At 70.3% G+C, this 94,274-nt stretch carries 89 protein-coding genes, 2 pseudogenes and 2 riboswitches (1 of these 93 only partly in view); of the genes and pseudogenes, 50 read left to right on the top strand and 41 right to left on the bottom strand.

Going from position 1 to position 94,274, the window contains the following annotated elements; all coding sequences use genetic code 11:
• The 4 genes and pseudogenes from AB0D57_RS04910 to AB0D57_RS04895 all read right to left on the bottom strand — a co-directional run.
• A pseudogene (locus AB0D57_RS04910) lies at window positions 1–683 on the bottom strand (IS200/IS605 family accessory protein TnpB-related protein); the annotation flags it as partial.
• Between the two features lie 513 nt (window positions 684–1,196).
• Window positions 1,197–2,066, bottom strand: coding sequence for a GDSL-type esterase/lipase family protein (locus AB0D57_RS04905; RefSeq protein ID WP_362067055.1), 870 nt, complete (start codon window positions 2,064–2,066; stop codon window positions 1,197–1,199).
• The gene (locus tag AB0D57_RS04900) at window positions 2,063–2,533 is read right to left on the bottom strand and encodes a cupin domain-containing protein (RefSeq protein WP_362067053.1); all 471 of its coding nucleotides are present in this window, start codon (window positions 2,531–2,533) and stop codon (window positions 2,063–2,065) included. Before AB0D57_RS04900 ends, AB0D57_RS04905 begins: the two co-directional genes overlap by 4 nt.
• A gap of 82 nt (window positions 2,534–2,615) precedes the next feature.
• On the bottom strand, window positions 2,616–3,452 hold the full coding sequence (locus tag AB0D57_RS04895) for a helix-turn-helix domain-containing protein (protein WP_362067051.1): 837 nt from the start codon (window positions 3,450–3,452) through the stop codon (window positions 2,616–2,618).
• 122 nt (window positions 3,453–3,574) lie between these two features.
• Here AB0D57_RS04895 and AB0D57_RS04890 point away from each other — a divergent pair, with 122 nt between their 5' ends.
• Window positions 3,575–3,796 (top strand): hypothetical protein, encoded by a 222-nt coding sequence (locus AB0D57_RS04890; RefSeq protein ID WP_362067049.1) that lies wholly within the window; start codon window positions 3,575–3,577, stop codon window positions 3,794–3,796.
• Here the strand turns inward: AB0D57_RS04890 and AB0D57_RS04885 are convergent.
• The 9 genes and pseudogenes from AB0D57_RS04885 to AB0D57_RS04845 form a co-directional block, all read right to left on the bottom strand.
• The gene (locus AB0D57_RS04885) at window positions 3,763–4,284 is read right to left on the bottom strand and encodes a DUF4240 domain-containing protein (protein WP_362067047.1); all 522 of its coding nucleotides are present in this window, start codon (window positions 4,282–4,284) and stop codon (window positions 3,763–3,765) included. The genes AB0D57_RS04890 and AB0D57_RS04885 overlap by 34 nt on opposite strands.
• A 225-nt stretch (window positions 4,285–4,509) precedes the next feature.
• Complete coding sequence (locus AB0D57_RS04880; RefSeq protein WP_362067045.1) at window positions 4,510–5,499, bottom strand: WYL domain-containing protein; 990 nt, start codon at window positions 5,497–5,499, stop codon at window positions 4,510–4,512.
• A gap of 83 nt (window positions 5,500–5,582) precedes the next feature.
• Window positions 5,583–8,285, bottom strand: coding sequence for a pyruvate dehydrogenase (acetyl-transferring), homodimeric type (aceE, locus tag AB0D57_RS04875; RefSeq protein WP_362067043.1), 2,703 nt, complete (start codon window positions 8,283–8,285; stop codon window positions 5,583–5,585).
• A 296-nt stretch (window positions 8,286–8,581) separates the two neighbouring features.
• Complete coding sequence (locus AB0D57_RS04870; protein ID WP_362067041.1) at window positions 8,582–9,205, bottom strand: GntR family transcriptional regulator; 624 nt, start codon at window positions 9,203–9,205, stop codon at window positions 8,582–8,584.
• A 284-nt stretch (window positions 9,206–9,489) separates the two neighbouring features.
• On the bottom strand, window positions 9,490–11,307 hold the full coding sequence (sucB, locus tag AB0D57_RS04865) for a 2-oxoglutarate dehydrogenase, E2 component, dihydrolipoamide succinyltransferase (protein ID WP_362067039.1): 1,818 nt from the start codon (window positions 11,305–11,307) through the stop codon (window positions 9,490–9,492).
• Window positions 11,308–11,433: 126 nt separating this feature from the next.
• The gene (gene lpdA, locus AB0D57_RS04860; protein ID WP_362067037.1) at window positions 11,434–12,822 is read right to left on the bottom strand and encodes a dihydrolipoyl dehydrogenase; all 1,389 of its coding nucleotides are present in this window, start codon (window positions 12,820–12,822) and stop codon (window positions 11,434–11,436) included.
• A 275-nt stretch (window positions 12,823–13,097) separates the two neighbouring features.
• Window positions 13,098–14,639, bottom strand: coding sequence for a leucyl aminopeptidase (locus AB0D57_RS04855; RefSeq protein WP_362067034.1), 1,542 nt, complete (start codon window positions 14,637–14,639; stop codon window positions 13,098–13,100).
• A 209-nt stretch (window positions 14,640–14,848) separates the two neighbouring features.
• Window positions 14,849–16,479 (bottom strand): annotated as a pseudogene (locus AB0D57_RS04850) (IS200/IS605 family accessory protein TnpB-related protein).
• Window positions 16,480–16,734: 255 nt separating this feature from the next.
• Window positions 16,735–17,526, bottom strand: a complete 792-nt coding sequence (locus AB0D57_RS04845; RefSeq protein ID WP_362067032.1) for an adenosylcobinamide-GDP ribazoletransferase — start codon at window positions 17,524–17,526, stop codon at window positions 16,735–16,737.
• 127 nt (window positions 17,527–17,653) lie between these two features.
• Here AB0D57_RS04845 and AB0D57_RS04840 point away from each other — a divergent pair, with 127 nt between their 5' ends.
• Window positions 17,654–18,421, top strand: a complete 768-nt coding sequence (locus AB0D57_RS04840) for a hypothetical protein (protein WP_362067030.1) — start codon at window positions 17,654–17,656, stop codon at window positions 18,419–18,421.
• A 194-nt stretch (window positions 18,422–18,615) separates the two neighbouring features.
• Here the strand turns inward: AB0D57_RS04840 and cobT are convergent, their stop codons facing one another.
• Window positions 18,616–19,707: a nicotinate-nucleotide--dimethylbenzimidazole phosphoribosyltransferase gene (gene cobT / locus AB0D57_RS04835; RefSeq protein ID WP_362067028.1), complete on the bottom strand. Its 1,092-nt coding sequence runs from the start codon at window positions 19,705–19,707 to the stop codon at window positions 18,616–18,618.
• Between the two features lie 113 nt (window positions 19,708–19,820).
• On the opposite strand from cobT, the gene AB0D57_RS04830 reads away from it, so the two are divergent.
• Window positions 19,821–20,894 carry a class I SAM-dependent methyltransferase gene (locus AB0D57_RS04830; RefSeq protein ID WP_362067026.1) on the top strand — a complete coding sequence of 358 codons (1,074 nt, stop codon included), beginning with the start codon at window positions 19,821–19,823 and terminating at the stop codon, window positions 20,892–20,894.
• A 7-nt stretch (window positions 20,895–20,901) separates the two neighbouring features.
• On the opposite strand, the gene AB0D57_RS04825 is transcribed toward AB0D57_RS04830, so the two are convergent.
• Entirely contained in the window at window positions 20,902–22,101 is a 1,200-nt protein-coding gene (locus tag AB0D57_RS04825) for a bifunctional adenosylcobinamide kinase/adenosylcobinamide-phosphate guanylyltransferase (RefSeq protein WP_362067023.1), read from the bottom strand.
• 113 nt (window positions 22,102–22,214) lie between these two features.
• Here AB0D57_RS04825 and AB0D57_RS04820 point away from each other — a divergent pair, with 113 nt between their 5' ends.
• Window positions 22,215–22,427, top strand: a complete 213-nt coding sequence (locus AB0D57_RS04820) for a hypothetical protein (protein ID WP_362067021.1) — start codon at window positions 22,215–22,217, stop codon at window positions 22,425–22,427.
• Window positions 22,428–22,494: 67 nt separating this feature from the next.
• Here the strand turns inward: AB0D57_RS04820 and AB0D57_RS04815 are convergent, their stop codons facing one another.
• Entirely contained in the window at window positions 22,495–23,196 is a 702-nt protein-coding gene (locus AB0D57_RS04815; protein ID WP_362067019.1) for a methyltransferase domain-containing protein, read from the bottom strand.
• A gap of 83 nt (window positions 23,197–23,279) precedes the next feature.
• Entirely contained in the window at window positions 23,280–23,906 is a 627-nt protein-coding gene (locus tag AB0D57_RS04810) for a DUF3043 domain-containing protein (protein ID WP_362067069.1), read from the bottom strand.
• Between the two features lie 260 nt (window positions 23,907–24,166).
• On the opposite strand from AB0D57_RS04810, the gene AB0D57_RS04805 reads away from it, so the two are divergent.
• The 4 genes from AB0D57_RS04805 to AB0D57_RS04790 all read left to right on the top strand — a co-directional run bounded on the left by AB0D57_RS04805 (window position 24,167) and on the right by AB0D57_RS04790 (window position 27,335).
• Window positions 24,167–24,958: a PspA/IM30 family protein gene (locus AB0D57_RS04805; RefSeq protein ID WP_362067017.1), complete on the top strand. Its 792-nt coding sequence runs from the start codon at window positions 24,167–24,169 to the stop codon at window positions 24,956–24,958.
• Window positions 24,959–24,988: 30 nt separating this feature from the next.
• Entirely contained in the window at window positions 24,989–25,267 is a 279-nt protein-coding gene (locus AB0D57_RS04800; protein ID WP_362067015.1) for a hypothetical protein, read from the top strand.
• Window positions 25,268–25,434: 167 nt separating this feature from the next.
• Window positions 25,435–26,655, top strand: coding sequence for a histidine kinase (locus AB0D57_RS04795; protein WP_362067013.1), 1,221 nt, complete (start codon window positions 25,435–25,437; stop codon window positions 26,653–26,655).
• On the top strand, window positions 26,652–27,335 hold the full coding sequence (locus AB0D57_RS04790; RefSeq protein WP_362067011.1) for a response regulator transcription factor: 684 nt from the start codon (window positions 26,652–26,654) through the stop codon (window positions 27,333–27,335). The genes AB0D57_RS04795 and AB0D57_RS04790 overlap by 4 nt, the downstream gene beginning before the upstream one ends.
• 88 nt (window positions 27,336–27,423) lie before the next feature.
• Here AB0D57_RS04790 and nadA read toward each other — a convergent pair whose 3' ends face one another.
• On the bottom strand, window positions 27,424–28,608 hold the full coding sequence (nadA, locus tag AB0D57_RS04785) for a quinolinate synthase NadA (RefSeq protein ID WP_362067009.1): 1,185 nt from the start codon (window positions 28,606–28,608) through the stop codon (window positions 27,424–27,426).
• 323 nt (window positions 28,609–28,931) lie between these two features.
• Between nadA and AB0D57_RS04780 the strand changes: the two genes are divergently transcribed.
• Window positions 28,932–29,288, top strand: coding sequence for an iron-sulfur cluster assembly accessory protein (locus AB0D57_RS04780; RefSeq protein ID WP_362067007.1), 357 nt, complete (start codon window positions 28,932–28,934; stop codon window positions 29,286–29,288).
• Window positions 29,289–29,394: 106 nt separating this feature from the next.
• Here the strand turns inward: AB0D57_RS04780 and AB0D57_RS04775 are convergent, their stop codons facing one another.
• Window positions 29,395–30,942, bottom strand: coding sequence for a hypothetical protein (locus tag AB0D57_RS04775; RefSeq protein WP_362067005.1), 1,548 nt, complete (start codon window positions 30,940–30,942; stop codon window positions 29,395–29,397).
• Window positions 30,943–31,107: 165 nt separating this feature from the next.
• Window positions 31,108–31,317 (bottom strand): hypothetical protein, encoded by a 210-nt coding sequence (locus AB0D57_RS04770; RefSeq protein ID WP_362067003.1) that lies wholly within the window; start codon window positions 31,315–31,317, stop codon window positions 31,108–31,110.
• Window positions 31,318–31,451: 134 nt separating this feature from the next.
• Here AB0D57_RS04770 and AB0D57_RS04765 point away from each other — a divergent pair, with 134 nt between their 5' ends.
• Entirely contained in the window at window positions 31,452–32,426 is a 975-nt protein-coding gene (locus AB0D57_RS04765) for a carbohydrate kinase family protein (protein WP_362067001.1), read from the top strand.
• A gap of 33 nt (window positions 32,427–32,459) precedes the next feature.
• Here AB0D57_RS04765 and AB0D57_RS04760 read toward each other — a convergent pair whose 3' ends face one another.
• Entirely contained in the window at window positions 32,460–33,836 is a 1,377-nt protein-coding gene (locus AB0D57_RS04760; protein WP_362066999.1) for an aminotransferase class V-fold PLP-dependent enzyme, read from the bottom strand.
• Window positions 33,837–34,107: 271 nt separating this feature from the next.
• Here AB0D57_RS04760 and coxB point away from each other — a divergent pair, with 271 nt between their 5' ends.
• The 4 genes from coxB (at window position 34,108) to AB0D57_RS04740 (ending at window position 38,610) form a co-directional block, all read left to right on the top strand.
• Entirely contained in the window at window positions 34,108–35,067 is a 960-nt protein-coding gene (coxB, locus tag AB0D57_RS04755; RefSeq protein WP_362066997.1) for a cytochrome c oxidase subunit II, read from the top strand.
• A complete protein-coding gene (ctaD, locus tag AB0D57_RS04750) occupies window positions 35,064–36,800 on the top strand; it encodes a cytochrome c oxidase subunit I (RefSeq protein ID WP_362066995.1) in 1,737 nt (578 codons plus the stop codon). The genes coxB and ctaD overlap by 4 nt, the downstream gene beginning before the upstream one ends.
• Window positions 36,797–37,195, top strand: a complete 399-nt coding sequence (locus AB0D57_RS04745; RefSeq protein ID WP_362066993.1) for a cytochrome c oxidase subunit 4 — start codon at window positions 36,797–36,799, stop codon at window positions 37,193–37,195. Before ctaD ends, AB0D57_RS04745 begins: the two co-directional genes overlap by 4 nt.
• A 155-nt stretch (window positions 37,196–37,350) precedes the next feature.
• Window positions 37,351–38,610: an Ig-like domain-containing protein gene (locus tag AB0D57_RS04740; protein ID WP_362066991.1), complete on the top strand. Its 1,260-nt coding sequence runs from the start codon at window positions 37,351–37,353 to the stop codon at window positions 38,608–38,610.
• Window positions 38,611–38,731: 121 nt separating this feature from the next.
• Here AB0D57_RS04740 and AB0D57_RS04735 read toward each other — a convergent pair whose 3' ends face one another.
• Complete coding sequence (locus AB0D57_RS04735; protein WP_362066989.1) at window positions 38,732–39,133, bottom strand: hypothetical protein; 402 nt, start codon at window positions 39,131–39,133, stop codon at window positions 38,732–38,734.
• Between the two features lie 193 nt (window positions 39,134–39,326).
• Here AB0D57_RS04735 and AB0D57_RS04730 point away from each other — a divergent pair, with 193 nt between their 5' ends.
• The 6 genes from AB0D57_RS04730 (at window position 39,327) to AB0D57_RS04705 (ending at window position 46,564) form a co-directional block, all read left to right on the top strand.
• On the top strand, window positions 39,327–39,947 hold the full coding sequence (locus AB0D57_RS04730; protein ID WP_362066987.1) for a heme-copper oxidase subunit III: 621 nt from the start codon (window positions 39,327–39,329) through the stop codon (window positions 39,945–39,947).
• Between the two features lie 64 nt (window positions 39,948–40,011).
• The gene (locus tag AB0D57_RS04725; protein WP_362066985.1) at window positions 40,012–40,821 is read left to right on the top strand and encodes a c-type cytochrome; all 810 of its coding nucleotides are present in this window, start codon (window positions 40,012–40,014) and stop codon (window positions 40,819–40,821) included.
• The gene (locus AB0D57_RS04720; protein ID WP_362066983.1) at window positions 40,818–41,882 is read left to right on the top strand and encodes a Rieske 2Fe-2S domain-containing protein; all 1,065 of its coding nucleotides are present in this window, start codon (window positions 40,818–40,820) and stop codon (window positions 41,880–41,882) included. Before AB0D57_RS04725 ends, AB0D57_RS04720 begins: the two co-directional genes overlap by 4 nt.
• Window positions 41,879–43,519, top strand: coding sequence for a cytochrome bc complex cytochrome b subunit (locus AB0D57_RS04715; protein ID WP_362066981.1), 1,641 nt, complete (start codon window positions 41,879–41,881; stop codon window positions 43,517–43,519). The genes AB0D57_RS04720 and AB0D57_RS04715 overlap by 4 nt, the downstream gene beginning before the upstream one ends.
• Window positions 43,520–43,677: 158 nt before the next feature.
• A complete protein-coding gene (trpD, locus tag AB0D57_RS04710; RefSeq protein WP_362066979.1) occupies window positions 43,678–44,742 on the top strand; it encodes an anthranilate phosphoribosyltransferase in 1,065 nt (354 codons plus the stop codon).
• 158 nt (window positions 44,743–44,900) lie between these two features.
• A riboswitch (SAM riboswitch) is annotated at window positions 44,901–45,017 on the top strand.
• 185 nt (window positions 45,018–45,202) lie between these two features.
• Window positions 45,203–46,564 (top strand): aminotransferase class V-fold PLP-dependent enzyme, encoded by a 1,362-nt coding sequence (locus tag AB0D57_RS04705; RefSeq protein WP_362066977.1) that lies wholly within the window; start codon window positions 45,203–45,205, stop codon window positions 46,562–46,564.
• 290 nt (window positions 46,565–46,854) lie between these two features.
• Here the strand turns inward: AB0D57_RS04705 and AB0D57_RS04700 are convergent, their stop codons facing one another.
• A complete protein-coding gene (locus AB0D57_RS04700; RefSeq protein ID WP_362066975.1) occupies window positions 46,855–47,136 on the bottom strand; it encodes an Lrp/AsnC ligand binding domain-containing protein in 282 nt (93 codons plus the stop codon).
• Window positions 47,133–47,864 (bottom strand): rhomboid family intramembrane serine protease, encoded by a 732-nt coding sequence (locus tag AB0D57_RS04695; RefSeq protein WP_362066973.1) that lies wholly within the window; start codon window positions 47,862–47,864, stop codon window positions 47,133–47,135. Before AB0D57_RS04695 ends, AB0D57_RS04700 begins: the two co-directional genes overlap by 4 nt.
• A gap of 154 nt (window positions 47,865–48,018) precedes the next feature.
• On the opposite strand from AB0D57_RS04695, the gene AB0D57_RS04690 reads away from it, so the two are divergent.
• The 5 genes from AB0D57_RS04690 (at window position 48,019) to AB0D57_RS04670 (ending at window position 53,552) form a co-directional block, all read left to right on the top strand.
• Window positions 48,019–48,258, top strand: coding sequence for a hypothetical protein (locus AB0D57_RS04690; protein WP_362066971.1), 240 nt, complete (start codon window positions 48,019–48,021; stop codon window positions 48,256–48,258).
• A gap of 34 nt (window positions 48,259–48,292) precedes the next feature.
• Window positions 48,293–49,642 carry an NYN domain-containing protein gene (locus tag AB0D57_RS04685; RefSeq protein WP_362066969.1) on the top strand — a complete coding sequence of 450 codons (1,350 nt, stop codon included), beginning with the start codon at window positions 48,293–48,295 and terminating at the stop codon, window positions 49,640–49,642.
• A 362-nt stretch (window positions 49,643–50,004) separates the two neighbouring features.
• Window positions 50,005–51,039, top strand: coding sequence for an NlpC/P60 family protein (locus AB0D57_RS04680; RefSeq protein ID WP_362066967.1), 1,035 nt, complete (start codon window positions 50,005–50,007; stop codon window positions 51,037–51,039).
• A gap of 239 nt (window positions 51,040–51,278) precedes the next feature.
• Complete coding sequence (locus AB0D57_RS04675; RefSeq protein WP_362066965.1) at window positions 51,279–52,310, top strand: NlpC/P60 family protein; 1,032 nt, start codon at window positions 51,279–51,281, stop codon at window positions 52,308–52,310.
• A gap of 39 nt (window positions 52,311–52,349) precedes the next feature.
• A complete protein-coding gene (locus tag AB0D57_RS04670; RefSeq protein WP_362066963.1) occupies window positions 52,350–53,552 on the top strand; it encodes a hypothetical protein in 1,203 nt (400 codons plus the stop codon).
• Between the two features lie 70 nt (window positions 53,553–53,622).
• On the opposite strand, the gene AB0D57_RS04665 is transcribed toward AB0D57_RS04670, so the two are convergent.
• Entirely contained in the window at window positions 53,623–54,855 is a 1,233-nt protein-coding gene (locus tag AB0D57_RS04665) for a glycosyltransferase family 87 protein (protein ID WP_362066961.1), read from the bottom strand.
• A gap of 163 nt (window positions 54,856–55,018) precedes the next feature.
• Between AB0D57_RS04665 and AB0D57_RS04660 the strand changes: the two genes are divergently transcribed.
• Window positions 55,019–56,161: a glycosyltransferase family 4 protein gene (locus AB0D57_RS04660; RefSeq protein WP_362066959.1), complete on the top strand. Its 1,143-nt coding sequence runs from the start codon at window positions 55,019–55,021 to the stop codon at window positions 56,159–56,161.
• Window positions 56,162–56,329, top strand: a complete 168-nt coding sequence (locus AB0D57_RS04655) for a hypothetical protein (protein ID WP_362067071.1) — start codon at window positions 56,162–56,164, stop codon at window positions 56,327–56,329.
• A gap of 19 nt (window positions 56,330–56,348) precedes the next feature.
• Here AB0D57_RS04655 and AB0D57_RS04650 read toward each other — a convergent pair whose 3' ends face one another.
• Complete coding sequence (locus AB0D57_RS04650; RefSeq protein ID WP_362066957.1) at window positions 56,349–58,145, bottom strand: AMP-binding protein; 1,797 nt, start codon at window positions 58,143–58,145, stop codon at window positions 56,349–56,351.
• 295 nt (window positions 58,146–58,440) lie between these two features.
• Between AB0D57_RS04650 and AB0D57_RS04645 the strand changes: the two genes are divergently transcribed.
• The 6 genes from AB0D57_RS04645 (at window position 58,441) to AB0D57_RS04620 (ending at window position 63,674) form a co-directional block, all read left to right on the top strand.
• Window positions 58,441–59,238 (top strand): metallophosphoesterase, encoded by a 798-nt coding sequence (locus AB0D57_RS04645; RefSeq protein WP_362066955.1) that lies wholly within the window; start codon window positions 58,441–58,443, stop codon window positions 59,236–59,238.
• Window positions 59,239–59,345: 107 nt separating this feature from the next.
• Window positions 59,346–59,786 carry an SRPBCC family protein gene (locus AB0D57_RS04640; RefSeq protein ID WP_362066953.1) on the top strand — a complete coding sequence of 147 codons (441 nt, stop codon included), beginning with the start codon at window positions 59,346–59,348 and terminating at the stop codon, window positions 59,784–59,786.
• A 130-nt stretch (window positions 59,787–59,916) separates the two neighbouring features.
• Entirely contained in the window at window positions 59,917–61,086 is a 1,170-nt protein-coding gene (locus tag AB0D57_RS04635) for an ArsA-related P-loop ATPase (RefSeq protein WP_362066950.1), read from the top strand.
• Between the two features lie 102 nt (window positions 61,087–61,188).
• Window positions 61,189–61,659 (top strand): DUF5304 domain-containing protein, encoded by a 471-nt coding sequence (locus tag AB0D57_RS04630; RefSeq protein WP_362066948.1) that lies wholly within the window; start codon window positions 61,189–61,191, stop codon window positions 61,657–61,659.
• A gap of 54 nt (window positions 61,660–61,713) precedes the next feature.
• On the top strand, window positions 61,714–62,667 hold the full coding sequence (locus AB0D57_RS04625) for an ROK family glucokinase (RefSeq protein WP_362066946.1): 954 nt from the start codon (window positions 61,714–61,716) through the stop codon (window positions 62,665–62,667).
• Between the two features lie 206 nt (window positions 62,668–62,873).
• Window positions 62,874–63,674 (top strand): endonuclease/exonuclease/phosphatase family protein, encoded by an 801-nt coding sequence (locus tag AB0D57_RS04620; RefSeq protein ID WP_362066944.1) that lies wholly within the window; start codon window positions 62,874–62,876, stop codon window positions 63,672–63,674.
• Window positions 63,675–63,781: 107 nt separating this feature from the next.
• Here AB0D57_RS04620 and AB0D57_RS04615 read toward each other — a convergent pair whose 3' ends face one another.
• On the bottom strand, window positions 63,782–64,405 hold the full coding sequence (locus tag AB0D57_RS04615; RefSeq protein WP_362066942.1) for a hypothetical protein: 624 nt from the start codon (window positions 64,403–64,405) through the stop codon (window positions 63,782–63,784).
• Window positions 64,398–65,216 carry an alpha/beta fold hydrolase gene (locus AB0D57_RS04610; protein ID WP_362066940.1) on the bottom strand — a complete coding sequence of 273 codons (819 nt, stop codon included), beginning with the start codon at window positions 65,214–65,216 and terminating at the stop codon, window positions 64,398–64,400. Before AB0D57_RS04610 ends, AB0D57_RS04615 begins: the two co-directional genes overlap by 8 nt.
• A gap of 166 nt (window positions 65,217–65,382) precedes the next feature.
• Here AB0D57_RS04610 and AB0D57_RS04605 point away from each other — a divergent pair, with 166 nt between their 5' ends.
• The 5 genes from AB0D57_RS04605 to AB0D57_RS04585 all read left to right on the top strand — a co-directional run bounded on the left by AB0D57_RS04605 (window position 65,383) and on the right by AB0D57_RS04585 (window position 70,962).
• Window positions 65,383–66,135, top strand: coding sequence for a lysophospholipid acyltransferase family protein (locus AB0D57_RS04605; RefSeq protein WP_362066938.1), 753 nt, complete (start codon window positions 65,383–65,385; stop codon window positions 66,133–66,135).
• 30 nt (window positions 66,136–66,165) lie between these two features.
• The gene (locus AB0D57_RS04600) at window positions 66,166–67,392 is read left to right on the top strand and encodes a DUF5931 domain-containing protein (protein WP_362066936.1); all 1,227 of its coding nucleotides are present in this window, start codon (window positions 66,166–66,168) and stop codon (window positions 67,390–67,392) included.
• A 53-nt stretch (window positions 67,393–67,445) separates the two neighbouring features.
• Window positions 67,446–68,093, top strand: coding sequence for a response regulator transcription factor (locus AB0D57_RS04595; RefSeq protein WP_362067067.1), 648 nt, complete (start codon window positions 67,446–67,448; stop codon window positions 68,091–68,093).
• A 165-nt stretch (window positions 68,094–68,258) separates the two neighbouring features.
• Window positions 68,259–69,287: a 6-phosphofructokinase gene (locus tag AB0D57_RS04590; RefSeq protein WP_362066934.1), complete on the top strand. Its 1,029-nt coding sequence runs from the start codon at window positions 68,259–68,261 to the stop codon at window positions 69,285–69,287.
• Window positions 69,288–69,966: 679 nt separating this feature from the next.
• Window positions 69,967–70,962, top strand: coding sequence for a 2-hydroxyacid dehydrogenase (locus tag AB0D57_RS04585; protein ID WP_362066932.1), 996 nt, complete (start codon window positions 69,967–69,969; stop codon window positions 70,960–70,962).
• On the opposite strand, the gene AB0D57_RS04580 is transcribed toward AB0D57_RS04585, so the two are convergent.
• On the bottom strand, window positions 70,914–72,821 hold the full coding sequence (locus AB0D57_RS04580; RefSeq protein ID WP_362066930.1) for an anthranilate synthase family protein: 1,908 nt from the start codon (window positions 72,819–72,821) through the stop codon (window positions 70,914–70,916). The two genes, AB0D57_RS04585 and AB0D57_RS04580, sit on opposite strands and share 49 nt — an antisense overlap.
• A gap of 118 nt (window positions 72,822–72,939) precedes the next feature.
• A complete protein-coding gene (locus AB0D57_RS04575; RefSeq protein WP_071528813.1) occupies window positions 72,940–72,996 on the bottom strand; it encodes a trp operon leader peptide in 57 nt (18 codons plus the stop codon).
• A 177-nt stretch (window positions 72,997–73,173) separates the two neighbouring features.
• Between AB0D57_RS04575 and AB0D57_RS04570 the strand changes: the two genes are divergently transcribed.
• The 3 genes from AB0D57_RS04570 to AB0D57_RS04560 all read left to right on the top strand — a co-directional run bounded on the left by AB0D57_RS04570 (window position 73,174) and on the right by AB0D57_RS04560 (window position 76,234).
• Complete coding sequence (locus AB0D57_RS04570) at window positions 73,174–74,325, top strand: glycoside hydrolase domain-containing protein (protein WP_362066928.1); 1,152 nt, start codon at window positions 73,174–73,176, stop codon at window positions 74,323–74,325.
• 143 nt (window positions 74,326–74,468) lie between these two features.
• Complete coding sequence (locus AB0D57_RS04565; RefSeq protein ID WP_362066926.1) at window positions 74,469–75,821, top strand: class II 3-deoxy-7-phosphoheptulonate synthase; 1,353 nt, start codon at window positions 74,469–74,471, stop codon at window positions 75,819–75,821.
• 131 nt (window positions 75,822–75,952) lie between these two features.
• Window positions 75,953–76,234: a (2Fe-2S)-binding protein gene (locus AB0D57_RS04560; protein WP_362066924.1), complete on the top strand. Its 282-nt coding sequence runs from the start codon at window positions 75,953–75,955 to the stop codon at window positions 76,232–76,234.
• A 192-nt stretch (window positions 76,235–76,426) separates the two neighbouring features.
• Here AB0D57_RS04560 and bfr read toward each other — a convergent pair whose 3' ends face one another.
• Window positions 76,427–76,906: a bacterioferritin gene (gene bfr / locus AB0D57_RS04555; protein ID WP_362066922.1), complete on the bottom strand. Its 480-nt coding sequence runs from the start codon at window positions 76,904–76,906 to the stop codon at window positions 76,427–76,429.
• 156 nt (window positions 76,907–77,062) lie between these two features.
• On the opposite strand from bfr, the gene AB0D57_RS04550 reads away from it, so the two are divergent.
• Window positions 77,063–77,695 (top strand): sulfite oxidase-like oxidoreductase, encoded by a 633-nt coding sequence (locus AB0D57_RS04550; protein WP_362066920.1) that lies wholly within the window; start codon window positions 77,063–77,065, stop codon window positions 77,693–77,695.
• Window positions 77,696–77,718: 23 nt separating this feature from the next.
• Here AB0D57_RS04550 and AB0D57_RS04545 read toward each other — a convergent pair whose 3' ends face one another.
• The 6 genes from AB0D57_RS04545 to thiO all read right to left on the bottom strand — a co-directional run bounded on the left by AB0D57_RS04545 (window position 77,719) and on the right by thiO (window position 83,613).
• Window positions 77,719–78,249, bottom strand: coding sequence for a DUF4396 domain-containing protein (locus AB0D57_RS04545; protein ID WP_362066918.1), 531 nt, complete (start codon window positions 78,247–78,249; stop codon window positions 77,719–77,721).
• Between the two features lie 71 nt (window positions 78,250–78,320).
• The gene (locus tag AB0D57_RS04540) at window positions 78,321–79,190 is read right to left on the bottom strand and encodes a deoxyribonuclease IV (RefSeq protein WP_362066916.1); all 870 of its coding nucleotides are present in this window, start codon (window positions 79,188–79,190) and stop codon (window positions 78,321–78,323) included.
• A gap of 68 nt (window positions 79,191–79,258) precedes the next feature.
• Window positions 79,259–81,229, bottom strand: a complete 1,971-nt coding sequence (gene pknB, locus AB0D57_RS04535; RefSeq protein ID WP_362066914.1) for a Stk1 family PASTA domain-containing Ser/Thr kinase — start codon at window positions 81,227–81,229, stop codon at window positions 79,259–79,261.
• A 213-nt stretch (window positions 81,230–81,442) separates the two neighbouring features.
• Complete coding sequence (locus AB0D57_RS04530; protein WP_362066912.1) at window positions 81,443–82,237, bottom strand: thiazole synthase; 795 nt, start codon at window positions 82,235–82,237, stop codon at window positions 81,443–81,445.
• 3 nt (window positions 82,238–82,240) lie between these two features.
• Window positions 82,241–82,441: a sulfur carrier protein ThiS gene (gene thiS, locus AB0D57_RS04525; RefSeq protein WP_362066909.1), complete on the bottom strand. Its 201-nt coding sequence runs from the start codon at window positions 82,439–82,441 to the stop codon at window positions 82,241–82,243.
• Window positions 82,438–83,613: a glycine oxidase ThiO gene (gene thiO, locus AB0D57_RS04520; protein ID WP_362066907.1), complete on the bottom strand. Its 1,176-nt coding sequence runs from the start codon at window positions 83,611–83,613 to the stop codon at window positions 82,438–82,440. The genes thiS and thiO overlap by 4 nt, the downstream gene beginning before the upstream one ends.
• Window positions 83,611–83,722: riboswitch (TPP riboswitch) on the bottom strand. (Overlaps the previous gene by 3 nt.)
• Before the next feature lie 93 nt (window positions 83,723–83,815).
• Between thiO and AB0D57_RS04515 the strand changes: the two genes are divergently transcribed.
• Both AB0D57_RS04515 and AB0D57_RS04510 read left to right on the top strand, forming a co-directional pair.
• Entirely contained in the window at window positions 83,816–84,232 is a 417-nt protein-coding gene (locus AB0D57_RS04515) for a hypothetical protein (protein ID WP_362066905.1), read from the top strand.
• A gap of 32 nt (window positions 84,233–84,264) precedes the next feature.
• A complete protein-coding gene (locus AB0D57_RS04510; protein ID WP_362066903.1) occupies window positions 84,265–85,491 on the top strand; it encodes an FAD-dependent oxidoreductase in 1,227 nt (408 codons plus the stop codon).
• A 222-nt stretch (window positions 85,492–85,713) separates the two neighbouring features.
• Here AB0D57_RS04510 and AB0D57_RS04505 read toward each other — a convergent pair whose 3' ends face one another.
• On the bottom strand, window positions 85,714–86,028 hold the full coding sequence (locus AB0D57_RS04505) for a hypothetical protein (protein WP_362066901.1): 315 nt from the start codon (window positions 86,026–86,028) through the stop codon (window positions 85,714–85,716).
• Window positions 86,029–86,306: 278 nt separating this feature from the next.
• Here AB0D57_RS04505 and AB0D57_RS04500 point away from each other — a divergent pair, with 278 nt between their 5' ends.
• From AB0D57_RS04500 to AB0D57_RS04485, 4 genes are all read left to right on the top strand, one after another.
• Window positions 86,307–86,678: an Rv2175c family DNA-binding protein gene (locus AB0D57_RS04500; RefSeq protein WP_362066899.1), complete on the top strand. Its 372-nt coding sequence runs from the start codon at window positions 86,307–86,309 to the stop codon at window positions 86,676–86,678.
• A 92-nt stretch (window positions 86,679–86,770) separates the two neighbouring features.
• Entirely contained in the window at window positions 86,771–87,427 is a 657-nt protein-coding gene (gene thiE, locus AB0D57_RS04495; protein WP_362066897.1) for a thiamine phosphate synthase, read from the top strand.
• Between the two features lie 190 nt (window positions 87,428–87,617).
• Complete coding sequence (metF, locus tag AB0D57_RS04490; protein WP_362066895.1) at window positions 87,618–88,541, top strand: methylenetetrahydrofolate reductase [NAD(P)H]; 924 nt, start codon at window positions 87,618–87,620, stop codon at window positions 88,539–88,541.
• Between the two features lie 56 nt (window positions 88,542–88,597).
• Window positions 88,598–89,578, top strand: coding sequence for a hypothetical protein (locus AB0D57_RS04485; RefSeq protein ID WP_362066893.1), 981 nt, complete (start codon window positions 88,598–88,600; stop codon window positions 89,576–89,578).
• A 45-nt stretch (window positions 89,579–89,623) separates the two neighbouring features.
• Here the strand turns inward: AB0D57_RS04485 and AB0D57_RS04480 are convergent, their stop codons facing one another.
• The 3 genes from AB0D57_RS04480 to AB0D57_RS04470 all read right to left on the bottom strand — a co-directional run bounded on the left by AB0D57_RS04480 (window position 89,624) and on the right by AB0D57_RS04470 (window position 92,830).
• Window positions 89,624–91,120 carry an NAD(P)/FAD-dependent oxidoreductase gene (locus tag AB0D57_RS04480; protein WP_362066891.1) on the bottom strand — a complete coding sequence of 499 codons (1,497 nt, stop codon included), beginning with the start codon at window positions 91,118–91,120 and terminating at the stop codon, window positions 89,624–89,626.
• Between the two features lie 44 nt (window positions 91,121–91,164).
• Complete coding sequence (locus AB0D57_RS04475) at window positions 91,165–91,779, bottom strand: DUF4126 domain-containing protein (RefSeq protein WP_362066889.1); 615 nt, start codon at window positions 91,777–91,779, stop codon at window positions 91,165–91,167.
• 421 nt (window positions 91,780–92,200) lie between these two features.
• Window positions 92,201–92,830: a TetR/AcrR family transcriptional regulator gene (locus tag AB0D57_RS04470; RefSeq protein ID WP_362066887.1), complete on the bottom strand. Its 630-nt coding sequence runs from the start codon at window positions 92,828–92,830 to the stop codon at window positions 92,201–92,203.
• Window positions 92,831–93,027: 197 nt separating this feature from the next.
• Here AB0D57_RS04470 and AB0D57_RS04465 point away from each other — a divergent pair, with 197 nt between their 5' ends.
• Together AB0D57_RS04465 and AB0D57_RS04460 are read left to right on the top strand one after the other, a co-directional pair.
• The gene (locus tag AB0D57_RS04465) at window positions 93,028–93,588 is read left to right on the top strand and encodes an SAV_6107 family HEPN domain-containing protein (RefSeq protein WP_362066885.1); all 561 of its coding nucleotides are present in this window, start codon (window positions 93,028–93,030) and stop codon (window positions 93,586–93,588) included.
• A 252-nt stretch (window positions 93,589–93,840) separates the two neighbouring features.
• Window positions 93,841–94,274: the 5' portion of a methyltransferase gene (locus AB0D57_RS04460; protein WP_362066883.1), read on the top strand. 337 nt of this gene lie beyond the right edge of the window; the window shows 434 of its 771 coding nt (coding positions 1–434); it begins with the start codon at window positions 93,841–93,843; its stop codon lies off the right edge, out of view.

Genomic DNA, 94,274 nt, shown 5'->3' with positions numbered 1-94,274 from the left:
GAGAGGCGGCCGGTGTCGGTGACGCGGATGGTCTCGTTGCCGAAGCGTTTGCCGGACTCCCCGTCGGCGGCCAGGAACATCCGCTCCGCCTGCCACCGCTCCCGCCACTCCTGCTCGCTCAGCCCGGCCGCCGCCAGGTGGTGGCGGGTGTTCGCGAGGCGTTTGCCGCCGCGCACCACCCGCACCCGGCCAGCCGCCCAGTCCGCCTCCACCACCGCGAGGCGGTCCTTCAAGGTCTGCAGGCGGCGGGACTTGGCATGCCACTCACCGCGCGAGGCATACCCACGCACCAGCCCCTCGCGCTTGTCCGCCTTGGCACCCAGCGGCCGGGCCAGCCGCGTCTCGATCGACGAGATCTGCCCGCGCAGCCAGGCCCGATGCGCCACCTGCCCGCGCCGGGCCAGCGCCCACTGGTCATGCGTGGCCTTGGTGATACTGCCCGCCCAACGCGCCGACGACCGCCCCGTCAGCTCCCGCTTGCGCACCGCCCACCCCGCCGCATCATGCGCCAGCCCCTGACGGGACCGCTCCGCGAGATCACCAGCAGCCAGCGAACCCAGAAACATCCCGGCCTCGGCCAGCACCGACGCATCCGCCACCGACACCCGCAGCCGGTCCCGGACCGCCACCCCGGCGGGACCAGGCACCACGAACGATGCCGCCAACTCCCGCAGCCCGCCCACCCGTTCCCCCTCCCGACCGGCCGAAGACCCCCGTCACGACAGTCAACGAGCAACCCCTGCAAAGGTCACCCATTCGACCCAAGAACCCCAGTTCCCCTCTCGAAGAACCAAGGGCGGAACACACCCCAGGACAGAGAAGCCCCGGCATACAACGGACAACCACATCCAGCCCCGGCGCTCACCCACACTCACCAGAAATCACTCCTGCTCAACACACCGACAGCAGTTCCCAACCCCACAGGCGAGTCAAAGGACCCGCAGATCCCCGCTCCCTAACCTCTTCCTCGTAAGACCGACCGGAGGTGGGGAACACAAGACCGACCGGCAATGGGAGGGCGGCGTCGCGGGGCTGGGCACGCACATCTGCCGCGTTGTCGTCGGTCGTGATGGCTCCGCCATCACTCCCTCCTCCGCCTTGCAGCCGCACGCACCAGACCCCGCTCCTTCTCGGGGGTTGAGAGATACGCGCCAAAGGGGCAACGGGATGATCTTGAAGCCCTGATCTGCTCGGATTTAGGTGCGGCGGCGTGCAGCGGGGTCGCGTTCGGCGACGTGCCTGGCGACCGAGTCGACGCCGGGACGGGCGTACCGCTCCAGGGAGCGGACGGAGGCATGGCGGGAGCGGGCCAGCAGCATCGGGGTGGAGGTGCCGTCCTCCGCGTCGTGTGTCAGGGCACTGTGCCGGAGCCGGTGAAGCGTCCAGCCGTCCAGGTCCTCGATGTCGTCGGGTGCGCCGACGGGGGTCGTCAGCTGCTTGCCGGGGAGCGTGTATGAGGGCGGTTTAACTCGATCGTGTGATGGTCGGCTTCCGGGCTTGCGGCGTCCTAGGCCGTCCGGGTTAACGTGATCGTGCGATCTGGGACGCCGGGTACGGCGCCAGCGTGCGGGGCCCCTGCTCCACCGGAGTGATGGTTCAGGGCCTCTCCGTCGCCTTCGCCACAGGGCAGCGATCTGGTTCTCCGCGAGAGCCTTGGTGCGGTCCGGCGGCGCCGGCCGCCGCTCGATGCCGATCGTCGACAGCAGACCGATCGTCGCGTCGGTCTCCGCTCGCAGCCGTGCGACGACGGCTCCCAGGCACTGTTGGAACCAGCCGGCCGACGGGTGATCGGGGAGCTGTTTGCGCTTCATGGCCTGCTCGACGGGGTAGCCGGCAAGGCTCGCTCGGGCGTCGTTGGTCCCGATCAACACGGTGATCACATCGGGTGGGTTCGTGACGACAGCATCGAGGCGCTGCAAGAGGTTGTAGGCGAAGTCGCCGTTGGCGCCGAAACGGGCAAGCTGCACGTCACCGGGAGGGTGGCGTCGTCCGAGAAGATCCAGGTAGTCGACGCTGAACTGCGCGCGGGTGAGGCTGTCGCCGAGGCACGCGATGCGTGTCGTCACGGCGCTTCCTCCGGGCTGGGCGTGCCGACGCGTTCGGTCGGGCGGGTGTCGGTCCGAGTACGGTGGTCGGTGCCGAGGGTCGCAGTGATGGCCAGGACGGACGTCGGCCCCTCCATGTCGACCACGTGCCATACCCCGGCCGGGTTGATGGTGGCCTCGCCCGGCCCGAGCAGAACGTGGTCGGGCACCCCGTCCACGTCGCGGGTGACCGTCACGGACCCGCTGAGGCAAACGACCAGTTCGTCGCCTGCAGGGTGGCTCTCCCAATGGTCGCCGAGCCCGTCGCCGTCGAAGATCATCACCATCCGGCCCTCGGCGCCATCTGCCGCGACCGCGGCGCTGTAGGCCTGGAGCACCTCCGGGTCCCAGGTGAAACCCTCGACGGGTTTCGCTCTCGATCCCAGTCCGAGGTGCACGGGGGTGGTCCGCAGGTCCATGGCATTGCGTTCGTGGTTGACGAGTCTCATGCCGACGATCGTCCACGACAGCGATCGGGCGGTCTTGAAGAAAAGGGAAGAGAAGCCGACGCGAAGGGCAGACGGTTGGCGGCTACCCGGCTCCGAGGAGGACTTCGCTGCGACGCCAGGCCGTCGGCGATCGGCCCGTGAACTGGCGCCAGTCCCGAACGAGATGGGCCTGGTCGGCATAGCCAGAGACGGCTGCCACATCGCCCCACGGGAGCGGGTCCTGCGCCGCCGCCAGTTCGTGCGCGTGCTCGAAGCGCAAGACTCGGGCGAAGGTCTTCGGCGACAGGCCCACCTCACCGCGAAACCGCTCGGTGAGGTACCGACGGCTCCAGCCGAGTTCCGCGGCGACCGCACCAACCTGGACGCAACCCCGCGCGGCGACGAGGCGGCGCCACGCCTCGGCTACCTCGGGGCGCACCCAACGCACATGGTCGCCGCAGGCGCCACGGCCGACAGCTCGGAGGAGCAATTCGTCCAGCGCGGTGAACCGCGCCGCCCATGTTGTCGCCGATCGGAGCCGGTCGACCAGCTCGACGGCAAGCGCTCCGAGAAGCTCGTCAAGTGGGACCAGTCGGTGGGCGAGCTCGGCGGCGGGCATGCCGTAGATGGCCCGGGCCCCGAGCGGTGTCAGCGATACCTGAACACCTTGCTGGCGTCCGTCGTGGTGAATCGCGACGGACCGGCACATCAGACCGCCGGCCACGCTGCCGAATCGGGTGACCGGTGACCCGTCGTCAACGCCCGCCGCCACCTCCAAAGGATCTGACAAGCTGATCACCGCAGTGAGCGCGCGGCTCGGCGGGCCGCAGTGCACCCCCGTCGGGAGCCCGCGGAGGTCGAAGCCGACATACGAGTCGACGTACTGCCGCAAGACGGGCGCCGGACGTGCACCGATCCCGGTGGCCGTGTGGTCCTCCATTTTCGTCAGTGTACGAGCCGCCCAGCCCAGGAAGATCACCATCCAAGGACTGATCACCGCCGTTTGCGGCTGGTGACGCGGTTCTTACCGGCACCTCCCGCCCTCCCATTGCCGGTCGGTCTATGAGCAACAAGACGAAGAAGACGGCCCGTTGGGTCAACGCCCTGCACAGCCCGTGGACCGTGGCCTGCGCCGTCGTGACGGTCGTGATAGGGCCGACCGCGGTCACGGCCTCGGCGCTGGACCGGGCGAACGCGGCACCCCCGTACCACCAGTACGAGGCACTGCCTCCGCACGCCGTCACCGCACCTCAATCCCTGAAGCGCTCCCACAGCTTGGGATAGCGCTCCGCGAGGACGGACTCGTTCTCGAAGTCGAGCGGGACGCCCTCGGGCTCGGGAGGCGCCGGCGGAATCCCCAGATCGGGTGCGACGACGCCGGTGAGCTGCTCGTACGCCTCGTCCGCGGCGTACCCCAGCTCCTCGCCATCGCCGTCGAGGTCTTCGTCGAAGTCGAGGAGCAGGTCGGCGAGCGAGTCGGGGTCGTGCACCGCGCCCTCGAACACCTCCCGCCCCTGGCCGATCAGCCAGCACCGGAAGAAGTCGAACGCGTCGTCGCTCGCCCCGTCGAGCAGCACCCACGCCGCGCCCCACAGATCCCAGCGGTACGCGCGGTTGTAGCGGGCCTCGAAGTGACGGGCGAAGTCGAGAACCTCGTCCGGGTCCAACTGGACGAGCCGGTCGACGAGCAGGTCGGCGTGATCCTCGGGGTCGCCCTCGACGGCCTCGCGGGTCGTGTCCACCAACTCCCAGAACTCCGTCTCGTCCATCACGGGTCCAGCATCGGGCCTGAAGGGGAGGGACGCACGCGGAGTGCCGCAGATTGTTATGCGCGCACATGCCGACGGTAAAACCGCCATATGCGGGGCCTTTTCGGAGGCCACCGGTTCGGAGATCAGCGGTCCGGGTCACCGGTCCGGAGATCAGCGGTCCGGAGGTCACCGGTCCGGAGGTCACCGGTTCGGAGATCAGCGGTCCGGAGGTCACTGGTCCGCAGGTCACCCGTACAGCGCCGCCAGCCGAGCCGCGTCCGCCGCGAAACGCGCACGCAACGCCGCCGGGGCCAGCACCTCCACCTCCGGCCCCAGTCCCGTCAGCTGCGTATGGGCGACCTCCTCGGACTCGACGGCGAGGGTGACGGTCACCCGGCCCCGCGCGTCGGGTGCACCGCACCCGCCCAGCGCCTCCCTCGCGGACGCGGGATCGACGACGTACGGAAGTCTTCGCACGCCCTCGGGCGACAGCCGTACGACGACCTCCGCCCGCAGGATGGACCGCGCGAACCGCTCGGCCCGCTCCGTCCAGAACCCGGGCAGGTCGAACCCCTCCTCCCGGGTGAAACGCTCCGCAGCGGCGGCCACCTTCGTGAACCGGTCGATCCGGTAGACGCGGTATATCCGGGAGGCCCCGTCGGCCCCCGGCTCGGGCACCCGCGCGCAGAGGTACCAGACACCCGCCTTCAGCACGAGTCCGTACGGCTCCAGCTCCCGCTCCACATCCGCGTCGCCGCGCCGATAGCGCGCGGTGATCCGCCGGTCGTCCCACACCGCGTCCGCAACCGCGGGCAGCAGCTCGGGCGTCCCGGGCTCGTCGAACCAGGCGGGCGCGTCCAGATGGAACCGCTGCGCCGCCGTCCGCGAGGCGTCCCGCAGGGAGGGCAGGAGGGCCGCGGACACCTTCAGGCGAGCTGCCGACGCCGTGTCCGCCAGGCCCATCTCGCGCAGCGCCCCCGGCACCCCGCTCAGAAACAGTGCCTCCGCCTCGCTTCGCGCCAGCCCCGTCAGGCGGGTCCGATAGCCGTCGATCAGCCGATAGCCGCCGGCCCGCCCCCGGTCCGCGTACACCGGAATCCCCGCCTCCGACAGCGCCTGCGCGTCCCGGGTGATCGTCCGCTCGGACACCTCGAGCTCCCGCGCCAGCTCGGCGGCGGTCATCGACGGCCGAGACTGGAGCAGCAGCACCATCTTGATCAGGCGGGCAGCGCGCATACGTCTCATGATGCCGGGCCCCACTGACAGCGAAGGGGCGCGGCAGTCGCCGCGCCCCTTCACCTCAAAGCCGTACTGCCTGCCTACAGCCCGTAGCGCTCCCGCGCCTCCTTGACCGCCGAGGCCTTGACCTCACCGCGGCGCGCGAGCTGCGCCAGTGCCGCGACGACGATCGACTGCGCGTCGACGCCGAAGTGACGGCGGGCCGCCTCACGGGTGTCGGACAGACCGAAGCCGTCGGCACCGAGCGAGGAGTAGTCCTGCTCGACCCACTGCGCGATCTGGTCCGGGACCTGGCGCATGTAGTCGGAGACCGCGAGCACCGGGCCCTCGGCGCCATGCAGCGCCTGGCGGACGAACGGCACCCGCTCCTCGCCGCGCAGCAGGGCCGCGTCGGCCTCCAGCGCGTCGCGGCGGAGCTCCGTCCAGGAGGTCGCGGACCACACGTCGGCGGCCACGCCCCACTCCTCGGCGAGCAGCTGCTGCGCCTGCAGGGTCCAGTGGATCGCCGTGCCGGAGCCCAGCAGCTGGATGCGCGGCGCGTTCGCGGCCGGGGACAGGCCCGCCGACTCCGCCGTGTTGAAGCGGTACAGGCCCTTGACGATTCCCTCGTCGATACCGAGGCCGGCCGGCTTGGCGGGCTGCGGCATCGGCTCGTTGTAGACCGTCAGGTAGTAGAAGACGTTCGGGTCCTCGCCCGGGGCCGCCTCGCCGTACATACGACGCAGACCGTCCTTGACGATCGTCGCGATCTCGTAGGCGAACGCCGGGTCGTACGACAGTGCCGCCGGGTTGGTCGCGGCGATGACCGGGGAGTGGCCGTCCGCGTGCTGCAGACCCTCACCCGTCAGCGTCGTACGGCCGGCCGTGGCGCCGACCAGGAAGCCGCGGCCGAGCTGGTCGCCGAGCTGCCACATCTGGTCGGCCGTGCGCTGCCAGCCGAACATCGAGTAGAAGATGTAGAAGGGGATCATCGCTTCGCCGTGCGTGGCGTACGCGGTGGACGCGGCGATGAAGTCCGCCATGGAGCCGGCCTCGGTGATCCCCTCGTTGAGGATCTGGCCGTCCTTGGCCTCCTTGTAGTACATCAGCTGGTCGCGGTCGACCGGCTCGTACGTCTGGCCCTTGGGCGAGTAGATGCCCAGGGACGGGAAGAGGCTCTCCATGCCGAAGGTGCGTGCCTCGTCGGGGACGATCGGCACCCAGCGCTTGCCGGTCTGCTTGTCGCGGACCAGGTCCTTCAGGAGACGGACGAACGCCATCGTCGTCGCCATGTTCTGCGTGCCGGAGCCCTTGTCGAAGGCCGCGAACGTCTTGTCGGCGGGGGCCGGCAGCGGAGCGAGGGCGTGCGTACGGCGGGCCGGGGCCGGACCGCCGAGGGCCGCGCGGCGCTCCTGGAGGTAGCGGACCTCGGGGGAGTCGGCGCCCGGGTGGCCGTAAGGGACCACGCCGTCGACGAACTGGCTGTCGGAGATGGGCAGTTCGAGCAGGTCACGCATGTGCTTGAACTCGTCCGTCGACAGCTTCTTCATCTGGTGGTTGGCGTTCTTGGACGCGAAGCCCGTGCCGAGTGTGAAGCCCTTGACCGTCTGCGCCAGGATCACCGTCGGCGCGCCCTTGTGGGCCAGGGCGGCGCGGTAGGCGGCGTACACCTTGCGGGACTCGTGACCACCGCGGGAGAGGTGGAAGCACTCGAGGATCTTGTCATCGCTCAGCAGCTTCGCCAGCTCGACGAGCGCGGGGTCCTTGCCGAAGAAGTCCTGGCGGATGTAGGCGGCGTCGCGGGTCTGGTACGTCTGCACCTGGGCGTCCGGGACCTCGCGGAGGCGACGGACGAGCGCGCCGGTGGTGTCGAGCTGGAACAGCTCGTCCCACGCCGTACCCCACAGGGACTTGACGACGTTCCAGCCGGCGCCGCGGAACTGGGCCTCCAGCTCCTGCACGATCTTGAAGTTGGCGCGGACCGGGCCGTCGAGGCGCTGCAGGTTGCAGTTGATGACGAAGGTCAGGTTGTCCAGACCCTCGCGGGAGGCCAGTGCGAGTGCCGCCGTCGACTCCGGCTCGTCCATCTCGCCGTCGCCGAGGAACGCCCACACGTGGGACTGGGAGACGTCCTTGATGCCGCGGCTGGTGAGATAGCGGTTGAAGCGGGCCTGGTAGATGGCGGAGAGCGGGCCGAGGCCCATCGACACCGTCGGGAACTCCCACAGCCAGGGCAGGCGCCGTGGGTGCGGGTAGGAGGGCAGGCCGTTGCCGCCGGCCTCCTGACGGAAGTTGTCGAGGTGCTGCTCGGTCAGCCGGCCGTCGAGGAAGGCGCGGGCGTAGATGCCGGGGGAGGCGTGGCCCTGGATGTAGAGCTGGTCGCCGGACCCGTCACCCTCCTTGCCCTTGAAGAAGTGGTTGAAGCCGGTCTCGTAGAGCCAGGCGGCGGAGGCGAAGGTGGCGATGTGGCCGCCCACGCCGTGTTTCGCGCCCCGGGTCACCATCGCGGCCGCGTTCCAGCGGTTCCACGCGGTGATCCGGGCCTCCATCGCCTCGTCGCCGTCCACGACGGGCTCGGCGGCGGTGGGGATGGTGTTGACGTAGTCGGTCTCCAGCAGCTTGGGCAGCGCGAGGCCGTTGCCCTCGGCGCGCTCCAGTGTGCGGCGCATCAGGTACGCGGCACGGTGCGGCCCGGCCGCCTTGGTGACGGCGTCCAGAGAGGACTGCCATTCGGCGGTCTCCTCGGGGTCGCGGTCCGGGAGCTGATCGAGCTCGCTCGGCTGGATTGCGGTGGGGTCGGTCATTGCGCCGCCTTCCGGATGCGGAGGGGGGTTCCCTCATCGGCAAGGGGTTTTCGGGGGTGCCCTTGGTCTTTGGCAGGACAGGGCGGCGGGCTTTGGTGGAAGCCCGCTGGTGACTGTAACTCCCTGATCGATGATCGATCAAAGGCTTGAGGGGCAAAACCTCTTGATCGCGAGAAAGTCGGCACGGGGTGCCTCTCCCGCAGGCACCGGGTGCCTTGAAATCGCAGGAAAATCGCAGAGTTTCCGCAGGTGAGCGCAGGTGAGCGCATCCGTGCTCACAGGGTCACGGGGCGGTGTCACGGCCGCGGCGCGCAGCCCAGCACATGCGCCTTGACCAGCTCGGCGATCAGCGGATCCCGGCGCCGGAAGGCGTCCACGAGCGCCTCGTGCTCCTCGGCGTACGACTGCTGGACCGTGCCCAGCCAGCGGATCGACAGGGCCGTGAAGACCTCGATGCCCAGGCCCTCCCAGGTGTGCAGGAGGACGGAGTTGCCCGCGGCGCGGACGAGTTCGCGGTGGAAGGCGACGGTGTGGCGCACCTGGCCGGTCCCGTCCGCCAGCCGGTCGGCCTCGTACAGCGCCGTGACGTGCGGTTCCAGGGCCGAGCAGTCCTGGGCGAGCCGCTCGGCCGCCAGCTCGGCCGCGATGGCCTCAAGACCGGCTCGTACCGGATAGCTCTCCTCCAGGTCGGCGGCCGTCAGGTTGCGCACCCGTACGCCCTTGTTGGGCGCCGACTCGATCAGCCGCAGCGACTCCAGCTCGCGCAGCGCCTCCCGCACCGGGGTCTGGCTGACCTCCAGCTCGGTCGCGATCCGGCGCTCCACGATCCGCTCGCCCGGCTTCCAGCGCCCGCTGACGATCCCCTCCACGATGTGCTCGCGGATCTGTTCGCGCAGCGAGTGGACGACGGGCGCGGTCATGAAGGCTCCTTTGGGAGGGCGCTGTCGGGCGACGGGCGGTACCCGAGGGCGTTTGACGTTTAGACAATAAGGCCGCGTCCCTGCCTGGGAGAGGCGCACGGGGGCGCTTTCGCGCAGGTGAGACGAGACTTACACGCTGTCAGAGCGGCCGCGGCTGTAAAGACCCGTACCGGGTGTGAGCGGGCTCCGCCACTGCCGAGGAACGGTGTGGCTCCGCTGAAAGCAAACGCGGCGCCCCCGCCCGGAAAGCTCCGGGCGGGGGCGCCGTCGTACGACAGTCTGGCTTACAGGCCGAGCTCGACCTCGAACTCGCCCGCCTCCAGGATCGCCTTGACCGAGGTCAGGTAACGGGCCGCGTCGGCGCCGTCCACCAGACGGTGGTCGTAGGACAGCGTCAGGTACGTCATGTCGCGGACGCCGATGACCGTACCCTCCTCCGTCTCGATGACGGCCGGACGCTTGACCGTGGCGCCGATGCCCAGGATCGCGACCTGGTTCGGCGGCACGATGATCGTGTCGAAGAGCGCGCCGCGCGAGCCGGTGTTGGAGATGGTGAAGGTCGCGCCGGACAGCTCGTCCGGAGTGATCTTGTTGGCCCGGACCTTGCCCGCCAGCTCGGCGGTGGCCTTGGCGATACCGGCGATGTTCAGGTCGCCCGCGTGCTTGATGACCGGGGTCATCAGGCCCTTCTCGGAGTCCACCGCGATACCGATGTTCTCGGTGTCGAAGTAGGTGATCGTGCCCTCTTCGACGTTGATCCGGGCGTTGACGGCCGGGTGGGCCTTCAGCGCCTGGGCCGCCGCCTTCACGAAGAACGGCATCGGGGAGAGCTTGACGCCCTCGCGGGCCGCGAAGGAGTCCTTCGCCTTCCCGCGGAGCTTCATCAGGCGGGTGACGTCGACCTCGACGACCGAGGACAGCTGGGCCTGCTCGTGCAGGGCCTTCACCATGTTGTCGCCGATGACCTTGCGGATGCGGGGCATCTTGACGGTCTGGCCGCGCAGCGGGGAGACCTCCAGGACCGGGGCCTTCTTGGCGGCATGGCCTCCGGCAGTCACAGCGGCCGGAGCCGGAGCGGCAGCGGCGGCCTTCGCGGCCTCGGCGGCGGCGAGGACGTCCTGCTTGCGGATACGGCCGCCGACGCCGGTTCCCTTGACGGTGCCCAGGTCGACGCCGCTCTCGGCGGCGAGCTTGCGCACCAGCGGGGTCACGTACGCGCCCTCGTCGGTGGCCTGCGCGGCGACGGGGGCCGGGGCGACGGGGGCGGGCGCGACCGGAGCGGCCGGGGCGACCGGGGCCGCGGGCTGGACCGGAGCCGGGGCGGCGGCGGCCGGGGCGGCCGGAGCAGCGGGGGCCGGAGCCGGAGCGGCGGGAGCCACCGGCGCGGGCGCCGGAGCGGGAGCCGCGGGGGCGGCCGGGGCCGGGGCGGCGGCAGCGGGAGCCGGGGCAGCGGCCGGAGCCGCGCCCGGGGCGCCGACGACGGCCAGCTTCGCGCCGACCTCCGCGGTCTCGTCCTCGCCGACCACGATCTCCAGCAGGACGCCGGCGACCGGCGACGGGATCTCGGTGTCGACCTTGTCCGTGGAGACCTCGAGCAGCGGCTCGTCCTCCGCGACCTCCTCGCCGACCTCCTTCAGCCAGCGGGTGACGGTGCCCTCGGTGACCGACTCGCCCAGTGCGGGCAGCACGACGTCGGTACCGGTGGCGCCACCGGCCGGAGCGGCGGGGGCGGGGGCCGGGGCGGCCGGGGCGGCCGGCGCGGCCGGAGCCGCGGGGGCCTCGGCGACCGGGGCCGGAGCGGCCGGAGCGGCCACAGCGGCCACGGGCTCGGCGGCCGGAGCCGGGGCGGCGACGGGCGCGCCCGTGCCGTCGTCGATGACGGCGAGCTCGGCGCCGACCTCGACCGTCTCGTCCTCGGCGACCTTGATGGAGGCGAGCACACCGGCGGCGGGGGAGGGGATCTCGGTGTCGACCTTGTCGGTCGACACCTCCAGCAGCGGCTCGTCGGCCTCTACGCGCTCGCCCTCGGCCTTCAGCCAGCGGGTGACAGTGCCCTCGGTGACGCTCTCACCGAGCGCCGGAAGGGTTACGGAAACCGGCATGGTTTCTGTTGCTCCTTACGAAATGGTGCGGAAGTCTGTGGTCGTCGCGCCCAGAAGCGACGCGGTGACTGAGGTGCAGCCGGTGGCCGGCGTACGGCCGATGGCTGACGTCCAGCTGGTGGCTGATCAGTCGTGCGAGTGCAGCGGCTTGCCCGCGAGAGCCAGGTGGGCCTCGCCGAGCGCCTCGCTCTGCGTCGGGTGAGCGTGGATGAGCTGGGCGACCTCGGCCGGCAGCGCCTCCCAGTTGTAGATCAGCTGGGCTTCGCCGACCTGCTCGCCCATGCGGTCGCCGACCATGTGGACGCCGACCACGGCACCGTCCTTCACCTGGACGAGCTTGATCTCGCCCGCGGTGTTGAGGATCTTGCTCTTGCCGTTGCCCGCGAGGTTGTACTTCAGCGCGACGACCTTGTCCGCGCCGTAGATCTCCTTGGCCTTGGCCTCGGTGATGCCCACGGAGGCGACCTCGGGGTGGCAGTACGTCACCCGGGGCACGCCGTCGTAGTCGATCGGAACGCTCTTCAGACCGGCAAGGCGCTCCGCTACCAGGATGCCCTCGGCGAAGCCGACGTGCGCGAGCTGGAGCGTCGGGACCAGGTCGCCGACGGCGGAGATGGTCGGGACGTTCGTCCGCATGTACTCGTCGACCAGGACGTAGCCGCGGTCCATGGCGACGCCCTGCTCCTCGTAGCCGAGACCGGCCGAGACCGGGCCGCGGCCGACGGCGACGAGCAGGACCTCGGCCTCGAACTCCTTGCCGTCGGCGAGGGTGACCTTGACACCGTTCTGGGTGTACTCGGCCTTCGAGAAGAAGGTGCCCAGGTTGAACTTGATGCCGCGCTTGCGGAACGCGCGCTCAAGAAGCTTGGAGGAGTTCTCGTCCTCGACCGGGACGAGGTGCTTGAGGCCCTCGATCACCGTCACGTCGGTGCCGAAGGACTTCCACGCCGAGGCGAACTCGACGCCGATGACGCCGCCGCCGAGCACGATCGCGGACTGCGGGACACGGTCCAGGACCAGAGCGTGGTCCGAGGAGATGATGCGGTTGCCGTCGATCTCCAGGCCCGGCAGCGACTTCGGCACGGAGCCGGTCGCGAGCAGCACGTGGCGGCCCTGGATGCGCTGGCCGTTGACGTCGACGGAGGTCGGGGAGGACAGTCGGCCCTCACCCTCGATGTACGTCACCTTGCGGGACGCGATGAGACCCTGCAGACCCTTGTACAGGCCGGAGATGACGCCGTCCTTGTACTTGTGGACGGCGGGTACGTCGATGCCCTCGAAGGTGGCCTTGACACCGAACTGCTCGCTCTCGCGGGCCTGGTCGGCGATCTCACCGGCGTGCAGCAGAGCCTTCGTGGGGATGCATCCCCGGTGCAGGCAGGTGCCGCCGACCTTGTCCTTCTCGATCAGGGCGACGTCCAGGCCCAGCTGCGCTCCGCGCAGCGCCGCGGCGTAACCGCCACTGCCACCGCCGAGGATCACTAGGTCGAAAACGGTGCTGGCGTCGTTCGCCACGTCACGTCCTCCATGCATGTGCGCCGTACGCCGGTCTGCAGTGACCGGGCGGCGGCTGGTGTCCGGCCGCTCTTTCTTCGGCCCTGTGGTGGGGGCCCTGTCCTGCCGAGAACCCATCTTCGCACTTGTCGAGGACGTTCGAGACGCCGGGCCTGTGTGTGACACGTCCCACCTCGACGCCCGGCGGAAAAAACGACCCCGGGTGCTTGAACACCCGGGGTCGTGAAGGCGCCTCGACGGGGGCGTGGAGTACTACCGCGGAGTACTGCTCGGCGTCAGCCGAGGTCCCCCGCCGCGGTCAGCTCGGCCAGCCGCACCAACGTCCGCACAGCCGACCCCGTCCCGCCCTTCGGCGTGTAACCGAACGGCCCCGACTCATTGAACGCGGGCCCGGCGATGTCCAGATGCGCCCACGTGATCCCCTCGCCGACGAACTCCCGCAGGAACAGCCCCGCGACCAGCCCGCCACCCATCCGCTCACCCATGTTGGCGATGTCGGCGGTGGGCGAGTCCATCCCCTTGCGCAGGTGCTCCGGCAGCGGCATCGGCCAGGACTCCTCGCCGACCTCCTCCGCGGCCTCCACGATCGACGCACGGAACGCGTCATCGTTTGCCATCACACCGAACGTGCGGTTGCCGAGCGCCAGCACCATCGCCCCGGTCAGCGTCGCCACGTCGATGATCGCGTCCGGCTTCTCCTCGGACGCCTTCCACAGCGCGTCGGCGAGGACGAGGCGGCCCTCGGCGTCGGTGTTGAGGACCTCGACGGTCTTGCCGCTGTACATGCGCAGCACGTCACCGGGGCGGGTGGCGGAACCGGACGGCATGTTCTCGGCGAGCGCGAGCCAGCCGGTGACGTTGACCTGCAGGCCGAGGCGCGCGGCGGCGACCACGGCGGCGAAGACCGCTGCCGCGCCGCTCATGTCGCACTTCATCGTCTCGTTGTGCCCGGCCGGCTTGAGGGAGATGCCGCCCGAGTCGTAGGTGATGCCCTTGCCGACGAAGGCGAGGTGCTTCGTCGCCTTCGCGGAGGTGTACGACAGCTTCACCAGGCGGGGACCGGCGACCGAGCCCGCGCCGACGCCGAGGATGCCGCCGAAGCCACCCTTCTCGAGGGCCTTCTCGTCGAGCACCTGCACCTTGATGCCGTGCTCCTTGCCGGCCGCGGTGACGACGGCCGCGAAGGACTCGGGGTTCAGGTCGTTCGGCGGGGTGTTGACGAGGTCGCGGGCGCGGTTGAGCTCCTCGGTCACGGCGGTGGCGCGGGCGATCGCAGCCTTGTACACCGCGTCGCGGGGCTTGCCGCCGAGCAGCGTGACCTCGGCGAGCGGGGCCTTGCCGTTCTTGGCGCCGCTGCCGTTCCTGCCGTTCTCCTTGTACGCGTCGAAGGCGTACGCGCCCAGGGCGGCGCCCTCGGCGAGGGCGCCCGCGTCGGCGGCGTCCGTGATCGGCAGGGCGAGGACGGCCTTCTTGGCACCGGCGAGCGCGCGGGCCGCGGCGCCGGCCGCGCGGCGCAGCGCCTCGGCGCCGTACGGGTCGTCGTTCTCCGGGACCGCTCCCAGGCCGACGGCCACGACGACGGGTGCCTTGAAGCCGGACGGCGCGGGCAGCTTCGTCACCTCGCCTTCGGCGCCGGATGCGCCGAGGGTCTCCAGGATTGCGGCGAGCGCGCCGTCGTACGCCTTGTCCACGGCCTCGGCGCCCGGTGCGACGACCAGGTCCCCGGACTTGGAGCCAGCGCCCTTAGCGACACCGACGACGATCGCGTCGGCGCGCAGGCCGGACGCCGCGGCGGTGCTGAGAGTCAGAGCAGTCACGGTGGTGAGATCTCGCTTCCATTGAAGTCGCTGTGGCCGAGTAGGGATGGGGTCGACCGGGCCCTGACGAATGACCCTAATCCGGCCTTGGGCAGTGGTCTTTACCTGGGCAGGCAAGTCTGCGTAATGAGCCTACGCGCGCCGCCGGGTTTCGCTCATTCCGGCGGGCGTTCACCGGCCGGTGGCGTGATGGCCACTTCTCACCGTTCCTAAAGACTGAGCGGGAGTGAGTCCTGTTGCCAGGATTCATGCTCAGCCGAACGCTCCGAACGGTGTTGGGCGTTCTGGTTGCCCGCGTTCGCTCCGCGTCCGGGCGGCGCGCATCGGGTGCGTGGTCCGGGTATGCGGGGGCGGGGTTCCTCACGCCCGAGGGCGCCCGGTTCGGCCTGGATGGTCCGATGCCCACGACGATCGCTCTGGTCGTCGTGGGGCGGTGTCGTCCGTCGCCGGATCGGGTGTCCTTGGGCGCGCCGTCCGATCGCCACGGCGGCAGCGTCGTGGCGAGTCGTCTTCCTGTTTTCGTGGGTGAGGGGCTTCTGCCAGTGCTGGGCGCCCCATTTCGAGGTGTAGGCCGGGTCGACCGCGATGACGGCGATACCGGTCTGGTCGGCCATCGAGGTCAGGCGGGCGCGGAGCCTGCCGGTGGGCATGCCGGAGACGAGCTGCCGGAACCGGCGTTTGCGGCCGTGTTTCTCCCGGGTCTTGTCCGCCGTGAAGTCGAGGTCTTCCACGGCGACCGCCCTGACACCGCAGGCCCTGGCCCAGTGCAGCAGCCGGGTGAGGGCGTGGCGGACCTGGGCGTCGCGGTGCTGCGCGGTGCCGGACAGGTCGAAGAAGAAGCGGCGCGGGTGGCCGAGCGGGTTGCCGTGGACGTCGAGGCGCCAGGCGGCCAGGTGATCGGCGTTCGTATCGACGCCGACCACACCATGCGCGAGGGCGGCGGCCATGGGGATGGTCTGGGATGCCGGGATCTGCCAGGAGGCGGTCAGGTACCAGCGGCCACGCTCGACGTCCAGGTGGATGCGGTAGGCCACCGCCCGGTTCGCCTCCACCCGGTCCGCCCATTCCTGCCTCCGGTGCGGGAACTGCACGTTCGTCGCGAGGACGTACCGGCCGTGGGGGCGTTCGCGTACCCGGCCAGCGGGGCGGGGAGCCTGATGCTCACCTCGCCGTCCGGAGCGATGTGGATCGTCTCGTTCCCGTACCGCTTCCCGGACTCGCCGTCGGCCTGCAGGAACCAGCGCCCGGCCTCCCACCGCTGCCGCCACTCGGCCTCGGTGAGCTGCGCGGCGGCCAGGTTGTGCCGAGTGCGGGCCAGCCGTTTCCCGCCCCGCACGACGTGCACGAGACCGGCCTCGCGGTCGGCGCGCTCGCGCTCCAGTCGGTCCTGAAGGATGTGCAGGCGGCGACTCCTGGCATGCCACTCCCGCTTGCTGCGGTAGCCGCCGGGGGCGCGCTTGGTGCCCTTCTCCCCGACCGGCAGGGACAGCCGGTGCCTGATCGTGCGGATGCCGGCTTCCAAACTCTGGATGTGGGCGGACTGGCAGCGGCGGGCCAGCGCCCACTGGTCGTGGCTGGCCTTGGTGATCGCTCCCGCCCACCGCGCGGACGAGGCGGACGTCAGGTCCCGCTTGCGCGCCGCCCACGCCTCACCGTCGTGCCCCAGAGCATCCGCGCAGCGCGTCTTCAGATCACGGGAGGCCAGCGTGCCCAGGTGCGCGCCCACCAGCCGCAGCACCTCCTCATCGGCAGGCGAGAGCTGCTTGAGCCGGGTACGGACCGCCACTCCCGAGGGACCGGGCGCGACAAACGGAACCGAAAGCTCCCGCAACTCACCCACCCCCACACCCCATTCAGCCCTCGAAAACCCGCTCATCACACCCAACGAGCCCCACCCGAAAAGGTCACACATTCGACAGCCGAACTCCTCTCCTCCTCCCGGAAGAGCAGTGCCCAGTCCCCGACCGGGGAACAACAGCGCTCACTCATCCCGCCAGAATGCACTCGCACTCAGTCAAGCCCCAGCAGTTCCCAACCCCTCACTCCCGGTGACCTCAGTCGCACTTATCGGGTCGAGGAGTGCGGGCGATGGTTCTCAGCCCAGTGACAGAACCACCAGCGCGGTTGTCGCCGCAGTCTCGGCAAGGCCCCCGAACACGTCGCCCGTGACGCCGCCGAAGCGCCGCGTGCAGTGGCGGAGGAGCAGTTCGGCGACCGCGCAGGCGGCGAGGACCGCCACCGCGGCCCGCATCACGTCGTACGTTCCCAGGAGCGCGCCCGCGCCCGCCGCGCCGGCGACGACGGCTGCCGTCACCAGTAGCGCGCCGCGTACCGGGACCGTGCCCGCCACCGCCGCGCCCAGGCCCTCGGGGCGGGCCGCGGGCACCCCGGTGCGCGCCGCGAGGGTGAGGGCGAGGCGGGCCGCGGTCGCGGAGACGACGGCCGCGAGGGCGCCCCGGGCCCACGAGGAGTCGTACGCCTGGGACAGCGCGGCCACTTGGGCGAGCAGCACGAAGAGCAGGGTGATCACGCCGAACGGGCCGATGTCGGACTGCTTCATGATGCGCAGCGCGTCCTCGGCGGGCTTGCCGCTGCCGAGGCCGTCCGCGGTGTCGGCGAGCCCGTCCAGGTGCAGGCCACGAGTGAGCGCGGCCGGCACGGCGGCGGTCGCGACGGCGGCGAGCAGCGGCCCCGCGCCCATCGCCAGCGATGCCAGGCCCACGAGAGCCGCGCCCGCCCCGACCACCAGCCCGGCCACGGGAGCGCACAGCATCCCGCCGCGCGCCGCTTCACGATCCCAACGGGTCACCCTGACAGGGAGCACGGTGAGGGTTCCGAGGGCGAAGTGGAGACTGTGGGGGAGAAAGGCGAGTGGGGTCCTGGACATCGGCGCAGGCTACCCGGGGAGGCGGGCGGCCGGTCATGGCGACCAGGGACGGAGTCCATGGACGGATCGACGGAGTCCATGGACGGATCGACGGAGTCCATGGACGGATCTGGATAAAGTTCGCAATATGGGTCATTGGTTGGAGCGGAACATCGTGGAGCCGGGAAAGTTGCCGCTCCTGCTGGCGCTCGCCTCCTTCGTGCTGACCTTCGTGATCACCCGGGTCATCGTCCGGCTCATTCGCGCCGGCAAGGGACCGTTCGGCAACGTCAAGGCGGGTGGGCTGCACATCCACCACGTCGTCCCCGGTGTCGTCCTGACCGTGGTCGGCGGCTTCGGCGCGGTGGCCAGTGCCCGGCACGGATTCGGCGCGGCCGCGTTCGCCGTGCTGTTCGGGATGGGGGCGGGCCTGGTGCTCGACGAGTTCGCGCTGATCCTGCACCTCGACGACGTGTACTGGTCCGAGGAGGGCCGCAAGAGCGTCGAGGTGGTCCTGGTCACGGCGGCGCTGGTCGGGCTCGTCCTGGGCGGCTTCCTGCCGTTCGGCGTCAACGACGTCACTGAGGAGGAGCTCCAGAACCGCGGCGGGGTGATCCTGAGCGTGGCCGCGAACTTCCTCTTCTCGCTGCTCGCCCTGAGCAAGGGCAAGGCCCGCATCGCGATCTTCGGTGTGATCGTCCCGTTCGTGGCCCTGATCGGCATGATCCGGCTGGCCCGCCCCGGCTCGCCGTGGGCCAGGCGCTTCTACCGCCGCCGGCCGCGCGCCCGCGCCAAGTCGATCCTGCGCGCCTACCACCACGACCTCCGCTGGGCGGGTCCGAGCCGCAGGATTCAGGACTGGATCGGCGGCAAACCGGACCCGGAGCCCGTCCGGTCCCTGCCCGGACGCCGTTGACGCCGCTGACGCAGCGCGGAGATCCCGCACAGCACGAGGACCGCGGCGATCGCCGCGAGGTGCTCCTTGCCCGCGAGGTTCTCCTTGATCTCCACCTCGACGAGCATCGCCGCGATCACCACCTCCGCCGTCCGGTACGCGCGACAGCGCCACGGGACGGCGGATTTCGGCGGTACCGAATCAGCCCTACGCGATTACTCGCTCTGCTCCGGGTCCTCGGACGCCTCCGCGGCCTCCGGCGCGGGCTGCTCCGGAAGCTCGGCGGCCAGTGCGGCCGCGGCCTGGACCAGTGGCAGTGCGAGCAGGGCGCCCGCGCCCTCGCCGACGGTGACCCCGTGGTCGAGGAGGGGCTCGAGGGCCATCCGGTCCAGGGCCTTGGCCTGGGCCGGCTCCCCGCTGTTCTGCCCGGCCAGCCACCAGTCCGGCGCCCGGAAGGCGACCCGCTGCCCGACGAGGGCGCACGCGGCCGAGACGACCCCGTCGAGGATGACCGGCATCTTCCGCACCGCGCTCTGCAGCAGGAACCCGGTCATCGCGGCGAGATCCGCCCCGCCGACCGCCGCGAGCAGCTGCAGTTGATCCCCGAGCACGGGCCGGGCCCGCCGCAGCGCGTCCCGTACGGCGGCGCACTTGCGCATCCACGCGAGGTCGTCGATGGCCCGCCCGCCCCGCCCCGTGACGACCGACGCGTCGGTCCCGCACAGCGCGGCGATCAGCACGGACGCCGCGGTGGTGCCGCCGACGCTCACATCGCCGAGTACCACCAGATCCGTACCGGAGTCCGCCTCCTCGTCCGCGACGGCGACCCCCGCCAGGAAGGCGGCCTCCGCCTCCTCGAGAGTCAGCGCGTCCTCGACGTCGATCCGCCCCGAACCGCGCCGCACCCGATGCCGTACGACCTCGTCGGGCAGCCCCTGCGGGTCGCAGTCCAGCGCCATGTCGACCACGCGCACCGGAACGCCCAGCCGGCGGGCCAGGATCGACGCCGGGCTCGCGCCCTCCAGGACCTCCCGCACCAGCTGTTCGGCGCTGCCCGCGGGACGCGCCGACACGCCGAGTTCGGCGATCCCGTGGTCGCCCGCGAACAGCACCACACGCGGATGCTCGATCTGCCGTACCGGCACCGCGGACTGCGCCGCCGCCAGCCACTCACCCAGGTCGTCGAGGCGGCCCAGTGCCCCGGGCGGCACGATCTGGCGCTCCCGGCGCGCCTCGGCGTCGCGGCGTACGCCTCCGTCGGGGCGCTCGATCAGATCGGTGAAGTCGTCGAGATTAAGCGAGCTCATTCGCCGAACAGTACCGGCACCGATCGAACACGTCCGCGCCACGTCGTTGCACCCCGGATCACCATTCGATACGTACCGTTTGTATCGGATTGTCTTATGGCCGAGGAGCGCCCATGCCCCCCACGCCCACCCCCCACTCGTCCAGCACACGCCGCGCCGCCTACGCGGCCGAACTCGCCCAGGGCACCGACCGGTTCCATGAACCGCGCCGCGAGGACTGCCCCTGGTGCGGTTCGAAGCGGCTGCGCACCCGGCTGCGTACGCCGGATCTGGTGCAGCGCAAGCCCGGTACGTTCGTCGTCGACGAGTGCGCGGACTGCGCTCACGCCTTCCAGAACCCCAGGCTCACGGCGGAGGGGCTGGCCTTCTACCACCGGGAGTTCCGCGAGGACGTCCACGACGGCTTCGTAGTACGGCTCCTCGGCTCCCGCGGGCACCGCGGCCGCCATCACGCGGCCGCCCGCGCGCTGCTGCCGTACACCGACCCGGAGAGCTGGCTCGACGTGGGCACCGGGCACGGGGACTTCCCGGCCGTCGCCAAGGAGGTCCACCCGTACACGGCCTTCGACGGGCTCGACCTCACCCGGCGGGTCGAGAGGGCGCGGGCGGCCGGGCGGGTCGAGGAGGCGCACCGCGGCCGGCTCACCGATCCCCGCACGGCCGGGCGCCTGCGCGCCCGCTACGACGTCGTCAGCATGTTCCACCACCTGGAACACACCCCAGACCCGCGCGAGGAACTCCGCGCCGCCATGACGGTCCTGCGGCCCGGCGGGCATCTGCTCGTCGAAGTCCCGGACCCCGACTGCGTGTTCGGCGCGCTGCTGGGCAAGTGGTGGGTGTCGTACGGCCAGCCGCGCCACCTCCACCTCATGCCGCTGCCCAACCTGCTGGACGAGCTGGAGTCCCTCGGCTGCGAGATCGTCGCGACGGACCGCCGCGAACCGCACATCCCGTACGACCTCGCGGGCGCCCTCGCCCTGGCGCTCGGCCGCGTCCTGCCCGACCTCGACGCTCCCTGGCGTACCACCCCGCCGAGCACCCTCCGGCGCAGGCTGCACACGGTCCTGACCGGGGCGTCCACCCCGCTGCTGGCGTCGGCCTCGGCCCTGGACCACACCCTTGCGCCCCTCCTCCGCCGCACCCGCTTCTCGAACGCGTACCGGGTCATCGCCCGGCGGGGGGCGTGAGACGGCGTCAGCCCCGCAGCGGCAGCGCCTGCCCCGCCACCACCAGCAGCACGTGCTCGCACTCGGCCGCGAAGGCCGCGTTCAGGCGGCCGAGTTCGTCGCGGTAGCGGCGGCCGGAGGCGGTGGCGGGGACGATGCCGGAGCCGACCTCGTTCGAGACGGCGACGAGGGTGCGGCGGGTGCCGCGGACGGCGGAGGTGAGTTCCTCGACGCGGGCACGCAGCGCGCGTTCACCGCCGCCGGCCCACTCCGCGTCGTCCCAGGCGTTCACGGAGTCCATCGCGTCCGTCAGCCACAGGGAGAGGCAGTCGATGAGGAGCGGAGGGCCGCCCTCCGCCAGCAGCGGGACCAGGTCGCAGGTCTCGGCGGTACGCCAGGAGCCGGGGCGTCGCTCACGATGGAGGCTCACCCGGGCCGCCCACTCGTTGTCGCCGTTGCGCGTACCGCCCGTCGCCACGTACAGCACCTCGGGGAAGGCCTCGAGCCGCCGCTCCGCCTCCACCGACTTGCCCGAGCGCGCCCCGCCGAGCACGAGCGTGCGGCGCGGCACGTCCGGTACGTCCTCGTACACGCCCACGTCCAGCGTCGTCCCGTCCGGCACCGCCCGCGCGCCCGCCGCCGCGAGGCGCCGCCGCAGTTCGGGGCCCGGCGGCACATCGTGGTCGAGGTGCACCGCGATCACGTCCGTCGTCGGCCCGACGGCCCCGACGGCGCGCAGCTTCGCCAGGGCGTCCGGCCGCCCCACCACATCGGCGAGCACCATGTCGTACGAGCCGCCGTGCGCGTCCAGCCCGGCGGGCGCCGCGCCCGGCGGGAGATACAGCAGCCGCCGCCCGTCCGGCCCGGTCACCGCGTACCCCGTGCCCGGCGCGTCCAACGGTGTCGCCCGCACCCGGTGCCCGGTCAGCAGCGCCAACTCGCTGCCGTCCGGAACCCGCCCGGGCTGCGGCAGCCCCGCCGGCACCTCCACCGCGGGCCCGTCGTGCGGATGTGACAGGAGCACCTGCCGTACGCCGCCCAGCGAGCGTCCGGCGCGCGCGGCCGCGAACGCGGCGCCGGGCGTGAGGTCGAGCAGCACCGTGCCGTCCACGAGCAACGCGGTCGCAGCCCGCGCGTCCTCGCCGAGCGCGCTCGCGCAGGACGCGCAGGGACAGTCGGGGCGGGGCAGGCCCTCGGGGGCGCCGGTGCCGAGCAGAGTCAGTTCCACGGGGTTGATTTTTCCGTGTCCCCGCAGCTCTTGCGCGTCCGACTAGGCTTCGGGCAGGAGTCGGATCTTGTCCGGCTTTTGCTGTGCAGTGTGCTCACACCCTGGAGGCGTACATGGCGGCATGGACGTGGCGGTTCGAGAAGTCCGACGGGACAGAGGTCCAACCGGCGGTGCAGCCCGAGGAGTTCACCACGCAGGGGGACGCGGAGTCCTGGATCGGCGAGGTGTGGAAGGACCTTCTGGAGGGCGGTGCGGACCAGGTGTTCCTCTTCGAGGACAGCGCACAGATCTATGGGCCGATGAGTCTGCACGCCGAGCCGGAGTAGGCCGGTAGGGGAGTGCCGTGGTTGCCGGGGCCCTACCCGGCAGCCCGACCTTCCCGGAATCGCCGCCTCAGCCGCGCACTCCGCAAAGATGCAGCAGCGCCGCCACCTGACGGTATGGATCCGTCCGCCCGGCGCGCTCCTCCGCGGCCAGCAGACTCTCCACGTCCTCGGGGACGGGCGCCCCGTCGGGCGCGGTGTCCGTGAACACCCGCACGCCGTACCAGGCGTGCAACGGCGCCCCGATCCCCTCGAGGGCCGACGTCAGCGTGGCGAGCCGGTCGGCGCGGACGGCGAGGCCGAGCCGATTGACGTAGGCGTCGGTGTCGAACGCGGCCAGCGTCGACGTCCAGTCCCCCGACAGCCCGGGCCGCATGGCCAGCGCGTCGGCGTTGCGCACCAGCAGCGAGAGCAGCCCGCCCGGGGCCAGCATCCGGGCCAGGCCCGCGAGCAGCGCGTCCGGCAACTCGACGTACATCAGTACGCCGTGGCACAGCACCACGTCGAAACTGCCGGGCAGAAAGTGGACACCGGTCTCGCGGCCGTCGCCCTCGATGAACCGCACCCGGCCCTGGATGCCCTCGGGCTCGGCGGCCAGCGCCTCCCGGGCCACGGCGAGCATCTTCGCGTCCTGCTCGAGCCCGGTCACCTGATGACCGGCCCGAGCCAGCCGCAGCGCCTGCGTGCCCTGTCCCATCCCGACGTCGAGCACCCGCAGCCGCTGCCCCACCGGAAACCGCCCGGCTATCTGCTCGTCGAGCTGCCGGGCCACCAGCTCCTGTCGTACGACATCACGCAGCCCGCCCAGCTTGCTCAGCCAGGCATCCGCCGCGCCCCCGGAGAAAGATGTCGTGCTCAGGGCCGCTCTCCGCGCTTGACCTGCGGCTTCGGCAGCCTGAGGCGACGCATCTGGAGGGTGCGCATCAGCGCGTAGGCGACCGCGCCCTTCTTGGGCAGGTCGGGGAAGCGCGCGTTCAGCTGCTTCTTCAGGCGGATCGCGAGACCGATCGAGTCGACCACGATCATCACGATCACGACCAGCCACAGCAGCAGCGCGACGTTCTGCAGCGAGCCAACCCGCACCATGCTCAGGACGAGGATGATCACGGCCATGGGCAGGAAGTATTCCGCGATGCAGAAGCGCGAGTCCACAAAGTCGCGCGCGAACTTCCGCACCTGCCCCTTGTCGCGGGCGGGCAGATAACGCTCGTCCCCGCTGGCCAGCGCCTGACGCTGGCGCTCCATCTGGGCACGGCGATCGTCGCGCTGCCGCTTGGCCGCCTCCTTGCGCGTCGTCGGCGTATTGGCGACGCTACGACGCTGGGTCTGGGCCTCACTGCGCTTGGGAGTGGGGCGGCCCTTGGGGGCCTGCGGGTCACGGGTCTGCTTGGAGTCGGTCACCGGCGCCTTGTCGGCGGGGGCCTTCTCTTCCTTGGCACGGCTACGGAACACAAAACCCAAGGGTACGTGGTGCGGCGGCATGGACGTCATGCGAGTGGGGAACGATCCGGCAACACCGTACGTCTGTAGTGGGACAGAGGGGACGTTGCGTACGGGGGGAGGCGGGGGGCAGACCCCGAGGCCCACCTACTCCCTGCGCCGGAGCACCGCCGTCCGCAGTCGTCCTTGGGGATGAGCGCATCCGTCCCCGAACAGTGCGGTAATGGATGCAGGGCCCGTACTGTGGGTTCTGTTGCAGTACCTGGGAGCTGGAGTCCGTCAGAAGGGGGCGCGCGAAGCCCATGAGCGGTGTCATGAAGCGTATGGGGATGATCTTCCGCGCGAAGGCGAACAAGGCCCTTGACCGGGCCGAGGACCCGCGCGAGACCCTCGATTACTCGTACCAGAAGCAGCTGGAGCTGCTCCAGAAGGTGCGCCGCGGCGTCGCGGATGTGGCGACCAGCCGCAAGCGCCTCGAACTGCAGCTCAACCAGCTCCAGAACCAGTCGTCCAAGCTGGAGGACCAGGGCCGCAAGGCGCTCGCGCTCGGCCGCGAGGACCTGGCCCGCGAGGCCCTGTCCCGCCGGGCCGCCCTCCAGCAGCAGGTCACCGACCTGGAGACGCAGCACCAGACCCTCCAGGGCGAGGAGGAGAAGCTCACCCTCGCGGCCCAGCGGCTCCAGGCCAAGGTCGATGCCTTCCGCACCAAGAAGGAGACCATCAAGGCCACGTACACCGCGGCCCAGGCGCAGACCCGGATCGGGGAGGCCTTCTCCGGCATCTCCGAGGAGATGGGCGACGTCGGCATGGCCATCCAGCGCGCCGAGGACAAGACCGCGCAGCTCCAGGCCCGCGCCGGCGCCATCGACGAACTGCTCGCTTCCGGGGCCCTCGACGACCAGTCCGGCATGGCCAAGGACGACATCCAGGCCGAGCTGGACCGGCTCTCCGGTGGTACGGATGTAGAGCTGGAGCTGCAGCGCATGAAGGCCGAGCTGGCCGGTGGCTCCTCGTCGCAGCAGGCGATCGAGGGCGGCACGGGCCAGTCCCAGTCGCAGCAGCCCCAGGACACCCCGCGCTTCGACAAGCAGTAACCACCGGGTCCCATGCCTGAGGAGGGCGACATGATCGTACGGATCATGGGGGAGGGGCAGGTGAGGCTGGACGACAGCCACCTCACCGAACTGAACAAGCTCGACGACGAGCTGCTCGCGGAAGTGGAGGGCGGCGACGAGGCGGGCTTCCGCCGTACCCTTGCCGCGCTTCTGGACTCCGTCCGCCATCTCGGCACCCCGCTGCCCGACGACGCGCTCGAACCCTCGGAACTGATCCTCCCGTCCCCGGACGCGACCGTCGAAGAGGTCCGCACGATGCTGAGCGACGACGGCTTGATCCCAGGTTGACCTCTCAGCCCGTCCGGCGTTTGAGGACGAGGCCGTTCAGGCCGAACGGGGGTCTGGGGGCGGAGCCCCCAGGTACGGATGGGACGGGTAGGGGCGGTGGGGGCGAAGAACACCCACCCCGGCAACACCCGTTCCGCCCCCTGCGAGGGCCCCGTACCGTAATCGAAGTGAGCACCCTAGAACGCATGAGGTGCAGACTCCGCGCCCACCCCATGGCACTGGACGCCGCACTGGCAACCGCCGTCCTGGTCTGCATGATGGCCAGCTCCGTCATCGACCCGCACGTGGGGCAGGGCACGACCTGGGGCGTCCGCACCCCGAACGCCCTCAGCCTCACCCTGATGGTGCTCGGCGCCGCGGCCCTCGTCCTCCGCCGCCGCGCCCCCATGGCGGTGCTCGCCGCGACCGGCGCTCTCTCCGTCCTGGAACTGGTGGCCAGCGACCCCAGGGCCCCGGTGGCGATGTCCGCCGTCGTCGCCCTCTACACCGTCGCGTCGATCAAGGACCGTCCGACCACCTGGCGGGTAGGCCTGCTCACGATGACGGTGCTGACGGCGTGCGCGATGCTCGCCGGCCCGCTGCCCTGGTACGCGCAGGAAAACCTCGCCATCTTCGCCTGGACGGGCATGGCCGCCGCCGCGGGCGACGCCGTACGCAGCCGCCGCGCCTTCGTGCACGCCATCCGTGAACGCGCCGAGCGCGCGGAACGCACCCGCGAGGAGGAGGCGCGCCGCCGCGTCGCCGAGGAGCGGCTGCGCATCGCCCGCGATCTGCACGACGTCGTCGCCCACCACATCGCCCTGGTCAACGTGCAGGCCGGAGTCGCCGCACACATCATGGACAAGCGACCCGACCAGGCGAAGGAGGCACTGGCGCACGTCCGCGAGGCCAGCCGCTCGGCGCTCAACGAACTCCGCGCCACCGTGGGCCTGCTGAGGCAGAGCGGCGACCCGGAGGCGCCCACCGAGCCCGCCCCCGGCCTGGCCCGCCTCGACGAACTCGCCGACACCTTCCGCAACGCGGGACTTCCCGTCGAGGTCGCCCGCGCCGACCACGGCACCAGCCTCCCCGCCGCCGTCGATCTGGCCGCGTACCGCGTCATCCAGGAGGCACTCACCAATGTGCGCAAACACGCGGGCCCGGAGGCGAAGGCCGAGGTCAGCGTCGTACGCGTAGGCCCGAACGTGGAAGTGACCGTCCTCGACAACGGACCGGGACACGACGACGGACCGGAAGAGGGCGGCGGGCACGGGCTGCTCGGAATGCGCGAGCGGGTCACCGCGCTCGGCGGCAGCTGCACGACCGGTCCCCGGTACGGAGGCGGCTTCCGGGTCCATGCGATCCTTCCGGTCAAGAACCGCACGCCTGCGCTGGGAGGCTCCGCATGACCATCCGTGTCCTGCTGGTCGACGACCAGGCGCTGTTGCGCAGTGCGTTCCGCGTCCTCGTCGACTCCGAGCCCGACATGGAGGTCGTGGGCGAGGCGTCCGACGGCGCGGAGGCCGTGCGGCTCACCCGGGACACCCGCGCCGACGTGGTGCTGATGGACATCCGGATGCCCGGCACCGACGGGCTCGCCGCCACCCGGCTGATCAGCGCCGATCCCGGGCTCGCACACGTACGGGTGGTCATGCTGACGACCTTCGAGGTCGACGAGTACGTGGTCCAGTCGCTGCGCGCCGGCGCGTCCGGGTTCCTGGGGAAGGGGGCCGAGCCCGAGGAACTCCTCAACGCCATCCGGATCGCGGCGGGCGGCGAGGCGCTGCTGTCCCCGGCGGCCACCAAGGGCCTGATCGCCAAGTTCCTCGCGCAGGGCACCGGTGCGGACGAGGCGAGGGACCCCGCCCGCGCCGAACGGCTCGACGCGCTCACCGGACGCGAGCGCGAGGTCCTCGTCCAGGTAGCCGGAGGCCACTCCAACGACGAGATCGCCGAACGCCTCGAAGTCAGCCCGCTCACCGTGAAAACACACGTCAACCGCGCCATGGCCAAGCTCGGCGCCCGCGACCGGGCGCAACTCGTCGTCATCGCGTACGAGTCCGGGCTGGTACGTCCCAGGGTGGAATGACAGGTGCCGGACCCGGCAACGCGAACGCGGTCGAGGGGCACCTCGTACCACCGGGGTGCCCCTCGACCACGTACGAGCAGCGCGCGCGTTACGGCAGCGCCAGCATCCGCTCCAGCGCCAGCTTCGCGAACGCCTCCGTCTCCTTCTCCACCTCGATGCGGTTGACGAGGTTGCCCTCGGCCAGGGACTCCAGGGTCCAGACGAGGTGGGGGAGGTCGATGCGGTTCATGGTCGAGCAGAAGCAGACCGTCTTGTCGAGGAAGACGATCTCCTTGTCCTCGGGCGCGAAACGGTTCGCGAGTCGGCGGACCAGGTTCAGCTCGGTGCCGATGGCCCACTTGGAGCCGGCCGGAGCCGCCTCCAGGGCCTTGATGATGTATTCCGTGGAGCCGACGTAGTCCGCCGCGGCGACGACCTCGTTCTTGCACTCCGGGTGGACGAGGACGTTCACGCCGGGGATGCGCTCGCGGACGTCGTTCACCGAGTCCAGGCTGAAGCGGCCGTGGACCGAGCAGTGACCCCGCCACAGGATCATCTTCGCGTCGCGCAGCTGCTCGGTGGTGAGGCCGCCGTTCGGCTTGTGGGGGTTGTAGAGGACGCAGTCCTCCAGCGTCATCCCCATGTCACGGACGGCGGTGTTGCGGCCCAGGTGCTGGTCGGGGAGGAAGAGGACCTTCTCGCCCTGCTCGAACGCCCACTCCAGGGCCCGCTGGGCGTTGGAAGAGGTACAGATCGTGCCGCCGTGCTTGCCCGTGAACGCCTTGATGTCCGCGGAGGAGTTCATGTACGAGACGGGCACGACCTGCTCGGCCACCCCGGCCTCGGTCAGCACGTCCCAGCACTCCGCGACCTGCTCGGCCGTGGCCATGTCGGCCATCGAGCAGCCGGCCGCGAGATCGGGCAGGACGACCTTCTGGTCGTCGCTCGTCAGGATGTCCGCGGACTCCGCCATGAAGTGCACGCCGCAGAAGACGATGTACTCGGCCTCGGGGCGCGCGGCCGCGTCGCGGGCCAGCTTGAAGGAGTCACCCGTGACGTCCGCGAACTGGATGACCTCGTCGCGCTGGTAGTGGTGGCCGAGCACGAAGACCTTGTCCCCGAGCTTCTCCTTGGCCGCGCGGGCGCGCTCCACCAGGTCCGGGTCGGACGGCGAGGGCAGGTCGCCGGGACACTCGACGCCCCGCTCGCTCCTCGGGTCGGCCTCGCGGCCGAGCAGCAGCAGGGCGAGGGGCGTCGGCTGTACGTCGAGTTCCTGGGTCTGGGCGGTGGTCACGACACGCACCCTTTCTGTTCTGCGGCTCGCCGGACCGCGGGAGCGATCCGGCGGGTCATGCCGGGACAAGCCTTTTCGTCGAAATGACGCTATCTATCATAACCGCTTCACGTCATGTTGACGATGCCCATAGCGTCGATGTGACGTGAATCCCGGGCTGGTTGGGCCGTCCACAGCGCGCTGTTCGCTCTCCTGCGCATGTGCGAGCATGAAGAGGAAAGAAGACAGAACGGAAAGACAGACTCTCGGCCCGGAATGAATCCGCGGCCCCGGCGGTTGCAACTGTCGGCAAGCAGTCTCCGTACAACCCGGGAGAGAAGCAGATGTCCGTATCGGACGAGAAGACCACCGTGAGCGACGGCATCCTGCTGTCTGACGCCGCCGCGGGCAAGGTCAAGGCCCTGCTCGACCAGGAAGGCCGCGACGATCTGGCGCTGCGCGTCGCCGTTCAGCCCGGCGGCTGCTCCGGCCTGCGGTACCAGCTCTTCTTCGACGAGCGCTCCCTCGACGGCGATGTCGTCAAGGACTTCGGCGGCGTCAAGGTCGTCACCGACCGCATGAGCGCCCCGTACCTGGGCGGCGCGTCCATCGACTTCGTGGACACCATCGAGAAGCAGGGCTTCACGATCGACAACCCGAACGCGACGGGCTCCTGCGCCTGCGGTGACTCCTTCAGCTAGGACAGGTCCTAAGCCCCCGGCCCCGGCCGAACGACACGTACGAAGGCGGCGTCCCCCTCCGACAGGGACGCCGCCTTCGCGTATCAGCAGTCGCCGGACGCCTTCGCTACCGCGCCTGGGGAGTCTCCGGCGGCGCGCCCTGCACCTTCCCCTCCGGGATCGCCCTGCCGTCCGTCCCCACCACCTCGCGGTCGCCGAGCGGCTCGTCCAGGTGCACCGTCTTCTCGTAGAACTTCGCGATCAGGATGCAGTACTTGCCCTTCCACGGCGTCTCGGTCACGGTCACCGTCACCTTGTCCGCGCTCTCGCTCGCCTTCGCCGAGTAGTCCGCGCACACCCCGCCCGTGAAGCTCACGGTCAGATCCTTGCCGTCGGCCGTGTAGCCCTGCACCTCGACGTCCCGGGACGCCGGTGCCGCGGTCGGCTCATCGCTCGGCCCGCTCGGCCGCGGGCTGGGCGTCACGGTGGGTTCCGGTGACGTCAGATACTCCGGTTCGACCGCCGGATGCGTCACGGTGACGTCGGCGTCCGCGCCCGTCGGCCGTACCTCGAACAGCCAGGACGGCACCAGCGTCCGGTGCCCGGCCACGAAGTGCGACGCCAGCCCGAAGGTCGCCTTCTCGACGGCCACCGACTCCCGCTCGGGCACCACGGTCGACGCCGCGCACGGCGTCTCGTCGCGCTCCTTCAGCGGTACGGCGCCGGCGCAGTCGCCGGGCCCCTTGCGCGCGTCGCCCGAAGCCGCCCCGGACGCCGGCCCGTTCATCAGGTCCAGCGTCTCCCGCGCGCCGATCACGGGGTACGTGTCCCCCTTCACCAGCGTCTTCAACTGGCCGCTGCCGACCAGCACTTGACCGTCCGCGCCGACCTGGACACCGGTGGTCCAGCCGTACGTGGGCAGCCCGCCGACCTCCGGGTCCGCGTTCACCAGCCTTATGGCGCCCATGAGTTGGCTCGCGTCCAGCTTCGCGTCGTCCTGGCCCAGCGCCTTCAGGACGGGGGCGGCGGCCTTCTTCGCGGCGGCCTCGCTCACCGCGCGATCGCTCGCGGAGCCCGGGGTGTTCGGGGAGCCGGGGGTGCATACGGCACCCTTGCAGTTGTCGGTCCCGGGCGCGTACCGGCTGAACGTCCAGGAGCCGGGGGCCTGCCGGTTCACCTGCAGGCTCGGCCCGGAGCCGTCCTTGTCGGTACCGACCTTCCAGGTCTCGCCGGTCAGCTTCGGCGTCCCGGTGACGTCGAGGGCCGTCGCGAGGCGGGCCACCTCGGCCGCCGTGACCTTGCCCTCCGCCGCGTAGACGGGCGCGGAGTCCGGACCGGCGGGCAGCTCGCCGTCGGCGCGGTAGACGGTGCCGTAGGGATTCGGCTCGCCGGGCGCGATGCCGCCCGTACCGCCCGTGTCACCCGTACCGCCGTCCGTGTAGCCCTCGAGGGCGAGCGCCGGGGGAGTGCCGTCGCCGCCGGGGGTCCGGGAGCCGCCGTTTCCCCCGCCGCCGGAAGCGGTCGTGGCGACATACGCTCCGCCGCCCCCGACGAGCAGAACCGCGGCCGCGACCGAGGCGACGGCCACCGGGGAATACCGTCGGCGCGGCTTCGCCGTCTCGGCACCCTCCTCGGGGGGTTCGGTCGCTTCGTTGTCGGGTCGCTCGGTGCTCACCGCATCGCTCCTTCGGCTCCGCTGCTGCTGGAGGGTCGTACACCGCATCCCCTATACGGGGGACAGCGATGGGACGCAGCGAGGGAGCGCGCGGTTCCCTGTGGGCGCCGACTCGGCCGCCCCTTTCCGTGGGCGCCGACTGGGCCGCCCCTTTCCGGGTCCCGCTCAGTCGCCGTAGTCGGACATCGCGTCCAGGAGGCGGGCGGAGGTAGGAGGCACGGTCACCCCGTGGATGAGGGACGGGGACACCGGGAGGGGCTCGACCGGGACCGGAGCCGCCCAGTGCCGGGCCATCCGGGCGCCGTCGCCACGCAGTGACGCCAGATCGCCATCGAGGTCTTGCGAAGCCGAGCCGTGGACCTTGAGGTTCGTCATACTGGCACCGTAAGCACGGTGGGCGCCATGAAGAAAGATCTACTATCGGGTAGTTTCAGCCGCTTCGATGGGCCCGTGTCCACCGGGTAGCGTGAACTGTCAATCCCCTCCCCCCGCAGGAGCGTGTCCTCGCCGTGCGTATCGCAGTCACCGGCTCCATCGCCACCGACCACCTCATGACCTTCCCCGGCCGGTTCGCCGACCAGTTCGTCGCGGACCAGTTGCACACGGTCTCGCTGTCCTTCCTCGTCGACAACCTCGACGTACGCCGGGGCGGCGTCGGCGCGAACATCGCCTTCGGTATGGGGCAGCTCGGCACCGCGCCGATCCTGGTCGGGGCCGCGGGCGCCGACTTCGACGAGTACCGGGCGTGGCTGGACCGCCACGGCGTCGACACCGGCTCCGTGCGCATCTCCGAGGTGCTGCACACCGCCCGCTTCGTGTGCACCACCGACGCCGACCACAACCAGATCGGCTCCTTCTACACGGGCGCGATGAGCGAGGCCCGCCTGATCGAGCTCAAGGCCGTGGCGGACCGGGTCGGCGGGCTCGACCTCGTCCTCATCGGCGCGGACGACCCCGAGGCGATGCTGCGCCACACCGAGGAGTGCCGGTCCCGCCAGATCCCCTTCGCGGCGGACTTCTCGCAGCAGATCGCCCGCATGGGTGGCGACGAGATCCGGATACTGCTGGACGGGGCGACCTACCTCTTCTCGAACGAGTACGAGAAGGGGCTCATCGAGTCCAAGACCGGCTGGAGCGACGCCGAGATCCTCTCCAAGGTCGGCCACCGGGTGACCACCCTCGGCGCGCAGGGCGTGCGCATCGAGCGGGACGGCGAGGACCCGATCGAGGTCGGCTGCCCCGAGGAGGAGCGCAAGGCCGACCCGACGGGCGTCGGCGACGCGTTCCGCGCCGGCTTCCTGTCCGGGCTGGCCTGGGGCGTCTCCCTGGAGCGCGCCGCCCAGGTCGGCTGCATGCTCGCCACGCTGGTCATCGAGACGGTCGGCACCCAGGAGTACCAGCTGCGCCGGGCCCACTTCATGGAGCGCTTCACCAAGGCGTACGGTGACGAAGCGGCGGCGGAGGTCCAGGCCTACCTGGCCTGACCGGGACACCCGGCCCCGCCAGGCCCTGTCGGCCTAGGCCACCCGGCGGACCACATACACCGAGCCGTGGTCCGCCGGCTCCTCCCCGACGTACTCCTGCCCCCGCATCTCGCACCAGGCCGGAATGTCCAGCCGGGCCGCCTCGTCGTCCGAGAGGACGCGGACGAGGCCGCCCACGGGCACATCACCGATGACCTTGGCCAGCTCGATCACCGGGATCGGGCACCGCTTGCCGAGGGCGTCCACGACGAGGGCGTCGTCCCGTACGGTCGCCGCGGGCGTCGGCGCCCCCAGCTTCTCCCGTACCGCCGAGACCGCGACCGGCAGCACGGACAGGAAACGGTCGACGTCCTCGGACGGCGTGTCCGGCGGCAGCGACACCCGGACGTTGCCCTCGGTCAGCACACCCATCGCCTTCAGGACATGGCTGGGGGTCAGCGTGCTGCTCGTACAGGAGGAGCCGGAGGAGACCGAGAAACCCGCGCGGTCGAGTTCGTGCAGCAGTGTCTCTCCGTCGACATAGAGACAGGAGAAGGTGACGATCCCCGGAAGCCGCCGCTCCGCGTCGCCGACCACCTCCACGTCCGGCACCAGCTGCGGGACCCGTACCCGGATCCGGTCCGTCAGTTCCCGCAGCCGTACCGCCTCCGCGGCCGCCTCCGCGCGTACGGCGCGCAGCGAGGCCGCCGCCGCCACGACGGCGGGGATGTTCTCGAAGCCGGCCGCCCGGCCCGACTCCCGCTCGTCCACCGGCCCTTGGGGCGCGAACCGCACCCCCTTGCGCACGACCAGCAGCCCGACCCCCGAAGGGCCGCCCCATTTATGGGCGCTCGCCGCCAGCAAGGACCAGTCGCCCTCGACGCGCCCCCAGCCCAGCGACTGCGCCGCGTCCACCAGCAGCGGCACCCCCGCCGCCCGGCACGCCTGAGCGACCGCCGCCACCGGCTGCTGGGTGCCCACCTCGTGGTTGGCGGACTGGAGACAGGCGAGCGCGGTGTCGGGGCGCAGGGCGGTGGCGTACGAGGAAGGGGACACCATGCCCGCACGGTCGACCGGGACCTGGGTCACCGTGCCGCCCGCCGCCTCGTGAACGTCTGCCGAATGGAGTACCGACGAATGTTCGACGGCTGACACGATCAGGTGGGATCCGATGCGTCGGCGGCCCGCGAGGGCGCCCTCGATCCCGGAGTGGACCGCCCGGGTACCGGACGAGGTGAACGCCAGTTCGTCGGGGCGGCAGCCCACCGCGTCGGCCGCCGCCTCGCGCGCCGCGTCGAGCAGCAACCGGGCCCGCCTCCCCTCGCGGTAGAGCCGGGCGGGGTCGGCCCACCCCTCGTCGAGCGAGGCCTGCAGGGCCTGTCGGGCCACGGGGTGCAGCGGAGCCGCGGACGCGGCGTCGAAGTAGGACACGCCACCACGCTAACTCCTGCTCCGGAGGAGGTGTCAGAAGGCGTCCGGAGCGGGGCATTCCGGGGGTCCAAGGGCGCTCATCAGAACAAACAGCACTCCTTCGGGGAGTCGGACGGCGCGTTGGGCACCCTCCCCGCGCGACCCCAAATAGCGTCCAGTAGGGTTTGGTCCGCATAAACATCCAAACCCCTGCCCGTGTGCCAGGGCGGCGAGCGACCAGCGAGTAGGCCGTAGCCAACCAGCGCGGGCGAGACTCTCGGGAAGGCGCTACGTGAGTCCCAACGGCTCCGACCGCTCGCCGCGGCGCCCGATGCGGCGGAAGCTGCTGCAGGCACTGACTGCGGGCCTGGTCCTGGCGACCGCCACCGGTTGCACATACAAGGACTTCCCCCGCCTTGGTATGCCCACCCCGACCACGGAAGAGGCTCCGCGGATCCTCTCCCTCTGGCAGGGCTCGTGGGCGGCCGCGCTCGCCACGGGCGTGCTGGTCTGGGGCCTGATCCTGTGGAGCGTGATCTTCCACCGGCGCAGCCGCACCAAGGTCGAAGTCCCTCCGCAGACCCGGTACAACATGCCCATCGAGGCGTTGTACACCGTGGTCCCGCTCATCATCGTCTCGGTGCTGTTCTACTTCACCGCCCGCGACGAGACGAAGCTCCTCAGCCTCGACGAGAAGCCCGACGTCACGGTCAACGTGGTCGGCTTCCAGTGGAGCTGGGGCTTCAACTACATCGAGGACGTCCCCGGTTCCACCGGGAACGCCAAGACAAACAAGAACCTGGCCGCCATTCCGGACCGGTTCAAGAAGGACTTCCCGGCGAACGCCGGCGGTGTCTACGACGTCGGCACGCCCAGCTCGCGGAATCCGCAGACGGGCAACCCCGGTCCGACCCTCGTGCTCCCCAAGGGCAAGACGGTCCGCTTCGTCCTCACTTCACGTGACGTCATCCACTCCTTCTGGGTGGTGCCGTTCCTGATGAAGCAGGACGTCATTCCGGGGCACACCAACTCCTTCCAGGTGACCCCCAACAAGGAGGGCACCTTCCTGGGCAAGTGTGCTGAGCTGTGCGGCGTCGACCACTCCCGGATGCTCTTCAACGTGAAGGTCGTCTCCCCCGAGCGCTACGAGGCCTACCTCAAGGAGCTCGCGGCGAAGGGACAGACCGGTTACGTCCCGGCCGGCATTGAGCAGACGGGCCACGAGAAGAACCGGGAGACGAACAACCTGTGAGCATCCTCAACGAACCCCAGGGTGCTGCCGAAGCCGAAGACTCGTACGAGAACGAGCTGCCGGTACGGCGCAAGCAGCCCGGCAACGTCGTGATCAAGTGGCTCACCACCACTGACCACAAGACGATCGGCACGCTGTATCTGGTCACGTCGTTCGCGTTCTTCTGCATCGGCGGCGTCATGGCGCTGTTCATGCGCGCCGAACTGGCCCGTCCCGGCACGCAGATCATGTCGAACGAGCAGTTCAACCAGGCGTTCACGATGCACGGCACGATCATGCTGCTGATGTTCGCGACGCCGCTGTTCGCCGGTTTCACGAACTGGATCATGCCGCTGCAGATCGGCGCGCCCGACGTGGCGTTCCCGCGGCTGAACATGTTCGCTTACTGGCTCTACCTGTTCGGCTCGCTCATCGCGGTCGGCGGCTTCCTCACCCCGCAGGGTGCGGCCGACTTCGGCTGGTTCGCCTACAGCCCGCTGTCGGACGCGGTCCGCTCGCCGGGCATCGGCGCCGACATGTGGATCATGGGTCTGGCCTTCTCCGGCTTCGGCACGATCCTCGGTGCGGTCAACTTCATCACCACGATCATCTGCATGCGCGCTCCCGGCATGACGATGTTCCGCATGCCGATCTTCGTGTGGAACGTGCTGCTCACCGCGGTTCTGGTGCTGCTGGCGTTCCCGGTACTGGCCGCCGCGCTGTTCGCCCTGGAGGCGGACCGTAAATTCGGTGCCCATATCTTCGACGCCGCAAATGGCGGAGCATTGCTCTGGCAACACCTCTTCTGGTTCTTCGGCCATCCAGAGGTGTACATCATCGCCCTGCCATTCTTCGGAATCATTTCCGAGGTCATCCCGGTGTTCTCCCGCAAGCCGATGTTCGGCTACATGGGTCTCATCGGCGCCACCATCGCCATTGCCGGTCTGTCCGTGACCGTGTGGGCGCACCACATGTACGTCACCGGTGGCGTACTACTCCCGTTCTTCTCCTTCATGACGTTCCTCATCGCCGTCCCAACAGGCGTGAAGTTCTTCAACTGGATCGGAACGATGTGGAAGGGCTCGTTGTCCTTCGAGACACCGATGCTCTGGGCGGTCGGATTCCTGATCACCTTCACCTTCGGTGGTCTGACCGGCGTCATCCTGGCCTCGCCGCCGATGGACTTCCACGTCTCGGACTCGTACTTCGTGGTGGCGCACTTCCACTACGTGATCTTCGGTACGGTCGTGTTCGCGATGTTCTCCGGCTTCCACTTCTGGTGGCCGAAGTTCACCGGCAAGATGCTCGACGAGCGGCTCGGAAAGATCACCTTCTGGACGCTGTTCGTGGGCTTCCACGGCACGTTCCTGGTGCAGCACTGGCTGGGTGTCGAGGGCATGCCGCGTCGCTACGCGGACTACCTCGCCGCCGACGGCTTCACCGCGCTGAACACGATCTCGACGATCAGCTCGTTCCTGCTCGGCCTGTCGATCCTGCCGTTCTTCTACAACGTGTGGAAGACCGCCAAGTACGGCAAGAAGGTCGAGGTCGACGACCCGTGGGGCTACGGTCGTTCGCTCGAGTGGGCCACGTCCTGCCCGCCGCCGCGGCACAACTTCCTCACCCTGCCGCGGATCCGTTCCGAATCCCCGGCCTTCGATCTGCATCACCCGGAGATCGCCGCTCTCGACCAGCTTGAGAACCACGGTCACGGTGGCAAGGCCCTCGCTGGTGGCAAGGAGGCCGGCAAGTGAAGGTCCAAGGCAAGATGTTCCTCTGGCTCGCCGCCTTCATCCTCGTCATGGCGATCGTCTATGGCGTGTGGTCGAAGGAGCCGGCCGGCACCACCGCGCTCTTCCTGGCCTTCGGCCTGAGCGTGATGATCGGCTACTACCTCGCCTTCACGGCCCGGCGTGTCGACGCGCTCGCGCAGGACGACAAGGAGGCCGACGTCGCGGACGAGGCCGGCGAGGTGGGCTTCTTCAGCCCGCACAGCTGGCAGCCGCTCTCGCTCGCCGTCGGTGGCGCGCTCGCCTTCATGGGCGTCGTCTTCGGCTGGTGGCTGCTGTACTTCTCGCTGCCGATCATCCTGATCGGCCTGTGGGGCTGGGTCTTCGAGTACTACCACGGTGACAACCGCACGCAGTAGTACGTACTCGTACGCGGCCCTGTAGCACGCGCTGAACGCCCGGGAACCCGGACACTCCGTGAGGAGGGTCCGGGTTCCCTCGTTCGGCGCACATCCCGTCCCTCGCACGGCTCACTCGCCGCGCCGTAACCGACGGGGGTTCATAGCGTGAAACCATGAACCACTCTCCGCGAATCCGTACGGTCGTCAGCTGCGCCACGCTGGTGGTCGCTCTCGGCGCGGCCGCCACCGCCTGCGACTCCGACGGCCATCCCCTCTCGGCCAGGCCGTACGACGCGGCGGGTCAGATCTCCTTCAGCGGCCCGGACGAGAACCAGAAGGTCGACCCCGACAAGCCCCTGGAGATCACCGCCACGGGTGACGACGGACGCATCACCGATGTGACGGCCATCGACACGTCGGGGCGGTACGTGGCGGGCGAGCTCTCCGCCGACGGCAGCCGCTGGCACAGCACCTCACCGCTGGCCGCGGGCGCCCATTACACGGTGCGGGTGAGCACGGAGGACGCGGACGGTGCCGCCGGCCGCCAGATCATCGCCTTCGACACCAGCACGCCCAAGACCAAGAAGGCCCTCGACGTGACCTTCGGGCCCGGGGCGGGCGAATACGGCGTCGGCCAGCCTGTCACCGCCGTACTCAGCGCCCCCATCAAGGACAAAGCCGCCCGCGCGGTCGTCGAGGGCGCCCTCAGGATCGACTCGGAGCCCGCGGTGGAGGGCGCCTGGCACTGGGTCGACGACAAGACGCTGCACTACCGCCCCAAGGAGTTCTGGCCCGCCCAGGCCACCATCCAGGCGCACAGCAACCTGAAGGGCCTCAAGGTCGCCGAACGCCTCTGGGGCGGCGAGGCGAAGCCCCTGCAGCTCACCACCGGCAACCGCCTCATCGCCGTCACGGACGCCGCCACGCACCGCATGACGGTCTACGAGAACGACCAGGCGATCAAGCAGATCCCCGTCACCACCGGCAAGCCCGGTTTCGAGACCCGCAACGGCGTCAAGGTGGTGCTCGGCAAGGAGTACTTCGTACGCATGCGCGGTACCACCGTCGGTATCGCGGAGGGCACTTCGGACTCGTACGACCTGCCCGTGTACTACGCGACCCGCGTGACCTGGAGCGGCGAGTACGTGCACGCGGCGCCCTGGTCGGTCGGCCAGCAGGGGTTGGCGAACGTCAGCCACGGCTGCACCGGGATGAGTACCGCCAACGCCAAGTGGTTCTTCGAGCACGTGCGCGAGGGCGACATCGTGAAGGTCCAGAACTCCAAGGGCAAGATCATGGACCTGTTCGGCAACGGTTTCGGCGACTGGAACCTCGACTGGCAGAACTGGCTCAGCGGCAGCGCCCTGATGGCGCACGGCCCTGAGAGCCCGTTCGCTGCGGACAGCGCCCGGCTGCGCCCCGAGCCAGTGTGAAGCGGGGGCGCGGGGAGCGCCCCCTCAGGGGCACGGAGCTGTGACACGTGCGACTCCGCCGCGTGGGCGCGACCAGCCCCAACGACCCGCAGGCGCGCAGCGCACCCGCCGCCCCGAGCCCTCACGCGCCCAGGAGGGCCTTACGCCGCAACAGAGAGGCCAGGGCGGACGCGAACTCGACAGGGTCCACCGGCAGTGTCACGGCGGCATCCGCACGGCTCCACGTGGCCAGCCAGGCATCCTGCGGGCGCCCGATGAGCACCAGGACGGGCGGGCAGTTGAAGATCTCGTCCTTGAGCTGCCGGCAGAGACCCATTCCGCCCATCGGGACGGCCTCGCCGTCCAGCACGCAGACGTCGATCCCGCCCTTGCCCATCTCCGTCAGGACCGCCGCGTGCGTGGCGCACTCGATGAACTCGACGGCGGGGACGTCCGGAGCTGGCCGGCGCCCGGTGGCGAGCCGCACCTGCTCCCGGGTCTGGGAGTCGTCGCTGTAGACCAGCACCGTGGCGGTCGGCTGCATTGTTCCTCCACGCATCTAAGAAGCACAGCTTTGGTCGGGAACTCCGGGTACCGATGGCGCGGATGCTACCCCTTCAAACACGTCGTCAACACCGGTTCGGACAGGGCTTCGATGGGCCATACGGGCTGGACACACCCCACGGACACCCCGAACGGCACCCCCGGGCGTGAGGGCGGGATAAGCGACCGACATAATGTCGGTCGTGGCGACAGCAACGACAGTAGAAACCGGGCACGCGCACCCGTCGGTCAATCGACCGAACCTCACCAGCGTCGGAACCATCATCTGGCTGAGTTCCGAGCTGATGTTCTTCGCGGCCCTCTTCGCGATGTACTTCACCCTGCGATCGGTGACCGGGCCGGAACACTGGAAGGAGATGGCGGACCATCTCAACTTCCCGTTCTCGGCGACGAACACCACGATCCTGGTGCTCTCTTCCCTGACCTGCCAGCTCGGCGTATTCGCCGCCGAGCGCGGGGACGTGAAGAAGCTCCGGATGTGGTTCATCGTCACCTTCGTGATGGGTGCGATCTTCATCGGCGGTCAGATCTTCGAGTACACCGAACTGGTCAAGAAGGACGGGCTCTCGCTCTCCTCCGACCCGTACGGCTCGGTGTTCTACCTGACCACCGGCTTCCACGGCCTGCACGTGACGGGCGGGCTCATCGCCTTCCTGTTTGTCCTCGGCCGCACATACGCGGCCAAGAGGTTCACTCACGAGCAGGCGACCGCCGCCATCGTCGTGTCCTACTACTGGCACTTCGTCGATGTCGTCTGGATCGGCCTCTTCGCCACGATCTACATGATCAAGTAATCGGGCCCACCGCCCGAAACATCCAGAAGCATCGACGCAGAAGATCCTGACACCGGGGTAATCCGTGAAAAAGCTCTCCGCACGACGACGCCATCCGCTGGCGGCGGTCGTCGTCCTACTCCTCGCGCTGGCGGCCACCGGGGGGCTGTACGCCGCGTTCGCACCCGCGAGCAAGGCGCAGGCCGATGAAACCGCCCAGTCCCTCGCCATCGACGAGGGCAAGAAGCTCTACGCCGTCGGCTGCGCAAGCTGCCACGGATCCGGCGGTCAGGGGTCCTCCGACGGGCCGAGCCTGGTGGGCGTGGGCGCCGCGGCCGTCGACTTCCAGGTCGGCACCGGCCGTATGCCGGCGCAGCAGCCGGGCGCGCAGGTCCCGAAGAAGAAGGTCATCTACTCGCAGGCCGAGATCGACCAGCTCGCGGCGTTCATCGCCTCGCTCGGTGCCGGTCCCACGATCCCGACCGAGAGCCAGGTCAGTCCCGAGGGCGCGGACATCGCCAAGGGCGGCGAACTCTTCCGCACCAACTGCGCCCAGTGCCACAACTTCACCGGCAAGGGTGGCGCGCTCACGCACGGCAAGTTCGCGCCGAGCCTTGAGGGTGTCGACCCGAAGCACATCTACGAGGCCATGCAGACCGGCCCGCAGAACATGCCGTCCTTCCCCGACACCACGCTGACGGAGAAGAACAAGAAGGACATCATCGCGTACCTCGACGCGGTCAACAGTGACGAGACCGTGGACCCCGGTGGCCTGAGCCTGGGTGGCCTCGGGCCGGTCAGCGAAGGCCTGTTCGGCTGGGTCTTCGGTCTGGGCAGCCTGGTCGCCGTCGCCATCTGGGTCGCCGCTCGGACCGCAAAGGCCAAGAAGTCATGAGTAGCCAAGACAATCCACAAGAGAACCTGCCCGCTGAGCAGGCCGACGAGCACGGTCACGGCACGGTAGCCGTCACGGGCGAGACGAACCCGTTCGCGGACCCGGGCCTGCCGCCCCACGAGCACCGCATCCAGGACATCGACGAGCGGGCCGCCAAGCGGTCGGAGCGCGTCGTCGCCTTCCTGTTCACGCTGTCGATGCTCGCCACGGTGGGCTTCATCGCCTCGTTCGTGGCGATCCCGGCCGACCAGTCGATCTACGTCTTCCCGATCGGCCACATCAGCGCGTTGAACTTCGCGCTGGGCATGACCCTCGGCGTGGCGCTGTTCGCGATCGGCGCGGGCGCGGTCCACTGGTCCCGCACTCTGATGTCCGACGTGGAGTTCACTGACGAGCGTCACGCGATCGAGGCGCCGGAGGAGGTCAGGGCCAAGGTCCTGGACGACTTCCAGCAGGGCGCCAAGGAGTCCGGGTTCGGCCGCCGCAAGCTGATCCGCAACACGATGTTCGGTGCGCTGACCCTGGTTCCGCTCTCCGGCGTCGTGCTGCTGCGCGACCTCGGCCCGCTGCCCGGGACCAAGCTGCGGCACACGATGTGGCGCAAGGGACTGCAGCTCGTCAACATGAACACGAACGAGCCGCTGCGTCCCTCGGACATCGCCGTCGGTTCGCTCACCTTCGTCAAGCCCGAGGGCCTGGAAGAGCACGACGAGGACTTCCAGAAGGAGATCGCGAAGGCGGCCGTGATGATCGTCCGGATCCAGCCGGACAACATCAAGGACAAGCAGGAACTCGCGTGGGGCTACGAGGGAATCGTGGCCTACTCGAAGATCTGCACCCACGTCGGTTGCCCGATCTCCCTGTACGAGCAGCAGACGCACCACGTACTCTGCCCGTGCCACCAGTCCACCTTCGACCTCTCCGACGGTGCCCGAGTGATCTTCGGCCCGGCCGGTCACGCCCTGCCGCAGCTGCGCATCGGTGTGAACGAAGAGGGCTACCTCGAGGCGCTCGGCGACTTCGATGAGCCCGTCGGTCCTGCCTTCTGGGAGCGCGGATGAGCACTACGCCCAAAACCGATGCGCGTTCTTCGCGCGACAAGGCGCCCGCAGGTGAGCGGGTCGCCGACTGGGCCGACGGTCGTCTGGGGATCTACTCCCTGGCCAAGACCAACATGCGCAAGATCTTCCCCGACCACTGGTCGTTCATGCTGGGTGAGGTCTGCCTCTACAGCTTCATCATCATCATCCTCACGGGTGTGTATCTGACGCTGTTCTTCCACCCGTCGATGAACGAGGTGACGTACCACGGCAGCTACGTCCCGCTCCAGGGACAGCTGATGTCCGAGGCGTTCAACTCGACCATGCACATCTCCTTCGATGTGCGCGGTGGTCTGCTGATCCGGCAGATCCACCACTGGGCGGCGCTGATCTTCCTCGCCGGCATGTTCGTGCACATGATGCGTGTGTTCTTCACGGGCGCGTTCCGCAAGCCCCGTGAGATCAGCTGGCTGTTCGGCTTCCTGCTGTTCGTCCTGGGCATGTTCACCGGCTTCACCGGTTACTCGCTCCCGGACGACCTGCTCTCCGGCACCGGTGTCCGCTTCATGGAGGGCGCCATCCTGTCCGTGCCGATCGTGGGCACGTACCTCTCGTTCTTCCTCTTCGGCGGCGAGTTCCCGGGCGGCGACTTCGTGGCCCGCTTCTACTCGGTGCACATCCTGCTGCTGCCGGGCCTCATGCTCGGCCTGTTGGTCGGTCACCTGATTCTGGTCTGGTACCACAAGCACACGCAGTTCGCGGGCCCCGGAAAGGCGAACAACAACGTCGTCGGCATGCCGCTGCTGCCGGTCTACACGGCCAAGGCCGGAGGCTTCTTCTTCCTGGTCTTCGGTGTCATCGCGGCCGTCGCGGCGATCGCCTCGATCAACCCGATCTGGTCCATGGGCCCCTACCGTCCGGACCAGGTGTCCACCGGTGCGCAGCCCGACTGGTACATGGGCTTCTCCGAGGGCCTGATCCGTGTCATGCCGGGCTGGGAGATCAACTTCTGGGGCCACACGCTCGTCCTGGGTGTGTTCATCCCGCTGGTGATCTTCCCGCTGGTCCTGGTCGCGATCGCGGTGTACCCGTTCATCGAGTCCTGGATCACCGGCGACAAGCGCGAGCACCACATCCTGGACCGCCCGCGCAACGCCCCGACCCGGACCGCGTTCGGTGCCGCCTGGATCAGCTGGTACTTCGTCATGCTCGTCGGTGGTGGAAACGACATCTGGGCGACGCACTTCCATCTGTCGATCAACTCGATCACCTGGTTCGTGCGCATCGGATTCTTCGTGGTGCCGGTGCTGGTGTTCCTCGCCACCAAGCGGATCTGCCTCGGCCTCCAGCGCCGCGACAAGGACAAGGTGCTGCACGGCCGCGAGTCGGGCATCATCAAGCGTCTGCCGCACGGTGAGTTCATCGAGGTGCACGAGCCGCTCGGCCCGGAAGCGCTGCACACGCTCACCGCGCACGAGCAGTACCAGCCCGCCGAGATCGGCCCGACGGTCGACGAGAACGGTGTCGAGCGCAAGGTGAAGGGCACGCAGAGGCTGCGCGCCAAGCTCAGCAAGGGCTACTACGGGGAGAACAACCAGATCCCCAAGCCCACGGTCGAGGAGTACGAGGAGATCACGAGCGGCCACGGCCACCACTGATCCTCTGACCGATCCTCATCGATCACCACGATCGCCACGGCAAGAGCCCCCGTCCATTGCATGGACGGGGGCTCTTTGCCGCCTCCGGGCCTGGATAGGGTGTTCTCATCTACAGGTGTCCCTGTCCAGGACGGACGGGACGGACCCAGGAGCGGCTTATGAGCGCTGTGAACCCCGCTGGAGGCAATACCGCGGCGGGCCGTTCCTGGCCCGAGGTACTGAACGGCCTGCTCGACGGCCGTGACCAGAGCGCGGACAACACGGCCTGGGCGATGGACCGCATCATGCGCGGCGAGGCGACGGACGCGCAGATCGCCGGTTTCGTGGTGGCGCTGCGGGCCAAAGGCGAGACGGTCGAGGAGATCTCCGGTCTGGTCCGGGCGATGTACGACCACGCGAACGTGATCGAGGTGCCGGGGGAGACCGTCGACATCGTCGGTACGGGCGGCGACGGCGCGAAGACCGTCAACATCTCCACGATGTCGGCGATCGTCGTGGCCGGCACCGGTGCCAAGGTCGTCAAGCACGGCAACCGGGCCGCGTCCTCGGCGTCCGGTGCCTCGGACGTCCTGGAGAAGCTCGGCGTCAATCTGGAGCTGCCGCTGAAGCGGGTGGCCGAGGTGGCCGAGGAGGCCGGGATCACCTTCTGCTTCGCGGTCAAGTTCCACCCGGCGCTGCGTCATGTGGCGGCGGCGCGGGGGCAGTTGGGGATCCGGACGGTCTTCAACGCCCTCGGTCCGCTGACGAACCCGGCGCGGGTACGGGCGCAGGCGGTCGGCGTCGCGGATCCGCGCATGGCGCCGATCGTGGCTGGCGTGTTCGCCGAGCGCGGTAACTCCTCGCTGGTCTTCCGCGGTGACGACGGCCTGGACGAGCTGACCACCACGTCGACGTCGAAGGTGTGGGTCGTCCGTGACGGCAAGGTCCAGGAGGAGCGCTTCGACCCCCGTGACGTCGGCCTCGACCTCGTCCCGGTGGAGGCCCTGCGGGGCGCTGACGCCTCGTACAACGCCGATGTCGCCCGTCGGCTGTTGAACGGTGAGACGGGGCCCGTGCGGGACGCCGTGTTGCTGAACTCGGCGGCGGCGCTGGTCGCCCTCTCGCCGGGCGAGGCGCCGCTTGCGGAGCAGCTGCGCGTCGGCATGGCGAAGGCGGCGGAGGCGATCGATTCCGGGGCGGCGAAGGCGGCGCTGGAGCGGTGGGTGGCGGCCAGCAACGCGTAGCGCCCGCGGCGGCGGGGGTGGGGCTTGTTCTCGCCCCCGCCGCCCGCACCCGTCCCCTCCTTGAGCCCCCAAGGAGGCGGGGGCGTGGTCCTCCTCCCCGTCCCGGTATCCGGACATGGGGGTTGCGCCCGGGAGGCCGTGTGGCAAGATGCTGCGCAGGTCATGAGCGACAGCCATCAGGCCCCGGCCGGCTGTCCGGCAACCCTCCGTCCGTGGCGGGGTGCCCCGGGTGAAGACCAGGCCGTAGGCAGCGAGGTCTACGGCAAGCGCGGACCCCTCGCACTCTTTGAGTGGGCACCAGGGGTCCTGGTCGTTCGAGGGAGCCCTCTGTGAGCAAGCGAATGCGATAGGGCTAGAGCCCCGCCTCCGCGTACCCCTTTTTCGCCTTTTCCTGTGCTGTTGACGCCCCGGCCGGGCTGTCCGGCGCAGCGATTCCGCCTGCCTCTCACAGGAGCTCGCCATGTCTGTCTCCGTCATTGCCGCCGACCAGTCCGTTTGCGCCCCGCTGCCCGTTCTGGGGCGGGATGTCACCGTCCCGCTGGTCACCGGCGGCGAGGTCACCTACGCCGCGCTCGACTACGCCGCCAGCGCCCCGGCCCTGCAGCGGGTGTGGGACGACGTGGCCGCGTATGCCCCGTACTACGGCAGCGTGCACCGAGGCGCCGGATACCTGTCCCAGCTGTCCACCGATCTCTTCGAGAACGCCCGCAGGACCGTCACGGAGTTCCTGGACTGCCGGGAGGGCGACCAGGTCGTCTTCACCCGGTCGACCACCGACTCGCTCAATCTGCTGGCCGCCACCCTTCCGGCCGACTGCCAGGTCTTCGTCTTCGAGACCGAGCACCACGCCTCGCTGCTGCCGTGGAAGGACGCGCGGGTGACGTACCTCGACGCGCCCCGCACCCCGAGGCAGGCCGTGACCACCCTGGAGCGTGCCCTCGCCGACCGTGACCCCTACGGTCCGGCCCTCGTCTGTGTGACCGGCGCCTCGAACGTCACCGGCGAGCTGTGGCCCGTGCGTGAGCTCGCCGCCGCGGCGCACGCGCACGGCGCCCGGATCGTCCTCGACGCCGCCCAGCTCGCTCCGCACCACCGCGTGTCGGTACGGGACCTCGACGTCGACTGGGTCGCCTTCTCCGGGCACAAGCTGTACGCGCCGTTCGGCTCCGGCGTCCTCGCGGGCCGCTCCGACTGGCTGCGTGAGGCCGAGCCGTACCTCGCCGGTGGCGGCGCCAGCCGCAAGGTCACGCGGCGTACGGACGGCGGGGTGGACGTGGAGTGGCACGAGAGCGCGGCCCGGCACGAGGCCGGCTCACCGAACGTCATCGGCGCGTACTCGATCGCGTCCGCCTGCAAGGCGCTCACCGAGGCGGGTTTCGACACGCTTGTCGCCCGTGAGCAGCAGCTCATCGCGGCCGTCCGCGCGGGGCTCGCCGAGGTTCCCGAGGTGCGTGTCCTGTCCCTCTTCGGTGACGACGCCCCACGGGTCGGCGTCATCTCCTTCGTCGTCGAGGGCTGGAACAGCTCGCACTTCGCGGCGGCACTCTCCGCGGAGTACGGCATCGGGGTGCGCGACGGACTCTTCTGCGCCCATCCGCTGGTGCGCACGCTCCTCGGCAGCGACCCGGGGACCCAGGGGGAGTGCGGCGCGCCCGAGGCCGCGCCGGGGGAGAAGTCCCTCAACGCGATCCGTGTCAGCTTCGGGGCGGGTACGCCGGACGAGCACGTGGAGCGATTCGTACGGGCCGTGGGGGAGTTGGTCCGGGACGGTGCGAAGTGGAACTACCGCACGGAGGACGGGCGTTGCGTGCCCGCCGTTTGAGGTGACTGCGGGTGGCTGGGGGCTTGGGTGGTGAGTTCGCCCCCGCCGCCCCTACCCGTCCCATCCGTACCTGGGGGCTCCGCCCCCAGACCCCCGTTCGGCCTGAACGGCCTCGTCCTCAAACGCCGGACGGGCTGGAAGTGGTCAGGGGCGCGGGGCTGTGACATTGTGCGGCTCCGCCGCGTGGGCGCGCCCAGCCCCCACTGCCCCGCAGCAAAAGAACCACCGCCGGGGGTCCGGGGGCGGAGCCCCCGGGGACGGGACGGGTAGGGGCGGCGGGGGCGAGGAACCTAACCGTCCAGCCCGATCGCGAACGCCGCCTCCAGGTCGTGCTGGGAGTACGTACGGAACGCGACATGCGTGTCCGTCGCCTCGACGCCGGGAATCTTGCTGATCTTGCCGGGGATGACATCGGCGAGATCGTCGTGAGCCTTCACCCGGACCATGGCGATCAGATCGTAGGTACCGGTGACGGAGAAGACCTCGCTGACACTGTCCAGCGCGGCGATCGACTCGGCGATCTCGGGGATCCGGTCCACGCTGGTCTTGATGAGCACGATCGCGGTGATCACGGCTGGTTTTCTCCCTCGGGGGCCGCGGCTGGGGTTTTCACTCTAGTCGCACGCCCATAGCGCACCCACGCGTAGCCGAAGCCCAGGGAGAAGCCCACCAGGTGGGCCAGGTACGCCACCCCCGGGCCCTGGGCGGCCTGGCCCGCCGCCAGCCACTGCAGGGTCACCCAGAAGGGCAGTACGACCCAGGCGGGGAAGCGCAGCGGCAGGAAGAAGAGGAACGGGAAGAGACTGGTCACCCGGGCCCGGGGGAACAGGTACAGGAACGCGCCGAGGACCGCGGAGATCGCCCCCGAGGCGCCGACCAGGCTCTGCTCGGAGTCGGAATGGGCGATCGCGTAGCCCAGCAGGGCGAGGTAGCCGCAGCCCACGTAGAAGAGGGCGAACTCGAAGTGGCCCATGCGTTCCTCGGCCATCGCTCCGAAGACGTAGAAGAAGAGCATGTTCCCCAGGAGGTGGAGCCAGCTGCCGTGGATGAACAGGGCCGTCGCGGGAGTGAGCGCGGCGTTCGGGATTCCGCTGAGGAGTTCGGCGGGCACCACGCCCCAGCGCCGGAAGTAGGTTCGCTGGGCGACCAGCAGTTCGTCCCCCGTGCCGTACGTCGTATTGAATCCCGACGCAGGGCCGATCAGGAAGATCAGGCAGCACACGACGATCAGCCCGTACGTCACCGGCGCGGACTGACCCCGCGCCGCCCTGCCGACCGTCCTGCTCCACTTGCTGATCATGCAACAGAGCATGACGTAACAGGACCTAAGCGCACAGAGTGCCTCGCCGCCATGGACGGCCGAGCGTCGAGTACCCGCCAGGCCGTAGGGTTACGAGCCACACGCACCAGGGAGACTGGCGCTGGACGGACACTAGAAGGAAAGCGACTGCCACATGACGGTTCCCCTGCCGACCGCCGAGACTCGCTGGCGCTGCACGCTCTGCGGCAACCTCACGCGATTCGACGTGACCCGCTCCTCCAAGGTCGTCGAGTATGTGCACCTCGACCTGGCTGGTGAGCCGAGCGTCGAGGAGCGCAAGGTGGTCAGTGAGACCATCGAGTCGGTGCGTTGCCGCTGGTGCAACGCGGTGGATCAGGTGGAACTGGTGGACAGGCCGGGCGCCGGCTCCTGAGGGAGCGGGCCCCGCACAGACATTGGGGTGACGGATGGCGGAGACCACAGGCGGGGAGCCGGACGACGGCGCCGCTGAGGTGCTCGACCGTCCGCTGCCCGACGGCGTGCGACGTCGTGTCGTACAGATCGTGTCGGACGGGTTCGGTGGGTTGACCGTCTCCGAACTGCCTGCCCCTTTGCGGCAGTACGCCCGGTTCACCCCGAGTCGGCGGGCCAAGTTCGCCGGCAATGCCATGGCCACGGCGCTGGAGAGCGAACCGCTGTTCAGGCAGCGCATCGCCGAGAAGCTGAGAGAGGCCCAGCCGGAGCTCGTCGGCGCTCTCGACTCGGGTGCGCCGCCCCCTGCCGCGGATCCGCTGGACGTGGCGGCCGCGGCCTATGTGCTGCGCCCCACGGGCTGGGTGAAGCTGGTCACCGCGGCGGGCGAGGAGGCCCTGCGCGCGGACGCGGAGCGCGCCGACGAGGAGAGCCGCGCCGAGCTGGAGCGGCTGCGCGCGGAGCTCGCGGCGGCGCGGGGGCAGACCAAGGCCGAAACCGAGCGGCTGCGTACGGAGCTTGAGTCGGCGCGCAAGGAAGCCGAATCGCTTCACCGCAAGCTGCGCGGCGCGCTCAGCGACGTCAAGCGGGGCGAGGCGGCCGTACGCAAGCTGCAGGGCGAGATGGACACCGTACGGGCGGAGGGGCAGGCCCAGGTGTCCACCGCCGAGAGTGAGACCCGGCGGCTCAAGGCGCGGCTCGCCGAGGCCGAGGCGGCCCTGGAGGCCACCCGCAAGGCGGCGCGAGAGGGGCGCAGCGTCGAGGACATGCGGGTACGGCTGCTGCTCGACACCGTGCTGGACGCCGCCCAGGGGCTGCGGCGTGAACTCGCCCTGCCGCCCGTGTCGGTGCGGCCCGCGGAGACCGTGGATGCGGTCGAACCGGGACGGATGACACCGAAGGACATCGCCGCCCGCGCGCTGTCCGAAAACGATCCCGCGATCCTCGACCAGTTGCTCGCGCTGCCGCAGGCCCATCTGGTCGTCGACGGGTACAACGTCACCAAGACCGGTTATCCGCAGATGCCGCTGGAGAAGCAGCGGCTGAGGCTGCTCGGGCAGCTCTCGCAGCTCGCCGCGCAGACCGGCGCCGAGGTCACCTGTGTCTTCGACGGGGCCGAGCTGGCCGCGCCGGTGCTGCTCGCGCCGCCGCGCGGGGTGCGGGTGCTGTTCTCCAAACCGGGCGTCACGGCGGACGAGTTGATCCGTCAGCTGGTGCGTGCCGAGCCGCCGGGGCGGCCGGTCATCGTCGTCTCCACCGACCGCGAGGTGGCCGACGGGATCGCCAAGGCGGGTGCCCGGCCGGTGGCTTCGGCGGTGCTTCTCAAGCGCTTTTCACGGGGCTAGTCCAGCGCTTTTGGCGGGGCTGGTCCAGCGCTTCTCGCGCGGTCGGCGGCAGGGTCGGCGATCTGTCACCTACGCCTCATAGGCAACGTAAGTCCCATGCGCAACATCCGGGCGTGATGCCCGAATTCGCGAGATCTTCACGCAACGTAGCGTCAATCTCGTATCACTGCATGTGAGTTGTGTGTAAAGAATGCACTGCGTGACAAACATTTTTGTGGTTTGGATTTGAACTGATCACAGGAAGGTCACTAGGGTCTGGGCTCGAACCTCCACTCGGGTGATCGCTCATTGGGAGTGACGGTGGAGGGGCACCGCCCGTCGGCGTATCGGCAGGCGGCTGAAGGAAGAAGGAGCTCGCCTTCGTGGCGTCCCACCGTCGACCCAAGCAGCCGAGCCGCACGCGTGTGACCGTGCTCACCACCGCCGCAGCCGCAGCTGTTGCCCTCAGCGCCAACGCTGCCAACGCCGCGCCCAGCGAGAAGCCGAGCAAGGACGAGGTCAAGTCCAAGGTCGACAAGCTCTACGAGGACGCCGAGAAGGCGACCGAGAAGCTCAACGGCGCCGAGGAGAAGCAGGACAAGCTCGAGAAGCAGATCGCCGATCTGCAGGACAACGTGGCCCGCGGCCAGGACGAGCTCAACGCCCTGCGCGACGGCCTCGGTTCGATGGCCAGCGCCCAGTACCGCACCGGCGGCATCGACCCCTCCGTGGCGCTCTTCCTCTCCTCCGACCCGGACAACTACCTCGACCAGGCGTCCGCGATGGACCAGCTGAGCAGTCAGCAGGTCGAGGCGCTGAAGAAGGTCCAGGAGAAGCAGCGTTCGCTCGCCCAGCAGCGCCAGGAAGCCTCCGAGAAGCTCGAGGACCTCGCCGACACCCGCACCGAGCTGGCCAAGCAGAAGAAGGCGGTCCAGGGCAAGCTCGCCTCCGCGCAGAAGCTCCTCAACTCCCTGACGGCCGCGGAGAAGGCGGCCCTCGACGCGGAGCAGGACCGCGCCAGTCGCGACAGCCAGCGCAGCGCCCTCAGCGGCTCCACCAAGGCCGCCTCCGGCCGGGCCTCGTCCGCCTACGCCGCCGCGCAGAGCGTGATCGGCTCCCCGTACGTCTACGGCGCCTCCGGCCCCAGCTCCTTCGACTGCTCGGGCCTCACCTCCTGGGCCTACGCCCAGGCCGGCATGGCCATCCCCCGCACCTCGCAGGCGCAGGCCAACGCCGGTACGCGCATCTACAGCCAGAGCGAACTGCAGGTCGGCGACCTGGTCATCTTCTACGGCGACCTGCACCACGTCGGCTTCTACGCGGGCAACGGCCAGGTGCTGCACGCCCCGCGCACCGGCACGGTCGTGCGCTACGAGTCGATCAACAACATGCCGTTCCAGTTCGGCGTCCGCATCTGACGCGCACCTCGTCAGGGGGACCCTTCGCCCTCGTCGGAGGCACCCCTGCCGCGCCGCCCAAACGGGCGAATTGCAGCAACTCCCGCTGACCCCGCGCCCCGCCCATGACCTGCGTCATAGGCGGGGTGTCACTTTGTGTGCCCGCGAAGGCCTTTGGTCGCTACGTAGTCGCACGGCTACTGTCTGCCGCGTTTCCCCCAACTCCGGGGGATCGTCAGCGGAAGGGAGAGCGGCTACTCGTGGGGTCCCATCGCCGCCGTGCACCGTCCGGGTTCGACCGGGGCGTCAGCGCCGCGGGAATCGCCGGCGTCGCCGGCACCGTACTGTCCGTCGCGGCCGCCGCCTTCGGGGCCGTACCGGCCGCCCCGGCACCGCAGGACGACACCCGGGCCGAGGTGGACCGCCTGTACACGCAGGCGGAGAAGGCCACCGAGGCGTACAACAAGGCCGACGAGCGCGCCGACTCGCTGCGCGGAGAGGTGAGCAGGGCGCGGGACCGGATCGCCCGGCAGCAGGAGCGCATCAACACCATGCGGGACGCGATGGGTTCGCTCGCCGGGGCCCAGTACCGGTCGGGCGGCCTCGACCCCTCCCTCGCGCTGATCTTTGCCGACGACCCAGGCGACTACCTCGACAAGGCCGCCGCGCTCGACCGGATCACCGCCCACCAGGCCGACGAGCTCAAGAAACTCCAGTTCGCCATGCGTGACCTCGCCCAGGAGCGAGAGGAGGCGACCGCCAAGCTCGCCGAGCTGGAGAAGAGCACCAAGGCCGTCGCCCGGCACAAGCGCACCGTCGAGCAGAAACTGGCCAGGGCGCGGCAGTTGCTCAACGCGCTGCCGGACGCCGAGCGCGCCGCCTACGACCGTGCCTCCCGCTCCGGCCGCCTGGACATCCCCGGCCTCGGCAGCGGCGCGCCCGCCTCGGGACGTGCGGCGGCCGCCGCCGCCGCGGCCCGCTCCGCGCTCGGCCGCCCGTACGTGTGGGGCGGGAGCGGGCCGACCGGCTTCGACTGTTCGGGCCTCACGCAGTGGTCGTACGCGCAGGCCGGGGTCGGTCTGCCGCGCACCTCGCAGGGGCAGCGCAGCGCTGGACGGCAGGTCCCGCTCTCCCAGGCGCAGCCCGGCGACCTGGTCACCTACCGGTCCGACGCGAGTCACGTCGCGATGTACATGGGCAACGGCCAGGTGATCCACGCGCCCTATCCGGGCGCACCCGTGCGCTACGACCCGGTGGGCATGATGCCGGTCGCGTCGGTCACCAGAGTCTGAAGGTCAGTCCGAGGGCCCCCTCCCCGTACGATCGGGAACGTGGCTGGTCGAAGGCGTGCGTGGGGTTCCCTGGTGCTGCTGCTCCCCGTGCTGCTCGCCGTGCTGGTCGGCTGCGGCGGGCAGCCGGAGTCGGACCGTGCCGCCGCCGAGGTGCAGCGGGTGCTGGACCGGCGGGCGGCGGCGGTCCTCGACCGGGACGAGTCGGCGTACCGGGCCACCGGGGAACCGTCGGGCCGGGCCGAGGAGTTCACGCGGCTGCGCGCCGTCCCGCTCGCGGCCTGGTCGTACCGCCTGACGGACCTGCACCACTCCGGCGACCGGGCCACCGCCGACGCCGAGCTGCGCTACCGCATCGAGGGCTACGACAAGGCACCCGTCACGGCCGCCCGCACCCTGCGCCTGAGCCGCAGCGGCGGGACCTGGCACGTCACTTCCGACGAACCCGCCAAGAAGACCGGCGAGCAGTTGTGGGAGCAGGGGGCGGTCAAGGTCGTACGGGGCGAGCACAGCCTCGTCCTGGGGGTCGGGCAGTCGGGCGAGCGGCTGCGCGCGTACGCGGGTCTCGCGGACCGTGCCGTGCCCGCCGTGTCCAAGGCGTGGGGCGCGGACTGGTCGGGCCACGTCGTCGTGCTCGTACCGCAGTCGCTGGAGGGCATGGCGGAGCTGCTCGGGGCTCCCGCGTCCGGGTACCGGGGGATCGCGGCGGTCACCACCGGCGAGGCGGCAGGCTCGGCGAAGGCGCCCGCGGACCGGATCATCGTCAACCCCGAGGCGTACGGCATCCTCGGCGACTTCGGCAAACAGGTCGTGCTCACCCACGAGACGACGCATGTCGCCACCCGCACCCACACCAACCCCGCCACCCCGTTGTGGCTGTCCGAGGGCTACGCGGACTGGGTCGGCTATCGCGGCAGCGGGCGTACGGCCGCACAGGTGGCGTCGGAGCTGGTGGGCGCCGTGCGGGACGGGCGGGTGCCGGCCGCGCTGCCGGACGACGAGGACTTCGGGTTCACCGGGGACGCGGGGCGGCTGGCGCAGGCGTACGAGAGCGGCTGGATGGCGTGCCGGATGATCGCCGACCGCTGGGGCGAGGCCCGGCTGAACGACTTCTACCGCGCCGTCGGCGACCACGAGAAGCGGGCCGGGGCCGTCGAGGGCGCGTTGCGGGACGTGCTGCACACGACGCCGGAGGAGTTCACCGAGCAGTGGCGGGCGTATCTGAGGGATCAGCTCGAGAGCTGATCGAGCCGGGCGATCGCCTCGGGGCCGCTCGCGTACGCCCGGTCGGGATGTGCCCGGCCCGTGCCCGCCGTCAGGTGGAGGTCAGTGTCTCGTTGCTGCGGGTGGTCTGAGTGGGCAGGGTCGGGGCCGGGTTCGACACCGTGCCCCGCCACAGTTCCAGGGCGCCGAGCAGCGCGGCGATCACCAGCAGGCCATTGCGTGCGAAGAGCAGGGTGATGCCCAGCCAGTCGCTGGCCACGACGTGCGAGAACCAGAGCGGGAACTCCAGCACGGTCGCGAGGCACGCGGCCAGCACCAGGCCGACGGGCAGGGTCATCCGGCTGCCGCGGAAGCACAGACAGACGGCGCCGATCCCGACCAGCCACACCATGTACTGCGGGCTGATGACCCTGCTGGTGGCCGTGAACATCAGCACCGCCACGAACGCGGCGTCGGCGAGCGTGTGCGACCGCGGCCGCTTGGCGCACACCCGCCACAGCAGCAGCCAGCCGAAGGCGACCGCGGTGAGGGTCAGGGCCGCCGCGCTCACCACTTCCACGGACGGGCCGAGGAATTCCACCGAGCCGTAGTTGAGCAGCACCTGCCCGTCCCAGCCGAGGTGCCGGGCCACATGGAAGACGAGGGAGCCCAGCGACTCCACCTCGGTGCCGCGGTCGCGCTGAAAGGTCAGGAAGGAGAAGGCGCCGGGCATCGCCACCGCGAACAGCAGCGCGAGCCCACCGGCGGTGGCCGCCGCCGCGGTCCACGCACGGCGCTGCACGGCCCCCACGAGCAGCAGCACCGGCCACACCTTCAGCAGCGCCCCGAAGCCCGCCAGCGCCCCCATCGCGCGCGGATGGCGGGTCCCCGCGAAGAGGGCGGCGACCGCCACGGCCGTCACCATCACGTCGTAGCGGGCGTAGACGGTCGGTCCGAGCAGCGGGACCCCGATCACCCACACCCAGGCGCCGCGCCGAGTCCTGCCGGGGCGCAGGCCGGCGTACTGGAGCAGCGAGAACACCAGCAGGTCGGCGAGGAAGGCCAGCACGAAGAAGGCCGACGCGTAGTCGAGGAAGGGCAGCAGCGCGGGGGAGAGGATGGGGAGCGCGGCGGCCGGCGGGTACTGCCAGGTGACGTCGTCGAGCGGGAAGGTGCCGGTGCGCAGGATCTCGTACCAGCCCTGGTAGATCACGGAGACGTCGCTCGTGACGTCCGGGCCGGGGAAGACGTACACCTTGAAGACGAAGAGCAGCAGCATCAGCCTGGTCAGGCCCCAGGTTCCGAGCAGCGTGTACGGGAACCTCTCCCCCCTTGTGCCCGTCATGCCCACCTGGCCCATTTCATCCGGTTCTTGTGCGGTTTATTTGACTTTATTTCGCTGAGACATGATGACGCGCCGGACTGTGCGGGAGCCATGAAGCGCGGCCGGGCGCTGCTGTGGGCACCGGGCGGGTGCCGGTTCGGCCGTTTCGGTAGTGTCGAACACGATGCACAAGACCCTGATCGTGACCAACGACTTCCCGCCCCGGCCCGGCGGCATCCAGGCGTTCCTGCACAACATGGCGCTGCGCCTGGACCCCGAGCAGCTCGTCGTCTACGCCTCCACCTGGAAGCGCGGCCCCGAGGGCACCGAGGCGACGGCGGCCTTCGACGCCGAACAGCCCTTCACCGTCGTACGGGACCGTACGACGATGCTGCTGCCGACGCCCGGCGCCACCCGGCGCGCGGTCGGGCTGCTGCGCGAACACGGCTGTACGTCGGTGTGGTTCGGGGCCGCGGCCCCGCTCGGCCTGATGGCGCCCGCGCTGCGCAGGGCGGGCGCGCGGCGGATCGTGGCCACCACGCACGGGCACGAGGCGGGGTGGGCGCAGTTGCCCGCCGCGCGCGGGCTGCTGCGTCGTATCGGCGAGTCCACGGACACGATCACGTATCTCGGCGAGTACACCCGCTCGCGGATCGCCGGCGCGCTGACTCCGCAGGCGGCCTCGCGCATGGTCCAGCTGCCGCCGGGCGTCGACGAGAAGACCTTCCACCCCGGCTCGGGCGGCGAGGTGGTCCGCGCCCGGCTCGGCCTGACAGACCGCCCGGTGGTGGTCTGCGTCTCCCGCCTGGTCCCGCGCAAGGGCCAGGACACCCTCATCCGTGCCATGCCGCGCATCCTCGCCAAGGAGCCCGACGCGGTGCTGCTGATCGTCGGCGGCGGGCCGTACGAGAGGGAGCTGCGCAAGCTGGCGTACGACACCGGGGTCGCCGACGCGGTCCGCTTCACCGGGGCGGTGCCCTGGTCGGAGCTGCCGGCCCACTACGGCGCGGGTGACGTCTTCGCCATGCCCTGCCGGACCCGCCGGGGCGGCCTCGACGTCGAAGGTCTCGGCATCGTCTACCTCGAGGCGTCAGCGACCGGTCTGCCGGTCGTCGCCGGCGACTCGGGCGGCGCGCCGGACGCCGTCCTCGACGGCGAAACGGGCTGGGTGGTCCGGGGCGGCTCCGCCGAGGACACCGCCGACCGCGTCATCACTCTCCTCGGCGACTCCGAGCTGCGTCGCAGGATGGGTGAGCGGGGGCGCGAGTGGGTCGAGGAGAAGTGGCGCTGGGACCTCCTGGCAGAGCGACTGAAAGAGCTGCTGTAGGTGCGCGCGGGGGTAGGGAGTGGGCAGCCGCGGGCTGTAGGTGGCTGCCTGTACGTCACCGACGGCTCGCTCGTGCCCGGGTCGATCGGCGTGAATCCGTTCGTGACGATCACCACGCTCGCGGAACGCACCATGGCGCGGGTCCTCGTCGAGGACACCGCGCCATGAAGGCGTTTTTAGCGGGACCCTAGCCCTGGTAGATCGCCTCGATCTCGTTCGCGTAGTCCTTCGCCACCACATTGCGCTTGAGCTTCAGGGACGGCGTGAGGTGGCCCGTCTCCTCGGTGAACTGGGAGGACAGAATGCGGAACTTCCGTACTGATTCCGCCTTCGACACCGCGGCGTTGCCATCGTCGACAGCGTCCTGGATCGCGCGCAGCAGATCCGGGTCGTCGCGCAGCGACGCCGCGGTGGAGCCCGCCGGCTTGCCGTGCTCCGCGGACCAACGGCCCAGGAACTCCTCGTCCACGGTGACCAGCGCACCGACGAACGGCCGCCCGTCACCGACCACCATGCACTCCGCGACCAGCGCGTGCGCGCGGATGCGGTCCTCGATCACGGCCGGGGCGACGTTCTTGCCGCCCGCGGTGACGATGATCTCCTTCTTGCGGCCGGTGATGCGGAGGTAGCCGTCCTCGTCGAGGGTGCCGATGTCACCCGTGTGGAACCAGCCGTCGGCCAGCGCCTCGGCCGTCGCGGCCTCGTTGTTCCAGTACTCCTTGAACAGGTGCTCGCCGTGCAGCAGCACCTCACCGTCGTCGGCGATGCGGACCACCGAGCCGGGCAGCGGCTGGCCGACCGTGCCGATCTTCTGCCGGTCCCAGGGGTTGAACGCGGTGGCGGCGCAGGACTCGGTCAGGCCGTAGCCCTCCAGGACCGTGAAGCCGATGCCGCGGAAGAAGTGGCCCAGCCGCTCGCCGAGCGGGGCGCCGCCGGAGATGGCGTACTCGCCGCGGCCACCGAGCACCGCGCGCAGCTTGCTGTAGACGAGCTTGTCGAACGTCTTGTATTTGATCTTCAGGCCGAGGGACGGGCCCGAGGGCGTGTCCAGGGCGCGGCTGTACGCAATTGCCGTGTCCGCCGCCTTGTCGAAGATCTTGCCCTTGCCGTCGGCCTGCGCCTTGGCGCGCGCCGAGTTGTAGACCTTCTCGAAGACACGCGGCACACCGAGGATCAGCGTCGGCCGGAAAGCGGCCAGCTCGTCGGTGAGGTTCTTGATGTCCGGTACGGTGCCCAGCTTGATCGGCGCCATCATCGGCGCGACCTGCACCAGACGCCCGAAGACGTGCGCGAGCGGAAGGAAGAGGAGCACCGAACACTCGCCCGTACGGAACAGCGGGCGCAGTCGCTCCACGATGTTGCCGCACTCGGCGAAGAAGCTGCGGTGGGTGAGGACGCACCCCTTCGGGCGGCCCGTCGTGCCGCTCGTGTAGACGATGGTCGCCGGGTCGTCGGCCTTGGCGAGCGAGCTGCGCTCCTCGACGGCGGCGTCGCTGACGTCCCTGCCGAGCCGTCCCAGCTCCTCCACCCCACCGGCCTCGATCTGCCAGACGTGCTTGAGGGCGGGCAGCCGGTCGCGCACCGACTCGACGCAGGCCGCGTGCGTGTCCAGCTCGACGATGCAAGCGGTCGCGCCCGAGTCGCCGAGTATCCACTGCACCTGCTCGGCCGAGCTGGTCTCGTACACCGGCACGGTGACCGCGCCCGCGCTCCAGATCGCGAAGTCGAGCAGCGTCCACTCGTAGCGGGTACGGGACATCAGGCCGACCCGGTCACCGGGCTGCACGCCCGAGGCGATCAGACCCTTGGCCGCGGCCCGCACCTCGGCGAGGAAGACGGTGGCGGTGACGTCCGTCCACGTGCCGCCCACCTTGCGAGCGATGACGGCGACGTCGGGATGCTGCGCGGCGTTTCTACGGACGATGTCGGTCAGATTTCCGTCCGCAGGGACCTCGTACAAAGCCGGAAGGCTGAACTCGCGCAAGACTGCTGCTCCTCATAGGGCGCCGGCGCCACGACGGTGTGTGATGCGACGGTGCGGTCCAAGGCTTGGGCAGTACTCAGAGAGATCATTGTTGAAATCCTGAGTACGACTGGACTGCCCGGACGTTACCCACCGGTACGCCTATTTCGATAGGGGGTGCCAGTGAGATGTTCCCTGCGTCACACAGGTTGGCGTTCCTTTGCGCACAGTAGTCCACGCTCTTCTTGACTTGCCAGTAACCGCAGGTCCGCCCGCCTCTATTCACGTTTGCCGCACACGCCTACGCTTGATCGACATGGCACCTACACGAGGCGGAAACCGTGGCACGCGCGTTCATGTGGTCAGTGACGTGCATGGCAACGCGCGTGACCTGGCCCGGGCCGGGGACGGTGCGGATGCCCTGATCTGCCTCGGTGACCTCGTGCTCTTTCTCGACTACGCCGACCACTCGCGCGGCATCTTCCCCGACCTGTTCGGCGTCGCGAACGCGGACCGCATCGTCGAGCTGCGCACCGCCCGCCGCTTCGCGGAGGCGAGGGAGTTCGGGGCGCGGCTGTGGGCCGGGGTCGGCATGGATCATGCCGTGGCCATCGAGCAGGCGGTACGCAAGCAGTATGCCGAACTGTTCGCCGTGTTCCCGACGCCGACGTATGCGACATACGGCAATGTCGACATACCGCCTCTGTGGCCGGAGTACGCCGGACCCGGCACCACGGTCCTCGACGGCGAGCGGGTCGAGATCGGCGGCCGGGTCTTCGGCTTCGTCGGGGGAGGCCTGCGGACCCCCATGGGCACGCCGTACGAGATCGACGACGAGGAGTACGCGGCGAAGATCGAGGCGGTCGGCGAGGTCGACGTGCTCTGCACGCACATCCCGCCGGAGGTGCCCGAGCTGGTGTACGACACGGTGGCGCGCCGCTTCGAGCGCGGGTCCCGCGCCCTGCTGGACGCGATCCGCCGTACCCGCCCCCGCTACTCCCTCTTCGGGCACGTCCACCAGCCGCTAGCCCGGCGGATGCGGATCGGCGCGACCGAGTGCGTCAACGTCGGACACTTCGCGGGCAGCGGCACGCCGTGGGTCCTGGAATGGTGAACCCCAGGTGGGGTGGCAAGGGTGGGACAGGCGCGCGGTAGCCTTCACGCTGCACACACGTGCGCACCACCCTCCCTCACCGGACCGCATCTGGAGGAGCCACCGCGATGGCGGAACACACCAGCTCGAGCATCACGATCGAGGCGGCACCGGCTGACGTCATGGCGGTCATCGCCGACTTCGCCCGCTACCCGGACTGGACCGGAGAGGTGAAGGAGGCGGAGGTCCTCGTCACGGACGAGCGGGGCCGCGCCGAGCGGGTGCGCCTCGTCATGGACGCCGGCGCCATCAAGGACGACCAGACCCTGGGCTACACCTGGACCGGCGACCACGAGGTTTCCTGGACCCTGGTCAAGTCCCAGATGCTGCGCGCCCTCGACGGCTCGTACCTCCTGAAGTCGGCGGGCAACGGCGCCACCGAGGTCACCTACCAGCTGACCGTCGACGTCAAGATCCCCATGCTGGGCATGATCAAGCGCAAGGCGGAGAAGGTCATCATCGACCGGGCGCTGGCGGGCTTGAAGAAGCGGGTGGAAGAAACCCACTAGGGCGGCTTCCAGCCCGTCCGGCCTTTGCGGACGCGGCCGTTCGGGCCGACAGGGGGTCTGCGGGCGCAGCCCTCAGCGATGGGAAGGGCAAGGGCGGCGGGGGCGTTCAACGCAGGTAGCGTTCACCCCCATGCGCACCATCCTGATCACCGGTCCCGGCGGCGCCGGCCGTACCACGGTCGCAGCCGCCACCGCGCTGAAGGCCGCCCGCCAGGGCACCCGCACCCTGGTGCTCACCGCCGACCGCACCGACACCCTCGGTGCCGTCCTCGGCGTACGCACCGGCGCGGAGCCCATCGAAGCCGCACCGGACCTGACCGCCTGGCGCCCCGACGCCGCGGCCCGCTTCCGCGACGACCTCACCGCCTTCCAGGAACGCGCGACCACCGCCCTCGACCTGCTCGGCGCCTCCCGCCTGGACGCCGAGGAACTCACCCCCCTCCCCGGCGCCGAGGAGCTCGCCCTGCTGCGTGCCCTGCGCGACGCGGCGACCTCCGACGCGTACGACCTGCTGGTCGTGGACCTTCCCCCGACCCCGCAGGCGCTCGCCCTCCTCGCCCTTCCCGAGGAACTCCGCCGCTATCTGCGCCGACTGCTCCCGCCGGAGCGCCAGGCGGCCCGCGCCTTGCGTCCCGTCCTCGGCCGCCTCGCGGGCGTCCCGATGCCCGCCGAGTGGCTGTACGAGACGGCCGCCCGCTGGGACCTCGAGCTGGCCGCCGTGGCGGCGGTCGTCGAGGACCGCGCCACGACCGTACGGCTGGTCGCCGAACCCGGCCCGGCCGGCACCGACGCCGTGCGCGCCGCCACCACCGCCCTCGCCCTGCGCGGCCTGCGCGCCGACGCCCTGGTCGCGAGCCGCGTCCTGCCCGACGTCACGAGCGACACCTGGCTCGCCGCCCTCGCCGCCCAGCAGCGCAAGAGCCTGGACGAGTGGCAGGAGACGTACGCCGTCCACGAGGTCCCGCACCTCGGCCGCGACCCGCGCGGCACCGACGACCTCCTCGCGCTTCCCGTGCCCGGCGTCAACCCGATGCCCACCCCGGTCGAGTGGCCTGTCGTCGACCACCTCGCCGACGAAGGGGTGCTCGTCTGGCACATCCCGCTGCCCGGCGCGATACGCGAGGACCTGGACCTGATCCGGCGCGGCGACGAACTGGTCCTCACCGTGGGGCAGTTCCGCCGGATCGTGCCGCTGCCGTCCGCCCTGCGCCGCTGCACCGTGGCCGGCGCGGCGCTGCGCGAGGGCGAGCTGAGGGTCCGTTTCACGCCGGACCCGGGCCTGTGGCCGCGCGCGAAGTGACCCGGTCGCCCTTGACGGCCCCATTTGTGGCCGAGTACACGGTGAAGCGCATACCCCCGTTCGGGTAACGTCGGAGGGAAGAACCGTAGGCAGGAGTCCGCCATGAGCGAAGAGCGCCCGACGTCCGACGCCGCTCCGCAGGAGGCGGTCGACGAAGCGCGTGCGACCGACGCCGATGCCTGGGCCAAGGCGTGTGCCGAAGACCTCGCGGCGGAGCAGGCCCGCCGCCGCGCCCAGTACGGACCGCCGCCGGGCTCGGCCACCGAGGAACTGCGCAAGCTCGTCGACGCCGTCGCCGACAAGCTGTCCGGGCTCCAGTCGCCGCTGTTCGGCGCGGTCGCCTCGGGCACGGCCCAGCAGATGGTCAGCCAGGTCGTGCGGCAGGCCAAGGCGGCCGTCGAGCCGGTCATAGAGCGCAACCCGGATGTTTTCGACCACCTCGCGGCCGCGGGTTCCGAGCTGCTCGCCGCCTACCGCTCGGCCGTCGAGGCACAGGAGCGGCGCTGGACGACCCAGGACCCGGGCCCTCGCGACGAGGGCACCGGTCCGGGGGAGCGGATTGATTTGGACTAAAGGCCCCTCGGGTACGGTTGGCCGTAGCGGGGCTCGACCGAAACTGAGGGATTCATGGGACTCACCATCGGCGTCGATATCGGCGGCACGAAGATCGCGGCCGGTGTGGTCGACGAGGAAGGCAACATCCTCTCGACCCACAAGGTGCCGACCCCGACCACTCCGCAGGCCATCGTCGACGCCATCGCCGCCGCTGTGGAGGGCGCGCGCGCGGGTCACGACATCGTCGGCGTGGGCATCGGTGCCGCGGGATACGTGAACCGCCAGCGCTCGACGGTCTACTTCGCGCCGAACATCGACTGGCGCCAGGAGCCGCTGAAGGCCGAGGTCGAGGGGCGCGTGGGGCTGCCGGTCGTCGTCGAGAACGACGCGAACGCGGCGGCGTGGGGCGAGTACAAGTTCGGCGCGGGCAAGGGCCACCGCAACGTCATCTGCATCACCCTGGGCACGGGCCTCGGCGGCGGCATCATCATCGGCAACAAGCTGCGCCGCGGGCACTTCGGCGTGGCCGCCGAGTTCGGCCACATCCGGATGGTGCCGGACGGCCTGCTGTGCGGCTGCGGCTCGCAGGGCTGCTGGGAGCAGTACGCTTCCGGGCGCGCCCTCGTCCGCTACGCCAAGCAGCGGGCCAACGCGACCCCCGAGAACGCCGACATACTGCTCGCGCTGGGCGACGGCACGCCCGACGGCATCGAGGGCAAGCACATCTCGGTGGCCGCGCGGCAGGGCGACCCGGTGGCGGTGGACTCCTACCGCGAGCTGGCTCGCTGGGCCGGCGCGGGCCTCGCCGACCTGGCCTCGCTCTTCGACCCGTCCGCCTTCATCGTCGGCGGCGGTCTCTCGGACGAGGGCGAGCTGGTCCTCGACCCCATCCGCAAGTCGTACAAACGCTGGCTCGTCGGCGGCAACTGGCGGCCCGTGGCCGATGTCATCGCCGCCCAGCTCGGCAACAAGGCGGGCCTGGTCGGCGCGGCGGACCTGGCCCGGGAGCCCGACCCGATCATGTGACCCCCACGTCCTGCCACACACCAGCGCCCGCCGCACCCTTTTCCGGGGACCGGCGGGCGTTGCGTACAGCGCCCCGACAGGGGCGCGGGGCTGTGTCATATGCGGCTCCGCCGCGTGGGCGCGACCAGCCACAACGAACCCGCACCCGACGAACCATCCGCAGAATTCCGGCGCCCACAACGAACCGCTCCCGTATCTTGATCGCCATGCCGACCAGCCCCTCCGCCAGTCCGCTGCCCAGCTCCCGCACCGAACCCGACGGCTCCGCCGTCATCCGGGTGCTCAGCTACAACATCCGCTCGATGCGCGACGACACCGACGCACTCGCCCGGGTGATCGGCGCCTGCGCCCCCGACCTGGTCCTCGTCCAGGAGGCCCCCCGGTTCTTCCGTTGGCGCAAGAAGCTGGCCCGGCTGGCCGCCGCGTCCGGGCAGGTGGTCCTGTCGGGCGGCGCGACAGCCTCCGGCCCGGCCCTGCTCTGCTCCCTGCGGGCCACCGTCGAACACACCGAGGATGTTCTCCTGCCCCTCACCCCCGGCCTGCACCGCCGCGGCTTCTCCACGGCCGTCGTGCGCTTCGGAGGCGCCCGCCTCGGCGTCCTGAGCTGCCACCTCTCGCTCCAGAAGGACGAGCGTGACGAGCAGGGCGGGCTGCTCCTCGACCGCCTCGCCGCCCTCGGCACCCCGCACGCCGTCGTCGGCGGCGACCTCAACGAACGCCCCGGCGGCCGGACCTTCAAGCGCCTCGCCGCCGAGCTCCAGGACTGCTGGGCCACCGCTCCCTGGGGCGGGGAGCACACCTCGACGCCCGCCGACCCCCACCAGCGCATCGACGCGATCTTCGCCACGCGGGGCATCGAGGTCCTGGGCTGCGGGGTGCCTTGCCCACTCTCGGCTCCGCCCGAGCGCGGGGACCTCCATGGCCAGGCCGGGGTGACGGAGGCAGAGTTGAGGGCTGCGTCGGATCACTTGCCCGTGCTGGCGGCACTGCGCGTACCTGCGGCCTGAGCCCGGTCCGCCGGACCCGCTCAGGGCCGCTGCCGCGTCCGCCCTGACGCCGAGGGCCCGCCCGGAGTGCTTCCGGGCGGGCCCTCGTACGACGTGGGAAGGGGCCGTCAGACCACCGCGCCCCGCCCCGGATCGTCCCCGTCCTCGTCGTCGGGCCTCATACGTGCCACCAGCGTGACGAAACCGCCGAGGAACCCGCCGATGCCGACGGTGGCGAGCCACCAGGTCATGTCCCAGCCGAGGAGAACGGCCAGCAGGAGCAGGACCGGTCCGCCGATGACGGCGAGCCAGGCGAACTTGGCCGTGGTGTCGGCGGCGGGCAGCGGGGGCGGCTCCGGCGGGACGAAGTGGCCTTCGTCGCTCTCGTCGAGGTCGTCATCGGAGGGCTCGGGTGCCTGATAGTCGCGCGGGCCGCCGACGCCGGGAGCGAAGGCGACGGAGCTGCCCAGGGGCTTCGCCGCAGCGGGCTGGTCCCCGGCCTTGTCACCCGGCTCGGGCTGGTCCGCGCCGTCGGGGGCGTCGTTCGGCGTCGGGTCGAGGAGCGCCAGGTCCTCGACCGACTTGAACGGCTTCGCGCCGGGCGGGTCCGGCGGCTCCTCGCCGTACCCCGCGACGATCGACTGCCACACGGCGTCCTCGTCGAACGGCACACTCTGCTCTTCACCGAGAGGCTCGCCGACGGGTACACCCTTCTCGTCGGGCTCGCCGCGCTCCGCGTCGTGCTCAGCCACCAGTGGCCGTCCCTTCCTGCTGACCCGCCTGACCGACCTGACCCGCGTCGGACTCCTTGCCGACGCCGGGTGCGAGCCGGTCGAGGAACGCGTAGCTCTCCGCGAAGATCCGGTCCGCGTCATGGTCCAACGTCGCCACGTGGTAGCTCTGTTCCAGCAGGATCTCCGTCACGTCCATGGACGACACCCGGCCGAGGACGCGGGCCGAGTCCGCGGGCGGCACCACATGGTCCTGGGGACTGTGCAGCAACAGCATCGGCTGGGTGACCTGGGGCAGCTCGCCGTCGACCATCCGGAAGAAGTTCCGCAGGGAGTGCGCGGAGTGCAGGGGCACCCGGTCGTAGCCCAGCTCCGTGACGCCCTCCTTGGCTATGTCGCTCGCGATGCCGGGCGCCGTGCGCACGACATGGCGGAGCACCGGGAGGGCGTGCGCCGCCGCCCCGTGCACCTTGATCGACGGGTTGACGACGACGATCCCGCTCACCGCGTCCCCGTGCTTCGCGGCGAGCCGCAGGGTCAGCGCGCCGCCCATGGAGAGGCCGAAGACGAACACCTGCGCGCAGCGGTCCCGCAGGGCGCGCAACTCGCGGTCCACCTCCGCGTACCAGTCCTGCCAGCCGGTGAGCTGCATGTCCTCCCAGCGCGTGCCGTGCCCGGGCAGCAGAGGCAGCGCGACGGTCAGACCGCGCTCGGCGAGATACTCCGCCCAGGGGCGCAGTGACTGCGGGGAACCGGTGAAACCGTGGCAGAGGAGGACGCCGACCTCTCCGCCCTCGTGGCGGAACGGCTCGGCTCCAGGCAGGACCGGCACCTTCGGTCTCCTGTTCATCAGGCGGGGTGAAAGGGAAACGGGACACGACCCCGAAGGTTCGAGGCGTACTTCACCGTACGCGACCGCACTGACACCGACCAGGGTCGTCGGGTCCTTTGACACTGCTCCGGGTTAAGGTCTGAGCGACGACACAGGAGGCATTCGGTTGATCTACGGCGCCATGAAGTTTTCCATCGGAGGGCCGCTGAAGCTCGCCTTCAGGCCCTGGGTGGAAGGCCTCGAGAACATACCCGCCGAGGGCCCCGCCATCCTGGCAAGCAATCATCTGTCGTTCTCGGACTCGTTCTTCCTGCCCGCGGTCCTCGACCGCAAGGTGACCTTCATCGCGAAGGCCGAGTACTTCACGACGCCCGGTATCAAGGGCCGGATGACCGCCGCGTTCTTCAAGGGCGTCGGCCAGCTCCCGGTGGACCGCTCCGGCGCGCGAGGTGCGGGCGAGGCGGCCATCAAGAGCGGTATCGACGTCATCGAGCGCGGTGAGCTGTTCGGTATCTATCCGGAGGGCACCCGTTCGCCCGACGGGCGCCTCTACCGCGGCAAGCCGGGTGGCCTCGCGCGCGTGGCGCTCGCCACCGGCGCCCCGGTCATCCCGGTCGCCATGATCGACACCGAGAAGATCCAGCCGCCGGGCAAGGTGATGCCCAAGCTGATGCGCCCGGGCATCCGCATCGGCAAGCCGATCGACTTCAGCCGCTACCACGGCATGGAGCACGACCGCTTCGTGCTGCGCGCGGTCACCGACGAGGTCATGTACGAAATCATGAGGCTCTCCGGCCAGGAGTACGTCGACATCTACGCGACCGCCGCCAAACGGCAGATCGCGGACGAGGCGAAGGCCGAGAAGCAGGCGCTGAGGGAAGCCGCGAAGGCGGCCCACGGGGAACGGTCGAGCTCCTAGACGCGTCCGTCAGGGGTGGGGGTGGGGGACATGACCAAGCGCGAGAAGGTCATCAGGATGTCGGTCGAGCAGCCGCTGTGGCGTGCGCTCACGGCATACCGCGTACTGACGATGCTGTACGCGATCGGGCTGTTCGTCAGCGCGTACGGCGAGTTCGTCCGCCCCTGGGTCGCCGTCGCCTATTACGTCGTCCTGTTCGTCTGGACGGTGGCCACTCTCCCCAGGGTCGCGAACGCGGCGAGCTGCACCAAGCGCTTCCTCGCCCTCGACCTCACCGTCGCGCTCACCGGCATCCTGCTCACCCCTGTCGCGGACGCGCACGACCGGATCGTGGCGGGTGGCCCGACGCTCCCGTCGATATGGACCGCGGGTGCCGTGCTGGCGTTCGCCGTCAAGGGCGGCTGGCGCTGGGCGGCCTTCGCCTCCACGCTCGTCGCGGTCGCCAACGTCGTCGAGCGCGGCGCCCCGACCCGCGACACCGTCCACAACGTGATCCTTGTCTGGGTCGCCTCGATCGCCATCGGATACGTCGTCGAGGTCGCCCGTGCCTCCGAGCGCACCCTCGCCCGTGCCCTGGAGATCGAGGCCGCGACCCGCGAGCGTGAGCGCCTCGCCCGCGACATCCATGACGGCGTCCTGCAGGTCCTCGCCATGGTGCAGCGGCGCGGTTCCACGCTCGGCGGCGAGGCCGCGGAGCTGGGCCGGATGGCCGGCGAGCAGGAAGTGGCGCTGCGCACGCTGGTCTCGGGCGGCATGGTCCCCGTCTCGCGGGTCTCCGAGGACGCCGCGCTCGGAGCGGTCGTACGAGCTGTCGACGAGCCGGACGACGAGGGCCCCGTCGATCTGCGCGCGCTGCTCGCCCCGTGTGTCACCGCGCGCGTGACCCTCTCCGAGCCCGGCGCCCCGGTGCCGCTCGCCCCGGCCGCCGCAAGGGAGTTGGCCGCCGCTGTCGGTGCCGCCCTGGACAATGTCCGCAAGCATGTCGGCGAGAGCGCCCGGGCCTGGATCCTGGTCGAGGACGAGCCGGAAGCGGTGATCGTGACCGTCCGCGACGAGGGCCCGGGCATCCCGGAGGGACGGCTCGACCAGGCGGAGGGGGAGGGGCGGCTCGGCGTGGCCCAGTCGATCCGCGGCCGGCTGCGCGACATCGGCGGCGCGGCCGAACTGATCTCGGTCCCGGGCCAGGGCACGGAGGTCGAGTTGACGGTACCGAAGGTTGCGCGATCGAAGGTCGCACGGGGGAAGGCGGAGAAGTGATGGCGGACATGGTGGGGACGGAGAAGCGCGTGGGCGAGGACCCGATCAAGGTCATGGTGGTGGACGACCACCCCATGTGGCGCGACGCCGTCGCCCGCGACCTGGCCGCGTCCGGCTTCGAGGTGGTCGCCACCGCGGGCGACGGCGAGCAGGCGGTGCGCCGCGCCCGGGCCGCCGCGCCCGACGTCCTCGTGCTCGACCTGAACCTGCCCGCCAAACCCGGCGTCCAGGTCTGCAAGGAACTGGTCGGCGCCAACCCGGCGTTGCGCGTCCTCGTCCTGTCGGCCAGCGGTGAGCACGCCGATGTGCTGGAAGCGGTGAAGTCCGGTGCCACCGGCTATCTGCTCAAGTCGGCGTCCACGCAGGAGCTGACCGACGCGGTGCGCCGTACGGCCGTCGGCGACCCGGTGTTCACACCGGGCCTCGCGGGTCTGGTCCTCGGCGAATACCGCCGACTCGCCTCCGAGCCCGTGCCCGCCGCGGGTGCCGACGAGCCCAAGGCCCCGCAACTCACCGACCGCGAGACCGAGGTGCTGCGCCTGGTTGCCAAGGGCCTGAGCTACAAGCAGATCGCCGAGCGCCTCGTCATCTCCCACCGCACGGTTCAAAACCATGTGCAGAACACCCTGGGCAAGCTGCAACTCCACAACCGCGTGGAGCTGGTGCGCTATGCCATAGAGCGCGGCCTGGACGAGGCGTAAACCTCACGGACCAAGGCGTAAACCTGACGCACACCCACCTTCGAGTGAAAGCGACTGATCAACACCCGCACAATTCACCGGAATCGCCGTTCCGCCCCATGCCGAAGTGACCTGGATCACTATTAGCGTGAGTCCCATCAGGCAACCGCGGCGAAGGGATTTTCCATGCGGGTCGGAGTATTGACCGGAGGCGGCGACTGCCCCGGACTCAACGCCGTCATCCGAGGCGTCGTCCGCAAGGGCGTGCAGGAGTACGGCTACGACTTCGTCGGCTTCCGGGACGGCTGGCGCGGGCCGCTCGACAACGACACCGTCCGGCTCGACATTCCCGCCGTGCGCGGCATCCTGCCCCGCGGCGGCACCATCCTCGGCTCCTCGCGCACAAATCCCCTGAAGCAGGAGAACGGCATCCGCCGGATCAAGGAGAACCTCGCCAAGCAGGAGGTCGAGGCGCTCATCGCGATCGGCGGCGAGGACACCCTGGGCGTCGCCGCGCGTCTGGCCGACGAGTACGGCATCCATGTCGTCGGCGTACCGAAGACCATCGACAACGACCTCTCCGCCACCGACTACACCTTCGGCTTCGACACGGCCGTGGGCATCGCGACGGAGGCGATCGACCGTCTGCACACCACCGCGGAGTCGCACATGCGGGTCCTCGTGGTGGAGGTGATGGGTCGGCACGCGGGCTGGATCGCTATCCACTCCGGGCTCGCGGGCGGCGCGAACGTCATCCTCATCCCCGAGCAGCGCTTCGACGTCGAGCAGGTCTGTGCGTGGGTGACCTCGCGTTTCAAGGCCTCGTACGCCCCGATCGTGGTCGTCGCCGAAGGGGCGATGCCCAAGGACGGTGACGTGGTCCTCAAGGACGGCTCGCTCGACTCCTTCGGCCACGTCCGCCTCTCCGGAGTCGGGGAGTGGCTGGCCAAGGAGATCGAGAAGCGCACCGGCAAGGAGGCCCGCACCACGGTTCTCGGCCACGTCCAGCGTGGTGGTACGCCCAGCGCCTTCGACCGCTGGCTCGCCACCCGCTTCGGGCTGCACGCCATCGACGCCGTCCGCGACGGCGACTTCGGCAAGATGGTCGCCCTGCGCGGCACGGACATCGTCCGCGTCCCGATCTCGGAGGCCACATCCAAACTGAAGACGGTCGACCCAAAGCTGTACGAGGAGGTAGGCGTCTTCTTCGGCTGACCCACGCGGGTCCCTGGGCTTTCCGGTCCCTGGGCCTCCCGGGGTCCGGGCCTCCCGGGGTCCGGCCCCGCGGCCCATGGCCCAGGACCCAGGCTTCTCGGTTGCCTGGGCCTTCGGTCCCCGGGCCCTGGAACAAGCGGTCCGGCGGTGGTGTGAGGGTGCGGGCTTCGACGAGGTCCTCGCTGTGCTGGACGTGTCCGTCATCGGTCCGCGGGTGCCACGCAGCGTGATCACACGCGGGCCCGCCCGCCCTCGGCATTTACCTGTGTCCCGTCGGCGCCTGCCCCCCGCGTGGTTCAGCGCCACGCGGGGGAGGGCCCCCGAGCGACCGGTGCGGTTCGTCGCCGACGGCTGAGGGCGGCGGCCGCATGACGGGATTCCTCGCCGAGCTCGGCCGTCGGCTCGCCGCATGCTGGTCCACCCTCCCCGTGCTGCCCGGCCTACCCGCTCGTCGCGGTGACCGCCCGATCGAGGGCGTGCCGCCCGGCGCAGGGCCGCGACTTGGCCGAGCGGCTGCGCCGGTGGCTATGAACCGGAAGGATGGCGAAAGCACCGCGAAGAGCTCAGTGAAACCCCGTGAAGCCAGCCCCCAGCCAAGCCCCGCGCACCCCCGTAATCCCCCCGCACCGCCGTAACGCCCGCACCCCCGTAAAGCCCCCGCACCCCCCGGGAGGGCCCCGTGGAAATCCTTGCCTTCGGCGTCCAGGCCGACGAGAGGCCCCTGCTCGAGAAGGCCTTCGCGGGCCATCACGAGGTCCGCTGCCTCGACGTCTTCCTGACGCAGGACACCGCTCCCATCGCGGCCGGGTACGAGGCCGTCTCCACCAGCGTCAACTGCGGACTGGGCCACCGGGTGCTCCAGACCCTCGCGACCGGCGGGACCCAGCTGATCGCCCAGCGTTCCACCGGCTTCAACAACATCGACCTCGAGGTCGCCGAGCGCCTCGGCATGACGGTCGCCCGGGTCTCGTACTACTCGCCGTACTCGGTCGCCGAGTTCGCCTGGACGCTCGGCATGGCCGTCAACCGCCGTATCGTGCGCGCCGCCACCCGCACCCGCGACTTCGACTTCCGCCTCGACGGGCTGATGGGCCGCGACATGCACGGCCGCACCGCCGGGATCCTCGGCACCGGCAAGATCGGCGAGGCGTTCGCCCGGATCGCCCACGGCTTCGGCATGAACCTGCTCGGCTGGGACGTCGCTCAGAACCCCGCCTGCCTCGACCTCGGCATGAAGTACGTCCCCAAGGAGGAACTCCTCGCCGAGTCCGACCTGGTCACCCTGCACGTGCCACTGATGCCGGAAACCCAGCGCCTCATCGACGCCGCCGCGCTGCGCGCGATGAAGGACGACGCGATCCTGGTGAACTCCAGCCGCGGCGGCCTGATCGACACCCAGGCCCTTGTCGCCGAACTGCGCGAGGGCCGCTTCACAGGCATCGGCCTCGACGTGTACGAGGCGGAGGCGGGGCTCTTCTTCCTCGACAAGTCCCTGGAGGCCGTCGAGGACGACACCCTGGCCCGCCTCGTCACGTTCCCGAACGTCCTGGTCACTTCCCACCAGGCGTACTACACCGTCGACGCCGTCGGCCAGATCATCGACACCACGGTGCGCAATGTCCTCGACTACACGGCGGGCCGCCGCTCGGAGAACGTGCTGGTGCCCACCAGCTGACCGATCAGCTCCCGTACGACGGCGGTCCCGTTCAGCGTCAGCACCGACTCCGGGTGGAACTGCACCCCCGCGACTGCATCCCTGGGCGCGCCTCCGGCACGACGTGGCCCGCGCAGCGCGTGCACCTCTCCGCTGTCACTGCGGCTCACCTCGACGTCACGGGCAGCCAGCTCCGCCGCGACCTCGGCATCACAGCGCGCCACGAAGCTGTTGTAGAACCCGACCGTCTCGGCCCGGCCGAAGAGATCGACCTCCGTCTGCGCGCCCTGGTACGGCACTTCCTTCCGTACGATCTCCAGGCCCAGCTCCGCCGCGATCAGCTCGTGGCCGAGGCAGACGCCGAACAAGCCGTGCCGGTGCCCCCGGACGACCTCCGACGTGAGCGCCCGCAGGAACCGCATCTTGGGATCGGCCACGTCCGACGGGTCACCCGGACCGGGGCCCAGCACGACCGGCCCCGGGTGCGCGAGAACCGCCTCCCGCAGCCCCGGCTCGTCATACCGTCGCACGGTCACCTCCAGCCCCGACGACCGCAGCACATGCGCCAGCATCGCCGTGAACGTGTCCTCGCCGTCCACGACGAGCGCGTGCCCCTGAAGCGCCTCGGACCGCTCCTGCATCCGCAGCCAGAACGGCGCGAGCGAGTCCCGCCGCCCGTCGAGCGCCGCCCGCACCCGCGGATCGTCGGCCAGCTTCGCCCGTACGCCCTCGGCGCGCGGCCTCTTCCCGACGACCCCCAGCGCCCCCAGCACCCCGGCCGCCTTCGCATGCGTCTCGGCGACCTCGCCCGCCGGATCCGATCCCCGTACGAGCGTGGCGCCGACCGGTACCCGCAGCCGACCGCCCGCGTCGATGTCGGCGGTCCGGATCAGGATGGGGGAGTCGAGGGTCTGGGCCCCGCCCGCATCGCGCCCGATCAGGGCCAGCGCCCCCGCGTAATAGCCCCGCCCGCCGACCTCGTGGCGCTCGATCACCCGGCACGCGTTCTGCACCGGTGACCCCGTGACGGTCGCCGCGAACATGGTTTCGCGCAGGACGTCCCGCACATCCAGCGAGGACCGCCCCCGCAACTCGTACTCGGTGTGCGCGAGATGGGCCATCTCCTTCAGCCGCGGCCCGATGACGACACCGCCCATGTCGCCGACCGTGCACATCATCTTGAGCTCCTCGTCGACGACCATCGAGAGCTCCTCGATCTCCTTGCCGTCGGAGAGGAAGCCGAGCAGGCCGTCCACGGAGGGGCCCTCGGCCGGATAGCGGTACGTCCCGCTGATCGGGTTCATCACGACGGTCCCGCCGGACATCCGCACATGCACCTCGGGGCTCGCCCCCACCAGCGTGCGCTCCCCCGTGTGCACCACGAACGTCCAGTACGCGCCGCGCTCCCCGACAAGCAGCCGACGGAACAGAGCAAGGGCGTCGGCCCTCCCGAACCCCGGGATCTCCCCCTCGTACGTACGCCGGATGACGAAGTTCGCGCCCTCGCCGCGTCCGATCTCCTCGCGCAGCACGCGCCCCACGATGTCGGCGTACTCCTCGTCGGCGACGTCGAAACCGCCGCCCTCGACCCGCACATCGTGCGTGGGCAGCTCCGACAGCACCTGCTCCAGCGGCAGTTCGTACCTCTCCTCGGGGATCAGCGCCGCGAGCGGGGTGCCGTCGTCGCGGACGTCGAAACCGCGCTCCCGGATCTGCCGGTACGGGATGAGCGCGAGGCCTTCGTCGGGGAGGTCGGCGAGACGGTCGTAGGTGCTGACCGGGCCGAGCAGCAGCTCCACGCTCTCGTGGTCGTGGCCCGGAGTGCGGCGGCGCAGCAGGGCGAACGGACGGGGATCGTCCAGCAGGTCGAGCAGGTTCATCGGTCTGTTCCTTCTCACTCGGAGAGCTCACGGGGAGAGGCGCTGAGAGAGGAACGACCCCGGGAAACACCGAAGGCCGCCCCTCGGGCGGCCTTCGCGAAGTCTTGCGTACGCGCAGTCAGTGGGCCGCCGGATGAGCGGTCCACCACCAGTTCTGGGTCGAGTGCGCGAACATGCGCCGCACCTTACCCGACGTCGAGGGTCGGGCAACAGCGTGAACCGATCGCGCGCGACGTTCGGACTGACCGGTCACCGGCCATGGATGGCATGGCAATCAAGCCCGACCGAGGAGTGAGCCATTCACGCAGTCCGTTCACCCCAGCTCCGCCGCGGAGGCGTCCGCGCGCTCACGGTGTTCGCCGCGGCAGCGGCCCTCGCCGCAGGCCCGCTCGGCGCCGCCCGCGCCACCGAGACCGACGACACGACCACGGTCAGCTACCGCGGCCACGACTTCACCGTCCCCGACTCCTGGCAGGTCGTCGACCTGGAGAAACATCCCGACGTCTGCGTCCGGTTCGACCGGCACGCGGTGTACTTCGGCACGCCCGGCGACCGGCAGGACTGTCCGGCGGGAGCAGCAGGACATACCGAAGCGCTGCTGATCCAGCCCACCGCCGCCGTGCGGAGTACCGCCACCGAGAACCGCACCGCCCGCACCTACCGGGTCACCGCCGACCGGATCGCCGTGACCGCCGCCTACGGGCAGGACCGTCAGCGGATCCGGGACATCCTGCGGGGCGCCGGTCTGCCCGTCGCCGCCGCGCAGGCCGAGCCGACCGCCGGGGCGCCCGCCGCGACGCCCCTCCCCGTCGACGCGACGTCCTTCCGGGGCGAGGGCTTCGACGCCTGCACCGCGCCGGGCCAGTCGGCGATGGACGCCTGGCGGGACGACTCCGACTACGGGGCCGTCGGTGTCTATATCGGCGGGATCAACCGCGCCTGCGCCCAGTCCAGACTCACCGCCGGATGGCTGCGGACGCAGTACACCAACGGCTGGCGGTTCTTCCCGCTGTACGTCGGCCGGCAACCCTCCGCCGACGGGGGCAGTTGCGGAGGGAACTGCGTGCCGATCAGCAACCCCGTGCCGGAGGGCACCGCAGCCGCCGACGACGCGGCCCGGCAGGCGGCCGCGCTGGGCTTCGACAAGGGCACGGTGATCTACAACGACCTGGAGCACTACAACCCCACCCCCACCGTGACCAGCCAGGTGCTGGCCTACCTCGACGCGTATACCGAGCGCCTGCACACACTGGGCTACCGCTCCGGCGCATACGGCAGCACCTCGTCCCTGGTCACCGACCTGGTGACCAACCGCAGTCGCATCACCCTGCCCGACGTGATCCATTTCGCCCGCTGGAACGGCCTGCCGACGACTGCCGATCCGACGATTCCCGCGAGCCTGTGGGCCAAGCACCAGCGCGTTCACCAGTACAAGGGCAACACGACCGAGACCCACGGCGGCGTGAAGATCTCCATCGACCGGGACCGGCTCGACGTGGATTAGCGGGTGGATCCGCAACGTGCCTGCTCCGGGCGACCGCACGGACCTCTCGTGGGGACGCCCGGAGCACTCCCGATCGAGCGCTGCCCGTCTCAATTGATGGGCATGGGGATGGACGCCCGACATGACCCCGTAATGTTGTACGGGTGACCGTGAACGCTAAGTCCAGCGCGAGCGCTGGCAACACCTGGCGAGACCTGCCCGCGGCGCAGCAGCCCGAGTACCCCGATGCCGAGGCCCTGCGCGATGTGATCGCGGACCTCGAGTCGTATCCGCCGCTCGTCTTCGCGGGCGAGTGCGACCAGCTGCGCGCCCGGATGGCGTCCGTCGCCAAGGGAGAGGCGTTCCTTCTCCAGGGCGGCGACTGCGCCGAGGCCTTCGACGCGGTGTCGGCCGACCACATCCGCAACAAGCTCAAGACCCTGCTCCAGATGGGCGCCGTGCTCACGTACGCCGCCTCGGTGCCGGTCGTGAAGGTCGGCCGCATCGCCGGCCAGTACTCCAAGCCGCGCTCCAAGGGCACCGAGACCCGCGACGGCGTGACCCTGCCGACGTACCGCGGTGACTCGGTCAACGGCTTCGACTTCAACGAGAAGGCCCGTATCCCGGACCCCGAGCGCCTGAAGCGGATGTACAACGCCTCCGCTTCCACGCTCAACCTGGTCCGCGCCTTCACCACCGGCGGCTACGCCGACCTGCGCCAGGTGCACGCCTGGAACCAGGACTTCGTGAAGTCGTCCCCGTCCGGCCAGCGCTACGAGCAGCTCGCGCGTGAGATCGACAACGCGATGAACTTCATGCGCGCCTGCGGGACGGACCCGGAGGAGTTCAAGACCGTCGAGTTCTACGCCTCCCACGAGGCGCTGCTCCTCGACTACGAGTCGGCTCTGACCCGCGTCGACTCGCGTACGGGCCACCTGTACGACGTCTCGGGCCACATGGTGTGGATCGGTGAGCGCACCCGTCAGCTGGACGGCGCGCACATCGAGTTCGCCTCGAAGATCCGCAACCCGATCGGGATCAAGCTGGGCCCGACGACGACGGCCGAGGAGGCGCTGCAGTACATCGAGCGTCTCGACCCGGACCGCGAGCCGGGCCGCCTGACCTTCATCGTGCGGATGGGCGCGGACAAGGTCCGCGACAAGCTGCCCGAGCTGGTCGAGAAGGTCTCCGCCTCCGGCGCGACCGTGGCCTGGGTGACCGACCCGATGCACGGAAACACCTTTGAGGCGGCCTCGGGTCACAAGACCCGCCGCTTCGACGACGTGCTCGACGAGGTCAAGGGCTTCTTCGAGGTCCACAAGGGTCTGGGCACGCACCCGGGCGGCATCCATGTCGAGCTCACCGGTGACGACGTCACCGAGTGCGTGGGGGGCGGCGACGAGATCTTCGTCGACGACCTGCACCAGCGCTACGAGACGGCCTGCGACCCGCGCCTGAACCGCAGCCAGTCCCTTGACCTGGCCTTCCTGGTCGCCGAGATGTACCGGGACCAGTAGCCGTCCACTGGCTGGTGCGCCTGTTATGGGTGCGTGTATTGGGGCGCGGATCACATACGATCCGCGCCCCTCTCCACTTTTACGGACCCTGCGAGACGGGTAAGGTTAGGTTAGCCTCACCGATTAAGGGGATGGCACGACCTGATGAATCCCGCCGGGAGGTGAACCGCGTGTACGTCTGCAACTGCTTCGGTGTGACCGAGGCGCAGGTGAAGAAGCACGCGGAGGGCGGTGCCTGTACCCCCCGGCAGATAGCGTCGGCGTGCAAGGCGGGCACGGACTGTGGTTCGTGCGTCCGCAGGATTCAGGCCCTGCTGGGCCGGGGCGCGTGCCCGCGCCGTGAGCTTGCGGACGAGGGTAGGCCGGTTCTCTCGCAGGTCCCGGTGTCCGCGTCGTTGGACGAGGCCGCTTAGGGCCTGTCCGGCGGATCAGGCCGGAGGGAAGCAGCGGCGCCTTGTCAGCGCAGGCGAGCGGGGTCTGGTGCGTTGAGCTGCAAGGCGGAGGAGGGCGTCGACGCGGAGCGTCGGCAACCGACGACAACGCCGCAGATCGGCGTGCCAGACCCCGCGTCTCCGGCATGATCCGCCGGACAGGCCCTGAGCCGTTCAGCTGTCCGGCTGCTCGATCTGCTGCGCGATGTAGAGCGACTCGCCGAGCTTTTCCACCAGCTCGAGCTGCGTGTCCAGATAGTCGATGTGGTGCTCCTCGTCCTCGAGGATCGACTCGAAGATGTTCGCGGACGTGATGTCGCCCTTGGCGCGCATCACCTCGATCCCGCGCTTGAGGCGGTCGATCGCCTCGACTTCCACCTGCCGGTCGGCCTGGAACATCTCGGTGAGTGTCTGCCCCACGCGGACGTGGAAGAGCCGCTGGTAGTTCGGCAGGCCGTCCAGCATGAGGATGCGCTCGGTGATCTTGTCCGCGTGCTTCATCTCGTCGATGGATTCCGCGCGCGTGTACTTGGCGAGCTTGGTCCAGCCCTTGTTGTCCTGGATGCGGTAGTGCAGCCAGTACTGGTTGATCGCCGTCAATTCGCCGGTGAGCTGTTCGTTCAGAAACTCGAGGACCTCGGGGTCGCCCTGCATCGCAGAGGCTCCTTCCAGGCGGGAACTGGGCAGGTTGCGCCGCATCCTTGCACCGGCGCCTCGCAGGCGTCCAGTAAGTACACGCTTAGTAGGAGTTGCCCCGAATTGGCCCGAAGCTGGTCAGGGGCACTGTCCCGGGTCTGTCAGGATGGAGTCATGGGTCAGCCGGTGGAGCACAGAACTGGAGAAGCGGCACAGCCGGAGCTTCCGCCGGGGCAGCGACTGCAGCGCGGCTGGCCGGTCACGCACTACGGCCCTGTGCCCAAGTTCCGCTCCGAACGCTGGGAGTTCAGGGTCTTCGGCGCCACCGCCGACGGTGAGAAGCACTGCTGGAGCCACGAGGAGTTCACAGCCCTGCCGTACGCCACCGTCGTGGCCGATCTGCACTGTGTCACGAAGTTCAGCATGATCGGGGCCGAATGGGGCGGCATCCCGGCGCGTACGATCCTGGAAATCGCCCCGCCCGCGCCTGCCGCCACTCATGTCATGGTCTGGGCCGAGTACGGATTCAGCTCGAATCTGCGCCTCGAGGACTTCGCCTCCGACCGCACGATCTTCGCCACCCACAAGGACGGCGAACTGCTCACCGCGGAGCACGGCTTCCCGCTTCGCCTCGTCGTTCCCCACCTCTACGCCTGGAAGGGGCCCAAGTGGGTCCGCGGTGTGGAGTACATGACGGCCGACCGTCGCGGCTTCTGGGAGGAGCGCGGCTATCACAACATCGGCGACCCGTGGCGCGAGCAGCGCTACTCGTACCAGGAGGAGCCCGGGGACGGCCCCGAGCTCTGACTCCCGCACCGTACGAGCGCCGGTCAGTGGTGATACCGGTGCACCACGGCGTGGCCCTTGCCGCGGCCGATGGTCCACTTGTTGACCGGGGTGGTGACCACGAAGGCGACCGCCAGTGAGAACGCGAGCGCGCCCCAGAACAGCGGGTCGCCGAGGTTCGCGTCCATCGCTCCCGGCCATAGCGTGATCACGCCGTTGTCGACCAGCTCCATCACGGCGATGGAGAGGGTGTCGGCGGCGAGTGCCACCCGGATCGCGGTCCGCAGGCCGACGCCCGCTCTCAGTACTCCGCGCAGCGTGAGCGCGTAGCCGAAGAAGAAGGCGAGCGTGATCGCCAGGATCAGCGTCGGCGCGTTGCCCCAGCCGAGGGCGGTGCCGATCACCATGCCGAGCACCTCGCCGATGGCGCAGCCGGTGAGGCAGTGGAGGGTGGCCTGGACGGCCATGGACCAGCTCGCGGTCGGGTGTTCCTGGTGGTGCGTGTGCGTCTCGTGATGCGCGTGTTCCTCTTGGCGCGCGTGCTCCTCGTGGTGCGCGTGTTCTTCGTGCCGCATGGCCGGCCCCCAGCGTCGGACGACAGTTCCTGCACCGAGCCAGAACCATATACCCCCTAGGGGTATTCCCGTCAGTCGTCCCTGAGTTTTTTCAGCCGTTCCACGTCCGCCGCGTGTCCCTCCTTCCCGCCCGGCGTTTCGATGATCAGCGGTACGCCCTCGGTGGCGGGGTGGGTCATCAGAGCGCGGAACGGGTCCTCGCCGATGTGGCCGGAGCCGATGTTCTCGTGGCGGTCCTTGTGAGCGCCGACCACATCCTTGGAGTCGTTGGCGTGGATCAGCTTGAGCCGGCCCTCGCCGACGGTGTCGACCAGCAGATCGAGGGTCTGGTGCATGCCGGTCGGCCCGGTCAGGTCGTGGCCCGCCGCGTAGATGTGGCAGGTGTCGAGGCAGACGCCCAGCTTCGGGTGGGCGTCCAGTGCGTCGAAGTACGGCCCGAAGTCCCAGGTGCGGGAGCAGAGGGAGGCACCCTGGCCCGCGGTCGACTCGAGCAGCAGGAACGGGTCGTCGTCGTGGGTCAACTCGTCCAGCAGGGGCAACAGATACTCACGTACCTGCTTGAGCGCGACGGACCGGTCCCGGCCACCGGTGGCGCTCCCGGTGTGCACGACCACGCCCAGGACGCCGATCTCCCGCCCGCGTCGCAAGGAATGCCGCAGCGACTGCACCGACTTCTCGACCGTCGCCTCGGTGTGCGAGCCGAAGTTGATCAGATACGGGGCATGGACGTACGCGGGGATCGACTCGGCGGCGCAGGCGGCGCGGAACTCCTCATCCTGCTTCGGGTTTCCGGCGGGCGTCGCCCAACCACGCGGGTTGGCGACGAACACCTGGACGGTCTCGGCCCGGAGGTCGCGCGCGTAGGTCAGGCCGACGGAGTTGAGACCGCCGGCCACGGGAACATGGCCGCCGACGGGGTTGCGGAGCTGCTTGCTGGTCACACCCATCAGGGTGTCATGCGGCCCCGGGCGCCCCGTCGGCGGACCTCACGCCTGCCTCCCGCCCGGCCTCAGCGGATCTCGATGGTGATCGTCGACCCCTTGGGCGCCGTCTCACCGCCGTCCACCGACTGGCTCCTGACCGTGTCCCCGAAGAGTCCGAGCAGCCCACGGTCCTCGTCGACCTCGAACCCGGCATCCTCCAGAGTCTGCTTGGCGTCGTCCACGCTGTCACCCACCACGTCCGGGACCTCGACTATCTCGGGACCCTTGGAGATCGTCAGCGTCACGATGTCGCCCTCGGCGGCCTGGCGGCCCGCGCCCGGCGACTGTTCGGCGACCAGACCCTTGTCGAACTCCGAGTTGACCTGCTTCGAGGCGATCCTCACCTTCAGACCCGCCTGCTCCAGCTCCGCCGTGGCGTCCTCGACGGACGCGCCCGTGACCTCCGCGATCTCCACCGGGCTGCCCTTGCTGACGGTGATCGCGACGGCCGACCCGGAACGCCGCGTGGTCCCCGCATCCGGGTCCGTGCTGATCACGAAGCCCCGGGGGACGTCCTCGCTGAACGTGCGCGTGACCATGCCGGGCGCCAGGCCCTCGTCCCTCAGCACGGCCTTCGCCTTGTCCAGCCGGTAGCCCTGCAGATCGGGCACCTTCACTGTCCCCGGGCCGGAAGAGATGACCAGCGCCACGGAGTCGTTGTCACGGATCCGGGAGCCTGGCGCCGGGTCGCTGCTGATGACCGTGCCGCGCTTGACGGTGTCGCTGTTTCGCCGAGTGACCTTCCCTACGTCGAGACCGGCTCCCTCGATCCGCGACTTGGCCTGCGCCTCGGTCTGCGCCAGCAGCAGCGGGACCTTGGTGAACTGGCCGGAGTTGATGTACCAGACGCCCGCGCCGAGGCCGAGGACCAGCAGGATCGCGGTGACGATCGCGATCGTCCCGCGCCGCGGTGCGGGCATCCCGCTCCGGGGGCGCGAGGCGCGCCGCGACGCCGGGGGCGGCCCGGACTCGAACCGGCTGGTGTGCTCGAACCGGCTGGTCCGGTTGAGTGCGGCAGCGTCGTTCTCGTCGTGCTCGTTCACCGGCAGCAGCCGCGGCAGGGACAGCGAGCGCGGGATCACACTCGTACGGTCCTCGGCGTTGCCGTGGCCCGAGGCGAGCGCCCGGGGCGGCACGGCGTCGAGCTGTTCGGCGGTGAGCCCGGTCCGCGCCTGAAGGACCTGGCCGAGGAGCTCCACCGCGTCGTACGGGCGCACCTCGGGGTTGCGGGCGGTCGCCGAGGCGACCAGCTCGTCCAGGGCGAAGGCCATCCCCGGCACGGCGGCCGACGGAGCCGGTACGTCCTCGTGGAGGTGCTGGTAGAGCACCTGGGCGGGGGAGTCCCCGGAGTGCGGCTTGTCGCCGGTGAGCATCTCGTAGAGGACGACGCCGCACGCGTAGACGTCGACGCGGGTGTCGGCGGTGCCGTGCTCGATCTGCTCCGGAGCGAGATACGACACGGTGCCGAGAACGGCCCCCGTCGTGTTCGTGACGGTGTCCACGGCTCGTACCAGTCCGAAGTCCGCCACCTTGACCCGGCCGTCGTCCCCTATCAGGACGTTCTCCGGCTTCATGTCGCGGTGCACGAACCCGGCGCGGTGCGCGGCGCCGAGGGCGGCCAGCACCGGCTCCAGGATGTCCAGCGCGGCCCGCGGCTGCAGTGCCCCGCGATCGCGCAGCACGTCGCGCAGGGTGCACCCGGCGACGTACTCCATGGCCAGATAGACGTACGACCCGTCCGTGCCCTGGTCGAAGACCTGCACCACATTGGGGTGCGCGAGCCGGGCCACCGACTTGGCCTCCCGGATGAACCGCTCGACGAACGAGCCGTCGGCGGCCAGAGTCGGGTGCATCACCTTGAGCGCGAGCACGCGGTCGAGGCGGGTGTCCAGGGCCCGATAGACCGTGGCCATCCCGCCGACCGCGATCCGTGCGTCGACGCGATAGCGGCCGTCGAGCACGCGCCCGACAAGCGGGTCCTGAAGGGTCGTATCCACGCAGGCGAGTGTACGAGCCGCCACTGTCAACGCTGCCCGCTCGGCCCGTACAGGCCCGGGACTGCAGCGGACCTGTGACGCACCTCGCCCCCCGTCCACGACAACGCAGGCCGCACCCGCCGACGGCGAGCTGCCCCCACGGGCGACGCCCACCTTCCGATCGACCGGAAACGGGCGGTGCGCGGGCGCGAGAAAAAACCGCAGCGCCGGAGGCTAGAAGGCAGGCCGCTCGGGATCCAACCGCGCCACGCCCTCCTCAGGAGACGAGGCCAGGGCAAAGCGCCGCCGAGGAATCCGCCCCGCACGCCACGCAAGCCGCCCAGCGTCCACCGCATGCTTCATGGCCTCCGCCATCAACACCGGTTCCTGCGCCCGCGTCACAGCGGAGGCGAGCATCACACCCGCACACCCGAGCTCCATCGCCAACGCCGCATCCGACGCCGTACCGGCCCCCGCGTCCAAAATCACCGGCACGCGCGCGTGCTCCACGATCAGCTGGAAGTTGTGCGGGTTCCGGATCCCGAGCCCGGACCCGATGGGCGACCCGAGCGGCATGATCGCGGCGCACCCGACGTCCTCGAGCCTGCGCGCGAGCACGGGGTCGTCGTTCGTGTACGGCAGCACCGTGAACCCGTCGTCGACCAGCACCTCCGCCGCCTCCAGCAGCTCGATCGGATCGGGCAGCAACGTGCGCTCGTCGGCGATGACCTCCAGCTTGATCAGCTCGGTACCGAGCGCCTCGCGCGCGAGCCGGGCGGTCAGTACGGCCTCTCCCGCGGTGAAACACCCCGCCGTGTTCGGCAGCACGCGAATGCCGAGCCGGTCGAGCACGGACAGCACCGACCCGTGCGCCGAAGGGTTCACGCGTCGCATCGCGACCGTCGTCAGCTCCGTGCCGGACGCCACGAGCGCCCGCTCCAGGACATCGAGGCTGGGCGCACCCCCCGTACCCATGATCAGACGGGACGAGAAGGTCGTACCCCCGAGGACAAAAGGATCGTCGGCCATGGGTCAGCCTCCTTGGACGGCGGTGAGGATTTCGACACGGTCTCCCTCGGAGAGGGACGTGGACGACCACTGCGCGCGCGGGACGACGGTTTCGTTGAGTGCGGCGGCTATACCGGACGGGGCCGCTGTCAGGGTGGCGACGAGCGTGTCGAGGGCGGTGTCGGCGGCGATCGGGCGCCGCTCTCCGTTGACGAAGATGTTCATGCGGGCTGCTCCGTGCGGACGGCGGCGGCGCTGAAACGCGCGGCGGTGAAGGGGCGGGCCACATCGGGGAGCTCCCCCGTGGTCAGGACGTGCGCCATCACGTCCCCGGTGACGGGCGTGAGCAGGACGCCGTTGCGGTAGTGGCCGGTGGCCAGCAGGAGCCCCTCGAGTCCGGTCGGCCCGAGCAGCGGCGCGTTGTCGGGCGAACCGGGGCGATGCCCGGCGCGCGTCTCCGTGAGCGGCAGCTCGGTGATCCCGGGGACCAGCTCATGGGCGTCGCGCAGCAGCTCGTAGACCCCGCCCGCGGTCACCGTGGTGTCCCAGCCGAGCTCCTCACTCGTGGCGCCCACGACGAGCTCGCCGTTCTCGCGCGGCACCAGATAGACCTGGCTCCCGCGCACGACGGCCCGCACGGTCCGGTTCAGGAAGGGCGCGTACCGCTGCGGCACGCTCAGCCGCAGCACCTGCCCCTTCACGGGACGCACGGGCGGCAGTACGTCGTCGGGGACGCCCGCGAGCTTCCCGCTGAGGCTTCCCGCGGCGAGCACCACCTGCCCCGCCGTCGGCCGGTCGCCGTCCGTGGTGACGACCCCGGCGGCCCGATCCCGTACGACGGTCAGCCGCTCCGCCCACGCCCGGTGGAACCTCACTCCGGCCCGCTCGCACGCTGTGACCAGGGCCTTCGCCAGCCGCCGTGGGTCGATCTGGTGATCACCGTCGACCCGGAGCCCGCCGCGCACACCGGGCGCGAGCATCGGCTCCAGACGGCGGCACTCGCGACCGCTGAGCCACTCCGAGTCGAGCCCCGACCGCTGTTGCAGGGCGTGCAGTTCGCGCAGATGGGCGCGGTCGTCGGCGTCCAGCGCGACCGCAAGCGTGCCGCACCGGCGGTAGCCGAGATCCTGGCCCGTCGCCTCGGTGAGCTCGGTCACGAAGTCGGGATAACGGCGCGCGGAGGCGAGGTTCAGGCCCAGCAGGGTCTGTTCGCCGTAATGCAGCTCGGTGACGGCGGCGAGCATTCCGGCCGCCACGCGCGCGGCTCCGCCGCCGGGCTCGGGGTCCACGACCGCGGTGGCGAACCCGCGCTGAGCGGCCCGCCAGGCCGTGACGAGACCGATGATTCCGCCCCCGATGACAAGGACGTCTGAGGTATGTGTACGTGTAGGCGACATGGGCGTCCAGCCCCTCCCTTCGCCGGCATGACCCGGATCAGGTTCGTACGGTCGGAGGCCGCCAGCCTCCCTCTCAGCCCGGTGCGTCCGGGCTCCCGCGAGTGGTTTTCTGTGCTGGGGTCCGGGGGGCGTCCCCCGGGAGATGCAGCACGTTGGCTAGCGTAGCCCGCTGCCGTATGTCTCAGTAAGGGAGCCTCCGTCCATGGCCCGTTCGCTCGACGGACTCGTCCTCGCCCCGGTCGCCGATCAGGCGCCGGGACAGGTGGGTACCCGCACCCGGTTCGCCTATCACGAGCGGGACGGCGAGATCTGGGCCGAGTACGCGGGCGGGGATGTCGTGCGGGGCCATCTCGTGGGGACGCGGGAGGGCGACCGCCTCGATTTCCGGTACGTGCAGTTGAAGCGGGGCGGCGCCACGTCCTCGGGGCACTGCGTGTCGCTCGTCGTAGAGCTTCCCGACGGGCGGCTGCGCCTGGAGGAGACCTGGGAGTGGGAGTCTCAGGCGGGCAGTGGGACGAGCGTGGTGGAACAGGTGGAGCAGGCCGGACAGGTCGAACAGGTCGAACAGATCGCACGTTCGACGGGCAATGTGGAACAGGTCACTGAGCACGTCCGCTGACTGACGGATTTTCAGGTGTCTATGGTGATCAGGTGAGCGAGCAGACGCAGGCACAGGGGCGTACGGGACGGCAGGTCGTCATCGTTGGCGCGGGCATGGCCGGAGTGCAGACCGCGGTGGCCCTGCGCGACAAGGGCTTCACCGGCGGCGTGACGCTGATCGGCGCCGAGCCCCACCAACCGTACGACCGCCCGCCGTTGTCCAAAGCGGTGCTGCTCGGCAAGGCCGAGGGCTCCGCCTTCGACGTCGACTTCGAGGCACTGGACATCGAACTGCGGCTCGGCTGCGAGGCGCTGGGCGTGCGCCCCGCGGACCATGAGCTGGACACCGAGGCCGGGCCGGTGCCGTACGACGTGCTGGTCCTGGCGACCGGGGCGGAACCGATCCAGCTGCCGGGCGCGCAGGGCGTACCCGGCGTCCATCTGCTGCGCACCCTGGACGACGCCGAGCGGCTGCGCCCCGTGCTAGCCCGGCAGCACGACATCGTGGTCGTCGGGGCGGGCTGGATCGGCGCGGAGTTCGCCACCGCGGCGCGCGAGGCCGGGTGCGCGGTGACCGTCGTCGAGGCCGCCGACCGGCCGCTGGCCGGGGTACTGCCCGCCGAGGTGGCCGACCCCATGACGGCCTGGTACGCCGACAGCGGGGCGTCGTTGCGCACCCACGCGCGCGTGGAGAGCGTCGAGCCCGGCGCGGTGATCCTGGACGACGGCTCCCGGGTGCCCGCCGGCGCCGTGGTCGTCGGTATCGGCGCCCGCCCCGCCACTGACTGGCTCGCCGACTCAGGCATCGAGCTCGGGGCCCACCGCGAGGTCGTGGCCGACGCGCACCTGCGCACCTCCGTGCCGGACGTCTACGCGGTGGGCGACTGCGTTTCCTTCCCCTCGGGACGGTACGAGGAGCGACTCCTCGTCCACCACTGGGACAACGCCCTGCAGGGCCCGCGCACGGTGGCGGCGAACATCATCGGCGAGGTGCCGGCGGCGTACGACCCGGTCCCGTACTTCTGGTCCGAGCAGTTCGGCCGCTTCGTCCAGTACGCCGGCCACCATGCGTTCGCCGACACGACGATCTGGCGCGGCGACCCGTCGGGCGCCGGCTGGACGGTCTGCTGGCTCCGCGAGGCCCGCCTCGTCGCCCTCCTCGCCGTCGGCCGGCCCAGGGACCTGGCCCAGGGGCGCCGCCTGATCGAGGCGGGTACGCCGATGAACCCGGAACTGCTGTCGGATCCGTCCCGCCCCCTGAAGGACGCGACGGCGTAGCGGTGCGGGCAATCGAAAACGTATGCGATCTGCGCGACTCGGAACTGTGACTGGTCGAGATAGATGTCAGCGGCTCACCAGCAGACCTGGGCTTGAGCAGCTCGGTGGGCACGTTGCTTGTCACCAGATGGTCGGCCTTGTTGTCACCTGATCCGACTTTTCAGCCCGGTTGTCGCCCAAGCCGATGGCGATGCCACTGCCCGAAGAGGTTCCACCGGACGGTCAGACGCTCCAGCTGTAGAGGCCACCACCCGTGCTCACCGCAGACGCCGCTAGCCGGGACACTCCCTGCAGGACCGCCAGTAGATCATCGTCGGTCATATCGTCCCCGTCGGCAGACCTGAGCCTCGCGGTCCAGCGACCTGCCAGCTCCTCCAGCTCGGTGGAGCTGGCGTTGGCCAACGCCAGCGTCAACCGCTGCGGCAGAGCGAACACCTCAACGCCATCGTTCAAGGGGGCAGTGACCCACTCCGGCCACGACCACCCAAGGAGCTGCTCAATCGGCGGGACCTCGGCAGAGGGCTCCTTGAAGTACATGTCCCACTCCGCGATGGCACTGTCCGGCTCAATGAAACGGCAGCTCACAGACTCAAAGGCCTGACCAGGTCCCCCCGGCGCGTCGCAGCGGCAGACTCGTCGTCGGGAGCGAGGAAGAACACTATGTCGTGGGCCATCTCAGCATGATGGCAGCCCGCCGAACTGGGCGCCGGTGGCAGATATCGCAACCAGGTGACATGGATCTCGACCAGTCACAGGAACCCGGCTCGGAGGGTGCTCGGGTACCGACTGTCAGTCGGGGATGGCAGGCTTGTCCCGTGACCGAGATTGACGCAAAGATCGATGCTCTCGTCCCCGCCTGGCTCACCCTCCCCGACATCGCGGAAATGCTCGATGTCGAGGTGACCCGCGTCCGGCAGCTGGTCAAGGAGGGCCAGCTGATCGCCGTACGCCGTGGTGAGAACCGCGCGCTGCACGTCCCCGCCGCCTTCATCGACGGGGCCGAGCAAAAGGTCGTCAAGGGCCTGTCCGGCACCCTGACGCTCCTGCGGGACGACGGTTTCTCCGACGAAGAGATGCTCGAGTGGCTCTTCACCTCCGACCCGACCCTGCCCGGCACCCCCGCGCAGGCTCTGAGCGAGAATCGCGGCACGGAGGTGAAGCGCCGCGCCCAGGCGCTCGCCGTCTGATCCGACAACCGTCCGGCGTACGGACCACGATCGGCCCCGGACCACCCCGGGTCGACGTGGTCCGTACGCACCGCACCACGGGGGACACACGCATGCCCGAGAACGCCGTCACCGCCCGCACCCGGCTCGCCGACGCCCGCGTCTACCTCTGCACGGACGCCCGTAAGCGCCAGGGCGACCTGGCCGAGTTCCTGGACGCGGTCCTGGCGGGCGGCGTCGACATCGTGCAGCTGCGCGACAAGGGTATGGAGGCAGCAGAGGAGCTGGAGCACCTCCAGGTCTTCGCGGACGCCTGCGCCCGCCACGGCAAGCTCCTCGCGGTCAACGACCGTGCGGACGTCGCCCACGCGGCCCGCGCCGACGTCCTGCACCTGGGCCAGGGCGACCTCCCGGTCCCGGCGGCCCGCGCCGTCCTCGGTGACGAGGTACTGATAGGCCGCTCCACACACGCCGAGTCCGAGGCCCAGGCCGCCGCCGTCCAGGAGGGTGTGGACTACTTCTGCACCGGCCCCTGCTGGCCCACCCCCACCAAGCCCGGCCGCCACGCACCCGGCCTCGACCTGGTCCGTCACACCGCCGCACTGGGCACGGACCGGCCCTGGTTCGCCATCGGCGGCATCGACCTCGGCAATCTCGACGAGGTACTGGAGGCGGGCGCCCGCCGTGTCGTCGTCGTGCGGGCGATCACCGAGGCGGACGATCCGGCAGCGGCGGCGGGAGAATTCGCGAAGCGGCTGCGTCACGCATAGCTCCGCACGGTCGTCCGGATCAGTTGTTGTCCGACGGTTTGTTCGATCGTTTACCCAAGGGTGCCCGAGGGTGCCCGAGGTGCCCGATGGCTGTCCGATGCCTGTCCGAGGGGTGGACAACAAATCGACATATCGGACAATTCTCTTCAGTTCGGTTGGGTGACCGGCGCCCCCTGGCTAACCTGCGGGTATGGCCCTCGGATCTGCTTCCACCAGGACTGACCGCGCACGCACCGTGCGCGACATGCTCGCGACCGGCAAGACGACGTATTCGTTCGAGTTCTACGCGCCGAAGACCCCCAAGGGCCAGCGGAGCCTGTGGAACGCGCTCCGCCGGGTCGAGGCCGTCGCGCCCGACTTCGTCTCCGTGACCTACGGAGCCGGTGGCTCCACGCGCGCGGGCACGGTCAAGGAGGCCGAACAGATCGTCGTCGACACGACGATCACCCCGGTGGCCCACCTCACCGCGGTCAACCACTCCATCGCGGAACTGCGCAACATCATCGGCCAGTACGCGGACGCCGGTATCCGGAACATCCTCGCGGTCCGGGGCGACCCGCCCGGCGACCCCATGGGCGAGTGGGTGCCGCACCCCCAAGGCCTCACCTACGCGGCCGAACTCGTCCGTCTCATCAAGGAGTCGGGCGACTTCTGCGTCGGCGTCGCCGCCTTCCCGGAGATGCACCCCCGCTCCGCCGACTGGGACGTGGACGTCGCACACTTCATCGACAAGTGCCGGGCCGGCGCGGACTATGCGATCACCCAGATGTTCTTCCAGCCCGAGTCGTACCTGCGTCTGCGCGACCGCGTCGTGGCGGCCGGCTGCGCGACACCGGTGATTCCCGAAGTCATGCCGGTGACAAGTGTGAAGATGTTGGAACGACTTCCCAAGCTCAGCAACGCCGCGTTCCCGGATGCCCTGAAAGAGCGGATCCTCACAGCCAAAGACGATCCGGCGGCTGTACGCTCCATTGGCATCGAGTTCGCGACGGAGTTCTGTGCGAGGCTGCTGGACGAGGGAGTCCCCGGACTGCACTTCATCACGCTCAACAACTCCACGGCGACCCTGGAAATCTACGAGAATCTCGGCTTGCACCACCCGCAGCAGGCCTAGACCGGTCGCACCCACGTACGACACACTGCGTAGCGGCCACTGGGAGAGGGGCGTACATGGGCTGGACGGTCCTCTATATCGCTTTCGGCATCGTCGCGCTGTGGCTGCTCGGCGAGGTCCTGCTGCAGTACAAGGCGCGACTGCGCTGGCGCCTGCTCGCCTTCGTCGGCTTCCTCGGTGTGGTTCTGGGTGTGCTGATCCCCTCCGTGGTGGTCATCGGCCTGGGCGCGGCCGCCTTCGCGGTCGGCCAGACATACGTCACGCTGTCGTTCCGCCGTGGCTTCGCGGCCGGTTGGGCCGTGGGCAACCGCCAGGGCGCCGACAACGCCACGGGCGGCAAGAGCAAGCGCCGCCGCGGTGAGCCGGACCGTCAGGACCCGACGCTGGAGGTCTCCGACCTCGAAGCGGCCGAGGGAACGGCCGAAGGGATGGCGGCGGGCGCCGCGTATCCGCAGGGTGACGACTACGCCCGCGAGGACGACGTGTTCTCGCCCGCGCAGTCCGACCGGTTCATGCCGCCCGGCTCCGGCGACTCCACGGCCGCCGAGTCCACTGCCGTCTACGAGCCGCAGCCTCTGCCGGAGGACACCGGTTCTTACGGCATCTACAGCAACGCCGCCCACGCGGCCGCCGCGGACCAGTCCTACGCCAACGCGGCCCAGCCCCAGGACCAGCAGGCCTACGCGTACGAGGGCTACTCCGGCTACGACCAGCAGCAGTACGCCTACGACAACGGCCAGCAGCAGTACGCCGCTTACTCCGACCCGTACATCGGCACGCAGACCTACAGCGGCGCTTCGTACGACACGACCTACGGTGGCGGCGAGCAGCAGTACATGCAGCAGCAGGGGTACGGGCAGGACCAGTACGCCACCGGTGGCTACGGCGGCGAGACCCCGGCCGGTGGCGTCTGGGTCCCGCAGCAGCGCAGCACCGACGACGCGTACGGCGGCGAACTCCCCCCGGAGCAGCCGTATCCGTACGAGGGCAACGGCACGGGCAACGGCACCGGGTACGACGAGCAGTACCGGTACTAGGCCCGCCGCGGCGGCGGGCAGCCGCGGCTCAGGGCGCCGGAGGGCTCACTGAGAGCCCCTGAACTCCGGGCCCTCCACGATCAGTCCGGACACCAGGGCGCCCGACATGCCCGCGTGCGGGAGGCCGCCGCCGGGGTGGGCCCAGCCGCCGACCGCGAACAGACCGGGCATACGGGTGCTGTTCGACGGATGCAGCAGACGGCCGTCGGCCGCGGCGAGCGCCGGAGCGGGGACCGCACCGCCGTCCGCGCCCGTAACCTCCGCGATGTCGGCCGGGGTGCGGACCTCGTGCCACAGGAGACGGTCCCGCAGGTCCGGTATGGCGCGCTCGGCGACGCCGAGAACCCGCTCGACGTCGGACCCGGACAGGTGCAGGCCCGACGGGACCGTGACGGTCAGCGTGACCGCCTCGTGCTCCCCGTCCGGCACCAGAGTGGGGTCGTCCGGGCGCGACACCGTCACGGTGGGCGCGGCCGGCAGCCCCGGACGCTCACCGAAGACCCGGTTCAACTCCTCCTCGCGGTCGGTCGCGTGCACCACCGTCCGATGTGCCGTCCCCTCGGGCCGCCCACCGCGCAGCGCCAGCAGCACGGTCAGCCGACTCGGCGCCCCGCGCTGCGGCGAGACCTCGCCACCGCCCCGCACCGCCGTCCCGGGGGTGACGAGACCGTCCAGCACGCCGGGAGCGACACCCGCGACGACGAAGTCCGCGTCGGCGACGGTCCCGTCGGCGAGCTCCACGCCCGCCGCCCGCCCGTCCTTCTCCACGATCCCCGTGATCCGGGCACCGAAGGAGAACTCGACCCTCCGGGCCAGACACCGCTCGTACACCGCGCGCGCCAACTCCCGCATGCCGCCGCGCACATACCAGGTGCCGAAGGCGTGCTCCATGTACGGCAGGACGGCCGCGCTCGCCGGAGCGACACGTGGATCGAGCCCGTGTGTGAGGGCGTGGCTCTCCAGGAGGGCCGTGAGGCGCACGTCGCGCAACTCCCATGCGCCGAGCTCGTCGAGGGTGGCGGCCCGGCGGGTGCGCAGCAGCTTCTTGTGCGGCAGCGAGGGGTAGGGCTCACGCTCGGCGAGCACCGACCAGTTCGGCCACAGCGGCTCCTCCAGGAGGGGCCGGCGCGTGCGGTCCCAGGCCTCGCGTGCCCGCACCAGGAAGTCGCCCCACCGCTCGCCCGCGCCCGCCCCGAGAGCCTCGTCGAGGGCGGCGACGACGCCCGCGCGCGAGGCGTTCGGCAAGGAGACCTCCGTCCCGTCCGCGAAGACATGGCGCGACGACGGGTCCACCTGGACCAGCTCGACGCACGCCTCCAGCGGCTCCTTGCCCGTCTTGACGAACACATCGCGGTAGACCGCGGGCAGCGTCAGCAGTCCCGGGCCCGTGTCGAACGCGAAGCCGTCGCGCTCGAAGCGGCGCACCGCACCGCCGTACGTCTCCGCACGCTCGTACACCACCACCCGGTGGCCCGCGACGGCCAGCCGGGCGGCGGCCGCCATCGCGCCCATCCCGGCGCCGATCACCGCAATCCGTCCCATGCCCGCGACTTTATCGGCCACCACTGACAGCCCGCCCGCGGTGGTCAGTCGGGCGGCCGCTCGATCCGCGCCGCAAGCCGTTTCTCCTCCCGGCGCTGCGCCCTGCGGCGCAGGAACCGCCGGATCCGCGAGACCAGGAAGAAGAGCAGGATCAGCCCGGCGAGCAGCAGGACGGCCGCGATGATCGCTGCAGCCTCGGGGTGGAACATCGCGAAGGTGAGGATCCCGGCGACCCCGAGATCCTCGGCGGTGCTCACGATGATGTTGGTGAACGGCTCCGGCGAGGTGTTGATGGCCATCCGCGTGCCGGCCTTGACCGTGTGGCTCGCCAGCGCCGTCGAACCGCCGATCGCGCCCGCCGCCAGATCGGAGAGCGAAGCGCTCTGCCCGGCGAGCAGCGCCCCGACCCACGCACCCGCCGCCGGCCGGATCACGGTGTGCACCGAGTCCCACACCGAGTCCACGTACGGGATCTTGTCGGCGACCGCCTCGCAGAGGAAGAGAACGCCCGCTGTGACAAGGATCTCGGGGCGCTGCAGGGACTCGGGGACGTCGTCGCTCAAACCGGTCGCGCCGAAGAGACCGAGGAGCAACACCACCGCGTAGGCGTTGATGCCGCTGGCCCAGCCGCTGGTGAAGACCAGGGGGAGTACGGACACGGACGCGATCGTAACCAGTTGACGACGGTGCGTCCTGGGCATGAGTGCGGACGGCTGAGTATCCGTACCTAGGGGGTGAGATGAGTACGCGCGCGGATGGGGCCCGACCTGCGCGAACGAGAGAGTGGAGGCACGGAAAGGGGCGCGGCTCCGGTACCGCCGACACGGGGCGGCGGAACGGTCCTCGCGCCCTTGACCGCTCCTTCCGCCGACACGGTCGGCGGGAGCGAGGCACGGGGGAACCCGGGGGACGACCGAACGGGGCCCAACGGGGGAGTACAGGGGTGCACGGGGTGCACGGGGGAGTACGGGGGAAGTAACGGGGGAGCACGGCGAAGCGCCGGTTCGAGGTGGCCCGCGGGGGACGCGGCCACAGCGAACCGGCGCTTTCGTGTTCGGTGCACTTCCGGCGGAGGCGGAACTACCGGTTGCCGCTCACACGCCCCTGGAGCAGCCGCGACAGCGCTGCGTGGACGTCGTCCAGGGAACGCTGCGGCTGGAAGGCCTGCCAGTCCAGGGCGGCGACCAGGACCATGCCGACCAGCGCTGCCGCCGTCAGCGGAATGTCGATCTCGTCGCTGAGTTCGCCGTTGGCGACCCCGTCGCGCAGCACGCCCTCGACGACCGCGACCGCCTCCTGCCGGACCACCAGGAGCGTGGACTGCCAGGCACGGTTGGTGCGCCACAACTCGGCCACGTACAGCTGCGTGAAGGCCGGGTAGCAGTCGATGAAGACGAGCCCGGCCCGGATCATCGCGTCCAGCGCGTCGACCTTGGTTCCGCCGTCCCGTGCGGTTTCTTCCGCCGCCTCCCGCAGGGAGGCGGTGAGGAGTCCCACGCCGTGCCGCAGCAGCTCTTCGAAGAGGACGGACTTGCTCGCGAAGTTGTAGTAGACCGTGCCCTTGGCGACCCCGGCCCGCTCGGCGATCTCGTCCACTGTGGTGGCGGAGAAACCTTGTTCCGCGATGAGGGTGACCGCCGCCTCGTAGAGCTTCTGCCGGGTCGCTTCGCGGCGGCTGCCGCCGACTGCCGTGGTGTTGCTGCTTTCCATGGCCCCGATTGTCACAGGAACGCTCGCACCAGCGGTCACAGGCTCAGCTCCGGGTGCAGCCGGGCGAGGGCCCACACCTGCTCTACCCGAACCTGCGATCGAAGCAAAAGTCCAGGTCAGAACGGATTGTCAGTGGCATACCTCACGATAGGCACATACGGCCACAGTGCCGTCACACAGACGACAGGAGGTTCGTCATGGCCACCTCTTCCGCAGCCGCCGCCCAACGGCGTCGCGCCCCCGGCCCTGCCCCCTCACTGACCGGCCCGGCGAGCGATGTGCACCCCGTGCTCCGCCGGGCCACGGCCCCACCCGCCGCCCTCGACCTGCTCGCCCAGGCCCGCGCCGGACTCGACGAGGCGGCCACCCTCGAAACCCCCAACGAGCGGTACGCGACGGCGCACTTGGCCGCCCTGCGCACCGCAGCCGCCGTACTCGCCGCGCGGGGACGCCCGGAGCCCACGCCCCGACGCCGGGCCCGCATCCGCAGCGCCTGGGAAGTGCTACCCGAAATCGCGCCCGAACTCGCCGAGTGGAGCGCTTTGTTCGCCTCCGGAGCCACCCGCCGTGCCCGTGCCGAGGCGGGCATCCAGGGCGCCGCCGGCAGCCGCGACGCCGACGACCTGATACGCGACGTGGCGATGTTCCTGCGCCTCGTCGAGCGGATGCTGGTGCTGCAGCCCGTGCTGCCCCAGCCCCGCCCGGACACGGCCCCGGAAGTCCCGGACGCGGACCAGGAGATACCGGACGCCGGCTGAGCGGCACCGCAGCCGCGGACCGCAGCACCGGTGATCATGCGCCGACCATCTGCCCGTCATCCGCCCACCGCCTGCCCGCCATCCGCTCATCACCTGCTGACCAGCCGCTCATCACCCGATCCGCCGCGTGAGACGGGGGATCGGGTATGGCTGCGGAGGCAATAGGGTGGAGGCGCCTGAAGCCTCCCACCGGGAGGCCCCCCGATCGCTCCGCCGTGCAAGAGGCGGTGCCGCGCCGAGGAGTCAACTGCCGTGTCGGACCCGATGCGCCCCCGCGCTTCTCTCCGTACCGCCGTGGTCTGGGAGGTCCTCAAGGACGCCCTCGACCGCCGGGTCAAGGCCACGGGGCGAGAGTCCCTGGACGTCCTCGACACCGGGGGCGGCAGTGGCAACTTCGCGGTGCCCGTGGCCCGCCTCGGCCACCGGGTCACCGTCGTCGACCCCAGCCCGAACGCGTTGTTCGCGCTGGAGCGCCGGGCCGCCGAGGCCGGCGTCGCCGACCGCGTGAACGGCGTCCAGGGTGATGCGCACGGCCTCTTCGACGTCGTCGGGCGCGGCGGCTACGACGTGGTGCTGTGCCACGGAGTCCTCGAGTACGTGGACGACCCGGCCGACGGTGTGCGCAACGTGGTGGACGCACTGCGCCCCGAGGGTGTCCTCAGCCTCCTCGCCGCCGGTCTGGGCGG

The organism is Streptomyces sp. NPDC048275 (assembly GCF_040652275.1).
In the GTDB taxonomy this organism is placed as follows: domain Bacteria; phylum Actinomycetota; class Actinomycetes; order Streptomycetales; family Streptomycetaceae; genus Streptomyces.
The sequence above is the reverse complement of the archived record's forward strand: the minus strand, read 5'-3'. Positions and strand labels throughout refer to the sequence as shown.

Excerpts from the sequence above, each read along its gene's own strand:
- AB0D57_RS04900 (WP_362067053.1), bottom strand. The coding sequence starts at position 2,533 with ATGAGACTCGTCAACCACGAACGCAATGCCATGGACCTGCGGACCACC.
- AB0D57_RS04895 (WP_362067051.1), bottom strand. The coding sequence starts at position 3,452 with ATGGAGGACCACACGGCCACCGGGATCGGTGCACGTCCGGCGCCCGTC.
- AB0D57_RS04890 (WP_362067049.1), top strand. The coding sequence starts at position 3,575 with ATGAGCAACAAGACGAAGAAGACGGCCCGTTGGGTCAACGCCCTGCAC.
- AB0D57_RS04880 (WP_362067045.1), bottom strand. The coding sequence starts at position 5,499 with ATGCGCGCTGCCCGCCTGATCAAGATGGTGCTGCTGCTCCAGTCTCGG.
- aceE (WP_362067043.1), bottom strand. The coding sequence starts at position 8,285 with ATGACCGACCCCACCGCAATCCAGCCGAGCGAGCTCGATCAGCTCCCG.
- AB0D57_RS04870 (WP_362067041.1), bottom strand. The coding sequence starts at position 9,205 with ATGACCGCGCCCGTCGTCCACTCGCTGCGCGAACAGATCCGCGAGCAC.
- sucB (WP_362067039.1), bottom strand. The coding sequence starts at position 11,307 with ATGCCGGTTTCCGTAACCCTTCCGGCGCTCGGTGAGAGCGTCACCGAG.
- AB0D57_RS04845 (WP_362067032.1), bottom strand. The coding sequence starts at position 17,526 with ATGTCCAGGACCCCACTCGCCTTTCTCCCCCACAGTCTCCACTTCGCC.
- AB0D57_RS04840 (WP_362067030.1), top strand. The coding sequence starts at position 17,654 with ATGGGTCATTGGTTGGAGCGGAACATCGTGGAGCCGGGAAAGTTGCCG.
- cobT (WP_362067028.1), bottom strand. The coding sequence starts at position 19,707 with ATGAGCTCGCTTAATCTCGACGACTTCACCGATCTGATCGAGCGCCCC.
- AB0D57_RS04830 (WP_362067026.1), top strand. The coding sequence starts at position 19,821 with ATGCCCCCCACGCCCACCCCCCACTCGTCCAGCACACGCCGCGCCGCC.
- AB0D57_RS04820 (WP_362067021.1), top strand. The coding sequence starts at position 22,215 with ATGGCGGCATGGACGTGGCGGTTCGAGAAGTCCGACGGGACAGAGGTC.
- AB0D57_RS04810 (WP_362067069.1), bottom strand. The coding sequence starts at position 23,906 with ATGCCGCCGCACCACGTACCCTTGGGTTTTGTGTTCCGTAGCCGTGCC.
- AB0D57_RS04805 (WP_362067017.1), top strand. The coding sequence starts at position 24,167 with ATGAGCGGTGTCATGAAGCGTATGGGGATGATCTTCCGCGCGAAGGCG.
- AB0D57_RS04800 (WP_362067015.1), top strand. The coding sequence starts at position 24,989 with ATGATCGTACGGATCATGGGGGAGGGGCAGGTGAGGCTGGACGACAGC.
- AB0D57_RS04790 (WP_362067011.1), top strand. The coding sequence starts at position 26,652 with ATGACCATCCGTGTCCTGCTGGTCGACGACCAGGCGCTGTTGCGCAGT.
- AB0D57_RS04780 (WP_362067007.1), top strand. The coding sequence starts at position 28,932 with ATGTCCGTATCGGACGAGAAGACCACCGTGAGCGACGGCATCCTGCTG.
- AB0D57_RS04770 (WP_362067003.1), bottom strand. The coding sequence starts at position 31,317 with ATGACGAACCTCAAGGTCCACGGCTCGGCTTCGCAAGACCTCGATGGC.
- AB0D57_RS04740 (WP_362066991.1), top strand. The coding sequence starts at position 37,351 with ATGAACCACTCTCCGCGAATCCGTACGGTCGTCAGCTGCGCCACGCTG.
- AB0D57_RS04735 (WP_362066989.1), bottom strand. The coding sequence starts at position 39,133 with ATGCAGCCGACCGCCACGGTGCTGGTCTACAGCGACGACTCCCAGACC.
- AB0D57_RS04730 (WP_362066987.1), top strand. The coding sequence starts at position 39,327 with ATGTCGGTCGTGGCGACAGCAACGACAGTAGAAACCGGGCACGCGCAC.
- AB0D57_RS04720 (WP_362066983.1), top strand. The coding sequence starts at position 40,818 with ATGAGTAGCCAAGACAATCCACAAGAGAACCTGCCCGCTGAGCAGGCC.
- AB0D57_RS04715 (WP_362066981.1), top strand. The coding sequence starts at position 41,879 with ATGAGCACTACGCCCAAAACCGATGCGCGTTCTTCGCGCGACAAGGCG.
- trpD (WP_362066979.1), top strand. The coding sequence starts at position 43,678 with ATGAGCGCTGTGAACCCCGCTGGAGGCAATACCGCGGCGGGCCGTTCC.
- AB0D57_RS04705 (WP_362066977.1), top strand. The coding sequence starts at position 45,203 with ATGTCTGTCTCCGTCATTGCCGCCGACCAGTCCGTTTGCGCCCCGCTG.
- AB0D57_RS04695 (WP_362066973.1), bottom strand. The coding sequence starts at position 47,864 with ATGATCAGCAAGTGGAGCAGGACGGTCGGCAGGGCGGCGCGGGGTCAG.
- AB0D57_RS04690 (WP_362066971.1), top strand. The coding sequence starts at position 48,019 with ATGACGGTTCCCCTGCCGACCGCCGAGACTCGCTGGCGCTGCACGCTC.
- AB0D57_RS04685 (WP_362066969.1), top strand. The coding sequence starts at position 48,293 with ATGGCGGAGACCACAGGCGGGGAGCCGGACGACGGCGCCGCTGAGGTG.
- AB0D57_RS04665 (WP_362066961.1), bottom strand. The coding sequence starts at position 54,855 with ATGACGGGCACAAGGGGGGAGAGGTTCCCGTACACGCTGCTCGGAACC.
- AB0D57_RS04660 (WP_362066959.1), top strand. The coding sequence starts at position 55,019 with ATGCACAAGACCCTGATCGTGACCAACGACTTCCCGCCCCGGCCCGGC.
- AB0D57_RS04645 (WP_362066955.1), top strand. The coding sequence starts at position 58,441 with ATGGCACCTACACGAGGCGGAAACCGTGGCACGCGCGTTCATGTGGTC.
- AB0D57_RS04640 (WP_362066953.1), top strand. The coding sequence starts at position 59,346 with ATGGCGGAACACACCAGCTCGAGCATCACGATCGAGGCGGCACCGGCT.
- AB0D57_RS04635 (WP_362066950.1), top strand. The coding sequence starts at position 59,917 with ATGCGCACCATCCTGATCACCGGTCCCGGCGGCGCCGGCCGTACCACG.
- AB0D57_RS04630 (WP_362066948.1), top strand. The coding sequence starts at position 61,189 with ATGAGCGAAGAGCGCCCGACGTCCGACGCCGCTCCGCAGGAGGCGGTC.
- AB0D57_RS04625 (WP_362066946.1), top strand. The coding sequence starts at position 61,714 with ATGGGACTCACCATCGGCGTCGATATCGGCGGCACGAAGATCGCGGCC.
- AB0D57_RS04620 (WP_362066944.1), top strand. The coding sequence starts at position 62,874 with ATGCCGACCAGCCCCTCCGCCAGTCCGCTGCCCAGCTCCCGCACCGAA.
- AB0D57_RS04600 (WP_362066936.1), top strand. The coding sequence starts at position 66,166 with ATGACCAAGCGCGAGAAGGTCATCAGGATGTCGGTCGAGCAGCCGCTG.
- AB0D57_RS04595 (WP_362067067.1), top strand. The coding sequence starts at position 67,446 with ATGGTGGTGGACGACCACCCCATGTGGCGCGACGCCGTCGCCCGCGAC.
- AB0D57_RS04590 (WP_362066934.1), top strand. The coding sequence starts at position 68,259 with ATGCGGGTCGGAGTATTGACCGGAGGCGGCGACTGCCCCGGACTCAAC.
- AB0D57_RS04580 (WP_362066930.1), bottom strand. The coding sequence starts at position 72,821 with ATGAACCTGCTCGACCTGCTGGACGATCCCCGTCCGTTCGCCCTGCTG.
- AB0D57_RS04560 (WP_362066924.1), top strand. The coding sequence starts at position 75,953 with ATGGCACGACCTGATGAATCCCGCCGGGAGGTGAACCGCGTGTACGTC.
- bfr (WP_362066922.1), bottom strand. The coding sequence starts at position 76,906 with ATGCAGGGCGACCCCGAGGTCCTCGAGTTTCTGAACGAACAGCTCACC.
- AB0D57_RS04550 (WP_362066920.1), top strand. The coding sequence starts at position 77,063 with ATGGGTCAGCCGGTGGAGCACAGAACTGGAGAAGCGGCACAGCCGGAG.
- AB0D57_RS04545 (WP_362066918.1), bottom strand. The coding sequence starts at position 78,249 with ATGCGGCACGAAGAACACGCGCACCACGAGGAGCACGCGCGCCAAGAG.
- AB0D57_RS04530 (WP_362066912.1), bottom strand. The coding sequence starts at position 82,237 with ATGGCCGACGATCCTTTTGTCCTCGGGGGTACGACCTTCTCGTCCCGT.
- thiS (WP_362066909.1), bottom strand. The coding sequence starts at position 82,441 with ATGAACATCTTCGTCAACGGAGAGCGGCGCCCGATCGCCGCCGACACC.
- thiO (WP_362066907.1), bottom strand. The coding sequence starts at position 83,613 with ATGTCGCCTACACGTACACATACCTCAGACGTCCTTGTCATCGGGGGC.
- AB0D57_RS04515 (WP_362066905.1), top strand. The coding sequence starts at position 83,816 with ATGGCCCGTTCGCTCGACGGACTCGTCCTCGCCCCGGTCGCCGATCAG.
- AB0D57_RS04505 (WP_362066901.1), bottom strand. The coding sequence starts at position 86,028 with ATGTACTTCAAGGAGCCCTCTGCCGAGGTCCCGCCGATTGAGCAGCTC.
- thiE (WP_362066897.1), top strand. The coding sequence starts at position 86,771 with ATGCCCGAGAACGCCGTCACCGCCCGCACCCGGCTCGCCGACGCCCGC.
- metF (WP_362066895.1), top strand. The coding sequence starts at position 87,618 with ATGGCCCTCGGATCTGCTTCCACCAGGACTGACCGCGCACGCACCGTG.
- AB0D57_RS04485 (WP_362066893.1), top strand. The coding sequence starts at position 88,598 with ATGGGCTGGACGGTCCTCTATATCGCTTTCGGCATCGTCGCGCTGTGG.
- AB0D57_RS04480 (WP_362066891.1), bottom strand. The coding sequence starts at position 91,120 with ATGGGACGGATTGCGGTGATCGGCGCCGGGATGGGCGCGATGGCGGCC.
- AB0D57_RS04470 (WP_362066887.1), bottom strand. The coding sequence starts at position 92,830 with ATGGAAAGCAGCAACACCACGGCAGTCGGCGGCAGCCGCCGCGAAGCG.
- AB0D57_RS04465 (WP_362066885.1), top strand. The coding sequence starts at position 93,028 with ATGGCCACCTCTTCCGCAGCCGCCGCCCAACGGCGTCGCGCCCCCGGC.